Raw genomic sequence first — 109,319 nt, 5'->3', positions numbered from 1 at the left:
TCAAGTGCCAGTACTCTCAAAGAATTCTCTTCAAAGGAGCTATTTAGGAGGGGTTTCTCTAAGAGGCGCTCCTTCGGAGCGCGATGAAAAGTAAACCCGCGTGAGAAAGCTTCCAAAATTTAGGAATTCGCATTCCAAAAAGCCGTTAAAAGCGCAAACACTCTCAAAACACCCTGTTAGAAGAATCACAAACTTTGATGAAACTTTGCGAAGGCAAAGTTTCAGCGCTGGCGGGGAAACTTTTCTGGGGAAAAGTTTCATCACAAGGGGAACATGCTTTTTGAGATGGGCTGATTTTGAGGGTTTATTATCAAAGTTGCCATCTTTGAGCGTGTTTCCTCCATTAGCGCCCTTTGGGCGCGTTACAAGCTAAACACCTTCCCTCAAGCGGGTGTAAATGTAAACCCCTCATTGACGGACTGTTTAGTAGGCATGCGACTTATCTTTGTCCCCTTGTGAGGGTTTGACCCTTTTGGTCAAGCTTTTCCCAAAAGCTTGCTTGGTGAGTGTTTCACTTCCCCGGCGTCCTTTGGACGCCAAAACGAATTTGAAACTACCTGAAGGTGCTTGCTTGGAGAGTAAACTCGCCCAAGAATCGGCAAATCCCTTAATGCACGACTGATTTCTACCCGTTGGTGGGAGATGGAACCTTTTTGATCAAACTTTTCCCAAAAGTTTGTTGCCAAGCAAAAGTTTCATCAAAGTTTGTAGCTCCTTCTGAAAAACTAAAACTCAAAGTGATTTTCTCGTTGGATGACTCGGTCCCGTGAAGTGAGAACTTTTGGATCGCTCCTGCTTGTGTGGGTTTAACATTGGCATAGACGCCCGAAGGGCGTCAAGAGGAGAGCAAACCGACACTGTAGCTGGAGTCTAAGGTTATTCCCCTTTTGGGGCTCAAAGAAAACTAAAAGAAAATCGAGCTTCACACAGGCCCGTTGTGAGGAGCTACGGACTTTGGTCAACCTTTGCGCAGGCAAAGGTTGCTACGGATACAGCCTGCTCGGCGTCCTCGGGAAGAGTGTTGCCCAGCGGACGTGGTCGAGCTTGAGAACCCACGCCACTAGACGCTCAAGGCCGAGACCGAAGCCACTGTGCGGGACGCTTCCGTACTTCCTCAGGTCGAGGTACCACTGGTAGTCCTCGGGGTTCATGCCCTCCTCCAGAATGCGCTGGACGAGCTTGTTGTAGTCGTCCTCACGCTGGGAGCCGCCGATTATCTCGCCGTACCCCTCTGGCGCGAGCATGTCAGCGGCGAGCACCTTTCTCGGGTCCTCGGGGTCTTCCTTCATATAGAAGGCCTTGATGTGCTTTGGATAACCATAGACGAAGAACGGAGCCTCGAACTCCTCGGTAAGGACGCGCTCCTCGTCAGCGCCCATGTCCTCGCCCCACTCTATCTGGACGCCCTTGCTTTGGAGTATGTCAATCGCCTCGTCGTAGCTTATCCTCGGGAACGGCGGGACGGCGTTCTTAAGGGTCGTCAGGTCTTTCCTGAAGGTCTCGATGTCGCTCTTCCTGAGCTCAAGCGTCCTCTGCACCATGTAGCTCACGAGCTCCTCCTCGACCTTCATGATGTCCCAGAGGTCCATCCAGGCGGCCTCAAGCTCCAGGTGCCAGAACTCTGTGAGGTGCCTCCTCGTCCTGCTCTTCTCGGCCCTGAAGCTTGGCGTAAGCGACCAGACCTTTTCGAGGCCAAAAATGGCCGCCTCAAGGTAGAGCTGTGCGGACTGGCTCAGGTAGGCGTAGCGGTCGAAGTACTTGAGCTTGAAGAGAGTCGAGCCGCCCTCAACGGCACCGGTTACGAGTATCGGCGGGAAGACCTCGTACCAACCGTTCTGGATGAGCCACTCGCGGGCGGCCTGCATAAGAGTGCCCTTGACCTTCATTATGCTCGCGACCTTCGGCGAGCGGAGGTGCAGGTGCCTGACGTCGAGCAGGAACTCAGGGCTCGCGTCCTTGGTTATCGGAAAGAAGTCAACGTTCTGGATAACTTCAAGCTTGTCGGCCTGAACCTCGGCCCCGGTCGGCGCGCGCGGGTCTGCCTTGACGGTTCCCTCTATGATGACGCTCGACTCGATTCCAAGCTTTTTGGCCTCTCTATAGGTGTCTTCGCCGAGGTCTTTTGAGAAGACCACCTGGACGATTCCGCTCGAGTCCCTAAGGACGATAAACACCTTCTTTCCGACTTCCCTCTTCCTGTAAACCCATCCGGCGAGCTTAACCCTTTGTCCTTCCAGTTCGGGCTTAACATCGGCACAGTAAACCTTATCAATCACCTTTACCACCTCCAAAAGCTTTTCAGTTGAGTTTATAACGCTAACCCAATCAGAAGAGACTATTCAGCCAGAGCGACAGGACTATCTGCCTCGACTCAATCCTGAAGAGCTGGGGCATGGTTGAGGGTCTCCTCTTCGGGTTTTAAATCCTTCGGGCTTTTTGATGTCATAACGTCAAAAGGTTTAAGTTGCAACCTGGCATATGTCCGACGGTGGGAGAGATGTTCGCGCTGGTTGGAAGGCTCGTTGATTACCGCTCCGTTAAGGAGGGTGCCGTCATCGTTGAGGACAATATTGTCAGGGCCGTTGTCCCGGCTGAAGAACTCAAAGAGTGGGGTGTTGATGAAATCTACGGCGGATCGGGTTATATGGTAATTCCGGGCATAGTTAACGCCCACACGCATGTTGCGATGGCGAAGTTCAGGGGGCTGGGTGAAAACCTGCCCACGGAAGAGTGGCTTGAAAGGATTATCTGGCCCATGGAGGGAGAATGGACGAGAGAAGAAATCCGCAGGTGGGCAGAGCTTGGAATCGGAGAGGCCCTGATGAACGGTTCGACCACAATAAACGACCACTACTTCTTCGCGGACGAGATTGCAAAGGTCGCCGAAAAACTCGGCGTGAGGGCCTTTATTGGACAGACTGTAATGGACGAGGTTGACTTCCCCCTGGCGAGCCCAGAGGAGGGACGCCGCTTCTTCAGGAGGTGGTGGGGTAAGAGCGACCTCGTGACTCCAACTCTCGCGCCCCACGCGACCAACACAGTCTCCCTTGAGCTTATGGAAGAAATAGCGGAGTTATCAGCCGAAACTGGCGCGAGGGTCCACACCCACCTTGCCCAGAGCAGGGCGGAGGTCAAGGAGGTCAGAGAGCGCTACGACCTTTCGCCGGTTGGCCTACTCAAAAAGGCTGGACTCCTGAACGAGAGGCTCTTAGGGGTGCACGGAGTCTATCTGGAAGCATCGGAGTTTCAGAAGCTTGCCGAAGCGGGCTCAACACTTGTCCACTGCCCGACGAGCAACATCAGCCTTGAGGCCGGGACGGTGAACCTGCGCAAACTCCTGGACACCGGACTGAACGTCGCCCTCGGCAACGACTCTCCCAACCCTGCTGGCATTATTGACCCCTTCATTGAGATGAGGACGGCTGGAATAGCCGCCAACGTCACATCGGGGAAGGCACACGCCGTCCCCGCAAGAGAGGTCTTCGGAATGGCGACGGTCAATGGCGCCCGTGCCCTTGGATTGAAGGCAGGACTCATAGAGCCCGGTTACCTGGCGGACCTCGTGCTGGTGAACTCAAGGAAGCCCCAGTTCCTGCCCGGGGAAAACCCGTACTCGGACATCGTCTATTCCGCCAGGGGAAGCGACGTTGAGCTCGTCGTCGTGAACGGAGAAGTTGTCTATAAAAACGGCGCGTTTACAAAGTTCGGAAAAACAGTTGAAGAGCTTTGGGAATGGCTCAGACCTTTCTGACAATGAGCTTAACGCCGTCGACGTCAACCACTTCGACGGTGTCCCCTATTTTCAGCTTTTCTCCGTTCTCACTTAATGCTATCCACTTGTCGCCCTCAAGCTCTACGAGGTAGTGCTCCTTCCCGACCTCGACGACCTTCCCTCTCTTGCCTTTGAGCTCGAAGGTGTACTTCTGTTTCCCCATATCCTTGACGTCCTTTTTGATATACCTCCCTATGGCAATGTATGAAACTACCGCCGCCACCAGCGAGACAACAAAGCTCTCTATGAATTTCCAGCCGAAGCCGAGGAGCAGTCCGAGGACTGCAAAGGCGACTCCTACAGGCGTGATGAAAGCAGACACCATCATGTCGAGTACTATTACCAGAAGTCCCAAAATTAAGAGAAAGATTGGGAAGACGTCCATGCCCCTCACCGCTGGCCGTTACTCCATAGCCTCCTTAAGTTTTTCGAGTTGCTCATTGACTTGATCCTCACTCCCCTCAGCGGGCTTCTTCTCGTTTTCAGGGGGCCTGGGTAGCGGTGTGTCCTTGACTTTCTGGAGAACCCTGAGCAGGCCTATCAGTGCCTCGGTGTCGTAGGGGACTATGAGGTTGCCGTACTTGGCGAGCTCGGGCATCTTCTCGATGTACTGCAGGGTAAGGTACTTCTCGTCCGCCATCTTGAGCGCTTCGAGAACCTTCCTGATGGCCTCGGCCTGACCTTCGGCAATGAGTATCTGCCTCTGCTTCTCACCCTCCGCCTTTAGTATGGCCGCCTGCTTCTGTCCCTCGGCCTCTTTGATTGCGCTCTCCTTCTTGCCCTCTGCGATGAGTATCATCGCCCTCTTCTCACGCTCTGCCGTCATCTGCTTTGCCATGGCCTCCTGGATGTCCTTCGGTGGGTCTATGCGCTGTATCTCAACGCGCGTTATTTTGACGCCCCAGCGGTCGGTTATCTTGTCCAACTCTTCCCTGAGCCTGGCGTTGATTATGTCCCTGCCGCTCAGGGTCTCATCAAGCTCCATCTCACCGATGATAGCACGCAGGTTGGTCTGCGCGAGCTTGATGATTGCCATGAGGAAGTTGCTGACGTTGTAAACGGCCTTTACAGGGTCAATAATCTGATAGTAAACGACTGCGTCAACGGTGACGACGACGTTGTCCTTACAGATGACCTCCTGCGGCGGCACATCGACGACGTGCTCGCGCATGTCCACGACCTTGACACGCTCCATAAAGGGTATTATGAAGTGTATTCCCGGCTCAAGGATTCTGTTGAACTTTCCGAGCCTCTCGACGAGGCCCTTCTGGTACGGCCTGATGACCTTCACGCTCAGCAGGAGCATTATCAAAAGAAATACTCCCAAAATCAGCAAGGCGGCACCCGCAAATGCAGCCATTACCATTCACCCCAGTTAGTTTTCGACCATAGCAGAGTTAAAGCTCTTATAAATGTTGCTGTGGTTCTTTAGAAAATCACAGACTTTGGGCACATCAGGAGGGGGTAGAAAAGGTAGAAAATCAGAGCCTCCCCCTCAGAGCGAGGGGGAGAACCGCGAGGCCAATTACAGCGCCCGGGCCGCAGATTCCAGACCCCTCACCGCCCTGGCTCTCAGTCTCGCCCGTGTTTGATGCGGTTGCGGTCTGCGTCGGTGAGATTTCCTCCGGCTTCTTGCCCTCCACCATGAGGGCCCTCCACTCCCTGAGCCACTTGTCCGTGTTCTTGGCGAGCTCCTCCGAGGTGATTGAGATAACCTTGGCAGAGCTGACGTCGAGGGCATAGCTGAAGCAGGGCGGAAGCTCAACTTCCTTGTTCACCGGGTACATCCACTGGTTGAGCGGGAGCTTCTCCTGGGCCTCCTTGCTTATCAGGAAGTTTATGAACTTCTTGGCGAGTTCAAGGTTCTTGGTGCCCTTAACGATTCCGGCACCCTCAATCTGGACGTAGGCGGTGTTGTTGAGGAACACGGCCCCTATGCTGGTGTCATTGTAGTTGCAGGCAGAGTAAGCGGGGTCTGTGGCGTAGCTGACGAATAGCGGGGCCTGGTTCTTGTCCCACATCTCCCAGCCTTCTCCCCAGCCCTTGACGATTATTACATCGTTCTGCTTCAGCTTCTCCCAGTAGTAGGGCCACATGTCCCCGTAAACGCCGATAGTCCAGAGGAAGAACGCCATTCCCGTTGAGCTCGTGAGCGGGTTCTCGACAATGAGCTTGCCCTTCCACTCGGGCTTCGTAAGGTCTTCAAAGGTCTTCGGCGGGTTCTTCACGACGTCCTTCTTGTAGACGATGGCTATTGCACCGTAGTCGTAGGGAGTGAGGTGGAACGTCGGGTCGAAGTCCTCTATAATCCACTCCGGGATGTAGCCAGCGTTCTCGGGCCTGTAAGGTATCAGAACCTCCGCCTGAATGGCCTTCTGGAGGTAGCTGTTGTCAATTCCGATGACGACGTCCGCCTGGGGGTTGTCCTTCTCCAGTATCAACTTGCTGAGCACCTCACCGGCGTCGCCGAACGTTACGAGGCGCACTTTGGCCCCGTATTCGTTCTCAAAGATGGGTATGATTTCCTTCATCCAGGGCTCAATGCTCTCGTAGGAGTAGACGGTCAGCGTTGGGGTTTCCTTCGCCGTAGCGGGCACAGCCCCAAAGAGCGAGAGGGCAAAGACTGCCACAATCAGCAGTGACGCTAGCCTTTTCATCAGACCACCCCCATTAACAAGTTGTTTTGCTCCATAACTCGATAATTGGGAGGGTAAAAAAAGTTTGCTTCCTAAATTTGGCCCTCAGGTCTGCTCTTCCCTGCCGACCATCTTGATGACGTAGTCCGCCGCGTTCTGGAGGGCCACAGAAAAGCCGGGTTCAACACCTATGATTATCGTTTCCTTCCCCTTCCTCTTGGCCTCCTGGATTATGGGGAGGAAGTCTGCGTCCCTCGTGGCAAGGGCTATGACATCGACGTCGGAGTTGTAAATCAGCTCCATGGCCTCGATAGCGATTCTAACATCGGTATCCCCCGCGACTATCACGGGCTCAAGCCCCTGGTTGACAACGGCCTCGATGAGCCCCTGGGGAGCGTACTGGTTGAGAACGACCTTCGCGACCCTTATTTTACCAATTCTCTCAAGCGCCTCGACGATGTCTTCGAGCTTTATCCCGAACTCTTTTCGAAGAATGTTGGGCCCGTCGACGATAAGCCCGATGCTCTTGCCTTTTATCTCAACTTTCTCAACTTCCTGCTCCGGTTGTTCCTTCTCGCGCCTGAGCACCTTAATGAGCGTTTCCTTCATTCTTTGTCCCTCCCTCTTTCTTCGGCTCAAGGGTAATGGTGTAGTCCGCCGCGTGCTTCAATGCGGCCGAGAAACCCGGCTCAACGCCGATGACTGCTGTTTCTTTTCCTTTTTCTTTGGCCTTCAGAATTACCGGTAGAAACTCCGCGTTTCGCGTCGCGAGCGCTATGACGTCTATGTTCGGGTTGTAAATCTCACGCATGGCCTCAACGGCGAGCTTGACTCCTGTTTCCCCCGAGACAACAATCGCCTCGAAGCCCTGATTCGAGACGGCCTCGATGAGCCCCTGGGGAGCGTACTGGTTGAGAACGACTTTAGCGACACGGATATCCCCTATCCTCTCGAGGGCCTCGACGATGTCTTCGAGCTTTATCCCGAACTCCTTTCGAAGGATGTTTGGGCCGTCGATGAGGAGGGCTATCCTCTTCCCCCGCTTGACCTTTTTCTTTATCATCCCTATGCTTCTGATTCCATCCTTTGTCATCGAAATTATCCTTTCCCAGCTTCCCCCGGGCATAAGTGTCACCATTGAAACTGCTAAAATCAAGGACCCTTTACGAGATAATGCTATAAAAATATTTGTCAAAGGAGCCTCTTGTAGTAGTACCAGAGGCCCCTTATGATGTCCCTTACCTCTATCATGGTAAAGGTCTCTGTCCTGTCTATGAGCTTCGCCGTCTCCTCCCAGCTATGAGCTTGAAGGACGCGGTAGATAAGGAGCTGTATCTGCCTCTCATCAAGGTAGGGCTTCATCCAGCCGTCGAGGAAGTAGAGCTTGACGATTGGCCTGACTGCGTCAACCACGGTGTCGTAGGTGAGAACCTTGCCCGTGAACGCATCCAGCCTCTTCTTCTGGATGTCCGTGAGGTGAACAGGGTATTCAACGGCTTCGCCGAAAGGTGTCTCAAAGAGCCAGCGCGCTATCTCGGGCTCGAGCTCCCTGTGGGTGTCCCCGAGCCACTCCGTGAACCTTATCCTGAACTCGTCGTTGGCCTTCTTGATGAGCTTCCTCGCTCTCTCGCTTATTGGCTTGAGGACTATCGCAGTGTACTCGCCGCTGACCGGGTTTCGGGCAGGGCTGAGGTGTACCACCGCAAAGCCGTTCCTGACCCAGAAGCGGACGAGCTCTTCGCTCGCACCGAAGCCGGAGCCTATCCAGTCGAGGCCCTTCTCCCTCGCTTCCTTCTCAAGGAGCTCAAGGGCCTTGCTTCCGAGCCCCATGTCCATCGCGTCCGGGTGCGTCGCAATTCTGACTATGCGGTAGCCCTTCAGCTTGGCGAACTCCTTCAGGTAGTGGTGCTTGACCATCATATCGGGGATTATGTTGCCCCTCGGCTTGTAGCCCTTGGCCATTTTCTCGATGACGTTCTTGGGAATTCCGCCCTCTTTGGCTATCTGGACTGCCGTAACAATCTTGCCGTTTTTCAGCCTGAGCACGCGGGCCTCGTGGTGGGGCGCATCGGCCAGCAGGGCAACGTCGCTTGGCCTGTTGCGGTAGTGGGCGAGGATGTAGATCCCAACGAAGTGCCTGAGGTCTTCCCTGTCGTTTTCGAACCAGTCGTCGAGGTCTGGCTCCTCAAGGCAGACTTCCTTCTTCTTGATCAGCTCGAAGTCCTCCTCTGTGAGCTCCACTGGTTCAGCATCAAGGAGCAGGACGTCAAAGAGCCACCGCTCAATCGGGTCGTTTTCAGCGTAGCGGATTGGCTCATCCATGTGGAGCTCCTTAAACTTCCTCTTCTCTCTCGCCCTCTTGAGGAACTTGACCGAGAAGCCCCTTCCCGCTCCCTCGTAGCCGTGGATTGTTGAGGAGTAGACGACTCTCTCCTTGTTGAGGTACTTGTGGAGTATGGGCACGTGAATTCCCGCGGCCTCGTCGAGAATGTAGAGGTCGGCGCTCTTCCTGTAGCCCTCGGCCGGTGGGTAATAGCGGAGGCCGATTTTCCTCGCGTAGAGCTCCTTTATCAGGCCCCTCTCCTCAACGACGTGGGGCTTAAAGCCAAGCTTTTCAAGGGCCCTCTTGGCGAAGCGGAAGAGAGCCTGGACGTTCTCAAGCTCTGGAGCTGTAACAACGATTCTCGTCCTCTTCTTTAGAGCCAAGGCCAGACCTATTGCGCCTATTCCAACGGAAACGCTCTTGCCCCTTCCCCTGTCTGCAGTCAGAACGAGCATTCCGCCATCAACGAGCTCCTCGAAGGCCTTCAAGACCTCAACCTGGCCCTCGGTTAAGGCCATCTCGTAGAGCTCCCTCGGGAAGAGGGTCTCCTCGGGAATCGGCACGCCCTTTCGGCCCTTTATCTTGGCCTGGCTCTTGTGTCTCTTCGGCTTTTTCCTGGCCTTTCCGTTCTCGGTGATGATGTAGATACCGTCATGCTCCGTAAACTTTCTGATAAGGCGCCTGTTGAAGCGCTTCTTGACGTCGTCTATGGTGTAAGGTGGCGTTACGAGGCTCTTGTGGAAGCCCGTCCACATGTCCTTCCACTTCTCAAACGGGTGGGCGAGTATGAATATTAGCCCACCACCGCGCACGGTCTCGATGATCCTTCCGAGGTCGTTCGGCGAGTAGTCGTAGCTCATGTCGAGGATCAGCAGGTCGTACGTCCTTCCGAGGATGTCACGGGTGTGCTTGAAGGTCACGGCCTTTACCTCGACGTTCGAGCCGGCCAGAACGTCGAAGTGCTTTCTGAAGGCCTCGTAGCGCTTCCTGCCGAATGTCTCCTCGCCAAGGGCGTCGGTGGCGTAGAGAACCTCTATCCTGTCTTCACTCTCGTCGCGGAGGCGCTTCTTGATAAGCTCGTCGAGAACCCCGCTCAGAGCCCTCGCCGAGGCTCCAGCAAGGATTCCGGCCAGCTCGGCCTTTTTAAGCGTGTCACCCTCGATTAGAATCATTCTCCTGTGGAAGTTCTCAAGGGCCTGGGCCAGAGCGGTTTCGGTGAGCTTGAGAACCGAGTCCTTAACCTTCTCACCCTTCGCGTACTCTCTCACTTCCTTGTCAAAGCGGACCTTGACGGTCATCTCTCCTCCCCCGCTAAAGGGGAGAAGGGGAATTTAAAAACCTTCGGAGCTTTCGAGATGTCTCGATATCCATCGAAACGCTAAGCTTTTATACGAAAAACACCCACTTATCCCGGTGGTTTCTATGAAAGGTCTGACCGAGAAGGACCTCGGAAAGTTCAAGCTCGTCGGCAACCTCGACGCCTTCAGGCGGAAGGTCGTCTTCCAGGTTACCGAGATAAGCGTCGAGAAGGACGATTACTTCTCAAGGCTCTACCTCTACGACGGCAGAAGAGTTAAGCCCTTCACCTCCGGAAAGAAGGACTCAAACCCGCGCTTCTCCCCGGACGGGAAGCTGATAGCCTTCACCTCCAAGCGCGATAAGGAGAGCAAAGAGTCCGAGCTCTACGTTATTCCAACCGACGGCGGTGAGGCGAGACTCTTAGCGAAGTTCAAGTACGGAATTAAGAACATCCGCTTCACCAAGGACGGGAAGAGCGTGGTGGTTGTAACGCCGATAGACATCGAGAAGAAGCCCAAGGACGACGTGCACATCATCAAGGAGCTCCCCTTCTGGTTCAACGGTGTCGGCTGGGTCTACGGGAAGAGGAGCGTCGTCTATCTGGTGGACGTTGAAACCGGCAGGAAAAAGCGTGTAACGCCTAAGAACCTCGACGTCTCGGGGGTCCGCTTCCACGACGGGAAGCTCTACTTTATAGCTCAAGAAGACCGCGAGCGGAAGCCGATGGTGAGCGATCTCTACGTCCTTGAAGGCAGGAAGGCCAAGCGTTTGACTCCCGGAAAGTGGAGCGTGAGCGACTTCATTCCGCTCGACGACGGGACTTTCATTCTAAAGGCCAACACGAGGGAGAGGGGCATTCCTACGAACACTCACATCTACCACTACAACCCCGAGACGGGCGAGCTGAGGAAGCTCACAGCTAAGCTTGACCGCTCAGCCTACAACTCCCTCAACAGCGACGTCCGCGGAAGTCAGAGGGCCGAGCTGGTTTTCAGGGACGGCTGGGTCTACTACGTCGCGACCGACGGTCCAAGGGCGAACCTCTTCAGGGTAAACCTTGAGGGGAAGATAGAGCGCGTCATCGGAGGAGATAGAAGCGTTGAGAGTTTCGCAATCGGTGACTACATAGCCTTCACCGCCCAGGACGCGGTCACTCCACTGGAGCTTTACGTCCTCCGCGACGGCAATGAGAAGAAAATCACGGACTTCAACGGCTGGATTAAGGATTACAGGCTCTCCAGGCCGGAGCACTTCAAGGTCGAGGCCAGCGACGGCGTTGAAATAGACGCCTGGATTATGAAGCCCGTTGACTTCGAGCCTGGAAAGAAATATCCAGCGGTTCTCGAAATCCACGGCGGGCCGAAGACGGCCTACGGCTACGCCTTCATGCACGAGTTTCACGTTTTGACGGCCAAGGGCTTCGTGGTAATATTCTCCAACCCGCGCGGTAGCGACGGCTACGGTGAGGAGTTCGCCGATATAAGGGGTCACTATGGGGAGAGGGATTATCAGGACCTCATGGAGGTCGTTGATGAAGCATTGAAGCGCTTCGAGTTCATCGACGGGGAGAGACTCGGCCTCACCGGCGGTTCCTACGGCGGCTTCATGACCAACTGGATAGTCGGCCACACGAACAGGTTCAAGGCGGCCGTTACCCAGCGCTCAATCTCCAACTGGGTGAGCTTCTTTGGCACGACGGACATAGGCTACTACTTCGCTCCCGACCAGATAGGCGGCGACCCGTGGAGCAACACCGAGGGCTACTGGAAGAAAAGCCCGCTTAAGTACGCGCCGAACGTTGAAACGCCACTCCTGATAATCCATTCGATGGAGGACTACCGTTGCTGGCTTCCGGAGGCCCTTCAGTTCTACACGGCACTCAAATACCTCGGCAAGACCGTTGAGCTGGCGCTCTTTCCGGGTGAAAACCACGACCTCAGCAGGAGCGGAAAGCCGAAGCACAGGGTTAAGAGGCTTGAGCTGATAGCAGGGTGGATGGAGAGGTGGCTGAAAGCACCACAAACTTTTTAAATTCTTGTTGAAAAAAAAAACTATTGGTGGTCGTCATGGATCGTGGACCTACAACAGAAAATGAAAAATACATAGTAAAGTTAGTTAGAGATCTTGCTGAGAGTCGTATGGAGTTCTATCAGTCACAGCTTCCACCCCTTTGTGCGGGCAGGGAGTGTAATTCCTCAGCATGGGCAATTTTTGGGTTTTGATGTTTTTATCTTTGTTTGTACTTAAGTCTGCAGTGCAATGGGGGGTGTATTGATGAACACTAAAGAAATGTACCTTAAACTCCAGGAGCTTGTTGATTCGAAGGTCTTCTACTGGAGAAAAGAAAATGGTAGAGGCTTGATATTGCATAAAATCAACAACAAAAAGGATACAAAAGGATTCGAGGTCTATACTGACATGGGAACTATAGCACTACTAGAGCTTGTAAAATTACATGTTCTTGTAAAATTACATGTTCCATATGAACAACTTGTAGCCATTATGGAGAACACATTTGGTATGAGTTCAGAAGAAGCGGAATCTGTTCTTCATGAACGCCTGCATAAACTTCTGGAGTTCAATACTAAAATCATATCCCCATACCCTCTGGGGCACCCCTACTCATACTCAGCCCCCCATCTTGCAGCTGTGGAGATAACAACCCATTGTAACTTAAGCTGTAATTATTGTTACGCAAATTCTGGCCCACATTCTCAAATGTATATGAACCTAGAACAAATTAAACATGTATTTGATGAGCTTGAAGTCATGGAAATACCAATCCTTTGGATTACCGGAGGTGAGCCCCTTCTTCATCCAGAAATTGAGAAAATACTCAAAGAGGCTCAGAATAGAGGTTTTTACGTCATTGTGGCTACTAACGGGACTCCTCTTTATAAGAATGAAAGATTGCTGTCTATAGTCAAAAACTATGTCGATGAAATTCAAATTGATTTAGACGGTGCAAGGAAAGAAACTCATGAATTCTATCGAGGACCTGGAACATATGAAAAAGTAATATGGTCTATTAAGAATTTAACAAAAGACAAAGATAAGCACAGAACAATGGTTGCTGTTGGCACAACTCTTGGTAAACGAAACTTAAATGAGATACCCGAGATAATTAGATTAGTAGATTCACTTGGAGCTGATTATTGGGTTTATGGTGCACTAATTCCAATAGGCAGAGGAAAGTTTATCCAGTGGGAGGGACTTTCCCCGGAGGATCTAGTAAAAGCATATAAATTGATACTCAACGGCTCCAAGTTCGCAAAGAATGTCACAGTATTAAAATCTTTAGCAGGAGTAACCCCCCTAAATCCTCCATTAAGCAAACCAACGGCCCGTTGTGGTGCGGTTAACTTTCAAATTCAAATCCATACCAATGGGGATGTGTATCCCTGTGTATTTCTCAGAGAAAAAAGATTCAAATTGGGTAATATATTCCAACAGTCTTTAAGGGATATATTATCCTCACCGTTAGCAGAGTACTTTAGAGTGGGAATAGACAATCCAGAGCAAGATAAGTATAACTTGGTTGATCCAAAATGTCGCAACTGCATTCTGTATCAGAAAGGATACTGTAACACATTTTGCAAAGCTATTCCCAGAGATAAGTATTGCACTAGAGACATAGCTGGCTCCCCCTTGAATGAGATGTACATCTCATTGAGTGGGGGCAGAAAACTATGAACGTTATCGAAGTCAAAGACCTTACAAAGACTTATGGAGCAATTAAAGCCCTTGACGCAATAACCTTCTCGATTCCTGATGGAGTCATTTTAGGGGTTATTGGACCAAATGGAGCAGGAAAAACAACACTTATCAGGATTTTGAGTTGTCTGCTGAGTTATGACAGTGGGACAGTTAGGCTCTTTGGTATGGAAGTAAAAAGGTGTGGAAATAAGATAAAGAGGAAAATTGCAATTCTTCCCCAAGAGGTGAGGGCCCACTTCTACACGCTGACACCCTTTGAGTATGTTTATCATTATCTCAGAATGCGTGGTCTGTCAAGGAATGAAGCCAAGAATCGTGCAAATCGTGCTATGGAGAAGTTTGGAATCGAGTATCATAATAGAATAATGTCAACGCTCTCTGGAGGAATGGTTAGGAAAACGTTGCTTGCAATGGTTTTATCAGCCAATGCAGAACTTTACTTCCTCGATGAACCCACTGTTGGCCTTGACGTTGAGAGTAGGTTAAAGCTATGGGAAGTGCTAAGGGAAAGAGCTGAGGATTCAACGATAATCCTAACAAGCCATTACCTTAATGAGATATCAACGGTATCTGATTTAGTACTTCTCCTTAAGAATAAAGTTCTCGCCTTTGGCCCGCCTGAGGAGATAGCAAAACGCTACCTATCAGATTTTGTCTCAAAGCTGGTCGTCTTTGGGGACTTTGGTGGAGAATTTATTTCCAAAAAGGCTGGTAGGAACACTATCCTTTACTTTCGATCAAAGGCCGAGGAAAGGGAGGCAATAACACTCCTGGAAGAACTTGGGATCCCATTCAGGAGAGAGGAGCTTACAATTGAGGACGTCTTTCTGGTGGGGGAGCTGGAATGATTTGGGCTATAGTTGAGTACTACTACAACGCACTGATGAAGAGCAAAGCCTCGATGCTCAGCTTCGCAATACAGCCAATATCATTTATTTTTATAGTCTATGTAATCAGCGGTGGGAAGTTCCTTGATTCTGCTTTATCTGGTGCGGTAGTTAGTTTTGTCGTTGGTGTGGGTATAGCTGACCTCTCGATAGAGCTCGTAGGTATGAAAGTTCGTTCAAAGTTCTACGACATTTTTATGGCCCTCCCCGGAAGAGGAATCGAAAAAACTCTGGGCATCTCAATTGGTATAAGTCTTCCTGCGTTCCCTTATATTGCAGTTTTAACAACTATCCTTATCATTAACGGTGGTTTTCAGCGTTTATTTGGGGTAGTCCTTGCTTTGAGTGCCCTCTGGCTCTGGAGCATTTCACTTGGGACATACCTTGGAACCAAGATAAAGGAACCTCTCACTGTCATGAGAATCTCCACCATCCTGACAACTCTCTTAACGGTTTTTCCACCCGTTTACTACCCCCTAGACATTGTCCCATATCAGCTAAGAAAACTCCTGCTCCTGATTCCAACTGTTAGTGCTTCAAGCGTCATGAGCGGTAATGTAACTGAAATTGCAATCATCTCCTTGGCGTCTTGGCTGGCAGTGGGCTTTTTGGTTCTCTTAATCGCTGAGTGGAAGGAGTAATGAAAGTCATTGGAATCCTGTGTGGGGATGACATGCCGAACATAACCCTCTCAGTCCCGCCTGACCTCTACAGGCGTATGAAGAAACACCCAGAGATAAAGTGGAGCGAGGTGGCGAGAAAGGCTATAGCGGAGTATCTGGCCAAAATAGAGGCTGAGGAACTCAGCTCAGACGAGTTACTCTCGCTTCTCGGCGAGGAATTCAGGAAAGAGCTTGAGAGCACGCCCGTTGAGGAGTATGAGAAGGCGCTCAAGAAAACGAGGGATGCCGAATGAAAAAGACTCTCTACGACACCACCGTCCTGATTGAGGCCGTAGAATCCCGCAGGAAGCTCGAAGAGTACACAACGGTTCTCAACATCGTGGAGTTCCTGAGGGCGCTTGAGCTTGGCCTGACCGTGATAACGCCGAGCCTCGAAGACTACCCGCTCGCGGTCAGGATATCGCAGGTAATGGTCAAAAGAGGAACGCCCGCTCCGGCGGTCGATGCGGTAGTTGCCGCGGTCGCGGTTAACAGAGAGCTAACGCTTGTTACGAGGGAGGAACACTTCGAGTGGATAAAATAAGAGTTCAGGGGCTGAAACTTCAGAGCGTATAATCCAGAACCTTCTTGGCCTCCTCGATGTGCTCGGGGTAGACGTTCTTAATCTCGGGGTGGAGGGCTTTGATGACCCTTCCAACGAGCACGAAGAGGGTTCCCGCGATAATCGGGAGCTCGTTGACGACGTCCTCCTCGAGCGGAATGTCGCCCGGTATCTTTTTGAGGACGTACTTCCTGATGGGCTCAATCTCGACCTTCTCGTCCTCGATGACCGCTCTAAAGAGGTTCAGGCTGTTCTTGAAGCCCTTGGTAATCGGTATGTGGCGCATCTTTATCGTGCTGGAGCGCTCGGCCTTGGCGTTCTCGTAGGCGACCTCGAAGAGGTCAGCGAGCTTCTTCTCGACTATCTCCATCATCTCCTCCGCTCTCGGCTTGATGACCGCGAGCTCGCAGGTCCTCTCCAGAATCTTCTGGAGCTGTGGGTAGGGTATTATCATCTCGGCCATTCCTCATCACCTCCGTGTTCTTGCCGGGATTTTTTAGTAACCCAGAGTATATAAAACTTTCGCTCAGAGGAGCAGGAGAGCCACGAGCAGTCCGACCATAATCAGGGGGCCGAAAAGGAGAACCGCCACCGCCGACTCCTCTGTGGGCTTTTCCGGGCCGTACTTCTGGACGAGCCACAGGCCGGCGAAGAAACCCAAAACTATACCAATGAACCAGCCAAGGAGGCTTCCTTTAAACCGGAGGGAGTTGAAGGCGAGCATCGCTCCGAAAAGCAGAAAAACGCCGAGAAGAGCCTTTACCGTGCTTTTCTGCTTGATAACGAGGGCGTAGGATAGCGCCCAGGCGACCGTGAAGAGGAACCCGAAGAGTGCCTCCGCGAGCATGATTCGTCCCCCTAACATTAAAACCCTGCTGGGACTTTAAGATTTTTCTCGGAAAAACTGTAAAAGTGTTGAAATTTGCCAAAAGCTTTTTTAACGCCGTTGTCGTTCTGGTGAACATGCTCGGCGTTATACTTGCGTTTCCGGAGAAGAGGTGGGAAAACTACACCCTGCCCATGAACGGAGAACCCATCGTCAGGCTCACGGAGAGGAGGCTCTTAACCGCCAAAAGAATCCACGAGGTCAACACAATCGTCAGAAAGGACAAGCTGAAGACTTACTCTCTCCACGTTTCCAAGCCCATTCCAGTAACGGCAAGGGGCAAGATGGAGGCGCTCCTCAAAGCCCTCCCCGACGAACCCTTCTTCCTGGTCGAGGGCAACATGCCGCTGGTAATGCCGTTCCTCGTGAACTACCTTGTGGGTCTCTTTTACGAGAACGAGCCTGAGGCGCTAATCCCCGTCTGGAACGACGGAAGCGCCGAGGTATTTCACGCGGTTTATGAGCCGGACGCGCTGAGGGATGCGATAGAATCGGCCCTCACGGAGGGTTACAAGAGCTTTTCAAGGATTGCCGAGTTCCTTGACTACGAACCTGTCTCGATAGAGGAGCTCGCGAAGAAGAACCCGAAGGTCACGCTGAGCTTCTTCCGCGTCAGGAGCTCCATGGACGTTGCCTTTGCAGAAAAAACAATTGAAGAGCTCAGAGCCAGGGGAGAGCCATTCTAACGGCCCTTGCTATTCCGACGGCCAGGACAGCCTTTACCACGTCCACGGGCACAAAGGGAAGCACGCCGACAGCAAAGGCCTTACCGAAGTCCCCCCCAAGGTAGAGGCCGAGCCTCAGCCAGCCGAGGAGGTAGATTACCCCCAGCCCGAGCAGACTGCCGGCGGCCCACATAATCGGATTTTCCCAACCCTTTGAGAAGACGCCCGCCACGAGGGCCGCCACCGGGAACGCGAGCAGGTAGCCTCCAGTCGGCCCGTAGAGGTGGACGAACCCGCCGGTAAAACCCGCGAAGACGGGGAGCCCGATGGCGCCCGCCAGGACGTAGAGGGCCTGGCTCACGAAGCCCAGTTTGGGGCCCAGGATAAGGCCCGAAAGGAGAACCACCAGAACCTGGAGCGTGAACGGAACCGGCCCAAGGGGGATTTGAACCTGGGCGCTTACCGCCGTTAAAGCCACGAACAGGCCCGCAAGTGCCACTTCCCTAGCCTTCATGCCACCACCAGAGGGCGCTTTAGTTAATCTTTAAATGGTTTAGGTTAACAAAACTCCATGCCCAGGAGAAGAATGCTCCACGACAGTCCTGTAAAGAGGGCTATACTCCAAGGGCCGTTCCCAATCTCTGGAGAAGAGCTGGCAAAAAGGTTTGGAATCTCGCGGGTGGCGGTCTGGAAGCACGTCAGGGAGCTGAGAAGGCTGGGCTATTCAATACGCTCAACAGGAAAGGGCTACCTCCTTGAAGGGAGGCCGGACGTCCCATACCCCTGGGAGCTGGACGTCAGGGCGGTTTATCTTCCAGAGACGGCTTCCACAATGGACGTCGCGTGGAAGCTTGAGGACTGGACCTTCGTCATAGCGGGGACGCAGCGCTCGGGACGCGGGAGGGGCGGTCGGCGCTGGTTCTCCCCGCCCGGCGGCCTGTACTTCTCGGTGGCCGTTTCCCCGAACCTCCCACTATCCGAGACGGACTCAATCTTAAGTTCCGTACTCTCTAGCATCGTGGAAGTCCTTCACGACCTCGTGTCGAGGCAGAGCCAAGGGAGAACGCGCTTTACGTAGGGGACAGAAAGCTTGGGGGAGTTCTCGTCGAGATATCTGGAGAGATGGAGAGAATAAAGCGCGCCGTCGTGGGGGTTGGCATTAACGTGAACAACCCCGTCCCGGAGGGCGCGGTGTCCCTTCAGATGCTCCTCGGCAAGGTTTCGCTCCTTGAGGTTGCGAGGAAAACACTCCCCGCCGTCGAGGAGGGCCTGAGAAGACTTTTAAAGACCTCGGGAAATTCCGGTTGATGATAACGGTCGAAGACGTTCACTTTTCCTACGGCGGGCGCGAGGTTCTCAGGGGGGTAAGCCTGACCCTCGACCAGGAAATCCTCGCCCTAGTCGGCCCAAACGGGAGCGGGAAAACGACGCTGGCTAAGCACCTAAACGGGCTCCTCAAGCCGACGCGGGGCAGAGTCCTCGTGGACGGGATGGACACGAGAGAGCACACCGTTGCCGAACTCAGCAGGAAGGTCGGCTACGTCTTCCAGAACCCCGAGCACATGTTCTTCGAGGAGACCGTCTTCAAGGAGGTCGCCTTTGGCCCGAAAAACCTGGGCCTCAGCGAGGCAGAAGTCGAAGAGCGGGTTCGCTGGGCCCTCGGGGCAGTCGGCCTTGGGGGATTTGAGGAGAGGACGCCCTACTCCCTGAGCGGAGGCGAGAAGCAGAGGCTCGCAATAGCCTGCGTCCTGGCCATGAGGCCCAAGTACCTCGTGCTCGACGAGCCAACGACTGGCCTCGACTGGAAGGCCGAGCGGAGCGTCGTGGAGGTCATAAAGTCCCTGAGGGAGAGGGGCCACGGGATTCTGCTCATAACCCACGATATGGATCTGGTGCTTGAGCTTGCCGACCGCGTCGTCCTCCTGCGGGGAGGCAGAAAGGTCTTTGATGGCCCCGTTGAGGACTTCTTTGCCCTAAACCTTGAGGAGTACGGCCTCGAAAAGCCGGAGGTGCTTTTACTCGCGGAGAGGCTCAACGTAGGCTTCGTGAGGACGGTTGATGAAATCGTGCGGAGGGTCCGGCCGTGATGTACCAGTTCTACGTTGAGAGGGACTCGGTTCTCCACTCGCTCGACCCGCGTGTCAAGATAATCGGGATGCTGGCCGGGATAGTCTCTCTGATGTTCTTCAACGACCCGAAAGTCCTTGTACCGTTCTTTCTGCTCGTCCTCCTCTCTGGAAAACTCCTCGGAAAGCTTGGAATCGGTGAACAGCTCAGGCTCCTGAAGCCCCTTATGTTCATAGTCGTGCTGACGGTCATAGCCTGGCCCATTATCTACAGGCCCCGGCTTATGGGCCTTGTTTTCGGCCTCTCGTTTTCCCTCCGCCTGCTCGGCTTTGGCTTGATAACCTTCCAGCTCCTCATGACGACAAAACAGAGGGAGCTCATACTCGGCTTCGTTAAGCTGGGCCTTCCCTACGAGCTCGGCCTGACCCTCACGATAGCTCTCCGCTACATCCCGACGCTCTACATCATCGCGGGCACGATAATGGACGCCCAAAAAAGCAGGGGGCTTGAGCTCGACAAAGGAAACTTCCTGGAGAGGGCCAGAAAGACCGTCCCAATCCTGATACCGCTCATTGTTGCCGCCCTTAAGACAGCCCACGAGCTCAGCATAGCCCTTGAGAGCAGGGCCTTCGGGGCGAGCAGGAAGAGAACATTCTACCGGGACATAGGGATGACCGGAAGGGACTACGTGGCACTTGGAGCCGTTCTGGTTTCATTCGCGGTGCTTGTTTACCTCCGCTTTGTCCTCGGCATCGGGCACGTGGTCATTTACCGGTGATCGTCTTGACTATTGAGTCCACTGGGATTGAGTGGTCGCCGAGGCTGGCTATCTGTTCAGGGGGGGCTTTGAGAACTGTGACGTTTAGCTTGTAGTGGCCGCGGTAGGAGTTAGTCCTGAGGACGATGAGGGAATCGAAAAGCTCTGGGACTAGGAAGAACCTAGCGAACTCCCCTGGCAGGTCGAGCTCGTTGAAGCTCAGCGTCCCGTGGTGGAGAACCAGGGTGAGCGAGCCCTCGTCGGCCCTCTTTCTCAGCTCAAGGAGGGTCTCCTGGGATACTCCCGTAAGGGTGGGAAACTGGGACACGAGGACGGTGGAGCCTTCTTCGACATAGTCGAGGGCCTTCACCAGGTCTTCGGCGCTGTAAACGTTTGCTGAGAGCAGGCTCGAAGGCTCAACCCCAAACGTCCTGAGTATGGAAGGCGAAAAGATCCTCTTAGGCCCGACATGGTAGGCTTTTCCGCTGCGGAGGGCCTCGCTGAGGAGGGTGTGGGCGAGGATAGAACCGGCTAGCTCGTCCGTCGAGACTAGGGCAGATAGAGAGCCCCGGCTGAACTCGACCGGGAAGCCCTCAAAGGGTTTTATCCCGCTGATTTCTTCGACTGGCTGGAAAAAGCCTGGCATCGTTCATCCTTGGCGGAAGTTCTATTTATCCTTTTCCATCAGGGGAGGAGAACCTCCCTAGTCACAGCCCCCGCGAGGGCAAGCAGACCCGCTATAAACATCTCAACGACTATCGCTATCAGCCATGCCATGAACGCCCTGAGCCAATCAGTATGGAACACTACTTTGATTACCCAGATGTATGTGATCATAAAGGCGAGCCAGCCGAGCATTATTCCCATCGGACCCACTATTGAGAATACCAGCGCCACTGTTCCCCCAACTATCGCCCCGAGGATCCCTCCACCGACTATTGCCACCATTGCGCCGACTATGGAGGTATCCTTTATCCCGACGAGCTTTGCGCTGAGAGCTAGACTAACCCTCCCACGAAGATAACAGAGAGGAGTCCACACCAAGGTTGTCCCAAAAGGCCTATAAGGGGGGACTCAAACGAACCACGGTGGTTAAAATGGGCATTGGAGAGGCACTGTGGGACTTCTTTTACAGGTATTTCTGGGAGCCGATGTTCACGAGGAGCGGTTACAACGCTGTCAATACCTTTGTCTACGCACTGCTCTTCGGTCTCGGTGTCATATATTCCTACCGCTACATAATCAAGCCGCTGAAAATCAAGGTCGATGAGAGGCTCTTCTGGGCAGTGACTCCGATGGTAGTCTTCGGGTCTACCGTTAGGGCGCTCGTTGACGGCGGAGTTCTCCCGAAGCACCCCCTCATACTGACGCCGGGCATATTCTTCACGGCGTTCTTCCTCATACTTCCCTCCCTCGTCGCGGATGCCAGGCTGAAGACGTATCCCAAAATAACAATAGCCTGGGGAACCGTTCTGGCGGTGTGGGCAAACTACCTCCTCATCACCCACGCCAAGAGCTGGGAGCCCTACGTGCTGACGATGGTTCACACCGTTGTCTCGTTTGCAGTCGTTCTGGCGTTCTACAAGTGGAAGCCCTTTGACAGGCTCTACCTGTATCCGGCTCTGGCCCACTATTTCGATGTTGCCTCGACGGTTGTGGCCATTCACTTCTACGGCTACCGCGAGGTGCACTGGATTGAGCACCACCTCGTCCAGTGGTTCGGAGCCTACATCTACTACCCCTGGATAACCCTAATTCTCATAGCGGTCTACTACGCCCTTCGGGAGCTCGTCCCGGACGAGGAAGAGAGGCACTTCTGGTACCTGGCCATCTACATCCTCGGGCTGGGCCCAGCAATAAGGGACCCGGCGCAGATGATACTGCAGATAGGGGGCTGAGGTTTCTTTTATCTCCTTCTCCTCTGCTGTCTGGGCCTGTTTTCCGGTCTTCTGTGTTCCTTAGTTGAATATCTGAGGTAGTTTCCTCCATCTTTGCGCTCTCTGCTCTCCACTCTTATCGTCTTCCCCTCTTCTATCTCCTTCCTCAGAACTTTGGCTTCCTCCTCAGCGCTCCTCACCCTGAAGACCCTTGCTATTCTCTCCACCGCCTCAAGCTTCCGCACGATGCCGTCAAGCCACGTGAAGACGTCTCCAGGATAGACTATCAGTCCGTAGAGCTTCCTGAAGTGCTCCGCTATCTGTGTCGGGTGCTTCCCGCTCCTGCGGAGCTCGATTATGAGGTTCCCAACGCGCTCCATCGCGTACTCGGTGCAGTCTTCTTCGCCACACATGAAAAACTCCTGGTAGATTGTGAACAGCCTCTCGGCAGCGTTGGGGCTGAGCTCAGGGATAACCCTGTCGAGCTCTTCTAAGATGGAAGCAAAGCTCGGCGAGAAGACGTTGGCGCTCAGCCTTCCCCTTACTGCCCCTTCAAGCTCCCTCTGGAGCGTCCCGCTCAGGTAGAGGTTCTCGAAGGGGTGGAGCTTTAGGGCAATCCAGCGGGCGGGCTTTTCGCGGAGGTTCTTCCTTATGAACTCCGCCTCCTTGGGCAGGAGAAAGCTCATGCTGACGGCCCTTCCGTAGGGAGTGACCTCAACGATGGGCTTTTTGAGCCTCACGAGGTCAAACCCCTCCAGCTTTTCAAGAACTTTCTCGGCGCTCTGGTTGGCGCCGAGGCATTTGGCCTGGACTTCTTCAATGACGTCAAGCCCCTTGAAGACGCAGGAGTGGGCCAGGACGTTGTCCTCCTCAAGCTCATCGCTCCACTCAACCGTTACGGGCTCTATCGGTGCAGTCAGGAGCTTGAATGCTACCTCGTCCTCAGAGCTTTCCATCTGGGCGGAGTACTTCCTCCCAGGCTCGACGAGGAGGTAGACCCTGCCCTTCTCATGGTAGAGGGGTCTCCCTGCCCTTCCGAGCATCTGGTGGAACTCGCGGACGGTTAGCCATTTGTTGCCCATGGCGAGGCTTTCAAAGATGACCTGGCTCGCTGGGAAGTCAACGCCCGCTCCGAGTGCGGCGGTGGTAACCACCACGTCGAGCCTCTGGGCCAGAAACTCCATCTCGGTGAGCTTTCTCTGCTTGTATGGAAGCCCGGAGTGGTATGGCTTAGCGCGGAGGCCTTTGCTCGTTAGATAAGCCGAAAGCTCGTGCGTCCGCTTTCTTGAGAACGTGAAGACTATCGTCTGGCCCCTATAGCCCTGCTTCGACTTTCTCATCGCTTCCGCCCTGCAGAGGTTTGCTATGTGACGCCACTTCTCTGACTCGTTCCTCACTATGATGATGTGCCTTTCCAAATCAACAGGCCTCTCGTCGTAGAGCACCAGCTTGAGGCCGAGCTCTTTGGCGAGCTCCTCGGGGTTCCCGACGGTCGCGCTCAGGCCTATGAACTGAGCCTTCGGGTAGAGCTTCCTCAGCCTCGCTATAAGGCCGTCAAGGCGGGGCCCGCGCTCCTCGTCGTCGAGGGTGTGTATCTCGTCTATCACGATGGTTCCAACGTTGCCTATCTTCCGACCGGCCCTCAGGAGGTAGTCTATTCCCTCGTAGGTTCCAACTATGATGTCCGCGTCTATGCCGGTGTCAACAACAACGAGCTCGTCCTTAGTCTTAATCCTGCTCATACCTACCCTTATCGCCACGCGGAGGCCGAGTTTGGAGTAGCGCCTTTTGAAGTCCTCGTACTTCTGGTTTGCTAAAGCAACGAGCGGGACTAAAAAGAGGAGCTTTTTGCCCTCCATCGCCTTGGGAACTCCAGCTAATTCGCCGATCAGCGTTTTACCGCTCGCCGTTGCGGAAACGACGAGTAAGTTCTCCCCTTCAAGGAGGCCGTTCTTAACGGCGAGGCTTTGAACCGGGAGGAGCTCCTTCACGCCCTCCCCCTTCAGAACCTCCTTGAACTTCTCGGGTAGAGGGAGCTCGTCAACGCGGATTTTTTCAAGTTTGATGTGCTTGGCCTTCAGCTCGTCCCATTTGGTGACTTCTGGATGTTTGGTCGGGTCAAAGCGCGGGTCGAATGCGTAGAGAACCTTATCCAGGTCCCTAAACCTGTCGAGGAGCTTCTTCGCCTGCTCGAACATCGCTGTGCTGTTGAACCTGAATCTAAGCTCCCTCTTCAGCTCGTCCTCCGCACAACGCTCGCAGATGTACTCGTTGCGGTACTTTATCCTGTTGCCTGGCGTTAGGACTGTTATCCTACCCTCAAGGAGGCAGAGACGGCACAGCTCGGCCTTTTCCACCCTTTTGTTCTGGAGCCTTCTCTTAAAGTAGTCCTCCCACTCGTCCGCGTTGACGAGAACGATTCTCGCCTGCCTCAACAGCTTCTCAATCTCCTTCGGGTTGCGGTACTGGCTTCCTTCCAGAACCTTGAAGAGCCTTCCCTCCCGCATTATGAGGCGGAATATCCTGTCAGCCTTCAGGTTCTTCATCTCGCTCAGCTTTTCCGGCTCGTTCTCGATGAAAAAGGCCTCAAGCTCGTTCTTCTTCCTTCCGGGCCTGATAACGAAGAGCATCTTCACCGCCTCGGCCAGCCGTCCACTCATCACACCTCAGAGTCGGGAGGGGTTCCCCCTACGGGGGCGTTAGTGTGATTTTGTGGAGTTTCATTCCCATTCTCTGTTTCTCTACTGCCATAATCCCGTAGGGATTGGTCTTCATTGGTCTTTCATCGGGCGTTGAAGCCCTCGAAGCCTCCAACCCTTTCGGGGTAACCCCTGAGCCCCACATCCGAAGGTTTAACACAGCGACAAAATCCCTGTCCTCAATCAAACCACAGTTTGAGCACTTCATTAAACGCCCCTCTCGGGGTATTAACTGACCCCCGCATACGGGGCAAATACGAGAAGAATTCCTTGGATTGACGTAAACAACAGGAACACCCAGCCACTTCGCCTTGTACTCGATTAGCCTTTGTAATTCACGAGCATTCCACTTGGAAAGCTTTCTATTCATCTTTTTTGAACCGTTCAAAACCCTCTCCTTTATGCTATTCAAATCCTCCAAAGTTATACCCATCCGCCTTTCCCTTGCAATTTCAACGATTTTATTCGCCAACTTGTGTAGAAAATTCTTTGTCCTGTTTCTTTCTCTTTTTGAATACTTTTCCAGCAGTTTTTTACTCAATCTTTTGTTCCACGCTGAAATCTTCTGAATCTTTCGCCTCTTTAACTCGTAAACCCTGTGAACGTGGTACAACTCACGAGTGTCGAAGCGGTAGACTGTTAAACCGGCGAGGACTGTAACGTTAGTTAGGTTTATATCAATGCTCATCCAGTCTCTTGGCTCAAAGTATTCTACAGTTTTCACAAAGGTTAGGACGAGTTTGTTAGGGAACAAGAATAATCCGCCGAGTTTGAGTTTCCCACCCCAGACCTCCTTCAAAAATAGCAGAATATATGGATAATTAGCAAGGTTTATTTCAAGGTAATACTCTCTCGGAATTATTGTTATCTTCAACATAGAGCCTTTTAGCCCAAAGAGTGTTGATTTCACGTAAACGAATTTCTTCTTCAGCTTTGGTTCTCGAGCTTTCTTTCCCTTTTTGAGTTTTCGCTTGTAGGATTTTACGAGCCCAAGCGTTTGGTTTATTGCGGAGTCAACGTAATGGGCTGCATAATTCCAGTTCTCTAAAAGTGTGTCTCGAAGTTGTTTTCTTTCGACTTTTGTAAATTTTTTGGTATTGAGGATTTCTTGAAGAGCTGTCTTTGCTATTTCGTGATACTTTTCAATAAACTCCAGAATAACCTCGTCAATTCGTATTGGAATTGAGTATGCTCTAACAATGGTTTCATTTTTTGTCCTTTTCAATGAGTTCCCAGATGACGTCCCCATATGTTTCACCGTTTTACTGAGTCTGTCCCTTAGCTTCTTTGACGCTTGCCATAATCTTTCTCCCTTCCACAGTCGCTATCATAATGGGTATCGGCGAGCCAGCAGTTCTTGAGCTCCTCGACGACGAGGTTCGCCTCGATTGAGAGCGCGTTCACTCCAAAGGTCTTCTTTAAGCTTTTCAGGAACTCTCTGAGCTCGTCCATGTCCCTGAATTCTCCCTTCAGCAGTACGTTGTGGTCTCCGGTTTTTAGGTATAGGAACTCGACGTTGTCGAGCGAGGCAAGCTCGCGGAGCATGCTCCTCGTGTAGGGGTCAACGTCCTTGAGCCTGATGAAGATTAGGGCCGTAACGGGATTCCCGAGGAAAGCCGGGTCAATCACCGCCGAGTAGCCCTTAACCGCCCCAAGCCTTTCGAGCTTCTCAAGCCTGCTCTTCACGCTCGCGGGGGAGAGGTTGACCTTTTTTCCGAGCTCGGTCAGTGTAATCCTGCCGTTTGAGCGGAGGATTCTCAGAATCTCCCTGTCCCTCTCATCAATCCCTGGCATTCTATCACCGACAAAGGAAAAGGGAAATCACCGGGTAATCTTTATCTCCCTCATGAGCTCCAGCGGCTCCGGGTGCTTCTCAAAGTAGTCCCGGACAGGCTTGAGGAGCTCGATGAGGTATTCGGCGACGGCGTTCTTGAGGTCGAGCGGGTGGAGCTTGCCCTCTGCGAAGTCCCTCTTGAGCTCCTCGAAGGTCGTGTAGGTGACGTCGCCTCCGAACTTGGCCGGGCGGTGGATTGTGAACTCGGTCGGCTCCTCGCGGAAGATTATGTACTCAGCCCAGTCGAGAACGGGGTTGTACTTAACTTCCCTCGCGGGGCAGAAGGCCTTCCTGAGCTTCTGCTTAATCTCTTCAGGACTGTCATGGATGAACACGGCCGAGTAGGGCTTGCTCTTGCTCATCTTCATCTGGGTCTTGAGCTCTTTGAACTGCTCCTCGCTTTCAATGGGCCAGACGGGCGGTTCCTGCAGGCCGAGCAGGAGGTGGTGGTGCAGAGCGACCGGCTTGAGCTTCTCGCCCTTCCACTCAAGCGGGTGGTATCTAAGCTTTGGAGCCACCTCAATCGCTATGACGTGGGCCTTCCTCTGGTCCATTCCTGCGTGGGCTATGGTGACGCCCTGGTAGAATATGTCCGCAACCTGCATTGCCGGGTATATGAGCTTGGCAAAGTCTATGGCCTCTCCCATCTGGCGGCCCATTATCGTTATGGAGCGCATCATCCTCGCTAAAGTCACGTTCTTGGATATGTCTATGACCGTCTGCCAGTAGTCGCCCTTCTCTAGTATCTCACTCGCGAGGACGAACTCGACCTTGTCCGGGTCGCCGCCCATGACCTTTATGCTCTGCTTCATGCCCTCCTTGAAGTAGGTGAGCGCGACCTTCTGGATGGTCTCAAGGTCGCCGCCGAGCTTGTCGTTTATCCAGCTGTGCCAGTCGGCGAGGAAAATCCTCGTCTTGATTCCAGCCTTCTGAAGGTCTGCTATCTTTGCGCCGGCCATGAGACCGGTACCGAGGTGAATGTAACCGCTTATCTCGAATCCTATGTAGTGCTGCATTGGGATTCCAACCTCGAAGAGGTGCCTCAGGTTCTCCTCCGTCAGGAGCTCCTCCGTGGGCTTGCGCTTTATGAGCTGGATCTTCTCCTCAATGTCCATCTCCACCACCTAAGGCCGAAAGGGTGGGAAACTTTAAGGGCTTTGCGGAAGTTTTTCTGGCCCGTTAAACTTTCGAGCGATAAGGTTTATAACTTTATTATGACTAAATGAAACGGTGATACCATGAAGAAGGCCGCAATGTTCCTGGTAGCCGTTGTTCTGTTGTCTGTTTTTGGGGTGGTTGCCAGCCCAGCGGTTAGCGCCGCCGAAAGCGGAAAGATTGTCATAGCCATAGACCTCGCCCACGGCGAAAACGCCAACGGTCTTGAAGACGTCACGTACAAGAACCAGACACTGACTGAAGGAATGCTGAAGGTTCTGACGGACTATACGTTCGTCTACTTCGGTGACCCCAAGTATGAAAGCGACCTTGGAATCAAGAGGCTTGGTGACAAAATCACATACGATGCGCTCAAGAATAACGACGTTACTATTCTCATCCTTGGCCAGCCGACCAGCCCGCTCCCGTCCGAGGAAATCGAGGCCATAAAGCAGTGGCTCCAAGAGGGTGGAAAGGTTCTCTGGATCGCCGGCGATTCTGACTACCCGAACGGTGACAGAACCCAGCAGTTCATCAACAGCCTTCTTGACCAGCTCGGCGTTACCAACCTCCGCCTTGAGCTCGCCTCTGTTGAAGACCCGGTCAGCAACGCAGGGGCCCCGTACCGTGTCGTCGCACTCGCCGACCCGTGGAAGGACACCCCCAAGAGGGACATCCTCGTTAAGAACTTCAAGTACGATGGTAAGGTTCTTGAACACGGCCCGGGTCTTATTGCCTGGGTTGACGGCAAAGACGGGAGCGGTGAGTGGCACAAGCTCACACCCGACAGCAAGCCTGAGAAGACCTACGTCCTTGTCCACTCCAGCCCCAATGCAATAATCAAGGAGAACAGCGACCCGGCTGCAAACGCTTACCAGGCTGGTGAGCAGGGAGAGTTCCCGATCGTTGCCGCCCAGATTGTCAAGGTCAACGACAAGAACAACGTCATCATAGTCAGCGGTGAGACCCCCGTTGGAGGTCACGAGCCAATGTGGGCCAGCCAGTACTACGACGTCAAGCTCGACGGCCCGGCCGTCGTCTCCAACATCCTCGAGTGGAGCGTTGAGATGACCACTGCTGAGGAGAGCGGTGGAATCTGCGGTCCGGCGCTCTTCGTCGGCCTTGCAGTCGTCCCGCTCCTCATCAGGAGGAGGAAGTGATTTTCCATTCTTTTAGTCTTCTTCACCAGCACCTTTTTTAAGATGGGTATCGAATTGGGGTGGGGATTGCCATGAGGCGCGCGCTTGGAATTTTCCTGATACTCGTTTTGGGCCTCAGCGTTGTGGCCAGCGGCTGTATTAATAGCGGTGGAAGTGAAAGCAGCGGAACCAGTGGAGTAACCCTTGTAATCGTCACGAGGCACGACGCGACCATCCAGTACAAGGTCAAGCAACTCTTCCTCAAGAGCGACATAGCCAAGCAGTACAACATCGTTGACCTGAAGTTCATAGGCGTCCCGGAGTCCCTCTGGCCGAGCTACATAGAGAAGGGCGCCGACGTTGGCTGGGGTGGAGGCCCGACCCTTTTCGATGACCTGTACAAGATGGACTACCTCGCACCGATAACCGACGAGAAGATACTCGGGCTCATCGGCAAGCAGATTCCGGAGGAGCTCGCAGGAATGCAGATGGTTAGAAAAGACGGGAGTAACGTCTACTGGATAGCCGCCGCGCTCTCGTCCTTCGGTTTCACCGTTAACAAGGAAGTTCTCGAAAAGCAGGGGCTCCCGTTCCCCAAGAAGTGGGAAGACATAGCCTCCCCTGACTGGGCCCGCGACCCGCCGATGTACGGCATCGCAGACCCGACGAGGAGCACCTCCAACACGAGGATTTACCAGATTATCCTCCAGGCCTTCGGCTGGGAGGAAGGGTGGAGGATTATGACCCTCATCGCGGCGAACTCCAAGGTCTATGAGGCTAGTGACGCCGTCAGAGATGCGGTCATCAACGGTGAAATCGCCGCAGGAAACACCATCGACTTCTACGGTTACACTGCCATGAGGCAGAACCCGAACTGTGAGTACGTCATCCCCGAAGGCGAAAGTATTATCAACGGTGACCCGATTGCCCTCCTCAAGAACGCCCAGCACCCTGAGGCGGCACAGGCCTTCATTTACTGGGTTCTGACCGAGGGACAGGCTGTCTGGATGAGCCAGGACATAAACAGGCTCCCGATTAACGCCGAGATATTCAACAAGACCATCACAGAGGAGGAGGCCAAGATTATCTTCAACGGCGAATATGCGGGCAAGACCTTCGCCGAGGCCCGCCCGGCCCTCCTCAAGGCCTATCAGATCTCCGTTGCAAGCAAAGGAATCCCGTTCGACGATGCAAGGGCCCTCAAGACCGTTAACTCCCTCCAGTACTACTTCAAGGCCACCCTCGTTGACGTCAACGGCCCGCTCCACCAGGCCTGGATGGCACTTGTCAAGGCCTACAAGGACGGCAAGATAACAGAGGAGCAGTTCGAGAAGCTCAAGGACGAGCTCACCGCCCCAATTCAGTTCAAGGACCCGGATACCGGCGAGATGGTCACCTTCACTGAAGAGTACGCCGCCAAGATAAACGACAGGATTGCCACCGACGCGGGCTTCCAGAGCCAGCTCATGCAGGAGTGGAGGAACGCCGCCCAGGATAAGTACCAGAAGGTTCTCGATGAGCTCAAGAAAGTAACCGGCTGACTCCAATTTCATATTCTATTTTTTTGGATTTAACAGAGCCATGTCAAGAAAAACTTCCCAGATTTTCCAAGGATTTTCAAAATCTTTTCAGAAACTTTTAAAACAAGTGGCCAAACCTTAAGATAATTGTGGACACTCAAAAACCACAGGGAGGTAACACTGATGAAGGTCAGCAAGTGGAGTGAAAGGTTTTTTGGAACGCCTTTGCCGGACCCAGTTGTCATAGTGTCATTCCTGTTCCCGCTGCTCTACCTGGTGGGCTTTCTGGTGATTCCGGTTCTAGTGATGCTCGGAACTGCCTTCAAGTACAACGAGCACTTCTCCCTCTACTGGTTCAAGAGCATCTTCGAGTCAAACTACTACTTCAACCCCCATCCCGGGGGATACCTGGTAAAGACCATCGAGTACGGCGGCAGAGAAGTTTACCACTTCTACGGTTGGGACTTCGGCGTTGTCCTCAACTCAATAATAGTCTCAATAAGCGTCATGATTCTGACAACGCTTCTCGGAACGTTCTTCGCGTTCATAATGGCCCGCTATGACTTTCCGGGCAAGAACATAATGCGCGTCCTCCTCTTCATCCCGCTCCTCGTCACCCCGTTCGTCAACGTCGTCGTTGTCAAGAAGATGTTCCTCCCAGACGGAATCATCAACTGGATTTTCCACGAGCACCTCCACCTCTTCCCGAAGCCGATATGGATTGACGGTCTCGTCGGTGTCATAATCGCCCAGACCATAACCTACTACCCGATAGTCTACCTCAACGCCTACGCGAGCTTCATCAACATAGACCCCAGCCTCGAAGAGCAGGCCGAGAACCTCGGCAGCAGGGGCTTCCACCTCTTCAGGACGGTAACCCTTCCGCTCGCAATGCCTGGAATAATGGCGGGTGCAATCCTTGTCGGAATCTTCAGCCTTGAAGACCTCGCGGCCCCAATCGTCTTCCAGGGAAGCGCCATAGCCAAGAAGCTCATGTCCTACCAGATTTACAGCTCCTTCGTCTCCGGCTTTGCAGTCGGCAACCCGCAGATGGCCGCCCTGGCCCTGATAATGCTTACTATAGCCGTCGTAATGTTCCTCGCCGTCCGCTGGTACGTCGGCCTCAAGCAGTACGCGATGCTCAGCAAGGGCGGCAGGTGGAAGCCGAGGGTCGCCAAGCCCAAGTGGTGGCAGGCCCTCATAATAGCCTTCGTCGCCGTCCCGCTCCTGCTGATAACCATCTTCCCGCAGATCGGCGTCATCCTCCTTGCATTCTCAGAGACCTGGTACGGCACGTGGCCGAGCGGCTTCACCCTTGAGAACATGAAGGCAATAATCACCCAGCCGGACATAGAGCGCGTCATCATCAACAGCGTGATGTACTCAACGGTCGCAATAATCATTATCATCCTCCTGTCCCTGACGGCCTCCTACGCCTCGAGTAGGTTCAAGAAGGCCAAGCTCGCCCCGATACTCGACAGCCTCGCCACAATACCTATAGCCGTCCCCGGAATCGTCATAGCAATGAGCTATTTCTTCTTCTTCTCGACGGTTCCGCCGTTCAAGGGCACCATCTTCGACCCAACGAACCTGCTGTACTTCTTCCCGGGAGCGGCGCTGATACTGGCGTACTCCATCAGGCGTCTGCCCTTCGCGGCGCGCTCAATCTCCGCCGGCCTCCAGCAGGTTCACGTCTCGCTTGAAGAGGCCGCGATGAACCTTGGAGCAGGCAGGTGGAAGGCCCTCACGAGCATACTCCTGCCCCTGATTTCCCTCAACCTGCTCGGCGGGGCGATGCTGAGCTTCGTCTACTGTATGAGCGAAACCAGCGTCGGCATCACCCTTGGTTCAATCAACTCAACCTGGTACCCGATAACCGCTAAGATGAGGGAGCTCATTATAGGTGCCGTTGGAAGCGCCAACCTCGCCGCGGCCCTCGGTGTCTTCCTCATGCTCGTGCAGATAACGGCCATAGTTATAGCCAACATCATAACCAAGCAGAGGTACTCGTTCATCGGTCTTACCTGAGGTGGTGATTGAGATGGTTGACGTTAAGCTTGAGAACATCGTGAAGACCTTCGATGGAACGACCGCGTTAAAGGGGATAAGCCTTCACATAAAGCACAAGGAGCTCTTCACCCTGCTCGGCCCGAGCGGGTGTGGAAAGTCCACAACGCTGAGGATTATAGCTGGCCTCGACTACCCCGACAGCGGGCACATATACTTCGGCGACGAGGAGGTCACCTACCTCCCCTCCTACCAGCGCGGTGCCGTGCTCGTCTTCCAGAACTACGCCCTCTGGCCCCACATGACGGTCTTTGACAACGTCGCCTACGGCCTCAAGATAAGGAAGGTTCCGAAAGAGGAAATCAAGAAGAGGGTCGAGTGGGCGCTTGAGCTCGTCAAGCTCAAGGGCTTCGAGAACCGCTATCCTACCCAGCTTTCCGGCGGACAGCAGCAGCGTGTCGCAATCGCGAGGGCTCTCGTTGTCGAGCCGAAGGTTCTCCTCCTTGACGAGCCGCTCAGCAACCTCGACGCAAAGCTCAGGCTTGAGATGCGTTCGGAAATCAGAAGGATTCAGCGCGAGCTCGGAATAACAGTCATCTACGTTACCCACGACCAGGAAGAGGCAATGGCAATAAGCGACAGGATTGCCGTCATGAACGTCGGAACCGTCGAGCAGGTCGGAACCCCGAGGGACATCTACGAGAGGCCGAAGACCGAGTTCGTTGCCAGCTTCATGGGCAAGACCAACGTTATTCCGGCCAAAGTCGTCGAGAGGGACGGCGACCGCGTTACGGTTGAGTTCGAGAGCTTCCGCCTTGAGGGCCTCCACTACACCGAGAAGAGCGACAACGTCGTCCTCGTCATAAGGCCGGAGCGCATAAAGTTCAGGCCCGGCGAGAACACAGTCTCGCTTGAGGGAACCGTAGACCTCATTGAGTACTACGGCTTCTTCACCGAGGTCGTCGGCCTCTTCGGCGAGACGAGAATCATAGCCAGGGCCATAAGCGACAAGGAGATAGCCAACCTCAGGCCCACCCAGCCGGTTACGTTCTACATAGACAGGGACGACATAATAGTCCTGCCCAAGCAGAACCTCTAAACCTTTAAACTCTCTTTTCTCTTCCTTACCTGGCCGGTGGTAGGTATGCTGAGCTACTTTGATGAAGGGAAAGTTTACGAGGTTATCCTTGTTACCAAGTCGAACGTCACCCCGGTGGGGGTTGTTAGAGAAGGTGAGAAGCTCAGGTTCAAGCTCTTTCCGGGGAGGAGCTTCCGAGAAGTTCTTGAGACCGGTAAAGCCTCAATCCAGTCCACCAACGACCCGGAACTGCTCGTCAGGACTGCACTAAATCTGCCCGTAACGCTTGAGTTCGTCGAGAAAAACGGCTACCGCTGGATTGAGGGCCTGCCCGGCCTCTACGGCCGGGTTGAGAGCAGGGTCAAGCGCTGGAAAGATGAACTCGGCGAGACCGAAGTCCTGCTCTGCGAGCTTATTCCCGAGGGAGAAATCGAAGGGAAACTTCCCCTGAGGCCTTTCAGCAGGGCGGACTGCATACTCGTTGAGATGGCCGTCCTGTTCACCCGCTACCGCGTGAGACCTGGGGAATCGCTGAGGGAAGAGATCCTTAAGATGCACTCCCTTTACAACCACCTTGGTGGCAGTTCCCCCACAGCCCAATATATCGTTGAGCTCTTGACGGGAAAAGCTCAAAACAGGAAGTGATGGAAGTCCTCTTGAACAGATTCCGAACGGGAAATGTTTTAAGCGTTTTCTCCCCCATTTTGACGGTGATAGCATGGTTAAAAGATTACTAGCCCTGCTGATGGCTTTTGCAACTGCGGTTTCTGTGCTTGGGGGAGTCCCAGCACTTGCCGAGGAGTACTCTACGACCTATAGCGAGTTCCTTTATCAACCAGCTCCAGCCGTTCCAGCGTTTGCAGTGCCCGGGGGTAATTTCACCCTATACATGAAAGGCAATGACCTCGATGTGAAAGGTATAGAGGCCGTCTCAATTCTTCATGGCCCCTACCAGCTTCCAATACTCAGTGCCACGGCACCAGCAGGCAATGACATGAGCACGGTTGTTGTCGGTGTCCCCAACGACGTTGCTCCCGACGATTACTTCCTCCTTATAAAGACGGACAAGGGAACCCTCGTTCTCCCAAACGGCCTCAAGGTCTTCAAGGAGTGGCCCAAGACCCTCAAGATCGCGTGGGTCAGCGACACCCACATTACAACCGGTGCCAAGGTCGGGTACGTTTGCGAAAACTACTTCCAGAGTAGCATCTACAAGCTCGAAGAGATGTGTTCGAACCCGATTCCGCTCCACAGCGTCGTTGCGACCTACAGCGCCTACCAGTACTGGGCCATGAACGACGCTACAATCCTCGTCAACACCGGTGACGAGGTCGACACGAGCGGTGACGCGACCGCGTACAACATAATCTATGACATCACCAGGCTTACCTCCGCATCGGGACTTCCAATCGTGGGAATCAAGGGCAACCACGACGACCCGCCGACCATCTACACCCAGGTCATCGGCCCGAGGTACTTCTACGTGACCATCGGCAAGTTCCTCATAATAGGCCTGGACACGGGAGGCGACCAGGGCTACCCGACAATGGAGCAGATTGAGTGGATGGAGAAAGTTCTTGAGGAGCACAGGGACTACATCCCGATAATCCTCTACCACCACCCGTACTTCTTCAACCCCCGCTGGAACTACCTCGGAGGCGTTATAGAGAACCTCGACCCAAACGCCGACTGGGACGAGATTAAGGGCCTCCTCAGGGCATCTTGGGCCAGTCAGGAGGAAATCTCCAAGCGCTTCCTTGAGGACGTTGTCAAGTACAACGTGGTTCTCACCCTGAGCGGCCACATCCACCATGACATGTACTGGCTCTACACCGACAAGAACGGAAACAAGCACTACTTCCTGACCCTTACCTCGACTGGAGCCCCCGATAAGGAGCCCAACCCACCGGCCAACCCGAGGTACAGCCCGACCTGGTACGGAAGCAACCTCGTCGTCGTGGACGAGAACGGCAACGTTGAGATGCCCTACGTCTCCGTGGACATCGAAGACAACAAGGTCAAGAGCGACTTCATGAGCGTCCCAGTTCCCCAGAGGTTCATAATATTCAAGCACGAGACTGACTTTGGAACGGCGCTCAAGTTCTTCAACGACCTTGACCACAGCGTCACCGGCCCAATAGCCGTCCAGGTTCCGACCAACGCCGAGGTCGACCCCGACGCCACCAACATCACATACAAGGTCATCACCTCCAGGGAGATAGCGGGCCGGTACTACATGCTCCTCAACGTGACGATTCCGCAGGGAGTGTCCCAGCTCGTTATTGACACGGGTAAGGACACCGAGAAGCCGGTCGTCCAGATTGCCTACCTCCAGCCCAGCCACCCCAGGCCCAACTCAAACTTTGTCGTCTACTTCACAGCCCAGGACAACCTCGGAATAAGGGACCTCTACGCGGTCATCTATGACTCCGACGGAAACCCTGTCAAGTACGGCAAGGTTGACAGGTTCCCGGCCGAGCCGTCCAGCGGAAAGCCTGGCGACACGTTCTACATCGTCCAGCTGCCCGGGCTTGAGTCCGGCAAGTACAGGCTCGAGATAGTGGCCGAGGACTTCTACGGAAACAAGGCCGTTGTCACCAAGGAGCTCAATGTGACCCCCAGCAAGCCCCCAACCGCTACCTCAACCGCTGGAGAGGAGAGCGGAATCTGCGGCCCGGCCTTCATAGTCGGCCTCGCAATAGTGCCGCTCCTCCTCAGGAGGAGGCGCTGAGCTTTCTCTTTTTTCCTCCCCACCGCAACTTTTATAAGAGCACCCCGGAACCTTAGGAGCGAGGGCCCGTAGCCTAGCAGGATAGGGCGCCGGCCTTCTAAGCCGGAGGTCGCGGGTTCGAATCCCGCCGGGCCCGCCAGAACTCTTTTTGGTGGTGAACATGGAGCTCAGGGAATTCCAGGAGATGATTAAGGAAATCTACTTCCACAAGGACTCAAAGAGGGGCGTTGAGAGAACCTTTCTCTGGTTCGTGGAGGAAGTCGGTGAACTGAGCGAGGCGATAAGGAAGAGAGACCGCGAGGCGATGGAGGAAGAGTTCGCCGACGTTTTAGCGTGGCTCGCCAGCTTGGCCAACCTGCTTGACATCGATATTGAGGAAGCGGCTAAGAAGAAGTACCCCGGCGTCTGTCCCTACTGCGGGAAGAAGCCGTGCGAGTGCGAGGAGAAGTTTTAGCTTGGGCATCTCTCATTCGTACACATTTTCTCTCTTTCCGAATTTAATGATGAGAAGAACACTTAAGCCTTCTCTTCTTTTCGATATCCATCTAAACGGAAAGACTTTTATACTCTTCTATGGACTATTATATGCATTAATCCGAGGTGGTGTGCATGGAACTTCTGGAATTTGCCGTTGAGAAAGCCCTCGAACTGGGGGCAAGCTATGCCGAGGCTCGCTTTGAGGAGAAGAACGGCACTTCTCTGGCCATGAAGAACGGCAATCCCGAAGGCCTTGAGATACTCGCCGACAGGGGGATTGGCATCAGGGTTTTAGTCGGGGGAGGCATGGGCTTCGCAAGCACCAACGTCCTCACGAAGGAGAGCGTCGCTGAGGCCGTCAAGAAGGCCGTTAAGCTAGCCAGAGCGGCCTCCAAGGTGAGAAACGAGCCAATTCGCTTTTCAGAAGAGGACTTCCACCGCGTTTCCTACAAGGTCAAGATGAAGAAGGACTTCAGGGACGTTTCCCCGGAAGAGAAGTTAGAAATCCTCCGGAAAATCGAGGAGGAGGTTAAAGCCACCGGCGTGAACGTTCCCATGCGCTACCTGATGTACTCCGACCAGCTATGGAAGAAGGTCTTCGTAAACAGCGAGGGGGCCTACGTAAAGAGCAAAATCCCGCGCGTTTCGGTAACTTATAACCTCGTTGTCTTCGAGAACGGTCAGATGGAGCAGGCGCCCTTCGTCCAGAGGGCCTTTTCCGGTGGTTTCGAGCTAATCGAGAAGGACGAGCCCTGGAACTGGGCGGTGAAGGACGTCAAAGCCCTGAAGAGGCTCATAACCGAGGGCAAGAAGCCACCGGAAGGGAGGGTTGACCTCGTCATAAGCCCTGAAGTCGCTGGCATAGCGGTTCACGAGAGCGTCGGCCACCCCTACGAGTCCGACAGGATTTTTGGTAGGGAAGCCGCCCAGGCGGGAGAGAGCTTTGTCAAGCCCGACATGCTCGGCGAGAGAATCGGGAGCGAGGTAGTCACTGTCATAGACGACCCGACGATTCCGAACAGCTGGGGCTTCTACCTCTACGATGACGAGGGCGTTAAAGCCCATTTCGAAGGATAAAGCCAAAAAGACCTTAATAGCCGTGCTTCCTACTAATAATTGAGAATAAAAAGCCTATCCCAAGGAAGAATGAGGCTATAATAATAAGCCCGTGCATTATACCGATACAGTCAAAGAGCCATCCTAGGAGAGCGTTTAGGATGCCATTGGTTATCGCCGCAGTGAGTGAGTAAAGAGACCCTAATGTTGCCCTCTTTTCGTCAGGAATCGCACCTTGGAACTTCCCTTGCCACTCCTTGAAGGCCTGGGCAAATGTGAAAGTGCCAAGGATTAGGGTAACAAAACCGAGCCATTTATTAAGCCCTGCAAGGAGAAGAAGGAGGGGTAGTATTATTCCCGCATGACGGTAGAAAACATCTCTGTACTTACCAACGTCAAGGTACCATGAGACGCTGTTGATGACCGTATGGAATGCAGAGATTGCCGAAACTGCTATAAGGGATGCCAGGAACCTATAAAAGTAGAGTTGCATAAAAGCTGTGAAGGCTGTAACTGGAAGTCCAATGATGTTAGCATATAGGAAGATCCAAATGACTTCTGGAGATTTTTTTATGAATTTCAAGCTTTCAAGAAGGTGGAGACTATAAGAAAGCCCACTCTTTGCTTCATCTCCAGGAATCGTGGCGAGAACAAGAAAGGATGCGACGACGAAGGGTATAGTTAAGAGTATCGTTAATCTCATGCCGACAAAATCAGCGAGGAATCCGCCCATCATGGTTCCAACGAAACCTCCTATCATCTCGAAAGATCTAAGCCTACCATAAACCTTTGGATAATCCTTGGCTCTACCACTCTTGCTGAGAAGTTCGTAAATCCACCCAGTTTCTGCCCCGGTCATGAGAGCAACTGAAAGCGCGCCGAAGAGTGTCGCAAGGAGAACCCCTGGAAAGGAATGCGCAAGGTACAATGCAAGCACGCTCGGTATCGTGAGGATCTTTGAAAGTAAGACACTTACCTTCTTTGAAATCTTGTCAGCAACGATTCCTGTAGGGACTTCAAGTAAAGCAACTAGAATTAGAGATAAACTCATTAAAAATCCCATCTGGGTTTTAGAAAGGCCAAGACTCTGAAGATAGATTAAGTAGAAACCAGAATAGAAAACTATATGAAGAAGACTCGAAATGTAGAAACGATTAACGTAGTTCATGGTCTCGCCTCCTAACTCGCTAAATTTGTTTCTTACTTGCATATTTGTCTCCTAACTCCTTAATGAATAGTTGTAGGTACTCCCTGAAACTGTATTTTTGAAAGGGACAAAAACCAAGATCCAATTTGCCAGAATGCAAGTAGTTATTGTATATACATCCACCACCACAAAACATTAACATTGGACAATCCCTGCATTTTGAATTATTAAGCGGATTAAGACTAAGGAACTTTCTGTGGGTTTTTTCTGAGATGCCCTTTTGTACAGTCCCAACTTTAAATTGTTTTAATCCCACTAAAGCCCAACATTTATAAATATCTCCATTATAATCAATAACAAATGAATTGTTTGTTATTGCTCCACAGGGTATTCTCTGTACATAGAACGGGAGAGTTATACTAAAACCTCTTCTCTTAATTTGCAAATATAAATTAAGAAATTTTTTTGAAATCAGAGGATAATTTTTAATTTCATCTGGGTGAACAAATCCTATTCCTATATGAAGATACTTTTTGTTTATCCCGTATCTATCTAACTCATCAAGCAGTTTTGGATATTCCTTAATGTACTTTAGGTACAAGTTAGATCTTAAAGCAACATGAACTCCATTATCTGTCAGCAATTTGATTCCCGTAATTATTGTCTCAAATGTAGGGAGCCCTCCTCTTAATGGGCGGAGCTTGTTATGAATTTCTGGAGGACCATCCAACGTTATTTGAATTTGTTTAAATTTCTTGAAGTATTTTTTATACCTCTCCCACAGATCCTTTACAAGATAACCATTAGTTATCAGCTCAAACGTAATTTTTTGACCCTGATGACTTTCTAGTTCGTCCATAAGATATGTGAGTACATTAATATTTAGGAGTGGCTCGCCACCATAGAATATCACCTTTATCTTTTTTGAGTTATATGACATCCTATTGATAAACTCAATGACTTCATCTGCAATGCGCCTGTTCATGTGTCTTTCTTGGAGTAAAATTTGATTAGTATGTTCATAACAATATACACATTCAAAGTTACACGATCTAGTGACAAGTATTGTGAATGTTTGAAAGGATACATCAAATTTCAATTTTTTCAAAAGATTTTCATAAGCATAAAATTCATTGTAATTATCTTGGACTATAATTAATTTATCTTTTAACACCTCAAATATTTTTTGGGGAATCAAATTGAAATTTGCTGATATTAGCATATTGTATAGTTCAGAGTCAATGACATCGATCTCTCCGATAAGGGGATTTATGACAATGTATCCATCATCGTTTTTAATAAAGTGTACAAGTTTATTTAATCTCATTGTATATCACCTTGTATATTACCTCAAATCAAATATAAAAAATAAAAAATTCTAATCTAAAATCTCACTCAGACTCCTCGTCATTTATTGTTATGCACAAATTTGGACATCCGTAAAAATTTGGAGGTACCTGACATCCGCTGGTTATCTCCTCCTTTGTGGTGTAAAGTGTTTCTATTTTCACAATTCACACCTCCAAGTGTTTTTCAAGTACAATTACAAAACCATGAATTTATAAATTTTTTTAAGACAAGAGGTTATTAACTTTCAGTTAATATAAATTCCACAGTAAAGACGTCGAGTTCTATCCTGGAACCTGCGGTAAGGGCGAGCCCAGTCAGGGAGTCCCGGTGTGGATGGGTGGATCACACGCGAGGCTCAGGGACATACCGCTTAGGAGGCCGTGAGGTGGTGAAGATGTTCGACGTTAATGAGTTCATCCTTAAGAAGGCCAAGGAGCTCGGCTTCGGTGACGTCGTAGTTCTGGGCTACGAGATGGACAGGAGACAGGTTCGCTTCGCCAACAACGAGATAACCGTCGCCAAGAACTGGCACGAGAGGAAGGTGGAGCTCTTCGTCGAGAAGGACAAGAGGGTAGCGAGCACGACCATAACCGAGCTGAGCGAGGAGAACATCGAGAGGACTCTAAAGACACTCTTGAGCAACATGAAGGGCATGGCGCCGAAGGAGGACTACTATGGAATCGCCGAGGGTCCGTTTGAGTACAGGGACATTCCAGAGACCTTTGACAAGGCCATAGTTGAGCTCGACGAGCCGAACGAGTACGTGGAGAGAGCCATCAACGCCGCCCTCGAGGAGGGCGCCAAGAGAGTTGCAGGTGTCCTCTACACCGACCACAACAAGCTTTACCTCACCACGAGCAACGGCGTTGAGGCCTTCGACGAGGGGACGGGGATAGAGATAAGCGTTAGGGCCTTCATCGGAGACCTTGAGAGCGGCCACGGGACGAACTCGGTCCGCGTCCTCAAGAAGTTCGACCCAGAATCCGCTGGAAGAAAAGCAGGAGAGATAGCAAGAATGGCGCAGAACCCGGAGCAGGGACCGGAGGGACGCTTCGACGTCATCTTCGACCCGCTGGCGTTTGCGAACCTGCTCAGCTACATGAGCTTCATGACCTCGGCTTACGCGGCAGAGGCCGGTTTCAGCTTCCTCGTGGACAAGCTCGGCCAGAAGGTCGCGAGTGAGCTCGTCACGATAAAGGACGTCGGCAACATGCCCAACGGCTACGGAACGAGAAAGTTCGACGACGAGGGCGTCCCGACAAGGGAAACGACGATAATCGAGAACGGAACCTTCAAGACGTTCCTCCTTAACACGAGCCTTGCCAGGAAGTACGGCACAGAGACCACGGCAAACGCGGGCTTGATAATGCCCCACGCCTGGAACATAGTCCTCGAACCGGGCGACTGGTCGAAGGAGGAGCTCTTCAGCGAGGTCAAGAGGGGCATCTACATCACCAACGTCTGGTACACGCGCTTCCAGAACTACGTTGCAGGGGACTTCTCGACGATACCGAGGGACGGGATATTCCTCATTGAAAACGGCGAGCTGAAGCCGATAAGGAACGTCCGCGTCAGCGACAACCTGCAGAGAATCCTTGAGGGCATCAGGGCCCTCGGAAAGGAGAGCTACCACATCCACTGGTGGGAGGTCAGCACGCCGGTCTCGACGCCCTACGTCCTCGTGGAGGACGTCGGGATAACGAGGGCGACGAAGTGACGCCCCGTTCTTTGCTGACCTCCTTCCCGCCGTGAAGGGCGAGGGTTTGGCTTAACCCCTCGCCAGTGATGGGGAGGTTCGAGGGGTTCTCATTAGGGCAACCCTTGAAAAGGGTTCTTCGAACCCCTCGGGGAGGGCCTTCCCCCCGTTACCCCTCCTCTGAGCATAAAGCCTGCCCAGATTCGGGGTTATGGTCCTCACAACCTTCCTCAAAATGTTAAACGCTCCAACTAAGTCTGCATTAAAAACAAGCCCCGTTGCGGGACACTTAAATAACCCACGAACAAAACGAGCCCCCTCGTGAGGCTTCCCGCAAACGGGACAAACCTTAGACGTGAAAGCCTCATTAACAACCACAACACGAATACCATACTCTTCCGCAACTTCAATCAGGCGTTTAATAACGTAATTAAACCTCCAAACGTGAGAGCGGAGGAAGTTCTGCCTTTTACCCTTGTCAGAATTCCGAGCTATGCCCTTTGGATAACCAACGACGATTCTATTAACTCCCAACTCGTAGAGCTTCCTAACCGTTCCTCTTACGGCAGTGTTGATGTAGTGTTTAGCCTGAAGCTTAGCCTTTTCGTGCATTCTCCTGAGTTTCCTACTCGTCTTGGCTCCCGATTTATTGAGTTTTGACTGGTAGTCAGCAATTTTTCTCCTCCAGTAGAAGTCAATGCTTTTAAGCGGTCTTCCATTGACCAGAAAGCTTTCTCCATTCTCGACATAGACGGCCATGAGATTGTTCACTCCCAGGTCAATGCCCGCCGAGAGGTTTCCCTTTGGTGTTCTTGGAACGCTTGCCCATTCCCCGCCCTCAAGTTTTTCCTCGACTGTAAAGCTCACGTGAGCATACCATTTTCTCCTAACTGGGTCGTAGGTTATTTCTAATCGCCCCTGCTTGCCCTTAAAGTGAATTCTGCCTTTAAACTGGATTTCGAGGCGTTTAAACTTGCCAAGACCCTTGAGGATTAGTTTGTTCCCTTCAATCTTGTACTGGTCGTTTCTCAGGACGATTAAGGGTTTTCTCTTCCCGTCTTCTTTGAGGTAGTTTGGCGGTTTTGGCTTAAGCCAGTCTGGTAGTTCACCATTCCGCTTTTTTCGGAGGAGGGAGAAGAAACTCCGCCAAGCTTCGGCGTTTTTCCTCGCTATTTGCTGGACTGTGGCAGAACCGATTTCTCGTTTAAACTCCTCGTAAACGGTTTTCTCTGTTGAATTAAAGTCCACGATTTGCTCTTGGAAGTATTGTTGTCGCCTCAAGTAGTTTACTCGGTTCCAGGCTTTGGCTCCTGCATCGGCTAACTGGTGGAGGATTTTCGCTTGTTCTTTTGAGGGCTGGAGTTTTATTGTTACTGAGCGCTTCATTTCAAAGTACGGTAGGATTTTTAGGCTTTAAAAAAGTGTTGCCTTCCTGATTGAAAGGCGTTGAGTAGTTTACTGCATCCCAGCCGTGAACGGCGAGGCTTTCGAGAGAAAAATGTAATTTTTTAAAAATCTTCTCAAAATTCTGTCGAAAGTTTCCTCTAAACTAGCTCTAAAAACCAAAACGTTAATAGCCCCCACACGAAGCAATAATACTAAGTGGGTGAGGCGCGTGCTGGAGATTCTAAACGTGATTATGAGGCTTTTTACGTGGGGGTTTGCCCTCTACAGGTGGGTCAGGAAGCAGGAGAAGTTCATGCTCTTCTTGAGCCTAGCATTATGGATTGATGTCTTGGCCGCACTTGCCCAGGGACCGATACTGGAAGAGCTGGGGGTAAACCCTGAAGTAACTGCATTAATGCCCCTCATGGCCCTGCTGGCCGTGATCCAGGGGGTACTTTTACTGGTCACTTCTCTTGCCATTCTTGAACGGCTTGAAAGTCTGCGTGCTCAAGTCTTGCTCACTGCAATTGTCGCAGGAGGCTCCACTTACGTCCTTATCACGACGATATACAGTCTGTCCCCCTCAGTTCTGATGGCGTTTCCCGTGTCGTTTGTTGGGCTGTCCCTCATGACCCTTAGCTATGTTCTGATTGAGAGAAGCATAGGAATCAAAAACATTGCAGTCCTCTTTCCCCTCGGCGCATTCCTTCTAGGTGTTATTAACCTCACGTACCCTGTGACGATAAACACTTCGCTTTCCTCTTATTTTTATGGAGCGGGGGCGCTGTTCAGGACGATGATGCTAATCGGCATGGCAAAATACGCACTTTTCCAGGTCACGCCCCCCAAAACCACGGTGGTAAACATCCCCAAGGGAGCGTTTTACGTGGACAACCCGAGGCACCTGCAGGCAATACTCCAGAAAATGGAGTCCGCTGGGAACGGTGTTCTCATTACCAGGAGCCCACCTAAGGGCGGAACACCGACGTTTCCAGTCTTCTGGGTCACCAATGTCTCTTCAAGTGCTCCCTCTGAGAACGTGACGATAATACCCCCAACCGATATGGGGATACTCGTGGATCTGGTCAAAAGGCACCTAGAAATGGGACATTCAATCGTCGTGCTCGACTGCTTTGAGTACCTCGCGCTGGAAAACGGCTTTGAACGCGCTTTCAAGTTCCTGCTATCACTGAAAGACCACGTCCTCAACGCGGGAGGCACCTTAATAGTGGCCACAGACCCCTCCACGTACTTGGAGAAGCAGTGGAGGCTCATTGAGAAGGAACTTGGGGGGCTTGAGGTCTAAGCACATTTGAGCTCCAAAAGGTGTGGACATCAAGGAAGGCTAGTATGTTGAAGCCCGCCTGAGTCTTTCCTTTTTGCCTTATCCAAACAGCCCCAGCGCGGGGAGTACCGTTATCGCCATACTGAGGAGTCCTCCGAGTACCAGGGCGGGAACCGTCTGCTTCTTCCCGATTCCCAGGAGGTAAGCCGCGAGGCTACCCGTCCATATTCCCGTCCCTGGCAGGGGTATCGCGACAAACACTATCAGTCCAAGGAAACCCCACTTCTCAACGTAGGGGCGGGCCTTCTTTCTCACGCGCTCGACGTAGTAGAGATACAGGCGCGCGAGCTTCTTCAAGGGGGTATTCTCCAGCCACAGCATAATCCTGTCTATGTACGGCAGGGCTGCTGGAAGGGCAATTGAGAGGAGCAAAACACCCAGGGCAGCCGTCAAAAGCGTCTCCCATAGGGGATAACCCCCGCCGATGCCGTAGACTATGGCGTAGCGCCCCTCGAACGTCGGGACGAGCGAGAGCAGAAAGACCTCGATGATGCCGTTCATACCTCAACGACCCCCACCTTGAACTTTTCGAGTATTCTTCTCGCAAAAGGAAGCCAGATGTCCTCTGTCAGAATTAACAGGCGGTAGAGCCAGGGGGCGAAGATGAGGCTGAAAAAGACGTCGCCAAGCCAGTGGTAGTGAAGAAACAGCCTTGTGAGGGCTATTCCTACTGCGTAGGCCCATGCAAATGGGGCAAACCTTTTCCAGCGGTCGGCCACGTAGCCCGCTATTATCGAAGCCCTGAAGGTATGCCCCGAGGGAAAGGCCCCGGCGCTAAGTGCGTGCGCTCCGGGGAGTGGCCTCGGCCTCGGTTCGGCGAAGGCGAACTTCAGCACCCCGACCACCGCAAGTCCAACCACTGCCGACGCTACAAAGGCCAGGGTTCTGTCAGAAAGCCGTCTTTCTCTTTTCCAGTCGTGCAGAACCGCAAAAATCACGAAGAGGACGAGAAAGAGGCCATCACCAAGCCACGTGAGGAAGTTCATCAAAGGGGTATCGAGGAGGGGAAGCCGTGAATTGACAAGTTCGTTTATCCCACGGAGTAGCCCCGTCGTCTGGAGGGCCAGGACAAAGAAAACCCCCGCGGTGAGTGCTGTAAACCGGGTGTCAAACTTGCTTTTTTTCATTGCGTCTAAAGAAGGAAGAAGCCGTAAAAAAGCTTTTCCTGCCCTAAATCAGTCCCGCCCCGTAGAGGCCGTGGTAGACCTTGAGGAGCGCCCCCTGGACTTTCTTGGGCCCGAAGGTTCTGACCGCTCTCCCGAGCCCCTCGTTGTAGATGCGGCGCATTATGAAGTCGGTCTCGCGGTTGAAGTTGAGCCTGTCCTGGTTTTCTAGGTAAAGCCTCGCTATTTCCTCCGGCTCGCGGTAGTTGAGGCCCTTGAGCCACTTGAGTGGAATCCCGTCCTCAAAGCGCTTGATGACCTTAAACCCTATGATCGTCACCTCGTCGTCCCCGTAGAGCTCCCCGTAAATCTTGTTCAGCTCGCGGAGGAGCTCTTTAACGTCGGAAAAGCCGTCGAGCTTTGCGTCCTCGTTGGTGAGCTCCTTCACTTTCTTTCTCTCGACGCGGGTTATCCGTACCTTTGCTACCGCAGTATCGCTAGGGGTTACCACGAGGTAGACCTCGCTACCCGGCTCCGCCTCGTAGAGGCCATATCGTATTGTCGTGACTTTATCCCCCCTGAGGATTCTGGACTTGTAGGCGCTGTCAATCAGCATGAACTTCCGAATCCGAACGCTCTTTCTCCTCATTGTTAAGTCCCCTCACGATTTTCGGCACTTCTTCTAGACTATCAACGGCGAAGTCCGCGTAATCGAGGTATTCAAGCTCCTTATCGCGGTATTTTCCATAACGGAACCAGATGGTCTTCATTCCGACCCTTTTAGCTCCATAAATGTCCGAATAGAGTCTGTCCCCGACCATCACGGCCTCTTCTGGTCTCACGCCCAGTTTCTTAAGCGCCCGCTTAAAAATTTTCGGATGCGGTTTCCTGACGCCAAGGTAATCCGATATGAAGACGTCGTCAAAGAAGTCGTCGAGTTCAAGGCGGAGTATCTTTTCCCACTGCTTTATCGGGTCGCCGTCGGTGACCACTGCAAGGACGTACCCCTCCCTTTTCAGGTCAAGGAGGACTTTTCTCGCGCCCCTGACGCTCCGCAGGTAAGCAAACTTCGTGTTGTGGTAGGCTATGACTCCAGAGGCCACCCATTTGGGGTTCTGGGGCAGTTCGAGCCTCCTCAGGAGGTAGTCAAAGTGCCTGTTGAAATTGCTCCCGTATTCGTTTATCAGCTCAAGGAGCTCGTTGTAAGCGGTATCAAAGCCAACGGGAAGACCGTGACGTATCATGTTTTCTATCGCGTTGCGCCGCGCCATCTCGGCAAGTTTAGTCGTATCAACGAGAGTGTCATCTAAGTCGAACAGGACGGCCTTTATCATGACCCCACCCTCACTGGTGGTTACACTAAACCATTATTTAACGTTGCCGATGTCGAGGAACGGGCCCTTCCGTTCCTTTATCTGTCTCTTCACTTCCCGCATGGCCCGGAAGTATTCGTCTTCCTGTCTGAGCTCCGCGAGAAGTTCTTCGAGTGTCCACCCCAGGTTCGTTTCAGTTGTCGTCGCAAATATTACTCTGCCCTCCGCGAGCTCCCTAACTGCGGGGATTACCCTCTTGATGTCCTCGTTGCTGAGTCCGTGCATTATGAGGAACTTTCCGCCTGCCCAGTCCAGCTTCCCCTCTTCGAAGTCCTTTTCAAGTATTTCCGAAACTTTGAGGCCCCTGAAGTGCTCGGGAACTGGAAGAACCGGGTAGCCGAGCTCTTTGACTTTCTCAACTTCCTCACTCGTGAAACCGACAAGGAGTACCTTCATATCAGCCCCTCCACGAGCTTCACAAGTTTTGGGAGAACCTCTCCAGCCTTTCCACGCAGAAAGACGTCCGCCACCGGCGTTACCCCACTCCTCTCCACGTTGACCTCTATGACCCTGCCGCCCCTTTCCTTCACGATGTATGGGATGTAGGCGGCGGGGTACACCACACCGCTCGTCCCGACAACTATGACCGCGTCCGCCCTCTCGGCGAGGTTAAACGCCTTCTCCAGTGCTTCCTTCGGCAGAGGCTCACCGAACCACACAACGTCAGGCCTGAGCAGAGAACCGCAACGCGGACACCTCGGGAGTTCTCTAGACTCCACGAACTCATGGACGCGGCCGCTCCCCTTCAGGTTCTCCCTGTAATCGCAGGAGGTACAGCGAACCCTGAAGATGTTCCCGTGAAGCTCTATCAGGTTCTTCGTCCCGGCTTCCCTGTGCAGGTCATCAACGTTCTGGGTTATCACCGCCTTAAGAACGCCGATTTCCTCAAGCCTTGCGAGGGCGTAGTGCGCGGGGTTTGGTTTTGCTCTGAGAATTTTGCGCATCCTCCACCTGTAGAACTCCCAGACGAGGTGAGGGTCTCTCCTGAAGGCCTCGGGGGTGGCAAGTTCCTCCGGCCGGTACCTCTTCCACAGGCCGTTGAAGCCCCGGAACGTGGGGATGCCGCTTTCAGCGCTTATTCCTGCACCGGTAAACGCTATCGCAAACTTAGACCTGGCAAGAATTTTAGCGGCGTGGCTCAGCATGGTAATACTTTGATCGGGAGCTTAAAAATTCTACCTACCTGGGAGGCCATCGAAGGATATTGGAAATTCCCTTCAACCTTCCGAGCGAGGATTTAAATTGGGTTTGTCCTGCCACTGAACTGGTGAGAGAGATGCCGGTCTCTGAGGGAGTTGATAGGAAAAAGGTCACCACTTCTCACGGCCGCTATTATTCGGCCCGCATAGCGGCCCAGAGAAGAAAGAAGCTCGTGATAATCCAGAACGTAAGGAAGAGAAAGGCCACCCGGGGACTCAGGGTGAACATAATACAGGTCGAGAAGAAGCACATAACAAAGGGGGAGGCTCTGGCTATCCTCGTGGGGACACAGATAGGTGCTGGAGTGCTCGGTCTGCCCTACGCCGCCAGCAAGGTCGGCCTTATACCCGCCCTGGCAGTGCTCATTGGTGTGATGTTCCTCATGCTCTGGACGGGTCTCATCGTCCTTAAGTTCTCGGCAGGAATGGGCGGGGCACAGATGAGCACGGTGGCCCAGCGCGTCCTTGGGAAGGCCGGCGGCTGGCTGATGTATCTCAGCATCTCCATAATGAGCTTTGGTGCAGTCCTGGCCTACATAGCCGGAATGGGGAGCGTCTTCGCGGGCCTCTTTGGGGTAAGCGAGACGGTAGGAGCGCTCATCTTCTGGGTTCTCGCCTCGCTGGTGGTCTACCGCGGTCTTGAAGCGAGCGGAAAGACCGAGCTGGCAATGAGCTACGCCATGCTGGCGCTCTTCATAGCGGTCACGGTAATGCTCGTCCCCCATGCAAAGCTCAGCAACGGCCTCTACACAGACCTCTCCGGAATTCTCAGCATGACGGGTGTTGCAATCTTCGCCCTCGGCTGCCACACCGTCATTCCGGACGTTTACAAGGGGCTCGGAAGCTACGAAGAGACCAAGAAGATTCTCGTCTGGGCCTTCGTCATTCCAACTGTTATCTACGCGATATTCATGGTGGCTTTCCTTCTCGCCTTCGGCAGAAACACTCCACAGATAGCCACTCAGGGCCTTGAGCTTCTCTACGGGCGCACTGGAAAAATCGTCGGCAACCTTATTCCCCTCCTGGCCATAACCACGAGCTACATAGGAATAGCACTGGCACAGCAGAGCAACAACGAGGAGTTCGTGGGGCTCAAGAGGCCGATAGCCTGGGGTTTAACGGTTATCCCACCAGCTCTGGTGTACTTCGCAGGTGTCAAGAACTTCGCAGACGTACTGGCATTTGCAGGAGACACCGGGGATATGATGGCCTTCATAGTCCTGCCGATACTCATCTGGCTCGTTGATAAGCTGAGAAAACGCTAAAAGTACCCCTTTTCTTTTCTTTATCCGGTGATGCCAATGCCAAAGGTTTTCATCACGCGCGCCATTCCTGAGAACGGTATCGCGATGCTGAGGGAGCACTTTGAGGTCGAGGTCTGGCCCGAGGAGAGGGAAATCCCCAGAGGGGTTCTGCTTGAAAAGGTTCGCGATGTCGATGCGCTGGTGACCATGCTCAGCGAGCGGATTGACGCTGAGGTCTTTGACGCCGCCCCGAGGCTCAGGATTGTGGCTAACTATGCAGTGGGCTACGACAACATAGACGTCGAGGAGGCGACAAGGAGGGGAATCTACGTCACCAACACCCCCGACGTCCTCACAGATGCAACAGCAGATTTCGCATGGACTCTTCTGCTCGCAGCGGCGAGGCGCCTCATCGAGGCCGAGAGCTTCACGCGCTCCGGTGAGTGGAAGAGACGGGGAATAGCCTGGCACCCGCGCTGGTTCCTCGGCTACGACGTCTACGGGAAGACGATAGGTATCGTGGGCTTTGGCAGGATTGGCCAGGCCGTTGCGAGGCGCGCTAGGGGCTTTGGAATGAGAATTCTCTACACTTCGCGCACGAGGAAGCCTGAGGCCGAGAAAGAACTCAACGCGGAGTTCAAACCCCTTGACGAGCTCCTCGGTGAGAGCGACTTCGTGGTTCTGGCAGTTCCACTAACAAAAGAGACCTACCACATGATAGGTGAGAGGGAGCTCAGGCTTATGAAGAACACGGCGATACTCGTGAACATAGCGCGTGGAAAGGTGGTGGACACGAAAGCGCTGATAAAGGCCCTGAAGGAGGGCTGGATAGCCGGGGCTGGACTTGACGTCTACGAGGAGGAGCCATACTACAACGAGGAGCTCTTCAGCCTGAAAAACGTTGTCCTCGCGCCCCACATAGGGAGTGCAACTTACGGGGCGAGGGAGGGAATGGCTGAGCTCGTGGCGAGGAACCTCATAGCATTCAAGAACGGGGAGGTTCCGCCAACCCTCGTGAACAAAGAAGTTGTAAACGCCAGGAAGCCAGGGTTTGATTGAAAACCGGACGGATGATGAAGACACCCTCGGCTGAGGCGTGATGAGCTGGACCCGTGCCTGACTTTTTAAGGGGGCCGCGGCGCCCCCTTCACTCCTTCACCATCACCTTGAACCTCTTCGCGTCCCTGCACATGTCCGAGTTGTTGAAGAAGACAAAGCTCTCCCCGCGGTTCCAGCCGAGGACGCGCTCCCTGATTTTCTCCAACTCCTCGTCGCTGTAGGAGTGCCTGTAGATTATCCTTCCGTTCTCGTAGCGCCCGTGCAGGCGGTAGTAGCTGGTCTCGCCGTTGTGGAGGGGAACCCTCACGAGCGGATCCGTGACGTCTATAACATTGAATTCCCTGACGAAGCGCTTGATGCCTCTCTCGCTCCAGCCCCTAAGCTCGACGGCAATCTCAAAGTCTTTCCTCTCCACCATCTTGAAGAACTTCTCGGCGTTATCAAAGCTCTCCTCGCTCTCCCTGAAGCTTTTGGGCAGTTGTATCAGGATAAAACGCGCACCGAGGGCCTCGGCTTCCTTCAGCGTTATCCTCCAGAAGTGGAGGACTTCACTGGTCGGTTTTAAGAGACCGACGTTTTTGCCGGGTCTTACGTTGCTTCTGCGCCATGTCGGGCTGTTGGGCGGGTGGGTTACCCCCTGGAATGCCTTTATGGCAAAGGTGAAGTCCTCAGGAGCTTCCTTGCGCCAGCGTTTGAGGGTCTTCTCCTGCAGTATCCTGTAGAACGTCTGCTGAACCTCAACGGCATTGAAATTCATAAAGTACTTCGCGCGGGCCTCGCAGAATCCGCAGGTTCCCACGTTAATCATTTTCATCACTCCAGATGCTCTCTACGGCAGCGCATGAAATTGAGTAACTCTCGTCTTGCCCACTATCGCGCTTCATCTTATAAATTAATCAGTGCAGGTCAACCTTATAAACTCCGGGGTGTAGCCTCGAAAGATGAAGCCGAAGCTGAACCCAGAGGCCAAGGCCATTTACAGGGCAATAACTGCGGAGATTAAAAAGAGGCTGAGTCTCCCGGGTAGCGAGGCCCATCTTGAGAGGTTCTCACTCACAAACGACCCGGGAGAGATACGCGAGAGACAGGAGTACTTGAGGACAAACCTGCCCAAAGTCAGGCCGGAAATGAGGGGCCTCATCTCAAAGGTAAGGCCAATCCGGTTTCAGAAGGAGTTCTTGAGCGATAGGGTTCTTCTCATTGACGAGTCCGAGGTCGAGAGGGCCGAGTCCCTGGGCCTCTGTCACGTGACCACGGACCCTACGGAAGCCCAGGAATACCCGATAGTCCTCAGCACGCTTGGTTACGGTGTTGACGTGGAGTTAAAGCCCCAGGACATCGCACCCGAGCTTTACCTCCTGCCCCTCTGGAAGAACAGGGGGACGCTTGAAGCCCTGGCGAGAATCGGGGAGATGACTGGGGAGAGAAGCGTTGCTCCAGATATCCTGGACGCGCTTGAAAAGTTCGGCGAGGTAATGGAGCGGGAGAGCGTCCTCGAATCGCTTGACGAGCTGATAGCCGAGAAGGAGCACGAGCTCAACGAGAAAATCGGGGAAAGGCTTGAGAACTTCAGCCTGACCCTGAGCGGCAAGGAGCTCTTAAACTTCCTCACCCAGCTCCGCGAGGGGAACTACGACGCCATATTCCGGCACTTCAGCGGAATTGAGGAAGAAATCCTTGAGCTGATAAACAGGGCGGAACACGAGCTCTCCGAGATGCTGGGCACAGCCGTTGAGGTATTTTCCAGGGAAGAGCTCTACCCAGTCCGTGTAGCGCCCGAAAGCATTGAGGGGCTGAGGAGGCTCCTTGAAAGGGAGCTTGCCCTCGAACGCTACCTGGCAGCTAGGGAGACCCTTGAGAAAATCGGCCCCCTAATACCAAAGCTCAGAGATGAGATTGAGAGGGTTCATGAACTCGATTTCCTTCTGGCCGTTAGGGAGTTCACTGAGGGCTTTTCGTTCCCGGGGGTTTGGGAAGGGGGCATAGCGTTCCTCCAGGGGAGGCACTTGTTCATCGAGAACCCCCAGCCGGTCAGCTATGTGGTGGGAAAGAAGCCCGAGGAGCTCAACGTTCCGGGTGCAGACGCGGTTAGGGACGAGGGCATAGTAATCCTCACCGGGGCAAACAGCGGTGGAAAGACGAGCCTGCTTGAGCTGATAACCCAGATAGAAATCCTGTTCCACATGGGCTTCCCGGTTCCTGCCCAGAAAGCCTGGATTGAACCCCTTGACGAGCTGTTCTTTTTCAGGCGTAAGAAGAGCGTTTACGGCGCAGGGGCGTTTGAAACGGCGCTGAGGTCGTTTGTGAGGGCGCTGAGGGGCAAGGGGAAGAAGCTAATCCTGATCGACGAGTTTGAAGCAATAACCGAGCCCGGCGCGGCGGTGAAGATAATCGGTGAACTCCTCAAGGTGGCAAGGGAAAGGGGCTTCTTGGTTGTCATAGTTTCCCACCTTGGAGAAGACCTAAAGAAGGAGCTCCCGTTCGCGAGGGTGGACGGGATAGAGGCGAAGGGCCTCGACGAGAACCTCAACCTGATCGTTGACAGGCAGCCCATCTTTGGAAAGCTCGGCAGGAGCACTCCCGAGCTGATAGTTGAGAGGCTTGCAAGGACATCGAGGGGGAAGGACAGGGAGATATATGAGCGGATTCTGGTCTCCTTCGGACGGGGTGTGTAGGTCTCTGTGTAGGTAGTTACTACACTTGTAGAGCGTTATGTTCTTACTTTGTTTAATTAGAAAACTTTAAGTATATCCTGCGCGTTATTCCTTTGGAGGGAATCCGCCATGAACGAGAAAGCCGCGCTCATAGCATCACCAGTTCTGGCCTTCGGCCTGACTATCGTGCCCGCTTTTCTGGCGGGCCCCCTTGCCGGTCTGGTCGGAGGCATTTTTGGAGTCGGCGCCGGGATAATGCTGACGAAGAACATAGCAAAAAAGGCCACAATCCCACCGGAAGTTGACCAGTACCGCAGGGAAATAGAGGAGCAGATGAGAGTAATCATTGAAATCCTTGACAGAATTGCAGAGGGCGACCTCTCGGTCGAAGACACGAAGCTCAACGGGCACCTGGGGGAGATAAGAAAAGCGATAGAGAAGATGCGCAATAACTTAAACGACATGGTCGTGGCGATCAAAGACGCGGCAATCACTGTCCAAGAAAGGAGCGCAGTTATCAAGGAGAACATAGAGCAGATCAGCGATGCAATCAGCCAGGTTGCAGAGGCCATCAACCAGGTCAGCATAGAGGCCCAGCGCGAGCAGGAGAACATCAACCGCATGACGGAAACAATGCGCTACATAGACGAGATTGGCAAGGAGACCATAACCACAATGGAGGACTTTGAGAAGTCCATGAGTGAGGTTGTCGGACTTGCCAGGGAGGGCGGCCAGAAAGGAGAAGAGGCTGTTGGTCAGATTGAAGAGATAAGGAACATGATGCTGATGATAGAGGAGACCGTCAAGGGCGTCGCGGAGATGGGCAAGAACATCGCGAACATCACCAACGTCATCACGGGCATTGCAGAGCAGACCAACCTGCTCGCCCTCAACGCGGCCATTGAAGCCGCCCGTGCCGGCGAGGCTGGAAAGGGGTTCGCAGTTGTTGCCGATGAGATTAGAAACCTCGCGGAGGAAAGCAAGAACGCCGCCGACGACATACGCAACATCGTGAACCAGATAATGGAGAGGATACAGGAGAGCGTTGAGGTCACGGGCAAAAGCGTGGAGACCGTATCCACTTCAACCGAAGTCCTCAAGGAGAGCGTTTCCTATCTAACCCAAATAGCGGAGCTCATGGAGGAGATGGAAGTCAAGGCCAATGAGCTGAAGAACAAGGTGCTTGAGGAGGGCGAGAAGATAGACGAGGGCCTGCGCTTCCTTGAGAACCTCGCTGCCTCTGCGGAAGAGACCACTGCAGCTGCGGAGGAAGTCAGCGCCGCGGCGGAGGAGCAGACTTCCGCACTGGAGGAGGTAAGGGCAACCATGTCTGACTTTGATAAGGTTGTGCAGAAGCTCGTGGAAGCTGTCAGTAAGTTCAAGGTCTGATTTTCTATCCTCTACCTTTTGATTTCAGCCCCCATTTTCTCTGAGATTCATCATCTCGTTTTGTTGTTCAGGCGCATTCTTGGGGTTCCGGGCATCTAAAATATGTAGAACAGCCGGTGGTGAATCATTTCACCCAGCTCCGCTCCCGGTACCTCCCCCTGCTCTCTATCTCTTCTATCTTCTCCTCGATTTCCTTCCTCACTTCCTCGCCGAGAACCTCGCCGTACCCCTCAAGAACGGCTCTGAAACCCTCCTCGAACCACGTGTAGTGCGTGCTCTCCATGGCGCGTTTGAGGAGGTGGAGGTCAACGCCCCTCGCTTCCAGAGTTGAGTCAAAGTCGGCTAGGCCAAAGTCTATGAGGTAAACCTTCCCCTCGCGGAGAATCATGTTGCTCGTCGTCAAATCGCCGTGGACGATGCCGGCTTTGTGGAGCCTCGCAACCTGCCTTCCGATTTCCCTGCAGAGCTCCAGCCTTTCGTCCATTGAAACTTCTTCGAGGTGCTCCTTCAGCCTCTTCCCCTCAATGAACTCCATGACTATTATCATGTCCCGCAGGTTGACCTCGTAGATGTAAGGGCAGTTCACGCCGAATTCCTTTGCACGGTGGAGGATTCTCGCCTCCCTGACCGTCCGCTCCTTTCTGAGCTTTATGTCTATCTCAGGAATTCTGTAGCGCTTCGGAACCCTGTGCTTCACGATTACCTTTTCGCCGAGGAGCGGGACGCCGAAGACCTCCTCAAAGGTTCCCTCGTAGATTTTTGCCTCGGCACCCTGGGCTATGAGCTTCATTCTACCACCACTCTCAGCTCTCGCTTAACGTTTTAGCCCTTTCTATAGTTTTTTCCAGCTTTTTCTGTCAACCGACTAAAGCAAAAGCGAAAATTTGAACAATTTGAGCAAAAACTTTAAATAGAGCACTGACGAAGCGTCCCTGCAATAAGGTAAAACGTTTGGAGGAATGTCAAATGGCACAGCTTAGTGGACAGCCGGTTGTTATTCTGCCTGAGGGAACCCAGAGGTATGTCGGTAGGGACGCTCAGAGGCTTAACATTCTGGCTGCAAGGATTATAGCCGAGACTGTTAGGACCACCCTCGGCCCGAAGGGAATGGATAAAATGCTCGTTGACAGCCTTGGTGACGTCGTTGTCACCAACGATGGAGCCACTATTCTGGACAGGATAGACCTCCAGCACCCTGCCGCTAAGATGATGGTTGAGGTTGCCAAGACTCAGGATAAGGAGGCCGGCGATGGAACCACCACCGCCGTCGTCATCGCCGGTGAGCTTCTCAGGAAGGCTGAGGAGCTCCTCGACCAGAACATTCACCCGAGCATAATCATCAAGGGTTACGCCCTTGCAGCTGAGAAGGCCCAGGAGATACTCCAGGACATCGCCATAGAGGTCACTCCGGACGACGATGAGACCCTCATGAAGATAGCCATGACCTCAATCACCGGCAAGAACGCCGAGAGCCACAAGGAGCTCTTCGCCAGGCTTGCCGTTGACGCCGTCAGGCAGGTCGCCGAGAAGAAGGACGGAAAGTTCACCGTGGACATCGACAACATCAAGATTGAGAAGAAGGCCGGCGAGAGCGTTGAGGAGAGCGAGCTCGTTCGCGGCGTCGTCATCGACAAGGAGCGCGTCCACCCCAGGATGCCGAAGAGGGTTGAGAACGCCAAGATCGCCCTCATAAACGAGGCCCTTGAGGTCAAGAAGACCGAGACCGATGCCAAGATAAACATCACCAGCCCCGACCAGCTCATGAGCTTCCTTGAGCAGGAGGAGAAGATGCTCAAGGAGATGGTGGACAAAATCGCCGCCACCGGTGCGAACGTTGTCTTCGTCCAGAAGGGTATTGACGACCTCGCCCAGCACTACCTGGCCAAGTACGGCATAATGGCCGTCAGGCGCGTCAAGAAGAGCGACATGGAGAAGCTCGCCAAGGCCACCGGCGCCAAGATCGTCACCAACGTTAAGGACCTTACCCCTGAGGATCTCGGCCACGCCGACCTCGTTGAGGAGCGCAAGATCGCCGGCGAGAGCATGATTTTCGTCGAGGGCTGCAAGAACCCGAAGGCCGTCACCATACTCATCCGCGGCGGCACCGAGCACGTCATCGATGAGGTTGAGCGCGCCCTTGAGGACGCCATCAAGGTCGTCAAGGACGTCATGGAGGACGGCTACGTCCTTCCGGCTGGCGGTGCTCCTGAGATTGAACTTGCCATCAGGCTTGACGAGTACGCCAAGGAGGTCGGTGGTAAGGAGGCCCTCGCCATCGAGAACTTCGCCGAGGCCCTCAAGATAATCCCGAAGACCCTCGCCGAGAACGCCGGTCTCGATACCGTCGAGATGCTCGTCAAGGTCATCAGCGAGCACAAGAACAGGGGCAAAGCCATTGGTATCGACGTCTTTGCGGGCGAGCCCGCCGACATGCTCGAAAAGGGCATCATCGAGCCGTTGAGGGTTAAGAAGCAGGCCATCAAGAGCGCCAGCGAGGCGGCAATCATGATCCTCAGGATCGACGACGTCATAGCCGCCAAGCTCAGCAAGCCCGAGGGCGGCCAGGGCGGAGGAATGCCCGGCGGTATGGGTGGAATGGGTGGCATGGACATGGGCATGTGATGCCCCTCTTATTCTCTTTCTAACCCCTGAGAGGTGCCTTTTCAGTGCATCCTGCGGTTCTTGGAAGCCAAAATTTTTAATACCATATAGTTATTTTAGTTCGGGGGTGAGAGAATGGGACTCGTGATGTGGCTTCGAACCGGCCTGCTGATGGCCATCCTCACGGGACTGCTCATGGGGATAGGCTACCTCTTCGGCGGGCCAAATGTGGCTTTCATGATGTTTCTCTTTTCAATGCTGTTCAACTTCATAACCTACTGGTACAGCGATAAAATCGTCCTCAGCTGGTACAACGCGAGGATAGTTGATGAAATGGAAGCCCCGGAGCTATACGCGATAGTCAGGAACCTCGCTGAGAGGGCGGGCCTTCCGATGCCGAAGGTGGCGATAATCCCGACCGAGACGCCTAACGCGTTCGCCACGGGAAGGGACCCGAAGCACGCGGTCGTCGCCGTGACCACGGGGCTGCTCAAAATCCTCGACAGGGACGAGCTTGAGGGCGTTATCGGCCACGAGCTGACCCACATAAAGAACCGCGACATACTCATCGGGACTGTGGCGGCCGCGATGGCCGGAGCCATAATGCAGCTCGCCTACTGGGCCAGGTGGATAGCAATATTTGGCGGCTTTGGGAGGGACGAGGACGACGCGAACAACGTGCTCACCGCAATACTGGTGGCCATTCTAGCCCCGATAGCGGCGATGCTCATTCAGGCGGCCATAAGCCGCTCCAGGGAGTTCTTGGCCGACGAAGGCGGTGCAAAGATCAGCGGAAAGCCCTGGGCGCTCGCGAGGGCCCTCATGAAGATTGAGCAGGCCGTCAGGTACAGGCCGATGAGGGAAGGAAACCCTGCAACGGCCCACATGTTCATCGTGAACCCATTCAGGGGCATGAGCATTGCAGAGCTGTTCTCAACGCACCCGCCGACCGAGAAGAGAATCGAGAGGCTCAGGAAGATAGCGGAGGAAATGGGCTACGCGCCCGTCTTCTGAATTTTCTTAGTTTTGCTATCGAGAATGACTACTTTGAGCTTCTTTTTGCACAAATCTTTTGACTTGGTCCTTAAGACCCCAAAGCTATCTCTTGAGGTCTTTAACCCATTGGTCTTGGATTTGAAGGTGTTTGATTTTTTCATAAGCATGTTTAAGCGGTATGAACAAATGCCCACAGCTTCATCCTTGAAATTTTATAGGAGTCCTGTTGCTTCCTCCTGCTCCCTGAAAAGCTCGCGGTAGCGCGGGCAGTCCTCGAACAGCTCCCCGTGAGTTCCCCTGCAGACGATTCCTCCGTTATCGAGGACCCATATCTCCTCCATTCCGCGGACAGTCGAGAGCCTGTGGGAGATGACGATTAACGTCATATCCCTCTCCATCAGCCGCTCTAAAATCCTCGCCTCCCTCTCGGAGTCCATGCCCGACGTCGCCTCGTCGAGTATCAGAATCCTCGGGTCTCGAGCGAGGGCCCTCGCGAGGCCAATCCTCTGCCTCTGCCCCAGCGAGAGGTTCTTACCCCCTTCTTCAATCCGGTAGTCGAGGTCGAGCTCCTCAAGTTCAACGGCCCTCAGGAGTTCCCTCAACCTCTCGTCCGGGATTTCCCTGCCGAGGGTCAGGTTCTCGCGCAGAGTTCCCGTGAAGAGGTAGGGGTGAGAAGGAACGTAGATGAGCGAATCACCGAGAAGGGCTAAGGGAGGACAGCCCCCGACGCTTACGCTCCCCTCGGTTGGCTCGATGATTCCCGCCATAATCAGGGCGAGCGTAGTCTTCCCAACGCCCGATGCCCCGACGATGCCGACCTTTCTGCCCTCCGGAATTCTCCCGCTTATTCCGTCGAGGACCTTTGAATCCTCATAGGACAGGGAAACGTCTTTCAGCTCAATATCGTAGGATTTCGGCGAGCAGGAGGGCTTTTCGAGTTTCGGTGTTTCCCTTTCAATGACGTCCCATATCCTCTCAATGATTGGAACGGCGCGGTGGTAGCTGCTCCAGAGGAAGGCGAAGCGCTCAACCGGGTAGTAGACCCTTCCGAGGTAGGAGAAGACGGCCACGGTGGAGGAGAGCGTCGCCATGCCGTTCTTGACGAGAACAACTCCGGAGAGGAGGACCAGAAGCGGGAGAATCGTCGAGAGGTAAGATTGAAGGCCGTAGTTGGCCGAACTGTAAAAGGCCACCTTCTTCGATGCCTCGACCCATTCGTCGAGCTTCTTCGAGACCCTGTCCACGAGGTAATCGAAGGCGTTCAGCGTTTTTGCATCGAGCCTGCCGTCGAGCCCCTCCTTGAAGTACTCCACCGTCTCTGCGTAGCGCTTCCTCTCCTCGGCAGAGGCCGTTTTGAGCCCGTGCACGAAGGTCCTCAGCGAGAAGCCGTAGACCGGCAGGGTGAGGAGAGTTATGACGCCTAGGTAGAAGTTCAGCCTGAAGACAACGATGACCGAAACGAGGAGCGAGAAGGCCTCAATGATTATTGCCGGAATCAGGGACATGCCCATTCTGCCCACTATTTCAGTGTCGGACTGGATGCGCGAGAGAGCGTCCCCAGTGTCGAGGTTTTCGGAGAGTAGCGTCGAGATGAAGAGCTTCCTCTTGAGCCACGCCGCGGCCTTGGTCTCGGCGAAGTTACTCACGAAACCGCCGTAGAGGTAAACGATTGTCGAAGCCGTGTAGAGAAGGACGATTATCCCGATGTAGCTGAGAATCTCCCGCGTGCTCAGATTTTCAAGGTTTGCCAGCAGGTCCCTTAGGTAGAAGGGCACCATCGCCGAGAGGAGGGTCGAGAGCGCTCCGAGGACTATCAGAAGAACAGTGTAGCGCTTGTGTGCGAGCCCAATCTGGAGAACCCTATGGACATTGTTATTCATATTATCATTCCACCCAACGTTTTTATAACTGTATTCATATCTCGGGTGGCGATATTATATATTATGCGGTCCAGTGATTTTTGATAGGCTTTGGCATATCTTAGATAGTATTTGCCTCCAATTTCATCCAAATGAGCTTTACAGAAACTACAAACACTAGCCATCCACTTATCTCCAGGATTTAGAGATAGTTTTGATATCGAGAAATTCCCTATCACACGTTCAAATCTATCTTCCAGCATTTTGGAAAAATCTTTATCTACAATCTCTCCCAAATAGAATCGGTGGTCTAAGTACACTTGATGGCAGGGATACACTTTTCCATCATAAAACACAGTAAGTCTTGCGGGGAGCTCAGGACATATGCATTTTTTTATGTAATATGTGGGACTAAGAAGCTCCCGAAGAATCATGCAGGTTCCCATTTCTTTTATAGGGATACCCTGTTCCCACTTTGAAAACAAATAGTCTACAAGCTCCACCATCATATCTGCAACTTCCTGCTCTGTTGGTTCATATTCTTGTTTCTTTCCATCTATAGTGGGGAATACATAACCTACTATGAAAGTCTTAGAGAATCTGCTAAGATAATCTAGTATCTCTGATATTGAGTGTATTTTAACATAATTCCTAGCATAAGTAATTTCAAGTGCTAGAGGAACTTCCCTCTCATTTAAAAGATCAATAGCACGAATTATATCATCATGTGTGCCAGTATCATCAGGATAAACACGATTAATATCATTAATCTCCTTGGGCCCATCAATGCTTATAGTAACGTCAAACTCATGCTGTTTAAAAAACTCGGCGATTTCTTCGGTTATTAAGGTCCCATTGGTAATTATCCCATATTTGAATGTATATCCCGCATTATCTGCATATTCAATCAATTTTTCTATCAATCTGAAATTCATTAAAGGTTCTCCCCCATAAAACTGAATATTAGTTATCCCTAATTCATCAGCAACATCCAATGCCATTTTTCCAATTTCAAACTTCATGAGACCAGGATTGTTGTAGGTGCCACTGTGGGCATAGCAATACTTACATGCTAGATTACAGGTTTGAGATACCATTAGAACCATCATAACTGGATTCGGTGACTCAAATGATAGAGCCTTAGTAGTAGTCTCCTCACGCTTCTTACGTACTACTTCTTCTATGTCTTTAATAACCTGCTTCTCATATTCAGATAGCAGACATTTCTCATTATTCTGAAATTTTTCGAGAATTTCTTTCTCATTTTTGTTTAATATAATAATCGCTCTGCTTAATGGATCGAACGCTACGTATTTATCGTTACCAACCGGATATGACACAATGTGGATCCCCAACCTCATGTAGATCCCCCCATTGCAGTACATGTAAAAATTAAAAACAAATAGAAGCTGCAATCAAGTCGTGCTAACATTGCAGCAGCAGTGGTTGCCGGAACCTCCCGAGCTCGGCGTTACCGGGGGAATAATAGCCTTCAACTCGAGAACCTCCATTGCACATTCCCCTTAGTCATTTGCCTCATCACATATACTCGGCAAAAAATACTACTAATTGGTTGGATTTAACATTTTCGTAAAATTATAGTTTAAAACCATTAGTTTAATTTTGCCGGATCCTTCGGGATACGACAATTGGGTAAGAGCAGACAGCTGAAGTTATAATTGAAGACAAAGATCAGGAATTGTGATACGTATTGGCCCTACGAAGAAAGAAGCTGATGAAAGGAAAACAACCAATCAAGAGGCAGCTAGACAGAGAGAGCCATCTCTCGATGCCGAAGGAAAAAGTGCGAAGCACGCTGTTGTTGCAGTTACCACTGAACTCTAGCCGAGGAGATGGGAATTTACTTCTGAGGTTCTTTTTCCCTCAATTTATGGTTCGTTTGAAGCGACCGAAAGGTTTCTAAAGGGACCCGCTGAAGTACAAAGCAGAAGGTGAATTTAAGTGAAGTTGGTGCTGTTTCTGAGAACTGCCCTTTATGATGGGACTCCTGACCGGAGTTCTGATGGCCATGGGCTACCTCCTCGGCGGCGCCAGGTGGATGACATACATGTTCTGGTTCGCCGTCGGAATGAGCTTCCTCTCCTTCTGGTACAGCGACCAGCTCGTAATCAAGATGATGAAGGCCAGGATAGTGAGCAGGGACGAGGCGCCGGAGCTTTACGAGATAGTCGAGAAGCTCAGCAAAAGGGCCGGCCTCCCGATGCCAAAGATAGCGATAATCGATGACCCGACACCGAACGCCTTCGCCACGGGCAGAAACACCAAGCACGCCCTAGTAACGGTAACGACTGGCATTCTCGAACTCCTGGACAGGGACGAGCTTGAGGGTGTCCGGGGTCACGAGCTGACCCACGTAAGGAACCACGACATACTGGTCGGCACGATAGCCGGCGCTTTGACCGGAGCGGTGGTTTACATAGCCTACGTAACCAAGTACCTGGCCTTCTTCAAGGCCATCTTCGGCGACCTCAGCCTCGATCGCTTCATCTACGCCATCCTCATCGCCATAACAGCCCCTATAGCGGCCATAATAATCCGCTCGGCTATAAGCAGACGGAGGGAGTTCGCGGCCGACGAAGGCGGCGCCAGACTCAGCGGAAAACCCTGGGCCCTCGCGAGTGCACTGCTCAAGCTTGATGAGGCGGTTAAAAAGCTTCAAAAAGAAGCTGAGGTCAAGAAGAAAAAGCCCCTCGGCAACCCCGGACTGGCGCACCTCTTCATAGTGAACCACTTCGAGGGCGAGGGGGTTTCCCAGCTCTTTGCCACACACCCGCCGACCGAGCAGAGGATAGAGAACCTCCGCAAGGTCGCGAAGGACATGGGGGTCGAGTTCCCCTACTGAGCGATTCTCCGCTTTTCAATTATTACATAATTGTTGAATTGCATAATTGCAGAATTCTTTAATCGGCAGGCATTTAAACGTTAGTGCACATTTCTTAACGGTGATGAACGTGAAAGCCGTCAAGGCCAATCTTCTCTACGACGGTCTGGGGAACGTTCTGAAGGACGTCTACGTCGCTTTTGATAGAAACATTGTGGGTGTAACCAAAGAGAAACCGAAGGAAGCTGAGGTAATAGCCGAAGGTGTTGTTACTCCCGCCTTCATAGACGGCCACAGCCACATAGGAATGGACAGGTATGGGGAACCCTACCAGGAGGGCGAGGCCAACGAGGAGATGGACGCGGTTCTGCCGCTCGTCGATGCGCTCTACTCCATCTACATGGACGACAAGGCATTCAAGCACTCCATCGAGTTCGGAGTGCTCTACTCCTCCGTCCTGCCGGGGAGCGGGAACATCATCGGTGGAAAGGCCGTCTTCATCAAGAACTACGGACGCGACATAGAGGACGCCTTCATCCAGTACGCGGGCGTTAAGGCCGCCTTTGGCTACAACCCGCGCTCAACGAAGGAGTGGAAGGGAACGAGGCCAAGCACGAGGATGGGCGCGATAGGGATTCTCCTCAACTGGCTGATTAAGACGCAGAAGACGATAGCTCTCCTAGAGAAAGGCAAGAAGGAGCCGGAGGAGGTCGAGCCCACCGTTGAAGCCCTGATTCCGGTTCTCAAGGGAGAGCTCCCGCTCCGCGTCCACGTCCACAAGGAAGACGACATCGCGGCTCTGCTAATGATAAAGCGGAAGTTCGGGCTCAAGATAACCATCGAGCACGCCGGCGACGTCCACAGCAGGGAAACCTTCGAGAAGATTAAGGCCGAGGGCGTTCCAGTAGTTTACGGCCCCTTCGACAGCCACCCCTACAAGGTCGAGCTGAAGCACGAGGACTGGAAGAACGCCCGCTACCTGCTTGAGGTCAGGCCCCTCTTCGGCCTCATGAGCGACCACCCCGTTACGCTCCAGGCGAACCTCTATTTACAGCTCAGGCACTTCATAAGGCTCGGCATGAGCAAGGCAGAGGCGATAAAGGTCATAACCCACAACAACGCGAAGATACTCGGCGTCGACGACAGGCTCGGAAGCATCGAGAAGGGCAAGTGGGCATCGCTGGTGGTCTGGAACGGCGATCCATTCCACATGGAGAACTACCCGACGCACGTCTTCGCTGAGGGCGAGCTGGTTCACGAGGCTGGATGGTGAGTTTTCTTTTTCCTAATTTTGAAGAAATGAGAAGAAAGGCCTTCAGCTCACCTTAAACTCAAACCCTCTCGCGAAGGTGTAGGCTTCTCTAAGCTCCGGCCTCTCCTTCAGGAACCTGAGAATATACTGGCCGCAGTTCGAGCCGATTAGGTTCTCCCTCGTGTCGCCGACAGATATAATGACATCGTAGCCGAGCCTTCTGAGGTCATCCACGAACTTCCTGTGCTTCATCGGAAGGCCGGTCTCAAGGTCCACGTCGTTGGTGAGCTTATTCTTAAGAACGCTCACCGTCGGGTTGAGCGGCGTTATCTTGATGAGGAAATATTCCTTTGGGAAGTACTCGGCTATGACCTCTGCATCGGCCTCGTTCTCCCTCGCTAAGGCGAAGTTGAGCGTAATCTTCTTGCCGCCCTCGTCGTAGAAGGCCTTTCCGTACTCGGCTATTCTCTCGAAGTCCCACTTCCTGACCGGGATTATCTCGTCCCTCTGCTCCGGGTTCGTGGAGTGTATCGAGAACTGGAGCTGGAAGTTGGTTGGGAACATTTCCTTCTTCAGCTCCAGCAGTGCCTCGAAGAACTTATTGGTTCCTATCGGGGCTATTGTCGAGAGCGACGGGTGTAAATTGTCGTAGCGCTCGCCCAAAAGCCGCATTGCCTCGATGACGGCCATATTGAAGCTCGGCTCGCCCATTCTCGCGAACTGCACCTTGAACTTCCTGGTTTTCGGCTTCCCGTTCCAGCGCCTGGTTATCGGGTACTCTATCTGCTCCATCAGCTCATCAACTGTAAGCCTGCCCTTGTAGAAGAAGCCGGCGTCGCACATCTTACAGCCGACCGGACAGCCGTTGAGCGATGAGACGATGAGCACCCACTTTTCCTGCGGATTGTAGGTTGGGATTGATTCAACGAACTCCACTATGTTGCCCTTCGAGGTCTTTCCAATGTAAACGACGGCAACGTTCGGGTCGCCAACCTCACTCAGTATCTCCATACCTCTCCCTCCTCCATATCGTCATCGCCGTTTTGATTCCATCAGCTATCGCCAAAGCCGTCTGGCGGTAGATTCCGTTCTTAACGTCCCCGACCAGGAAAAGGTTATCGTCCTCGATGCCCTCCACCAGTTCGATGTTTGGCACCCTGCCGATGGCACCGAGCACCAGGTCAGCCTCAAAGTCGCCAGCGCTGGTTTTAGCTAAAATCTTTCTCCTTCCGTTTATAGGCTTTATTTCCCACACCTGTCCCATCAGCGTCCTGATGTTTGAACGCCTCTTCACAAGTTCCTGGAGGTAGGACAGAGCCTTCGGCTCGCTCCTCATGAGGATTATCACTTCATCGCTAATCTCGCCCATGGTCAAGGCGTAGTCGAAGGCCACGTCGCCGCCGATGATGAGAACTCTTCCGTAGTGCCCCCTCGGAACTTCAGCGACGTGGTAGATTATCCCGTCGAAGGGGAGCTTCCTCGGCCTCGTCCCCGTTGCCACCACGAGATACTTGAAGTGGTGAGTTCCACTCGTGGTTTCGACTTCAAACCGTCCATCGATCTTTCTCACGGCCCTGACTTCCTCGTAGACGATTTTCAGGTTATACCTCCTCACGTACTCCTCAAGGATTGCGACGACCCTCTCGCCCTTGATTCCGTCGGGGAAGAACATCGTGTTCTCGACGGAGTAGGCGTTCCTTATGAGTCCGCCTATACGGTCGCGCTCGAAAATCACGCTCTCTATCCCGTAGCGCGCCAGCTGGACGGCAGTCGCGATTCCCCCGATTCCAGCCCCGATTATTCCGACGAGAGCCATTCCAACACCTCCGAGAGGAGCGGCGTAACCGCGAAGCCGTGGGAGAGGTTTCTAAGGGTTGCCTCGTGGAAGTGCCTGTTCTGGGTCAGCGTTCCATCGACCGGGAAGACCACGTTGAAGCCTCTCACGAAGGCTTCCCTTGCCGTCGTCTCACAGCAGAGGTGCGTCATGACGCCGGTGATGATTACGGTCTCCACGTGGAGTTTTCTCAGAACCCCTTCAAGTTCGGTTCCGTAGAAGGCATTGTAGGTCCTCTTCTCGACCACCGTTCCCGCGAAGGGCTGAAACTCGCCGAGAAGCCCATTCAGCGGGTCATCCTTTGGCATATCGCCACCCCACCATCGGATCATTATGTCGTTTTGGTGGAAGTGGCGGGTGAATATTATCGGGACGCCAAGCTTTTCAACCTCGCCGTAAAACTCCAGGAGTCTGGGAACGAAGCGGGGAGCTGAAGGCAGGAACGCCCTGCTCTCGGGCGTGAGGAAGTACCTCTGAAGGTCTATCGCCAGAACCGCTGCCTTTCGGAACGGCCTAATTCTGTCCCATTTCCGGGGTCTAAAATACCTCCCCCTCATCCCGGCTATGAATTCTTCGGTGAAGTAGTCCTCCTTCATGGGCGTGAAAAGGGAGGAAAGGCTTAAATGTCTATCCCCCTCGTCATCGCGCCGTCTATGACCACCGTCGAGCCAAGCATGTACTCCGCCTCTTCGCTCAGGAGAAAAGCCACCAGAGAGCCGAGTTCGCTCCACCTCCCGGTTCTGTGAAGGGGCGTTCTGCCAAGCACCTCTCGCTCCCACGTCTCCTCGAAGGGTTCTCCCCTAGCCTCGGCAACTGCCTTGAGGTTCTCCCTCGCGCCGGGCGTGTCGAAGCTGCCGAGCAGAACGCTGTATGCCCGTATCCCCCTCTTTCCGTAGGTTCTCGAAACGCTCTTTGCCAGCTGAACCAGACCGGCCCTCGTAACATCGGCCAGAACGAGCGGGGGCATCGGCTCCTTTATCGAGACCGAGTTGAGGTAAACGAGGACGCCCTTCATCTTTTTCTCAAGCCACGTCTGAACTAGGAGCGTCGTTAGATAACCCGGCGCGACGGTGTGTAGTGCTGAAGCCTCAATCCAGTCTATGTAGCTTGCCTCGTGGAGAAAACAGGGCTCGCACCGGACGTTCCCCGCGTTCCAGACGAGGGCATCAACCCCTCCAAGGAGCTCCCAGCTCTCCTTCACGAGATTCTCAAGGTCGCGCTGGTCAAAAAGGTTGGTTCTAACTGAATAAACCTCACCATAGCTTGAAAGCTCATCCTGGGCCTTCTTCAGGTTCTCCTCACTCCTGGAGCTTATAACAACCCTCGCGTTCCTCTTCAACAGCTCCTTTGCAACGTTGAAGCCTATGCCGCGGGATGATGCCGTGACGATGACGCCGAGGCCGTTCAGGTCTATCTTCACCTGCATGTAGGGGAGTTGGGGCTGAAGAATAAAACGCTTTCCCAAAACTTTATACGTCCACCTTCGAAGTGCCAACCATGACCGAGCCGAAGGATATAGTGCTTAAGGAGAGCGAAGAGGTCGAGGGAATACCTGTTGAGGGGCCGTGGCTCGACGACGTTTCAAGCCTCGAGGAGGTTTTGGATTATTACGAGCGCATAGGCTTCCAGGCGACGCACCTCGGAAGGGCGATAGAAATCTGGCGGAAGGTTGAGGAGAAGCGCGCCAGGGGAGACGAGGTTAGAGTCTTCCTCGGCTACACCTCCAACATCATCTCCTCTGGCCTGCGCGAGCTGGTCGCATGGCTGGTAAAGGAGGGCAAGGTTGACGTCATCGTCACGACTGCAGGCGGAATCGAGGAGGACTTCATAAAGGCCCTCAAGTCCTTCATCCTCGGCGACTGGCACGTGAACGACGCTCTTATGCGCGAGAAGGGCATCAACAGGATAGGCAACATCTTTGTGCCAAACGACCGCTACATCGAGTTCGAGAAGTACATGATTCCGTTCTTTGAGCGGATCCTTGAGGTTGAGAAAGAGCGCGGAAAGCCCCTGACGGCGAGCGAGTTCATCTACGAGATGGGCAGATACATGGACGAGAAGCTCGGGAAGGAAAAGGAGCGCAGCGTCATCTACTGGGCATACAAGAGAAACGTCCCGATATTCTGCCCCGCCATAACCGATGGCTCGATCGGCGACATGTTATACTTCTTCAAGGAGGAGCGCGGGGATAGAGAACTCATTATAGACATTGCCAACGACATAGTTAAGCTCAACAACTTAGCGGTTACCGCAAAGGAGACCGCCTCAATAATCCTCGGTGGCTCCCTGCCAAAGCACGCAATAATCAACGCCAACCTGTTCCGCGGAGGAACCGACTACGCAATCTACATCACCACTGCAGTCCCGTGGGACGGCTCGCTGAGCGGTGCGCCGCCGAGCGAGGGCGTCAGCTGGGGCAAGATACGGGCTAAGGCCGACTACGTCGAAATCTGGGCCGACGCGACGCTCGTCTTCCCCCTGTTAGTGTGGAAGGTTATGAAGGGTTAGTCCGGCCGTTTCATGGCCGGAATCCCACGGTAATTTTTCCACATTTAGTCCTAGTCTCAGGTATTCGCAATAGGTATTAATATGGGTCAGAGACTAGAAAAAACAAGAAGACAGAGCAAATTCAGACCAGCGAGACCACTGAATACACGAAAACCATGAAAAAGACTACTCCGGCAAAGTACGCAACCTCATGAGGGACAGCGACGCACTTCGGGGGGCAGACTTTTCTCGTCTTGACGTACATCGCCACCGGAAGGATTCCAGCGTAGAGGAGGCCCCCGAACGTTCCCGCGAGCCAGAGGGCGCTGACGAAACTCTTCAGGCCGGCGAAGTACACAAGCAGTGGCGGAACAACGGTCAAGAGCCATGCACTCCTCTTGTCAAGCCTGAAAGCCTCCCTGAGGTTGTCCATCTGGGCAAAGCCTATGCCGATGTAGCTCGTGCTTATTGCTGCGAGAGGAAGGACGAGGCCGAGGATTTTCCCGACGTTGCCGTAGTAGTCTTCAAGGGCCGCGGTGGCTAGCTGTGGGGTATCACCTCCCAGGGCGCCGACGAAAGCGAAGATGAACAGGGAGTAGAAGGCCATCGGCACGAGGTAGCCTATGAGGACGGCCTTCTTTGTCTTCTCGGCGCTTCCAAGCCCCTTGTACATCTCGGGGACGACCATGTGGCTGACGTAGGCAAAGATTGCAACGCCTATTCCCGAGACCAGGGTGGAAGTATTAACGGAAGTCGGGTTGCCAACATCAACCCTTGGGAGCATCAGGGCCACGGCAACCGTCAGCGCGCCAAGAAGCAGGAAGTTGAGCATCAGCTCCGCCTCACCTGAGGCCTTGAGGCCCATCAGCACGATACCACTCATAATCGCCCAGAAAATCAGTGCGGAGACTGACTTATCTATTCCAAGCAGGGAAGACAGAATGTCACCGCTTCCAGCAATGTACGCTATCAGCGCGCCGTAGCTGAGGACGGATATGCTCGCGAGCATCAGCCAGCCGCCGGCCGTCCCAAGCGTCTCGCGCGCGAGTGAGGTTAGAGTTCCCTCCCCCTGGACGGCCAGTTCGAGCACAAAGAGGGCCGTTAAGAGCGTGAGGACGCCAACCGCGACAATGATTGCAATACCCCCAAAGCCGGTGTCCTTAAGCGCGTACGGAAGGCCCAGAACCCCCGCCCCTATTTGAGTCCCGATGAGTATTGCACTCGCCTCCGCCAGTGTGAGCCTCTTCATACGGATCACCGATGGGTGAAGGAACGTTCATGAATTTAAACGTTGCCTCAGAAAAAGATGTTCATCACTGACATCAATGAAAGAACGGGGAACACAAGATAACATTAAAGTCCAAGTTTTTTACGAACTTCTTCGGCCGAAAGGCCCCTGATCAGGAGGGTTTTCTCCCTGGAAGTCTCGCCCCCAACTATCTCGACGTCGGCCCCCAGCAGCTTGGAGAAGAACTTAACTACCTCTTTGTTCGCCTTTCCCTCGACGGGAGGGGCCTGGATTCTAACCTTAAGCCTCCCGCGCCACTCATCAACGCCTTCAATTCCGTTCTTCTTTGCCTTCGGCTGGACGTATATAAGTAGGAGTGCTCCGCCCTTGGTGTCTTTCAGGAACTTAGCGCCCATCCTCGACCCTCCAATCGTATTTCCATACGACACTGGGAGGAAACTCTCTCCGTTTAATCTTTTCCATTATATCCCTCGCGACCTGGTAGGCGAAGTCGAAGGTCTCTTTGTCAATCAGCCCGTAGTTGAGGGCCATCTCAAGCTCGTCCTCATCGAGGAGGAAAGCTCTTCCATCGGGAAAGATGAAAATGTCGAGGAAAAGGTCGAGCATCTCTATCGTGTTTCCCTCGCGCTTTGTGTATGCCAGAACGTCTACGTAAAGCCCCCTGAAGTTGCCCCTCTCGTCGTAGACCTTCAAAACGTCGTAGTTCTCCCCGATGAATGCGAAGTAGACCATGGTGTAGCCGTTCCTGATGACCTCGATGCCTTCCACCCTCAGGGGCGCGAGCATACCCTCGAAGCGGGACTTCGCGACTACAACGTCGCCTAAGTCGGCCATGAGCTCGTCTTCCCGCTCCAGCACCCTGTTCGGGATACGGCGGTAGATGAGGTGGATTTTCATGGGAAACACCAGCAAAAAGAGTAGTTGAAAAAGCGAGGACAGCACTTCACTCCCCGAAAATCAGCTCCCTGAGCTTCTCCGGAAGCTCCTCGATGCTCACGCGCGTCTGTTCCCTCGTGTCGCGGTCGCGAATCGTTACCGTGTTGTCCCCGGGCGTCTGGTTGTCGATGGTCACGCAGTAGGGCGTTCCAATCTCGTCGTAGCGGAGGTAGCGCTTTCCGATGGTGTCTTTCTCGTCGTAAACGACTATGAAGCCAGCTTTCTGGAGCTTCCTGAAGACGTCGTAGGCAATGCTCTTCAGCGGTTCCTTGGCGACGAGCGGGAGCACTGCAACCTCAATCGGCGCCATGTCCTTCTTGAGCTTGAGATACGTTCTGTCCTCCTCGATGACGAGGCTGTTCTCAAGGAGCAGGTAGAAGGGCCTGTCTATGCCGAAACTCGGCTCGAGGACGTGCGGGACTATCTTCTCGCCGGTAATCTTCTCCTCGACTTCCCTGATTATGAAGTCGTCCTTCTCAAGCTCGTAGCCCTCTATCGTGATTTTGCCCTCTTTCTCAAGGATTTCGACCAGCTCGCGCTTCTTCTCCTCGTTCCAGCCTTTGATGAGCTCGTTTATCCTCTTGGCGTCTTTCCTCAGCTTTGGACCAACGCGCTTGAGGTTGAGGGAAACCTCGAGTCTCTTCACGATTTTCGGCTCCTCGTAGTGGATTAGCACCGTCAAATCTGCCCCGCTCTCGCGCATGTGCCTGCTCAGGTCGTAGTCTCCCCTGTTGGCTATTCCAACGCACTCCACCCAGCCGAAGCGCTCGCTGTGGATTTCGGCGTCCCAGGTGTCGCGGGAGTAGTGGGCGCGCTCCTCGGGCAACTGCTGGCGGAAGCGTATCTTGTCCTCGGGGATGCCGATGTCGAGGAGGACGCGCTTGACCATGACCATGTAGTAGGCGAAGAAGGTGTTCATGATGTAGCCCTTCTTTACCGCCTCATCAGCGGTGAGCTCAATCTCGCCAAGGCCCTTGAGCTGGTGCTCTATCGGGTAGAGCCTCAAAACCTCGTCCTTGACCTCGTCGAAGTGCGGGTGCTCAGTTTCATTCGGGTTGAAGAATATCTCGGCCTCTGCCTGGGTGAACTCCCTCAGGCGGAGCATGCCCTGCCTCGGCGAAATCTCGTTCCTGTAAGCTTTCCCAATCTGGAATACGCCGAAGGGGAGCTTGTTCCTCGCGAAGGCGTTCAGCCTCTTGAAGTTCACGAAGATGCCCTGGGCAGTTTCTGGCCTCAGGTAGCCCTTCTGGTCACCGTAGGGGCCAATTCTGGTCTCGAACATGAGGTTGAAGTACCAGACGTCGCTCAGCTCGCCGCCGCACTCGGGGCACCTTATGTCATGCTCGCGAATTACTTTTGTGAGTTCCTCAGCCGAAAGGCCCTCAACGTCCATGCCAAGGGCTTCCTCGACGAGGTGGTCGGCTCTGAATCTGGCGCCGCACTTCTTACACTCGACGAGTGGGTCGACGAACTTCTCAACGTGTCCGCTCGCTATGAAGACCTTCTCAGGCGTTATGTCAGGTGTCTCCAGCTCGAAGAAGCCCTCCCTCTGGAAGGCCTCACGTATCTTCCGCTCGATTTTCCTCTTTATCGTCGCGCCGAGCGGGCCGTAGTCGTAGAATCCGCGTGAGCCGCCGTAGATTTCAAAGCTACCCCACGCAAAGCCCCTTCTCCTCATCAAGTCCTGGAGTATCTCGTATTTGTCGGGCTTCTCTCCCATTACTCACCACCTGAGAGTTGAGCGGAGCAATTTCATAAAAAGATTTTGGGGTACGAGTTGAAAATTTGAAGGAGCATGAAAACGGAAAGAGTTATAAACCGTTCCCGTCGTTTAGGCTATGAGCTTTGATTATTTGGAGGTGCGTGAAAATGGCGGAAAGACCACTCGATGTTATCCACAGGTCCCTTGACAAGGACGTCCTCGTGCTCCTCAAGAGGGGTGGCGAGTTCAGGGGTAAGCTTATCGGTTACGACATCCACCTGAACGTCGTCCTCGCCGACGCTTCCCTTATGCAGGACGGCGAGGAGGTTAAGAAGTACGGTAAAATCGTCATCAGGGGAGACAACGTTCTTGCCATCTCCCCGGTCGAGATAGAGTGATTAGCGGGGTGATACCATGGGAGCCGGAACTGCGCCGAAGGGCAAGCGCAACAGGACTCCTACCCACATCAGGTGCAGGCGCTGTGGTAGGAGGGCCTTCAACGTTAAGAAGGGCTACTGCGCCGCCTGTGGCTTCGGCAGGAGCAGGCGCATGAGGAAGTACAGCTGGTCCCACAAGTGGAAGAAGAAGAGGAACCTTCTCTGAACTTTTTTCTTTTCCTAATGTTACGCCTCTTCTAGCTCTTGTAACCGATAGCCTAGCAGACCGCAATTCTTTTAAGTTCGTATGTCTGTTTTATCGTTTAGAGGGACGTCTTAATGTTGCACCTCAACGAGAACCAGCGCCGTCTCTGGAAGCTCGCATGGCCCGCGATAATGGGCAACATATCCCAGACACTCCTCAACCTAGTGGACATGATGATAGTCGGCCAGCTCGGAGCGCTTGCCCTGGCCGCGGTCGGCCTCGGCGGGCAGGTGAGCTGGTTCATGATGCCGATTATGACAGCAGTCGCAACTGGAACCCTCGCGCTTGTGGCGAGGTTCGTTGGAGCGAAAGACGATGAGAGCGCCACCCTTACCCTTGAGCAAAGCCTCTACCTGTCGGTTCTCCTCGGTGTCCCGGTCATGCTCTTTGGCTGGTTCTTCGGCGACGATATCCTGAGGATAATGGGCGCGAGCGAGGACGTTGTTGAGCTCGGATACCAGTACATCAAGGTGCTGTTCGCCTTCTACCCAATCCGGTTTGCGGGCTTTACTGCCTTCTCGGCCCTGAGGGGCGCCGGGGACACGAAGACACCCATGAAGCTTGGCATCCTTATGAACGTGATAAACGCGGTTTTTGATTACCTCCTGGTGTTCGGAAAGTTCGGCTTCCCCAGACTCGGCCCAGTCGGTGCGGCCTGGGCGTCCGGTATAGGAATAACCCTCTCATTCCTCATCGGCCTTTACCTCCTCTGGAGCGGGAAGCTCGTCCTCAAGTTCAAGCCGAGCTGGAGCTTCCACCCGGAGATGGTGGCGAGGATACTGCGCATAGGAATCCCCGCCATGATCGAGCGCGGAATATTCAGCTTCTACAACTTCCTCTACATGAGCATAGTGACCCGCTTTGGGACTGTTGCGCTCGCTGCACACCAGGTCGGCCTCCGCGTTGAAAGCATAGCTTATATGCCAGCCTTCGGCTTCAACGTAGCGGCTTCAGCTCTGGTCGGCCAGAGCCTCGGAGAAGGTGACCCGGAGAAGGCTGAGAGAACAGTTTACGAGGCCCTCAAGATGGTCAGTGTCTTTATGGCGGTCATGGCGTTCGTCCTGATAGCGTTCCCGCGCTACCTGGTCATGCCCTTCATAAGCCCGAGCGACCCGAACTACGGTGAAGTCCTGAGGCTGGCGAGCATCTACCTCATAATCGTCGGCATAAGCGAGATTCCCCTCGGCTGGGTCTTCGTCCTCGGCGGTGCACTTAGGGGGGCGGGAGACACCAAGACGCCGATGTACATCACCGCCGTCAGCAAGCTCCTCTTCCGCATAGTGCCCGCCTATCTCCTCGGCTTTGGCTTTACCATACCTCCGTTCGAGGTACTCGGCATAGCCTTTCCGGGCTTCACCTTTGAGGGCTTAGGCGTTATAGCGGCCTGGATAGCAATGAGCCTCGAAACCTTCACCACCGCGGCCCTCTTCTGGTGGGCGTTTAAGAAGGGGTACTGGAAGTACGTGAAGGTGTGACAGTAATGTTTATATCTCTGTAATACGATGATGTAAATGGTGGTTGCATGGCTGTGATAAGCGTCCGTATTCCCGATGAACTAAAGGCCAAGATGAAAAAGTATGATATCAACTGGAGCGAAGAAATAAGGAAGTTCATAGCTTCGAGGATAAGCCAGGAAGAAAAGAAGAGAACCATCGAGATGATGCACAAGCTGCTCGCTGGGGGAACCCCCGCCAAAGAGGGAACCGCAAAGAGATACGTGAGGGATGACCGTGATAGTAATTGACGCCTCCGTCCTTGCAAAGTACGTCCTCCTCGAACCTGGGTGGGAACAAGTGGAGGATTTGCTTTTGAGGGACGTTGTCTCCCTTGACTACGCCCTGGCGGAGGTTTCAAACGCACTCTGGAAGCATTACGTCCTTTACGGTGAGATATCCCAAGAGGAGTTCAAAAAGAGGTCGAAGGTTATAGACGCCCTCCCAAACGTCGTCGTTTTTGAGAGCGGAATGCAGTATTTAGAGAAAGCCAGGGAGATAGCAGTCAACCACAAAATCACCATTTACGACGCCCTCTACGTAGTCCAAGCCCTCAGATATGGGACACTGGCCACGAGCGACGAAAAACAGGGAAAGACAGCAGAGAGGCTCGGCGTCGAGGTGCTCTACGTTTAAAGCGCCGAGACATGGAATAGGGCCTCCATGAGCCTGCCGAAGAGGTAGCTCAGGAACGCCGCGCCGAGGCCAGTAACCACCATCTCTGCGACCTTCTTTTTTACGGAGATTCCCGAGAGGAGCGAAATAAGTGTCGCCACTATCGCGAGCGCTGAGCCCGCCAGCAGTATAGAGAACGGGAGCGCCACGAGCGAGCTGGACGCGAGGAAATACGGCGTTACTGGGAATGCGACTCCAAGGAGATATGCCAGCCCGGTGTAGAGCGCGGAGCGGAGCTCGTTCTCCTCACTCTCAGGTACAAGGAGCTTCATCACGGCTTCCCCCTTGCTGGCGAGCTCCCTGGCGGTTTTCTCCGCTATCTCCTCCGGGACACCACCTTCAACCAGCCTTCCCTTAATCTCCTCCACGATTTTCTCCGGGGAGACTCTGAAGAGAACCTCCATTCTCCCGCGTATGCTCTCGTTCACCTGCCTCTGGGAGCGGACCGAGATAAACGCGCCTATTCCCATCGAGAGCGCCCCGGCAACGCCAACGATGAGGCCGCTTATACCGACCAGCTTGGGGCTGTTGGGGTAGACGGCGGAGAGACCGGTAACCGCACCAAGGATTTCAACAAGACCGTCGTTCATCCCCAGGACAAAGTCCCTGACGTTCTCGGCATGGAACCTCTTCTTGCTCTCGTAGAAGAACTTCTCGTGTTCAATCTCATCGAGTATAACTGCCCTCAGCTCCTCAAGCTCTTCTTCGCTGAGGTTATTGGCGTACGCCGTCAGGTATTTGAAGTACTTCTGTATGGCGCTGTTTTCACCCATCTCAAGGAGCGACGCGACGGAGCCCGGCCCGAGGAGTTTCCTGAGGAGTTTGACGCCGAATACCGTGAACCTCTTCACGGAGGGCTTTGGAACCTCTCCCCCGTGGCGCTTTATGAAGTCGTGCCAGAAGCGGGCATGCTTCGATTCTATGCTGGACAGCCTGAGGAACTCCTCCTTTATCCGCTGGTCTTTCTCAACCTTCGCCAGCTGGGCGTAGAGAACCGAATCGGCGTACTCGTCTTTATAGAAGTCCCTAGCCAGTTTCAGCATCTCGTCCATCTTCTCACCCACTAAAATTTCACAAAAAAGTTAAAATAAGTATCGAGGCAGAGGCTTAGCCTCACTGAAGGGACTTCAGGACGTCCAGCACTTCCTCGAAGGACGCATCGGTCTTTACGGCCGTCGGCGAAAAGTGCGTCTTCGTTGCGCGGTAGCCCCTCTCGCGGAGGGCCTCGATGATGCCGGCGAGCTTTCCGACCTGAAGGTTGTGCCTCCTCGCGAGGGCGTGGGTGTCGTAGTGAAACGGGACGTCAAGCTCCTCCCTCATGAGCTCAACAAACGGCCGGGTCTTCTTGTGTGCGGGAGCGAAGTCTTCGAGCTCCTTGGTGAGCCCCTCCATGAACTCTTCGTCCTTCAGAGGGCCGAGCCACATCGGGCCAAAAGCTTTGGGCTTCTCGGGGAGGAAAGTCTCCTCATAGGTGAACTTCCCGCTTTCGTCCTGCCAGAGGTAGCCGAGCCGGAAAAGGCTCTTCTCGGCCTTCTTTGCCCCGCTCCTGAACCTGAGAAACGCCCTGAAGTAGTGGTCGCGGTAGTAGGCGAGCAGGACTTCCACGCCAAGGTCGTACTTGGCGGCGTACCTGACTATCGTTCCAATCAGTATCCTCAATCCAGCCTCGTGGCAGAGCTCACCCCTTATCGGACGGGCGAGGTAGTTCTTCAAGCAGGCCCTGGCGTAGGCCCCACAGAGGACACCGGTGTCGGTGGCGGTGACTGCCAGAACTCCCCTCCTCTTCACGCTCCGGAGGGCGGTGTCCAGGAATTCCATGGGCGAGCCAAAGGGGTCCAAGTCAAGGAGGTCAAAGTAGCGGAAGTTCTCCGCCATCAGCCTGTTGGCGTCGCCTTTGTTGATAACAACCAGCTTCTCCCCCCAGAGGTACGAGCGGTCGCCTTCCTCGTAGAGCTCCCCCTCAAAGTTCAGGAGGACGTTCTTTTTCATAAGGGTGTAGGCTTCCTCGCTTATGTCGTTGAGCCAGATTTCTTCAGCGTGGCTTTCAAGACCGTAGCGGATTCCCCTTATCCCCGTTGCCGAAAGGGCGTCGAGAACCCGCTTTGGATCCAGGACACGCGCGGTTAGGACGCTTATATCCCTGTTGAGCGCCATCACGGGGTTGTAAAACACGGGGGCGTCGTAAATCCTCTCAGCCTTTGGCACGAGAAACCTTGCAGAGCCCTCTCTGACCTCAACCAGTTCCATTCTCTCACCCGTAAAGAAAAGGGGTGGGAGGCTTTAAAGGTTTAGAGAATCTCGACGATGTCGCCGAGGGCCTGGCCCGGAAGGCCCGGCTTGAAGTAGGCCTTGACCTCGCCCCTGTCGCCGTGAGTCCTGATAATCTTTCCGAACATCTTCCTGCCGGTCGGGGTCTTCCAGACGACCTTCCTGCCGATCAGCCTTGCCGCGCTGGCCCTGTCGTCAATCCCTAGGGGCTTGAGAATCATCCTGTAGTTGTCCTGGTGCTCATGAGAACCCGCGTAGGAGAGGACGACAGCTTTCACCCTCGCCATCGCCCTCACCCGGCCTTAGTTAGGCCCAGGATTTTTAAGCTTTATTGCCCAGGAACTCGCTCAGCTCGTCATCTATCTCAAGGACTTCCCTGATGGAGTTTATCTTTACGAAGTTCAGCCTCTCAAAGAGGAGAGGGACGTCACTCTTGTAGGGGGAAGCCTTCTGCACAAAGAGCGTGTTTTCGTCCAGGACGTACGTGAAGCGCGCGGGGCTGTCGTCCACCCACACGAATGGCTCATCTGGGTAGAGCTCCCTCAGGGTCTGGAACTTCTTGAGCATGTCCTTGGTGCCCTTGAACGTTATCACGTCATCGAACTCCTCATACCAGTTGGTCTTTTTCATAAATATGACCTTACCTCCCGGATAGGTGTGTTCTCCCGAAAAGCTTATCACTTTCCTGCCCCGCTTCCTCAGCTCCCTGACCACCTCGCGGGCAAATGGGAAGTCCTTGATGTAGCGCGGCATGAGCTTGTAGTACTCGTGAATCGTGCCCTGGGCTACGAGCTCGTGAATAACTCCAAGATGGGCATAGGTCAGTTTGCCCTTTATGAAGAGAAACAGGGCCTTGTAGTACTCATCATAGAGGTCGCTCTCGATTACAGCGGGGATTGTCTTCTCGATTGCTATCCTCAGCGCTTTCTCGACAGCCCCCGTGCTGTCAACGAGCGTTCCATCGAAGTCGAAGAGGTATACCGTCACGCTCGACACCTGTTATCATATCCCGCCCCGGAGTTTATATCCCTTCCGAAACCGTTTTATCTCCCTGGGTCAACTCCCAGCGGTGGTCACCATGAGAATCGAAAAGCTCAGGGAATACATATCCGAAAAGGAGCTTGACGGTGTGATAATAACCCACAAGCCAAACCTCTACTACTTCACGGGCTCCGCTCCCGTTCTCGGCGGTTACCTCCTCGTGACGCCTGACGAAGCGCTCTTCCTCGTTCCCCAGCTTGAGTATGAGGAAGCCAGAGAGACCTCACGCGTCCCGGTTGAGGCATTCAAACGTGGAGGGGAGCTCTTTGAGAAGCTCAAGCCGTTCAACCTGAAGAGGCTTGGAATCGAGGGAAGAACAGCTTACTCAACAGTCCAGAACTACCGCGAGAAGCTCGGCGCCGAGGAGTTCTTCATGGTGGACGAGGTAATCAAGGAACTCAGAATGGTCAAGACAAAGGAGGAGCTTGAGGTTATCCAGAAGGCCTGTGAGATAGCAGACCAGGCTATGCTCGTCGCGATAGAGGAAATCAGCGAGGGAAAGCGCGAGAGGGAGATAGCGGCAAAGATGGAGTACGCCATGAAGATGAAAGGTGCCGAAAAGCCCGCCTTTGACACGATAATCGCCAGCGGGTGGCGCTCCGCCCTGCCCCATGGAGTCGCGAGCGACAAGAGGATCGAGAGGGGAGAGCTCGTCGTCATAGACGAGGGGGCCCTTTACAACCACTACAACTCAGACACGACGAGGACCATCGTGGTCGGGAGCCCGAACGAGAAGCAGAAGGACATCTATCAAGCAGTCCTTGAGGCCCAGAAGAAGGGCGTTGAGATGGCGAGGCCCGGAATGACCGCGAAGGAGCTCGACACCATCGTGAGGGACGTAATAGCCGAGTACGGCTACGGAGACTACTTCATCCACTCGACGGGACACGGCGTCGGCCTTGAAATACACGAGTGGCCCGGCGTGAACCAGAGCGACGAGACCGTCCTCAAGCCGGGAATGGTCGTAACGATCGAGCCGGGCATCTACCTCCCCAAGTTCGGCGGCGTCAGGATAGAGGACACGATCGTAATAACGGAAAACGGGGCAAAGAGGCTGACAAGGACTGAAAGGGAGCTTATCTAAGTCTCTCCTATCATTCCAATTATTTTTCTGTGGAGCTGCTTGATGAGCTCCCTCCTGTCCTCCATCAGGACGACGTCGCTTGACCCTATCGCCTCAAGGTTGAATGCGAACGGGCTCGGGACGCTGTGGGTCTCAAAGACTACTTTTATTTTCCCCTCCTTGACCCAGCTCAGAAACAGCTCCGCGCTTTCCACGTCCATCTTGTCCTCCATAATCTCGCGGTAGACCTCCTTCAGGAGCGGAAAGTCCGGGTGGTTTTCCTTGAGCACCTTGAGGAGGGAAACCGCCATGACCTGCTGTCTCCCGAGTCTCTTGCTCCTCCCGACGTAGCGCCTCAGGATTAGCAACCCGCGGTTGGCGACATGGCGGAAGCGTCTCTTCAAAAGCTCCGTGTTGTCGAGGGCCCGCTTTAACGTTTCCCTCAGGTCATCAACCTCGAAAAGTTCCATCATTTCCTCCTCGCTCAGCTCAACTTCTGGCGGAAGGAGGAGGGCGAAGCCGTTGTCGTTTATCGCCACCCCGACGTTGCAGTTCTTTTTCTTGCTCACGAGATAGGCGAAGGCCCTGCTGAGCGCGTCGTTCGCGCGCCTCCCTATGAGGGTGTGGAAGAAGTAGCGGTTCCTCTTTTCTCCAGGCACGAACTCAACAAGAACCGTCTCGTCGTCAGGAATGGTGGAATACCTCCCCTGCTCGCGGAAATATGCTACAATCGCCCGCGCCGCCCTTTCGTCTATCCCATACTTCTTCATGAGCCTTTTAACGGCGTCTTTCCTCTTCAGGAGGCCCTTAACCTCCCTCCTAAAGCGCTGAATATCCACCGCTAAATCGAAGCTGAGGGGGAGCATCTCCGAGAACCAGGCGGGGATTGTAGGTTTAGCACCCTCGCGCGGGACGACGTATATCTTGTTGCCCCTGCTCCTGACGAACTCGTAGGTTCTTCCCGCCAGAACGAATATGTCGCCGGGCATCAGCCGCTCGGCGAACTCCTCCTCAACTGTCCCGATTAGCTTTTTGTCCATGGTGTAGACCCTGATTTTGGCTTCGTCCGGAATTGTGCCGACGTTCATGTAGTAGATTGCCCTCGTCATCTTCCCGCGTTTTCCAAACTTCCCGTCCTCAAGCCATATCTTGGCGTAGACCTTTCTTTCCTCAAGGCCAGCGTATTCGCCCGCCAAATAGCGGAGGACGTTCATGAAGTCCTCGAACGGCAGGTCGTGGAATGGATACGCTCTTCTGACGACGCGGTAGGCCTCTCCGACCTCCCAAACTTTGTTGAGGGCCATTCCGAGGAGGTGCTGGACGAGGACGTCGAGCGGGTTCTTCGGAATCCTGACTCTGTCGAGCTTCCTGTTCCTCGCGTTGTGCACTAAAACTGTGACCTCGACCAAATCGTCCCTGTCGAGGGCCAGAATAACCCCCTTGCTGACCTCATGGAGCCTGTGGCCGGCCCTTCCAATCCTCTGCAGGGCGCGGTTCACGCTCTTTGGCGAGCCGATTAGAACCACCAGGTCAATCGTTCCGATGTCAATCCCGAGCTCGAGGCTGGTCGAGCTGATTACCGCACGGAGTTCGCCCCTCTTCAGCTTCTCCTCGACGTCCAACCGAACCTCACGCGATAGGCTTGAGTGGTGTGCCTCTATAAGGCCTTCAAACTCGGGGTAGCGCTTTTTCAGGTTATATGCTACCCTCTCGGCACCGCTCCTCGTGTTGGTGAAGATTAGCGTCGTCCTGTGCTCTCGAATAAGCTCGGCCAGTCTCCTATAGAGCGCCTCGCTCAGCGCTCCAGCTGGAGTGTAGATTAAGTCCTCGACGACGCTCTCGACCCTTATCTCCGTCTGCTTGGCGAAGCTGACGTCAACAATAAGGCCAGGTCTCGGCTCCCCGTCGTCATCAAAGCCGAAGACGAACTTTGCTATCTCCTCGAGCGGGTGTATCGTCGCGCTCAAACCTATCCTCACGAACTTGTTCTCGGCCATCTCTTGAAGTCTCTCGACGCTGAGCGCGAGGTGCGAGCCTCTTTTGTTTTCAGCAAGGGCGTGGACTTCGTCGATTATGAGGTACTTGACGGTCTTCAGCCTCTCGCGGAACTTGGGGGCGTTCAGAGCGATGGCGAGGCTCTCGGGGGTGGTTATTAGAATGTGGGGCGGTTTCTTCACCATCTTGCTCTTCTCGTAGCTTGACGTGTCGCTCGTCCTTATGCCGACGCGGATTTCAGGCAAATCGTAGCCGAGCTCCTTTGCGACCTCCTTGATTTCAGCCAAGGGGCCCTCGAGGTTCCGCTTTATGTCGTTGTTGAGCGCTCGCAACGGGGAGACGTACAGGACGTAGATTTTATCCTCAAGCTTGCCTTCCTTACCGAGAAGTATCAGCTCGTTTATTGCGGAGAGAAAAGCCGAGAGAGTCTTTCCAGAGCCTGTTGGGGAAGAGATTAGAACGTTCTCGCCTTTGTGAATCTCCATAACGGCATAGCGCTGTGGGGGCGTGAAGCTCCCAAACTTCCGCTTAAACCACTCCCTAACCGGCTCGCTTAGGATTGAGAATATCTCCTCGTCTGAGTACTCCCTTATTGCCCACCTTATCCTCTGCTCCGTCATCGGGGGCCGTTATGCTTTCCGGTTTTTAAACCATTCGGTTGGTTAAGCAAACTTTTTAAGTGGGGTTTACGAACTAAAAACGGTGGGAGAATGGAAGCGAAAGAGAAACTCCAGAGGGTGCTTGAGGAGTTCAACAGGCTCCACGGGAGCGAGGCCCGGGCCAGGGTTTTAAAGCTTGAAGGTGATGAGGTTATCCTAGAGTTTGAAGGCTCGTTCTGCGCAACCTGTGGTCTCTACGACTACTTCGATGACATCAAGTGGGAGGCCATGGGCTTCGGCCTTGGGCTTGAACCCGTTGAAGTCCTGGAGGCAGAAGAGGACGATTTTGAACACGGACGCTACGTGGTTAAGTATAAGCTCAGTAAAAAACCCGTCATCGCGCTAAGCAGTAAAGATTAAAACCCTTGAGAAGCCCTTTTAATCCATGAACACATCAATCCCGTTTATCACAGCGCTTGCAGTCATTTTCATCTGGGACGGCTACTTCTTCCTTAATTACATAATTGGTCTGTTCAGGAATTACAGAGTTAGGGAATGGAGACCCAAGGTCTCAATCATAATTCCCGCGTACAACGAGGGAAGGAGAGTCCTCCGAGCTATAGAGTCTGCTCTCGGCCAGAACTACCCGGATTTTGAAGTGATTGTGGTCGATGACGGGAGCAGTGACGACACATTTGAAGTCGCGTCGTCTGTGAAAGACCCCCGGCTGAGGGTTTACAGAAAAGAACACGGCGGGAAGGCGAAGGCCCTCAACTTCGGCCTCTCGAAGGCCTCTGGTGGGGTTGTGGTGACCACCGACGCCGACAGCTACCTCGAACCGACTGCAGTAAAGGAACTGGTGAGGCGCCTATACTCCGATGATGTTCTCGGCGTTGGTGGACAGGTAAGGGTTCTCGGCTCGTCTTTCCTCGAAAAAGCCCAGGACGCGGAGCACCTGAGGATAGCCATGTTCCGCAGGGCCAAAGAGCTGGAAGACCTCAGCCTTGCCCCCGGCCCTATATCCGCCTTCCGCAGGGGTGCCCTTGAGAGAATCGGCGGCTTCGTCGAGGATATAGTTGAGGACTACGCCACCACAAAGGCGGTTAAGCGGTTTGGGCGGGTAGTCTACGCCCCCCGCGCGAGGGTGTGGACGGAGATGCCGAAGAGCCTGGCCGTTCTCTGGCGCCAGAGAAAGCGCTGGTTCCTGGGAGACCTGAAGAACCTCGGAGGAGGATTCACCAAGGACTGGGGGTTTCTCCTGCTCGGCGACGTTATAGCAGTCCTAGACATCACCGTGCCTCTCCTTCTTCTTGCGACATCGAACTTTGCCCTCTTTGGCCTTTGGTGGGTTTTTGAGACAATCACGATGCTAATACCGACGTTTGTCGAGGGCGGAAAGCTCTCGAACGCCCTGATTTTCCCACTGATGGTCTGGTTCTGGGCGCTCTTTTACCTCTCGCTTCACGTGTACGGTTACATCAGGCTCCTCACTGGAAAACTGTAGCACAGCGGTTTCCCAGAATTTTTGACTTCTTTCTGTCCCGTCCTGGCTCAGGCACCAAAATGCTTTTAAAGGGCAGAGCCTTTTAAACCACCCACTATAGACTATATAGAATATAGAGAGGTGGGGAGATGCTTGGGGTCATCGCGGCGGCGTTCTTCATGGCATGGGCGATAGGTGCAAACGACAGTGCAAAGGCTGTGGGAACGGCAGTCGGCTCCGGGATAGTGGGGTTTAGGAGGGCAGTGCTCATAATAGCTGTCTTCACGACCCTTGGGGCAACGTTAAGCGGCTTCGGCGTCTCAGAAACGATAACAGCACTCGCAAGGGGACTCTCCCCCGCTGAAATAGCGTTGGTCTTATTCAGCTCCGCTTCGGCGGTCACACTTGCAAGCCTCTGGGGGAAGCCGATATCAACGACCCAGTCCATAATAGGCGCCCTCGTTGGCTCTTCCCTCGCGCTCGGTTTTTCTGTTGACTGGTGGACAGTCGGGAAAATCGTTTCAGCGTGGTTCGTGTCGCCTGTGTTTGCTTCAGTCCTTGCCATAGCCACATACAAGTTCTACAAACCTGTGCTCAAGCGCATAAAGTGCCTCAGAAGCCTCGAGCTTACCCAGAAGTGGCTGGTCTTCCTGGCGTCCGCTTTCTCGGCCTTCAACCTAGGAGCGAATGAGGTCTCCAATGTCACAGGCCTTGCGAAGGCCGGAGGGATTGCCGGCCCAAACGCCGTTCTTGCCCTCGTTGCGGCACTTGGGGCACTCACATTCAGCTACGAGGTTATGATGACGGTTGGAAAGGATATAGCACCTCTCGGCCCAACCTCTGCCTTTGCCAGCCAGTTCGGGGCCTCGATAGCCGTGAGCGTTGCCAACGTCTTCGGGCTCCCCGTCAGCTCAGGCCAGGCAATAGTAGGGGCTATAAGCGGGCTGAGCCTCTACAAGGGGGAGCATGTAAACAAAAAGCTCCTTCTGGACATCGTGAAGAGCTGGGTTCGGGCCCCCTTCTTCTCTGGACTCCTTGCGTTTGTCCTTGTCAGACTCTTCTCGGCAGGCTTTTAAGGGCAAGTTTCGGACTCCGAAGGGGTGAGAACATGGAGTTCAGGTTTGAGGTAAAGGCGAGGGACGCCGCCGGAAGGATAGGAAAGCTGACCGTTAACGGAAAGACGATAGAGACTCCGGCGATAATGCCGGTCATCAACCCCAAACAGCTCATCGTGACACCGAAGGAGCTCAAGGAGATGGGCTTTAGAATGATAATAACCAACTCCTACATCATCTACAAGACGCCTGAACTGAGGGAAAAGGCCCTTGAGCTTGGAATTCACAGGCTCCTCGACTACGACGGCGTCATAGAGGTCGATTCCGGCTCCTTCCAGCTCATGCGCTACGGAGAAGTCGAGGTCACGAACCGCGAGATAATCGAGTTCCAGGAGAAAATCGGCGTTGACATCGGCACGTTCCTCGACATACCGACCCCACCGGACGCGCCGAGGGAGAAGGCCGAGGAAGACCTGAGAATAACACTGGAGAGGGCAAGGGAAGCGGAGGCAGTCAAGAACATTGCCATGAACGCCGCCGTGCAGGGCTCCACGTATCCAGACCTGAGAACATACGCCGCGAGGGAGCTCAGCAAAATGAACTTTGAAATCCACCCAATCGGCGCGGTTGTCCCCCTCATGGAGAGCTACCGCTACAGAGACCTCGTGGACGTCGTAATAGCCTCGAAACTCGGCCTGAGGCCAGACAGGCCCGTCCACCTCTTCGGCGCCGGACACCCGATGATTTTTGCCCTCGCCGTGGCCATGGGAATAGACCTCTTCGACTCCGCCAGCTACGCCCTCTACGCCAAGGACGACCGCTACCTAACGCCTGAAGGCACCAAGAGGCTCGAAGAGCTTGAGTACTTTCCCTGCTCCTGTCCGGTCTGCTCCCGCTACACCCCGCAGGAGCTCCGCGAGATGCCGAAGGAGGAGAGGACGAGGCTTCTCGCCCTCCACAACCTCTGGGTAATCCGCGAGGAGCTGAACCGCGTGAAGCAGGCGATAAAGGAAGGTGAACTCTGGCGCCTCGTTGACGAGAGGGCAAGGAGTCACCCGAAGCTCTACGCGGCCTACAAGAGACTGCTGGAGTACCGGGACTACTTGGAGAAGAACGAGCCGGTCACAAAGGCATCAGCATTTTTCAAGGTGAGCGAGGAAGCCACGCGCTGGCCCATCGTTTACCGCGCCAAGGAGAGGGCCGAGCGCGTCGCCCAGAAGTTCCCCGAGAAAGTGAAGCACCCGATATTCGGTGAGGTTCCGAAGTACCTGAGCCTCAGCTACCCCTTCGCCCAGAGCGAGGGCGAGGAGGACTTCACGATAGAGAAGCCGGAGAAGAGAGAGGCGAGGAAATACGTGATGGCCGTCGCGGAGTACCAGTTCGGAGAAGGCGCCGGCGAGGCCTTCAAGGACGCTTTCGTTGAGCTTTCGAGAAAGACGGGCATGCCGAGGCAGATAAAGGCCAAAGGTAAACACCTCGCGACCTTCAGAGCGGAGGACGGCCTGCTGACCCTTGGCATCGAGGGTGCAAAGAGACTCCACGAAATCCTGCCGTTCCCGAGGATGCGCGTTGTAGTCAACGAAGATGCAGAGCCCTTCGCGAGGCGCGGAAAGAACGTCTTTGCCAAGTTCGTCCTTGATGCAGACCCGGCGATAAGGCCCTACGACGAGGTTTTGGTCGTGAACGAGAAGGACGAGCTTCTCGCGACTGGACAGACACTCCTCAACGGCGAGGAGCTGAAGGCCTTCGAGAGCGGGCTGGCGGTGAAAGTGAGGAGGGGCGTTGAGAAGTAGTTTCGAAAATTTTATAACCTCCCCCCTTTTCCTTACTCTGGGCGGGCCCGTGGTCTAGATGGTTATGACGCCACCCTTACAAGGTGGAGGTCCGGGGTTCGAATCCCCGCGGGCCCACCAAAAACCCAAAATTCTCCAAGAATACTTCTTTGAGAGTCAGTCCTGGCGCCCTCAATTGTCATTGGAACCTTCTGCCATTTAAAAATTAAAAATCGGAAAAACATAATTAGCTTGTATTTTTCAAAGCTAAGATTCCACCTACAAGTAACAAGATAAATGACAAGACCCAAAACCCGCTTACCAAGATTAACCCAACTACGGCACTTATTAGCATTAGGGCCCCAGCCACTTTATTGTTTTTGTCGACTATTGCTCCCCCTACTATACCAAGAACTCCCATAAACAGCGCACCCAGCCCACGTTCCGTCACTGTCTCGGCGCCTGAAACCTCCAATGCTTCTCCAATCCCCCCAATAAATAGCACAAGTAACGCTGCAACTATTCCAAACACTCCTCCTAAAATTCCTAATATCATTTCACCAGTCCTACCCATGCTATCACCTCATGGGCAATGGGAACAATTGGCGTATTTGTTTTGTATTCTACTTGTTATATTATTTTTGGTTACAAATTAATTTTGATTGAATTCGTATGTAACGTAGATTTGACTAGGATTTAACGGTCTCAATTAACATGCAATAGGTCTATTAATGTGAAGGTTCATAACAGCCCTTGCAAAGCAAGCGCTGGCGGAAATAGTAGGTACTATTTCAAAATTGCTAGGTGTGAATCTTTACCTTTTTGCTTATTTTTGATGAGTGTTTCAGTCTCCAATGGCGTCCGCTGGACGCTAATAATGGGATTAGAAACTATTTTGAAAGTTTGAGGTTAAACTCGCTTTGGAGGTTGCCAAGACTATTCTGAGTTAATGTCAGATGGCGTTAAATCCATCAACGCCAGGAGCAAGCTTTCGTCTATCATGCGGATAGTATTTTCACAGTCTTTTCGCGGGCCTTTTTAGAAAAATAGTAGATAACAAAAAACAAAATTCGTCCACGTCTAACAAACAATCAACGTTCTGGTATTTCAATGTACGCAAGGGGATCATCGAACATGTTCTCTTGGTACGCTATGAGTACTTTTTGGTTCTCCGGAACCATAAAAGCCAACCATCCTTCTACCTTACCACCTGGAAGCAGATCAACTGAATCTAACTTGGGAGTTTCCTCGGGTAGAACTACCCATTCATAGTCATGCATTGCCCCGTCAATTACTACCCTAAAATCCAATGGATTCACACTTAGCGTTTCGCTGCCCTCGGTGTATTTTACTCGAACTTTCACTAAGAGGTACTCATGCCCTGGCTTAGGGTCATCGTTAAACATGTTAGCATCTTTTATCATTGCATTAGCTTTTTCTCCTCTGATGTAATCTACTACAGTCACCTCGACGGTTTTGGTATCGTCGTAACTCCGTATTTTAACGCTTACTGGCTCTCTAACTTTTGCTGGATTAGATATCCCGGCCGGTGTTGGACTTTGTGTTGAAGTTGTCTCTGTAGTAGTTTTTGCTTCCTCTGTTGAAGATGTGTCGCTTGTGCATCCGCTTATGCTAACTATCATAAGAATCAAAACCAGGCTAACGACGATTGTGGGCAATTTTCTTTTGGACATTCTATTACCCCCAAGTAGATTTCAACTATAATATACAGGAGATGTATATAATACTTTTGCCACAATTAATTTTTGGTATGATCTCATATAACGCACCATTTATAATAGTGTGTATAACTATTTGTCACAATTAAATGGTAGGTTTTCCTGACTTTACACCCTTCTGTTGTGGATTTCTGTAGTTTTCACCAGGGCGACTCCGCAAAAACATTCCCAAGCCTTAGTCAAAGTGCCCTCTAAGAGTTCCGGGGTAAAGGTTTATAAGAGGGCTTTCAAACCACGACCGAGGCGAGAGTTGTGGGGCGCGAGGTAACCGATGAGAAGCTCCAGAAATATTTTAGAATCACCGAAGAAGCACTCAGGCGGCTTGAGGTCGCCGTCCACGAGAAGAGCCTTCTCTACGCAGTCGCCAAGGACTTCCTGACTATGGCAAGGAGCTATTTTGAGGACGCCAAGTACTACTACGAGAAAGGCGACTACGTCACGGCCTTCGCGGCCCTGAACTACGCGCACGGGTTCATAGACGCCGGTGTGAGGCTCGGTGTGTTTAAGGGTGAAGACGACAGGCTCTTCGCCTTCGGGTGAGGTGAGAGGGATGGGAGACTACCTAGTTGTTCTGGAGGCCCCGATAATTGTGCGGGACGTTGAGACGAGCGAGGACGCGATAAACGTGGCGGTGAGCAAGGTGACAAAGGCGCTCAACAGGGAGAAGCTCGACTTCGTCCGCGTTGAGCTCGGCTACTCCCAGTGTCCTGTCTGCGGGGCGCACTTCGAGAGCGCCTTCGTGATCGGAAACGTCGGCCTGGTCGGCATGTACCTTACCCTCAAGGTCTACAACGCCCAGACGATAGAGCACGCGGAGAGGATAGCCAAGGCCGTCGTTGGAAAAGCACTGAAGAAAGTCCCCCTGAAGGTCTATGAGATAAGGGAGCTCCAGGAAGATGAGGACGACGGCGTCGAGGTCGAGCTTTGAGTTAATTTTTTAAACATCTTTCCATCAAAGCCCCACATAACCTCTGGAGGTTTTACCATGACGAAGTTTATCTTTGTTACGGGTGGTGTTGTTAGCGGTCTTGGGAAAGGGATTACCAGCGCTTCTCTCGGCATGCTCATGAAGGCGAGGGGCTTCAGGACTACGAACATCAAGATTGACCCCTACCTCAACTACGACGCGGGAACCATGAACCCCTACCAGCACGGAGAGGTTTTCGTTCTCGACGACGGCGGTGAGGTTGACCTCGACCTCGGCAACTACGAGCGCTTCCTCGACACGAGTTTGAGCTTTGACCACAACATAACCACAGGAAAGGTCTATTCCTCCGTCATCGAGAAAGAGAGGAAGGGCGAATACCTTGGAGCGACCGTTCAGGTCATCCCGCACATCACCAACGAAATAAAGGAGCGCATCAGGAGAATCGCGAGGGACTACGACGTCGTTATTGTCGAAATCGGTGGAACCGTTGGAGACATCGAGGGAATGCCGTTCCTTGAGGCAGCAAGGCAGATGCAGCTTGAAGAAGGCAGGGAGAACGTCGCCTTCGTGCACGTGACCTACGTGCCCAAGCTCAAAGTGGTGGGTGAGCAGAAGACCAAGCCGACCCAGCACAGCGTCAAGGAGCTCCGCTCGCTCGGAATCCAGCCAGATGCCATAGTCGCCCGCTCAGAGGAGCCCCTTGAGGAGAGCGCGAGGAGAAAGATAAGCCTCTTCACCAACGTCCCGGAAGAGGCCGTGATCAGCGCCTACGACGTCGAGGACACCTACGAAGTGCCTTTAATGCTCGAAAAGGAGGGGCTCGCGAGGTACCTCGTGAAGAGGCTTGGACTTCCCGAGAGAGAGCCCGACCTTGAGAAGTGGCGTGAGATGGTCGAGAAGTACAAGAATCTTGACAGGGAAGTTGAAATCGCGGTCGTTGGAAAGTACGTCAAGCTCGCCGACTCATACCTCAGCATCAAGGAAGCTTTAAAGCACTCAAGCGTGGCAAACGACGTCAAGGTGAAGATAAGGTGGATAGAGGCCGAGGACGTCGAGAGGGAAGGCGTCAAGCTCCTCGAGGGCGTTGATGGCATAATCGTCCCAGGGGGCTTCGGAGCGCGCGGAAGCGAGGGCAAGATTATGGCGATACGCTACGCGAGGGAGAACGACATCCCGTTCCTCGGAATATGTTTCGGCTTCCAGCTCACCGTTGTCGAGTTCGCCAGGAACGTCCTCGGGCTCAAGGGTGCCCACTCAACGGAGATAGACCCGCAGACACCCTACCCGGTCGTTGACCTGATGCCGGAGCAGAGAGATTTGGACAGGCTCGGCGGGACTATGAGACTTGGTGCGTATCCGGTTCACATAAAGCCGAACACCCTAGCAAAGAGGCTCTATGGCAGGGAGGTAGTCTACGAGAGGCACAGGCACCGCTGGGAGGTGAACCCGGACTACGTTGAAAAGTTCGAAGAGGCCGGCCTCGTCTTCAGCGGAATAGCTGGCGACGATGAGAGGAGGATGGAGATACTTGAACTGCCCGACCACAGCTACTTTGTAGCGACCCAGTTTCACCCCGAGTTCAAGTCAAGGCCCATGAGGCCCGCGCCGGTATTCAGGGGGCTGGTCGAGGCGGCCAAAAAGAAAAGGTATCAGTAAACGGGCTCTTCTTTCTTTTCTTCAGTTCCCCTGAAGTCCCTGTAGAGCAGAACCCCTCCCGCCAGGAGGAAGCACACGAAAAACGCCTCAAACGGTGCCTCCAAGAGACTTATCACGAGAACACTGGGCTCGCTGCTCAACGTGAAGGGGAGCACAAGGGGTGCCATGACTATGGAGACTCCAAAGGCAAGAAGGATTGTCAGGAGCCCGTAGCCCAGACTGCTCGGGAGCCTCCTAAAGACAAGGCCCAGGGCCTCGATGAACGCCCCGAGGTTCCCTGTGTCCACATACGTGGCCACGACAAGAGGGTAGTACGTTATAAGGATTGGAATCACCAAGAGCACCAGCACAAGCCCGAAAAACGCGAGGAAGGGATTCAGTGTTAGTCCACCCACGATCATCACAAGGGCCGGCACCAATGCCACCAAAATTCCGGTTAGATACGCAAGGACGTTTACAATTATCATTACAGGAATCTTGGGAAGGGCCTCTGCGATTAGTTCAGAGATGGAGTACTCCTTACCATCTAGCGAGAGGAAATAGGTCCTGACGATGCTGTACTCAACAAACGCGAGGACAATGGCCACAATGAGTATCCAGAGAAGGCGAATCTCAACGTAGCGAACCAGCTCATCTGTGGACTCGTGAGTCATTCCATGCTTTTCGAAAACGACGTCCGGCAGTATCTCCTCTCTCGGGACGGCTCCTCCCCTAATCCCTGGGAACAAAGCGGAATTGAGGATAGCGAGGGCCAGAAACACCACGAGGACGAGGAGGTACGCCCCCCTGTTCTCGGCGACGAGTGAAAAGGCCTTGGAGAATGCATCAAGAGCTCCCATAAACACCACCGTAGTTAGTAACGACGGAAGCGTTTAAAAGCGTTGTCCCTAAGAAAAGCTTATAAACGAACCCCCGAAAGTGGCGATGGGTTCATCAGGCTAATCGAGGTGAGATAAATGGCTATCTGGCAGGGAAGGTCACTTAAAAAGCCCTCAGGTGGAAGGATTGTCCTCGCGAGGAAGAAGAGGAAGAGGGAGCTCGGTAGGGAGCCCGCCAACACCAGAGTCGCCGAGGAGAGGGAAAAGAGGAAGATAATCAGGACCTACGGCGGAAACAGGAAGGTCAGGCTCATCGAGGCCCTCTACGCCAACGTCTTCGACGGCGGAAAGGGCAAGAAGGTCAAGATACTCAACGTCGTCGAGAACCCGGCCAACAGGCAGTACGCGAGGAGAAACATAATCACCAAGGGTGCCATTATCGAGACCGAAATCGGCAGGGCCGTCGTCACCAGCAGGCCCGGCCAAGACGGGGTTGTAAACGCTGTTCTCCTCAAGGAGGAGAACGCCTGAACTCCTTTCTTTTCCCGAAGTTTTTCGTAGTTTTATGCAAGCCTTATTATACTTTGGCGCCCTATTTGTTTTGGTGTAGACAGATGGAATATTCACGCATCGAGAAAATTCTCGCGAGCCTGTTTGTTGTGTTTCTCCTTCTGGCGAGCATAAACTTCCTGAGGGAGCTTGAGAACATTCCCCAGCGGCCTAACTATGAGCATTATCAGGAAAAATACGGTGTGAATGCACTCCTTGAAAATCAAAGTCGCCTAAGAGAGCTTGACAGACAGCTCTTCGAGGCGTATCAAGAGACCAAAAGCAATTTGACCGAGGCGGAGAGGATTTACCTTTTCAAAAGGGAAGAGTACAGGGTCGCACTTGAGAGCGGCAACGTTACCGAGGAGCTGAAGACTGAGTACCTGAAAGCGAAGGGGGCCTATGAAACGGCCTACCGTCAGTACCTCGGGGCAAAAAGCGCCTATGAGCAGACCCACGAGAAGCTTGAAGAAATCAGCTCACAAATCCAGGAGCTCAGGGAGAAGGCAAACGAGGAGTACGGAATGGCCTATGAGGTATACAAACTCAAGGTTCTCATGCTGAAGCTTTTGTTTGCAGTGCCACTGTTCATGGCGTCGCTTCTGCTCCTCAGGAGATACAAGAACATCTACACCTCCTCTCTCGTGGCGTATTCGTCGCTGTTGCTCATCTACCTTCTTCTCTCCGCGATATGGGGCACGGTTCAGCTTATCGGACTTAGTCTCTTCGGAGCGTTCTCGACACTCCTGGCTCTCCACTACCTGAGAAAGGAGTACTTCAAGCCCGAAAGAGTCTACAAGAGGAGGATTGCCCAGGACAGGTGCTACAACTGCGGGTTCCCCGTAAAGGACGACTACTTGTACTGTCCCAACTGCGGTGCAGAGCTGAAAGAAAAGTGCGAGAGCTGTGGTGCTCTAAAGCCCATCCACCTTAAGTTCTGCCCATACTGCGGTGCCGAGCCGGAAAGAAGGGAGAAAGTTAGAGCCCCTCCCTGAACTTTGAGAGCTCCTTCTCCATGATCTTTTTCGCGAGCTCCCTGGCTTTCGGCTCGACGATTTCGATAACCCTATTCTTGAGCTCTTCCAGGCCTTCCCCGGTCAGTGCCGAAATTTTAACCGGCTCAAGCCCCTTTACCCGAACAAACTCTTCAACCGTCCTGACCTTCTCGTCCTCTGCAATGTCGACTTTGTTGATGGCCACGATAAACGGGAACTCGCCGAACTCGCTGTAAATCTCCTCGAAGAGGTGCATCTGCTCTTCAATTGGGAAGCCGCAGTACTCGCTTGGGTCGAAGATGTAGATGATGACGTCTCCAAGGTGCTTCAGAGCTAAAATCGCCTGCTTCTCCACCTCGTTCCTCTCGCTGAGTGGCCTGTCAAGCAGTCCCGGCGTGTCTATGACCTGGTACTTGAGGTAGTGCTCCTCGAACTGGCCGACGTTTATGCCCTTGGTCGTGAAGGGGTAGCTCGCGACCTCCGGCCTTGCATTGGTCAGCGCCCTGAGTAGGGTGCTCTTGCCCACGTTGGGGTGGCCCGCTATGACCACCGTCGGGAGCTCCAGGTCAACCACCGGGAGTTCTTTCAGCACGTTTCTGGCCTGGTTGAGGTAGCGGAGGTCGTCGTCAATCTCGTGGAGTATGTCTGCAACACGGCCGTAGAAGGCCCTCCTGAGCTTGGCTATCTCCTTGGGGTCTCTCTCAAAGCGTATCTTCTCGACGTGCCTCTGCTCAAGGTTTCTGATGGTCTTTACAGCCCAGTTGACCCTCGCGAGGGACTTGTGGAACTGGTCTCTGTCAACGAGCGTGTCAACGAGCTCCTGGTAGAACTTTGGAAGCGTCGAAACTCCTGGCGTCCTGTCGAGTATCTTTCTCAGGTTGTCGCGGACGACGTTGGAGACCGTTCTGACACGGAGCTCTTCCCTCTGCCTCGCCTTGGCCACTTTCCCGCCCGGCGGGTTGTAGGCGGAGGCCGCCTTCTCGGCCCTTCTGAAGGCCTTATCGATGAGCTCATCAGCGGTAAGGACTGTCGGCATCTTCTCAAACGGGTTCTTCATTCTCACACCTCCCTTCGTCTCGCGGAGAAAAGGTTGGAGATGGGATTTAAAAAGGTATTTAATCCGAGCTGGCTATGAGCAGGCGATGACTGAAGCTGAGGAATTCCGAGTGAGTTATCATTTTTAGCGAACTACAAAGACACAGCCTGAAGCTCTATCACCTTCCCCACGTGCAGCGGCTCCACTCTTTCTCCCAGCCTGCACCTTAGGTAGGCGAAGCTCTCAAGCCCCGTGCAGTGGCCGGCGTAAAGCTTTGCGCTGATGTTATTGGCCACGTCCTCAAGGAGCTCCTCCTTTGCACCGGCGAGGTGCAGTCCCCCGAGCAGAACCTTAACCGGCTTTCCACTAACGTTCTCGGCGTGCCTTACTATGTTGATAACGCCAGAATGCCCACAGCCAGTTACCACGGCAACGGAATCGCCGAGGTCTACAACCAGGGCAATGTCGTCTTTAACGGGGTCTTTCGTCCCATCGGGGAGGTATCCGACAGCTCTGTCCCATGTGGCCCGCTCAACCTCGCCGGAGCTCATGAACCCTCTGGCGAACTCAAAGGGATCCGTCCCCAGGATAAACTCGGCACCCAGCCCCTCGAGCTCCTCTCTCGTGAAGGGAATCCCTATTTCACGCCTCTTGGGCTTCAGCGCGATTCTTCTCTGGAAGATTCCAGGGTGGGCGATTACCTTTAGCGGTTTCGAGCGGGCTTCGAGGAGCGCCTTCAGACCGCCGGTGTGGTCGTAGTGGCCGTGCGTTATGAAGAGGTAGTCTATCGAGTCGGGTTCAACTCCCAGGGCTTCCATATTGTTGAGGAGAACCCCTCCATCTGTCCCAGTATCGACGAGCACCTTTATGCCATTACTTTCCACAAGTGCTGAAAAACCGTGCCCACCCAAGAGGCCCTTTCTGAAGCCCGAGTGGTTTTCATACAGTATGGTGACCTTCATTTGGACCACCTCGAAAGGTTTATTTTTTCGGGCAACAAATAAATGCTGTGATAACTATGGACACACTAGTTGAAGCACTCCTCTCCGGGCTAACAGTTGCGCTGGCGTCCTGGTTTCCCCTGAGCCCGGAGGGGGAGGTTGTTTCTGTCCTCGTTGGGAACTACCAATCTTTCCTTGTCCCGGCCTATTTAGGCGTAACTTTCGCCGTCTTCTTCCGTTATAGGGAGAGGTTTTCGAGACTTCTCATCGAGGCTATGAAGGGAATCTATGAAGCAGAGCTTAAATACATATTCTTCGCGGCTCTGTTCACGGCCCTTATCGGGCTCCCCCTCTCCAAGCTCTCCTGGGGCCTTTCAGCCAAAATCTCCTCGGCAGTCAACGCCCTTATTGGTGCCCTCATAGTCCTCCTTTCACTGGCCACACCCCGGAGAAATCCGATCCGCGAACTCGACGGAAAGCTGTCCGAAGAGCCGAGCATACTTGACTCCCTCTCTGCGGGAGTCATCCAGGGTGTTGGTGTTTTAGGCCCTCTCACGAGGACCGGCGCTGTAACCCTCGCGCTCCTCCTGCCGGGCTACAGCGCCAGAAAGGCCCTCCAGTGGAGCTTTATGGTGGCGCCGGCGTACTTTATCCTACGTCTCTTTCAGTTCGGAAGCTGGGAGCCGGAGGGCCCCGTGTGGGTTCCCTTCACTGCCTTCGCCTCTGCATTCTTTGTGAGCCTTGTGCTTATTTATCTCCTTGAGTCCCTAGCTGAGAAAAGGGCCAGACTCGCCCTTACTGCTTTCGGAATTGTGCCTATAATCGTCTTTGCTCTGGAGGTGATAGTTTGAAGGGTGTAATCCTCGCCGCTGGAAAGGGTGAAAGACTGCGCCCGCTAACGGACGACAGGCCGAAGGTCGTCCTTAAGGTCGCCAACAGGCCGATAATCGAGTACGTTATGGAAAACCTATATCCGTTCGTTGATGAGTTCGTGATTGTGGTCAGATACCAGAAGGAGAAGATTATCGGCACCATTGGAGACGAGTTTAGGGGCAAGCCTGTGACCTACGTCGAGCAGCTGCCGGGTGAAGGGACGGCGAAGGCCATAGAGAGCGCGAGGGAGAGCGTGGAGGACGAGTTCATAGTGGCCAACGGTGACATCTACTTTGAGGAAGAGGCCGTCAAGGAACTCGTCTCGGCGTTCAGGAGGGAGAGGGCCGACGCCGCGATGGTCGTCAAGCACTTCGATGACCTGAGCCACTTCGGCAAGGTGGAGGTTGAAGGGCCGAAGGTCATGCGGATAGCGGAGAAGCCTGGAAAAGTGGCCGGCTACGCCAACCTCGGCATCTACGCCTTCCGCTCGAGTGTCTTTAAGTTCATTGAGAAGACGGGAGTAAGTGAGAGGGGCGAGTATGAGATAACCGACACAATAAACCTGATGATTGACTCCGGGCTGAAAGTCATAGCCGTTCCCTACGACGGCTACTGGAACGACATCGGGAGGCCCTGGAACCTGCTGGAGCTGAACGAGTACCTGCTGAAGAACAAGCTCAGGCACGAGATAAGGGGCACCGTCGAGGAAGGAGCAACGATAGTCCCGCCGGTTGAAATCGGTGAGGGGACTGTTGTGAGGAGCGGGGCATATATAATCGGGCCGGTGAAGATTGGCAGGAACTCCAGGATAGGGCCGAACTGCTTCATAAGGCCCTACACGAGCATTGGCGACAACTGCCACATCGGCAACGCGGTTGAAGTCAAGAACTCCATCATAATGGACAATAGCAACGCTCCCCACCTCAACTACGTTGGCGACTCGATAATAGGTGAGAACACCAACCTCGGTGCAGGGACGATAACCGCTAATTTAAGGCACGACAGGGGCAATGTGAAGGTCGAGGTTAAGGGCAAGCTCGAGGACAGCGGCAGACACAAGCTCGGGGCGATAATCGGGCACAACGTAAAGGTTGGTATCAACGTCAGCATCTATCCGGGCAGGAAGATTGGGAGCAACTCTTTTATAGGGCCGGGTGTTATCCTTGACCGCAACGTCCCGCCAAACAGCCTCGTGGTAGTGAGGCAGGAGAAGTTGGTGATGGAGAAATGAGCATTCCGGGAAGCAACCTCATACCCTACCTCAACTTTATTTCGAGGTGGGTCCTCTTCATCGCCGTTGCCTACAAGGCCTACGAAACCCGGGACAAGGGGTGGGTTTTAATCAGCACTGCGTTCTTTATAAACGCACTTGACGTTGAGAATTACGTTCTAAACCCCCTCGGAGTTCACGTGAATCCAGAGGCCTACGTTATAGCCGCCAAAGTTTCAAACTTCTTCTTTGGGATTCTTCTGATTTGGGGGGCGTTCCACCTGAAGTATGGAAAGACGGATTTCAGGCACACAGTTCACATTTCCATTCTGGCCGTTGCCTCGTACATCTGGCTATTCCTCCTCGCGTCCGATGTCTTCAAGAGCCCAACTCAGGAGTCAATACTTCCATCTCTCGTTCTTGGAGGCGCCCTTGTCTACCTCGGCTGGGTTCTGGATAAACACGTTATCTCTCGCGGAACGCCTGAGGCAATGTTCCCGTGGGGCCTTATTTTGCTTGGCGCCCTCAACATAACCTACCCCGTCACGAGGTTCGTAGATTGGTTTGCCCCCATAGGGTTTTTCCTTGGGGCAATATCCCGGTTCATGGCGGCTGTTGGAGCGGTTAAGTTCGTGTTCTACTCGGTTGTTCCCCCCAGCATGGACGGAGAGCCCCCCGCGGAGAAGGGGGTTTTCTTTTTCTCGTCCAGGGAGGAGGCCTTTAAAGTCCTCGGAGACCTGTGGTCGAGGCCCGGAACCGTCGTCATAACAAGGGAAGACCTCAGAACCCTCAAGAGCTCGCTCAACCCAGAAGCCTTGGTCTTCTGGATTACCAGAGCAAAAGAAGGCAAGCTGGAGGAAAGACCCCAGATTTATGCGATGGCTCCAACAAAAATAGACATCCTTACGGACCTTATTGCCCAGGCACTGGCCCAGGGGTATAAGACAGTGTACATCGAGGCCTTTGAGTACCTGATGCTTGAGAACGGTTTTGAGAAGGCGGTTAAATTCCTGCTGAACATAAAGGACCGGGTTCTGGCAGAAGGTGGTACAATGGTACTCGTCCTGAACCCCGAGACCCTGAACGAAAAGCAGAGAAAAATAATCGAGAGGGAGTTCAGAGAGTTCAGCTGAGACCCAGCTTCTCCATAAACCTTTTGGCGTACCTGAGGTCTTTTTCAAGCTCTGCCTTCTGGAGGAGCTGCCTCTCGATGGCCCTGAGGGCGTCGTGGACTGCCTGGATAGCACCCCAGGTCTCTCCCGTCGCCACGAAGACGCCCCTGTCGGTGACGACCCTCATCCTTGCCTGGTAGAGGTGGACCCCCCTGAACTTCTCGGGGAAGCGCCTGATGTAGAGGTAGATTATGCCCTCCTGGCCCAGGAGGTCTTCATAGCCCTCGACGAAGCGCTTTATGTCGCTGATTATCCTCTCCCTCGTGAAGTCGCTGAGTATCGAAGCGTCACCGCCGAGCTGGAGGTAGAACTTCGCCTCCTTCTCGGTCATCTTTGAAATCGGCAGGAGCAGGTCCTTCACCGTGAGGACTCCAACGACCTTGTTGTCTTCGTTGACGACCACGAGACCGTCTATGTCGTTGTCCTTCATCGTTGCCACTGCTTCCCTGACCTTCGCGTCCGGCAGTATGGTTATGACGCCCCTGATCATGACGTCGCGGAGCGGCATGCTGAAGGGCGGTATCTTCTCACCCGCGACCTCGCCGTACTGGGCCTTGAAGCGGGGCTTGATGAACCTTATGATGAGGTCGTGCAGGGTTACGAGGCCCTCAAGCCTGCCCTCGTCGTTGACCACAGGAATCCTTGATATGGCGTGGTCGCGCATGGTCGCAAGGGCCTTGGCGACGGTGTCGTCGGGCTTGAGGGTTATGACGTCCTTAGTCATGAACTCCTCAACAAGCTTCTTACCGAACTCGGTCTCGGCGACCCTTTCAAGGACGGCTATATCGTTTATAACGCCGATGATTTCAGCTTTGCTCTCCCCAACGGGGAGGGAGCGAAGGTCAACCTCAATCATGAGCTTGGCGGCCTTGCTGAGGTCTTCATCAGGCTTTATAACCGGAGCTGGTTTGTAAACGTCCCTAACCTTAGCTTTCGTCGGGTCCCACTTGAGGTGGGAGCGAATGATTAGGTCCTGGGTGAGGACACCCTTGTACAGGTTTCCATCAAACACCAGAATGAGGTCGGGGTCTTCCTTCTCGAAGATTCCTATTGCCTCAGAAAGCGGGGCGTCGATGTCGATCTTCTGGAACCTGTCCGTCATTACTTCCTGAACCGGAATTCCGACCATTGCTGTCACCTCCTGCAATTATATATTTGGTTCTTCTAGGATTTAAACCTTTGCAACCGTTGGCATTTTAATTAATTTGGGTTAATAAATTTTTCGCGGAAAGATTTATAAAACCGAGAAGCAAACCAAAGACCGCGCCGGGGTAGCCTAGCCTGGGAAGGCGCGGGACTCGAGATCCCGTGGGCGTCCGCCCACCAGGGTTCAAATCCCTGCCCCGGCGCCAACCAACTGCCGAGCCCGAGAGGGGGGTTCCACTTCCCCTACTCTATACTTCTGCCGTCTGTAGTTTGCCTCAGAGATTCTTACTTAAGAAGTTGCAAACCTGTAACCCTCTGTGAAACAGGGAAAACCGTAAGAAACAGAAAAGAAAACAGCCTACTTCTCCCAAGGGGTCTTCAGGTCGTCACGTAGGCGCCGTCCTTCTCGACTATGACCGTGTGCTCGAACTGGGCAACGAGGCCGCCGCGGACTTCCCTCAGTATCGGGTAGCTGTAAATAGCCCCCGCCCTGTCAAGCTGGGCCAGCGCCAGCTTCAGCTGTCCCTCGGGCATGAAGTCCTGGAGCCAGCGGTAAGCAAAGGGAAGTGTCTTGTACTCGCGCTTGATGTGCATGAGAAGCCTTCTCGCCTGGAGCATCCTGACGGGCCTGTCGCGGAGGTACATGAAAATCAGCGCCGGCGGGACTTCTATGACCTGGCCCGCGCCCGTCGTTGCAAAGGGCTCTATGGCGAAAACGTCGCCCTCCTGGAGGACGTACGTGTCTGCAGGCCTGTAGACGTTGGGAATGCTGACCCCTGCGTGGAGCTTGTAGCGCTCGACCTTGTGCCCGCTCAGGTTCACTATGGAGTTGAACCCCCTCTCCCTTATAGTGTCTTCAATGGCCTTCGCGACGTCCCTTACCATCACGCCCGCCCTAACCGTCGCTATGGCGTTCTCAAGGGCCTCCCTAGCCGCTTCCATGAGGTCGTCCTCTTCCATTCCGACACGGAAAGTCACGGCAGTGTCAGCTATGTAGCCGTCAACGTGGACGCCGATGTCAACCTTGAGGTAGTCGCCCTCTTTGAGGGCAGTATCGTCGCCCTTGTACGGCGTGTAGTGCGCCGCAATCTCGTTGAGCGAGAGGTTACAGGGGAATGCGGGCTTTCCGCCGAGCTCCACTATCCTCCTCTCAACGAACTCCGCTATGTCGTAGAGCTTTGCACCTGGCTTTATGAGGTCGGCGACTTCCTCCTTGACCTTTCTCGCTATCTCACCGGCTTTAATCAGCGCTGCCCTTTCGTCCACTACTACCACCGAGGTAGGTGGCGTTAGGCTCCCCTTAAACCTTACGAAAAACCTTTTATTTTCGCCACCCTTAGGCGAGACGGTGAGGCGATGCTCGAATTCAGGAAGAGAATCAACGTGTCAGATGATATATTCGTTGTTAGAAACCTCATAGGGGCAATCCTGCAGGGAGTTGGCCTTGCCTACCTCGTTCCCGTGCTCCTCGTGTGGTTTTACCCAGACCAAATTAAATACGTCCCGTATTTTGCCCTTCCCGGAATGGCATGCATTCTCCTCGGCGCTTGGTGGAGCAGACACTCGGATAAAGTTGAGGACGTCAACCTGAGGCAGGCCATGGTCGCGGCCGCGTTTACCTGGCTGTTTGCGTCCCTTGTGAGCGTTGTCCCGTTCATGGGAATAGCGGACATGAGCTTCGTGGATTCCTATTTCGAGAGCATGAGCGCGTGGACTGGAACGGGCCTCACAATGATGAGCAACCTGTCGAGCTACCCCAAGGTTCTCCTGTTCTGGCGTGCGTGGATGCAGTGGCTCGGTGGCGTTGGAATCGTGCTCGTTGCCCTGACCATCCTTATCCGTCCCGGTGTCGCGGCGGCGAGGCTTTACCGGGCCGAGGCCAGGAGCGAGAGAATCCTTCCGAACCTCGTCAATACCTCAAAGGTCATCTTCGAGATATACCTCGTCCTCACGCTCGTGGGCACGTACCTCTACTACATCAACGGCATGAACCTTTTCGACGCCCTCACGCACTCAATGACCGGTCTTGGAACCGGTGGTATGAGCACCCACGACGAGAGCATAGGCTTCTTCCACAGCCCGGCAATCAACGCCGTCACGATTTTCCTGATGATTATGGGCGCCGTTAACTTCACGGTTCATTACAAACTCTTCAAGAACAAGTCCCTCAAGCCCTTTTTTGAAGATATTCAGGTTAGGTACATGTTTGTTTTTCTTATCCCCGCTGTCACGATAATAGGTTACAGCCTCTTTTCCATCGGGAAAGCCCTCGGAGAGGTTATCCAGGAGGCAGTGTTCCACGCGGTTTCAGCCATAAGCTGTACGGGGTTCCAGATAGCGAGTCTCTCAAGTTATCCCGAGGTCGCGAAGTTCATACTTGCAATCCTGATGGTAATCGGTGGAGGTGCTGGAAGTACGGCGGGCGGAATAAAGCTCATCCGCGTCACCCTGATGTACGAAAGCCTGAAGTGGACGATAGAGAGCGCAATCCTGCCGAGGGGTGCAGTCATTAAGAGAAAGGTCGGCAACTACGTCTTCAGCGAGGAGGACATACAGGAGGTCATGAGTTTTACCATGACTTACCTTGCGTTCCTGCTCTTCGGTACTGTATACACAATGCTCCGCGTCAAAGCTAGCCTTACAGACGCGCTCTTTGAGGTAGCCTCAGCGCAGGGCAACGTGGGCCTTAGCATCGGGATAACGTCCCCAGCAATGCCCGCCGACCTCAAGGTGTTGTACATACTCCTCATGTGGATTGGCAGGCTGGAGATATTCTCAACCCTCGTCTTCATAATCAGCGTTGTCTTCCTGCTCCCGAGGGTGAAGAGAAAATGATTGAAGTGCGGGATGTTTCCTTCAAGTACGTCCACTCGGAGAGGTCCGCCCTCAGGGGTGTGAGCCTTACAATAAAAGACGGGGAGTTCATGGGAATCCTCGGGCCAAGCGGGAGCGGGAAGTCAACTCTCGCACTGACGCTGAACGGGATAATTCCAAACTCAATTCGGGGGCAGTTCTCGGGGGAGGTCATAGTCAGAGACCCCCGCACCGGGGAGACCTTCAAAACGACGGAGACTCCGGTCTCGAAGCTCTCAACTATCGTCGGCCTCGTCCTCCAGAACCCGGAAAGCCAGCTGTTCAACATGACGGTCGAAGACGAGGTCGCGTTTGCGCTCGAAAACCTCGGCCTGTCGCGGGAGGAGATAGCGGGGAGGGTGGAGTGGGCCCTAAAAGTCGTCGGCCTCAGCGGCCTTGAAGAAGAGTTCCCTCCGAACCTCAGCGGCGGCGAGAAGCAGAGGCTGGCCATAGCGTCGGTAATAGCGATGAAGCCGAGCCATCTCGTTCTCGATGAGCCGACGTCCCAGCTTGACCCGGAGGGGAAAAAGGAAGTCCTGAAGGTCATAGAAGACCTCCACAAAGCCGGGACAACGGTCATTATGGTGGAGCACGACTCCCGCTTCCTGTTCAGAAAGGCGGACAGGCTGGTGGTTCTGGACAGGGGCCAGGTTATTCTTCAGGGAACCCCAAGAGAAATCGCGGAGAAGGTGGAAGAGCTAATCGAGATTGGCGTCAAGGTGCCTCACTCCCTCCTCCTGTCAAGGGCCCTTGGTCTTCCGCCCCTCCTGTCTCCTCGGGAGTTTTCCTCTTCAACAGTTCGAAGAGGCTGAGGGAATCGCCCTGTATCTCGTGCTTCAGGTCGTAAAGCTTCAGCATGAGCTCAAACCTTGCCTCAGGGTCTTCTATCTTTTCCGCCAGCTTTATGGCCCACTCAACGAACTGGAGTGCCTTCCCCCTGTCCCTCTCCATTTCAGACTGGGCCAGATGAAAGAGCGCAACGGCGCGGTGGAAGTTGCTCGTTATGTGGCCCACCACTGCGAGGGCCTTCTCTACCTCGCCCCTTTCGTATAGAACCTCTGCGAGGTGAACAAGAACAACGTCGAGCTTTTCTTTGTCCTTAACGAACTTCATGGCGTAGGCGGCCTTATGGAGCAGGCCAGAGTTAATCAGGTTCATTATTACGTCCCTCAGCACGTCCGGGTGATCCAGGGCCAGGTTTATCGCGGTCTTGAGGGCAAAATCCCCCTCCAGTTCGGCCCCGAGAGTATAAAACCCCACCGCAAGCTCACCAAGGAGTAACGCACGGTAGCGCTCGTTTTTTATGCCATTAATATGGGGAACTAACATCTTGAGGAGGGGAAGCAAGCGAACCTCCCCTCCCTCCGACTCCTTCATCCTGAGAATTTTCCGGAGAGTCATCCTAACCGCTATGACGATGTTCTGCTCTTTCTCAAGTCCCTCTATGAGGGCTATGGCCCCTGGAACGTCGTCCACCAGCAGTCTGTTCTCTATCTCAGTGAGTATTTCCGTCTCCGGCCTCTTTCCCCGGAGGGTTCCAAACAGCTCGTCTAGCTTCCCCATCTCAGCCCTCCTTCTCCAGCAGCAGTTCGAGGTAAGAGCGCCTCTCGAAGCGCGTGACTCCAAGCTCAAGAAGGAGCCTCTTCAATCTTTCAACGAGCTCAGGGACTTTATCCCTGTCCTCCGTAACGGCCTCCGCCTCGATGAACTTGCCGAGGCCCTCAACCTCGTCGAGCGTTATCGTTATGCCCTTCTCGACGTAGTACTTCTCACGGACTTTCTCGACTGTAAGGACTTCTCTAAAGCCGAGGGCCTCAAGGATGCGGGTGTGTTCGTCGGGGTCGTTTATTGGAACCTCTATCTCTTCCCTTGTCTTGGAGGTGGAGTCCAGCTTCGGCCCTTTGTAGGTCAAAAAAGCCTCAAAATGGCCGTCAAAGCGCCGTATCCTTATCCGGAGGGCCTCGTCGGTCTCCGCGAAGTCCCTGCAGGGGTGCTGGTAATAGGTGTCCTCGTGGTGCTCTTTCCTCATCAGCTCGAACTCTTCACGAACCCTCTCAAAGATGGAGTCGTCCGCGTAGCCCTTAACTTCCACTTCAATCATGGAAACACCCCCAGTTTCCGCAGGTTTGCTTCAAGCTTTTCTTCACAGACGGGGCAGTAGAGGGGCCCTTTTACGTCCGTGTCATAGAGTGAGTTTGAGAAATGCATAACGCACCTCGGGTTTGGACAGTGTCTCAGCCCGAATACGTGCCCCAGCTCGTGCATGGCCTCTTTGATTGCCCTCTCTATGAGCAGTTCATCGTCAGGCTCAAGGCCGTAGAACTCGTTTCTCAGCCGGTGAACGGAAACAACTGCACTCTTCAGGGAGGGGTTTGCAAGGCCGAATATGAAGTTCAGCCCCTCCTCGTAGAGGTCAAGCTCGGTAATGCCCAGAACGGCAGTAGCGTTAAGCCTCTCCTTCAGGGCGGAGAGCGTCGGCAGGAAGACCCTCCCAAGGTACTGGCCCCTTAAAGGGTTGAAAGCTACCGAGAATGGCTCAGTTGGGATTTCCCCCGAAAACTCAACACTAATCCCAAAGCGGGAGTGGTAGTCGTTGAGGAACCCAACAACCCCCTCAATGAGCGACCTCTTAAGAGTCCCAATTGAAACAACCGCAATCATCGGGTCACCAAATATAGGAGGAAAGAAAAGCCAATAAACCTTTCCCCTCACGGAGTGAGATCGCTCACGGAGTGAGGTTCATCGGCCTGAGCTCCTCAAGGAAGTGCTTGGCGAACTTTATCGTGAGGTCGATGTCCCTCAGGTCAGCGGTCTCGACCTGGCTGTGCATGTAGCGTATCGGTATGCTGAGGACGGCGGTGGCAACGCCCTCGCGGTTGATCTGCATTATGTTGGCGTCGGTTCCCGTCGGCCTCGGGCTGGCCTCGACCTGGAGCGGTACCTCGTACTTCTTCGCGACCTCGTCGGCGAAGGCGCGAACCTTGGGGTTGATGTTCGGGCCGACGTCCATGACCGGGCCGCCGCCGAGCTTGGGCACGATCTTGCCCTTGTCGCCGACCTGCTTGGCGAAGGTGACGTCCATGGCTATGCCTATCTCCGGGTCGATGGCGTAGCTCGCCACGCGGGCACCCCTGAGGCCGACCTCCTCCTGAACGCTCGCGACGAAGTATATGTCGGCCTCGTGGTTCTCAAGGGCCTTGGCAGCCTCTATCATGGCGTAGAGGCAGACCCTATCGTCGAGGTAGGGCGTGGCAATCCTGTTCTCGTTGAGCTGAATGAAGGCCGGGGCGAACTCGCCGACGGTTCCAACGCGGAAGCCCATCTCCTCGGCTTCCTCCCTACTGTCAGCACCGACGTCAACAACTATTGTGTCCCAGTCCGCTGCTTTTTTCCTGTCCTCCGGCTTCTGGAGGTGCGGCGGTATGTGGCCGACGACTCCGTAGTGCTCGCCCTTCTCGGTGAAGAAGCGAATCCTCTGGGCGACCAGAGTCCTCGGGTCAACGCCTCCAACCGGAACGACGTGGAGGTAGCCCTCCTTGTCGATGTGGTTGACCATGACGCCTATCTTGTCCATGTGGGCCGCGATCATAATCCTCGGCCCGCTGCCCTTCTTGTGGGCTATGACGTTTCCGAGCTTGTCGACGTATATCTCGTCCACGTGGTCTTTCAGCTCCTCAATGACGACGTCCCTTATTCCAAGGAACTCATAGCCGGAAACTCCCGGGGCCTCGACAACCTTCTTGAGCAGTTCGAGGTTCACCATGGCTTTCGCCTCCTTTAGATAGTCATCTAAATGTGTTCGGCTGGCTTAATAAGGTTTGCCTTTTGCTGGATTAAAAGGGAAAAACGATAAAAGAGGTAGTACACGACCGCTGACCTCCTCCCCGCCCTAAAGGGCGAGGCTTGAAAAAAGAAAAATGTCACCCGAGGACTGCCTGCAGGTAGGCTTCCTCCCCCGGCTCAAGGTCGAGCTCCCAGACGAGCTTTCCGTCCTCAAGCTTTGCCTCCCCCCTGGTCGCACGCACCTCGACCGCGCTTACTCGCCTTTCAACGCGGTAGTTCTTCAGCGGGTGAAGTCTTGGGGCGCGGACTTTGACGAAGTAGTAGCGGTCAAGCGTCTCTTCCTGGACTGTGGGGACTGCAAGCGCCAGGTAGGAGGTAGCCGCGAAGATAGCCCCCGCGAGAATCAGAATTACCCCCCGGTAGTTTGAGCCTTCCGGTTTCTCTTCGACCTCCGAGGGTGATGGAACTGTCGCATTCGACTGGAGGGGTGTGCTGGTGGAAGTCTCCGCAGGGGTGGTGTTTGAAGTCGTCGGGGTAGGCGGCTTCTGGACTGTCACCACAGCCTCTCCCGGGAGATAGCGGTCGCTCGTGGCCTTTATCACGATGCTCCCGTAGCCGGTCTTGCTCAGGTTCACCACTCCAACACCAGAGGAGTTGGTCACGGCGTAGTCCGTGCCGCTCGGACCCGACGCCATCAGGGTCACGTTCGAGACCGGAACACCCGTCGAGTCCACTACCTTGACGGCGAGGGCACCGTCAATGACTTCGGGAGTGACTATGAGCTTCTTAACATCCACGAAAGTCGTGACAATCTTTCCATCGAGGTTCAAAACGACAGTATAACGCCCCGGCGAAGAGACGGAGTAAGTTAAGGTGCCGTCGGGTCCGGTGGTGAACCTCAGCCCGTTTATCTCAACAGGGATGTCCGGGACACCTCCCGTGGCGTTGTAGACCCTGATGTGGATGGCCCCGTTCCAGAAGCCGACATCGTAGTAGAGGTTTCTCTGATAGACCTCGAAGGAGGCACTGGCCGACTTGTAGAGCCCGCTGAAGTTGGCCCACAGGAGAACCGTGTAGTTGCCTACGGGCAGGCTTTCCCAGGAGAGCTCCTTAACCCAGTTCGAACCCGGCTTAACAAACGTAACGGTGCTCTCATTTAAGAGGGGGACACCGCTCCTCAGAACAGCGTATCCTATTCTCCCAGTGAGTATAGTGTTCGAGCGGGAAGTGACCTCAAGGAGGGCAGTTATTCTGCGGCCGTAAATATACTTCTGGGCTGTTTTGATTGAAATGGAATAGTCAATTATCCTTTTTACGTCCACGACGAACTTCGACGTGGCGTAGGCCCTTCCACTCTTGGCGACCAGAGTCAGAAGGTAAAGCCCCGCGTCTGGATTCAAAACCTTGACAGTTATCGTGTCGTTCACGCTCTCCCTGGGCTCTATCGGGGTTCTTATCACCTTGACGCTGTACTGGAAGCCCTCGGCGGGGCCCGTGACGTAGACTGTGACGTTGCTTATTGTCTCGTTCCCGAGGTTAGTGATGGTGAACGGGACAACCACGGTGCTCCCTGGGAGGGTCGGGATGTTGTCGTTGAGGACTTCGACGCTCAGCAGAGATGACTCCTCCGACAAAGCGAGGGGCAGGGGGGTTACAAGCAACAGAACCATAAGTAATGCGAACAATTTAAGCTTCATCGGCAATCACCCCATCAAGGGTTTTCTGTCTCCCAACGAGCTCTTCAAGGGTGTGGAACGGGTCGCCGGCGTCCACCCTGTAGTTCTTACCGCTCTTTCTGAGCTCGTGGGGGAAGTAGAAGTGCCACCCAACGTTCACGAACTTGACCGCCAGGACGGGTTTCCCCCCAAAGCGTTCGGCGAAGGAAACGAGCTTTTCTATATCTTCAGAGGGTATGTAAACCCTCTCCGAGCGGGTGCTCTTGACCTCGATGCACAGGTAGCGTTTCCCGTTGCCCGCTACCAGGTCAACCCTGTGACTGCCCGCCGAACGGAGGACAGCGAAGCCGGCCCTTTCAAGGAGGCGGATGAGCTCCCGCTCGGCACTGGCACCTCTCCTGTACCTCATAGTTCTCTCCCCCGCTAAGTTGTCCGGTTATCTTTATAAGTTCTCCCCGGGACTATTCCCCGGTGATGGGAAATGGCGATTTACGAGTTCAACGGGAAGAAGCCTAAGGTTCACCCGACCGCTTTTGTTGATGAGAGCGCCTCCGTCATAGGCGATGTCGTCCTTGAGGAGAAGACCAGCGTCTGGCCTTCGGCCGTTCTCAGGGGAGACATCGAGCAGATTTACGTTGGCCCCTACTCCAACGTCCAGGACAACGTGAGCATACACACCTCCCACAACCAGCCCACGATAATCGGCAAGTACGTCACGATAGGCCACAACGCCGTCGTCCACGGCGCCGAGATAGGGGACTACACCATCATAGGCATGGGTGCCATAATCCTCGACGGGGCCAAGATTGGAAAGCACGTCATCATAGGTGCCGGTGCCCTCGTTCCGCCCGGCAAGGAGATACCGGACTACAGCCTCGTCGTTGGTGTCCCTGGCAAGGTCGTCAGGCAGCTCAGCGAGGAGGAAATCGAGTGGACGAAGAAGAACGCCGAGATATACGTGGAGCTCGCCGAGAAGCACCTCAAGTCAAGAAAGAGGCTTGAGTGAGGAAAATGATTTACAGGGTTCTTTCCCACGTCCCACATATTTTATTCAAGCCCGCATACGACCTTTACGAACGCTACCTGCTCGAGAGGGTTAAATTGGGGAACATACCCAAGCACGTTGCAATAATCATGGACGGAAACAGACGGTGGGCGCGGAAGCTGGAGAAGCCCCCGTGGTACGGCCACTTCTTTGGCTCCAAGAAGCTTGAGGAAATCCTCGAATGGTGCAGGGAGCTTGGAATAAGGACGCTGACGGTCTATGCATTCTCAACCGAGAACTTCAAGAGGACGCCCGAGGAAGTAAACGCCCTCATGAACCTCTTCGAGGAGAAGTTCAATGAGCT

At 53.7% G+C, this 109,319-nt stretch carries 108 protein-coding genes, 3 tRNA genes and 2 pseudogenes (1 of these 113 running past the window's edge); 58 read left to right on the top strand and 55 right to left on the bottom strand.

Annotation, left to right across the window (positions count from 1 at the left end):
- Positions 1 to 983 precede the first annotated feature (983 nt).
- A complete protein-coding gene (gene asnS / locus ACZ5ER_RS07230) occupies positions 984 to 2,276 on the bottom strand; it encodes an asparagine--tRNA ligase (RefSeq protein ID WP_050003290.1) in 1,293 nt (430 codons plus the stop codon).
- A 221-nt stretch (positions 2,277 to 2,497) separates the two neighbouring features.
- Here asnS and ACZ5ER_RS07225 point away from each other — a divergent pair, with 221 nt between their 5' ends.
- Positions 2,498 to 3,751, top strand: coding sequence for an amidohydrolase family protein (locus ACZ5ER_RS07225; RefSeq protein WP_464935147.1), 1,254 nt, complete (start codon positions 2,498 to 2,500; stop codon positions 3,749 to 3,751).
- Here the strand turns inward: ACZ5ER_RS07225 and ACZ5ER_RS07220 are convergent.
- The 6 genes from ACZ5ER_RS07220 to ACZ5ER_RS07195 all read right to left on the bottom strand — a co-directional run bounded on the left by ACZ5ER_RS07220 (position 3,738) and on the right by ACZ5ER_RS07195 (position 10,029).
- Positions 3,738 to 4,157, bottom strand: coding sequence for an NfeD family protein (locus ACZ5ER_RS07220; protein WP_464934118.1), 420 nt, complete (start codon positions 4,155 to 4,157; stop codon positions 3,738 to 3,740). The two genes, ACZ5ER_RS07225 and ACZ5ER_RS07220, sit on opposite strands and share 14 nt — an antisense overlap.
- Before the next feature lie 18 nt (positions 4,158 to 4,175).
- On the bottom strand, positions 4,176 to 5,132 hold the full coding sequence (locus ACZ5ER_RS07215) for an SPFH domain-containing protein (protein WP_464934117.1): 957 nt from the start codon (positions 5,130 to 5,132) through the stop codon (positions 4,176 to 4,178).
- A 121-nt stretch (positions 5,133 to 5,253) separates the two neighbouring features.
- Complete coding sequence (locus ACZ5ER_RS07210; RefSeq protein ID WP_464934116.1) at positions 5,254 to 6,429, bottom strand: thiamine ABC transporter substrate-binding protein; 1,176 nt, start codon at positions 6,427 to 6,429, stop codon at positions 5,254 to 5,256.
- An 84-nt stretch (positions 6,430 to 6,513) separates the two neighbouring features.
- Positions 6,514 to 7,017 (bottom strand): TIGR00288 family NYN domain-containing protein, encoded by a 504-nt coding sequence (locus ACZ5ER_RS07205; RefSeq protein ID WP_050003275.1) that lies wholly within the window; start codon positions 7,015 to 7,017, stop codon positions 6,514 to 6,516.
- Positions 6,998 to 7,534 carry a TIGR00288 family NYN domain-containing protein gene (locus ACZ5ER_RS07200; RefSeq protein ID WP_050003274.1) on the bottom strand — a complete coding sequence of 179 codons (537 nt, stop codon included), beginning with the start codon at positions 7,532 to 7,534 and terminating at the stop codon, positions 6,998 to 7,000. The genes ACZ5ER_RS07205 and ACZ5ER_RS07200 overlap by 20 nt, the downstream gene beginning before the upstream one ends.
- A gap of 65 nt (positions 7,535 to 7,599) precedes the next feature.
- The gene (locus ACZ5ER_RS07195; RefSeq protein WP_464934115.1) at positions 7,600 to 10,029 is read right to left on the bottom strand and encodes a tRNA(Met) cytidine acetyltransferase TmcA; all 2,430 of its coding nucleotides are present in this window, start codon (positions 10,027 to 10,029) and stop codon (positions 7,600 to 7,602) included.
- A gap of 124 nt (positions 10,030 to 10,153) precedes the next feature.
- Between ACZ5ER_RS07195 and ACZ5ER_RS07190 the strand changes: the two genes are divergently transcribed.
- From ACZ5ER_RS07190 to ACZ5ER_RS07160, 7 genes are read left to right on the top strand one after another with little or no spacing between them, the layout of a single operon-like run.
- A complete protein-coding gene (locus ACZ5ER_RS07190; RefSeq protein ID WP_464935146.1) occupies positions 10,154 to 12,061 on the top strand; it encodes a S9 family peptidase in 1,908 nt (635 codons plus the stop codon).
- A gap of 23 nt (positions 12,062 to 12,084) precedes the next feature.
- The gene (locus tag ACZ5ER_RS07185) at positions 12,085 to 12,252 is read left to right on the top strand and encodes a hypothetical protein (RefSeq protein WP_464934114.1); all 168 of its coding nucleotides are present in this window, start codon (positions 12,085 to 12,087) and stop codon (positions 12,250 to 12,252) included.
- A 52-nt stretch (positions 12,253 to 12,304) separates the two neighbouring features.
- Positions 12,305 to 13,723, top strand: coding sequence for a radical SAM/SPASM domain-containing protein (locus ACZ5ER_RS07180; RefSeq protein ID WP_050003269.1), 1,419 nt, complete (start codon positions 12,305 to 12,307; stop codon positions 13,721 to 13,723).
- Positions 13,720 to 14,595 (top strand): ABC transporter ATP-binding protein, encoded by an 876-nt coding sequence (locus tag ACZ5ER_RS07175; RefSeq protein WP_050003268.1) that lies wholly within the window; start codon positions 13,720 to 13,722, stop codon positions 14,593 to 14,595. The genes ACZ5ER_RS07180 and ACZ5ER_RS07175 overlap by 4 nt, the downstream gene beginning before the upstream one ends.
- Positions 14,592 to 15,275: a multidrug transporter gene (locus tag ACZ5ER_RS07170; RefSeq protein ID WP_081947224.1), complete on the top strand. Its 684-nt coding sequence runs from the start codon at positions 14,592 to 14,594 to the stop codon at positions 15,273 to 15,275. The genes ACZ5ER_RS07175 and ACZ5ER_RS07170 overlap by 4 nt, the downstream gene beginning before the upstream one ends.
- Before the next feature lie 32 nt (positions 15,276 to 15,307).
- On the top strand, positions 15,308 to 15,550 hold the full coding sequence (locus ACZ5ER_RS07165) for a hypothetical protein (protein WP_050003957.1): 243 nt from the start codon (positions 15,308 to 15,310) through the stop codon (positions 15,548 to 15,550).
- Positions 15,547 to 15,840, top strand: a complete 294-nt coding sequence (locus ACZ5ER_RS07160; RefSeq protein WP_050003267.1) for a hypothetical protein — start codon at positions 15,547 to 15,549, stop codon at positions 15,838 to 15,840. Before ACZ5ER_RS07165 ends, ACZ5ER_RS07160 begins: the two co-directional genes overlap by 4 nt.
- Before the next feature lie 19 nt (positions 15,841 to 15,859).
- Here ACZ5ER_RS07160 and ACZ5ER_RS07155 read toward each other — a convergent pair whose 3' ends face one another.
- Entirely contained in the window at positions 15,860 to 16,321 is a 462-nt protein-coding gene (locus tag ACZ5ER_RS07155) for a DUF1931 family protein (RefSeq protein ID WP_050003266.1), read from the bottom strand.
- 63 nt (positions 16,322 to 16,384) lie between these two features.
- Positions 16,385 to 16,705 carry a hypothetical protein gene (locus ACZ5ER_RS07150; RefSeq protein WP_050003265.1) on the bottom strand — a complete coding sequence of 107 codons (321 nt, stop codon included), beginning with the start codon at positions 16,703 to 16,705 and terminating at the stop codon, positions 16,385 to 16,387.
- Between the two features lie 116 nt (positions 16,706 to 16,821).
- Between ACZ5ER_RS07150 and ACZ5ER_RS07145 the strand changes: the two genes are divergently transcribed.
- Positions 16,822 to 17,430, top strand: coding sequence for a molybdenum cofactor guanylyltransferase (locus ACZ5ER_RS07145; protein ID WP_464934113.1), 609 nt, complete (start codon positions 16,822 to 16,824; stop codon positions 17,428 to 17,430).
- On the opposite strand, the gene ACZ5ER_RS07140 is transcribed toward ACZ5ER_RS07145, so the two are convergent.
- The gene (locus ACZ5ER_RS07140) at positions 17,405 to 17,923 is read right to left on the bottom strand and encodes a biotin transporter BioY (protein ID WP_464934112.1); all 519 of its coding nucleotides are present in this window, start codon (positions 17,921 to 17,923) and stop codon (positions 17,405 to 17,407) included. The two genes, ACZ5ER_RS07145 and ACZ5ER_RS07140, sit on opposite strands and share 26 nt — an antisense overlap.
- Before the next feature lie 57 nt (positions 17,924 to 17,980).
- On the opposite strand from ACZ5ER_RS07140, the gene ACZ5ER_RS07135 reads away from it, so the two are divergent.
- From ACZ5ER_RS07135 to ACZ5ER_RS07120, 4 genes are read left to right on the top strand one after another with little or no spacing between them, the layout of a single operon-like run.
- Entirely contained in the window at positions 17,981 to 18,487 is a 507-nt protein-coding gene (locus tag ACZ5ER_RS07135; protein WP_464934111.1) for an HTH domain-containing protein, read from the top strand.
- 44 nt (positions 18,488 to 18,531) lie between these two features.
- A complete protein-coding gene (locus ACZ5ER_RS07130; RefSeq protein ID WP_464934110.1) occupies positions 18,532 to 18,717 on the top strand; it encodes a hypothetical protein in 186 nt (61 codons plus the stop codon).
- The gene (locus ACZ5ER_RS07125) at positions 18,717 to 19,496 is read left to right on the top strand and encodes an energy-coupling factor ABC transporter ATP-binding protein (protein ID WP_050003261.1); all 780 of its coding nucleotides are present in this window, start codon (positions 18,717 to 18,719) and stop codon (positions 19,494 to 19,496) included. Before ACZ5ER_RS07130 ends, ACZ5ER_RS07125 begins: the two co-directional genes overlap by 1 nt.
- Positions 19,493 to 20,254, top strand: a complete 762-nt coding sequence (locus ACZ5ER_RS07120) for an energy-coupling factor transporter transmembrane component T family protein (RefSeq protein ID WP_464934109.1) — start codon at positions 19,493 to 19,495, stop codon at positions 20,252 to 20,254. The genes ACZ5ER_RS07125 and ACZ5ER_RS07120 overlap by 4 nt, the downstream gene beginning before the upstream one ends.
- Here ACZ5ER_RS07120 and ACZ5ER_RS07115 read toward each other — a convergent pair.
- Entirely contained in the window at positions 20,241 to 20,879 is a 639-nt protein-coding gene (locus ACZ5ER_RS07115) for a hypothetical protein (protein WP_464934108.1), read from the bottom strand. The two genes, ACZ5ER_RS07120 and ACZ5ER_RS07115, sit on opposite strands and share 14 nt — an antisense overlap.
- A gap of 38 nt (positions 20,880 to 20,917) precedes the next feature.
- Positions 20,918 to 21,274: a hypothetical protein gene (locus tag ACZ5ER_RS07110; RefSeq protein ID WP_464934107.1), complete on the bottom strand. Its 357-nt coding sequence runs from the start codon at positions 21,272 to 21,274 to the stop codon at positions 20,918 to 20,920.
- Between the two features lie 56 nt (positions 21,275 to 21,330).
- On the opposite strand from ACZ5ER_RS07110, the gene ACZ5ER_RS07105 reads away from it, so the two are divergent.
- Entirely contained in the window at positions 21,331 to 22,131 is an 801-nt protein-coding gene (locus ACZ5ER_RS07105) for a DUF63 family protein (RefSeq protein ID WP_464935145.1), read from the top strand.
- Positions 22,132 to 22,139: 8 nt separating this feature from the next.
- Here ACZ5ER_RS07105 and ACZ5ER_RS07100 read toward each other — a convergent pair whose 3' ends face one another.
- The 4 genes from ACZ5ER_RS07100 to ACZ5ER_RS07085 are packed head-to-tail and all read right to left on the bottom strand — an operon-like array spanning position 22,140 to position 27,758.
- Positions 22,140 to 24,740, bottom strand: a complete 2,601-nt coding sequence (locus tag ACZ5ER_RS07100) for a DEAD/DEAH box helicase (RefSeq protein ID WP_464935144.1) — start codon at positions 24,738 to 24,740, stop codon at positions 22,140 to 22,142.
- A 58-nt stretch (positions 24,741 to 24,798) separates the two neighbouring features.
- Positions 24,799 to 26,058: an RNA-guided endonuclease InsQ/TnpB family protein gene (locus ACZ5ER_RS07095; RefSeq protein WP_464934106.1), complete on the bottom strand. Its 1,260-nt coding sequence runs from the start codon at positions 26,056 to 26,058 to the stop codon at positions 24,799 to 24,801.
- A 29-nt stretch (positions 26,059 to 26,087) separates the two neighbouring features.
- The gene (locus ACZ5ER_RS07090; RefSeq protein WP_050003252.1) at positions 26,088 to 26,603 is read right to left on the bottom strand and encodes an Lrp/AsnC family transcriptional regulator; all 516 of its coding nucleotides are present in this window, start codon (positions 26,601 to 26,603) and stop codon (positions 26,088 to 26,090) included.
- A 27-nt stretch (positions 26,604 to 26,630) separates the two neighbouring features.
- Entirely contained in the window at positions 26,631 to 27,758 is a 1,128-nt protein-coding gene (locus ACZ5ER_RS07085) for a tyrosine--tRNA ligase (protein WP_050003251.1), read from the bottom strand.
- Between the two features lie 123 nt (positions 27,759 to 27,881).
- Here ACZ5ER_RS07085 and ACZ5ER_RS07080 point away from each other — a divergent pair, with 123 nt between their 5' ends.
- The 9 genes and pseudogenes from ACZ5ER_RS07080 to ACZ5ER_RS07040 all read left to right on the top strand — a co-directional run.
- Entirely contained in the window at positions 27,882 to 28,958 is a 1,077-nt protein-coding gene (locus ACZ5ER_RS07080; protein ID WP_050003250.1) for a CGP-CTERM sorting domain-containing protein, read from the top strand.
- 71 nt (positions 28,959 to 29,029) lie between these two features.
- Positions 29,030 to 30,478 (top strand): ABC transporter substrate-binding protein, encoded by a 1,449-nt coding sequence (locus ACZ5ER_RS07075; protein ID WP_050003249.1) that lies wholly within the window; start codon positions 29,030 to 29,032, stop codon positions 30,476 to 30,478.
- 162 nt (positions 30,479 to 30,640) lie between these two features.
- A complete protein-coding gene (locus ACZ5ER_RS07070) occupies positions 30,641 to 32,485 on the top strand; it encodes an ABC transporter permease (protein WP_464935143.1) in 1,845 nt (614 codons plus the stop codon).
- 13 nt (positions 32,486 to 32,498) lie between these two features.
- Positions 32,499 to 33,563 (top strand): ABC transporter ATP-binding protein, encoded by a 1,065-nt coding sequence (locus ACZ5ER_RS07065; RefSeq protein ID WP_464935142.1) that lies wholly within the window; start codon positions 32,499 to 32,501, stop codon positions 33,561 to 33,563.
- A gap of 45 nt (positions 33,564 to 33,608) precedes the next feature.
- Entirely contained in the window at positions 33,609 to 34,187 is a 579-nt protein-coding gene (locus ACZ5ER_RS07060; protein ID WP_050003246.1) for a DUF447 domain-containing protein, read from the top strand.
- A gap of 73 nt (positions 34,188 to 34,260) precedes the next feature.
- Positions 34,261 to 36,273: a CGP-CTERM sorting domain-containing protein gene (locus ACZ5ER_RS07055; protein WP_464934105.1), complete on the top strand. Its 2,013-nt coding sequence runs from the start codon at positions 34,261 to 34,263 to the stop codon at positions 36,271 to 36,273.
- Between the two features lie 62 nt (positions 36,274 to 36,335).
- Positions 36,336 to 36,412 (top strand) — tRNA-Arg (locus ACZ5ER_RS07050).
- 21 nt (positions 36,413 to 36,433) lie between these two features.
- Positions 36,434 to 36,727, top strand: a complete 294-nt coding sequence (locus ACZ5ER_RS07045; RefSeq protein ID WP_050003244.1) for a MazG nucleotide pyrophosphohydrolase domain-containing protein — start codon at positions 36,434 to 36,436, stop codon at positions 36,725 to 36,727.
- Positions 36,728 to 36,882: 155 nt separating this feature from the next.
- Positions 36,883 to 37,812: pseudogene (locus tag ACZ5ER_RS07040) on the top strand (TldD/PmbA family protein); the annotation flags it as partial.
- 28 nt (positions 37,813 to 37,840) lie between these two features.
- On the opposite strand, the gene ACZ5ER_RS07035 reads toward ACZ5ER_RS07040, so the two are convergent.
- Both ACZ5ER_RS07035 and ACZ5ER_RS07030 read right to left on the bottom strand, forming a co-directional pair.
- Positions 37,841 to 38,974 (bottom strand): MFS transporter, encoded by a 1,134-nt coding sequence (locus tag ACZ5ER_RS07035; protein WP_464934104.1) that lies wholly within the window; start codon positions 38,972 to 38,974, stop codon positions 37,841 to 37,843.
- A 19-nt stretch (positions 38,975 to 38,993) separates the two neighbouring features.
- Positions 38,994 to 40,280: a radical SAM/SPASM domain-containing protein gene (locus tag ACZ5ER_RS07030; protein ID WP_050003243.1), complete on the bottom strand. Its 1,287-nt coding sequence runs from the start codon at positions 40,278 to 40,280 to the stop codon at positions 38,994 to 38,996.
- 417 nt (positions 40,281 to 40,697) lie between these two features.
- On the opposite strand from ACZ5ER_RS07030, the gene ACZ5ER_RS07025 reads away from it, so the two are divergent.
- Positions 40,698 to 42,020, top strand: a complete 1,323-nt coding sequence (locus tag ACZ5ER_RS07025) for a TldD/PmbA family protein (RefSeq protein ID WP_050003242.1) — start codon at positions 40,698 to 40,700, stop codon at positions 42,018 to 42,020.
- Between the two features lie 51 nt (positions 42,021 to 42,071).
- Here the strand turns inward: ACZ5ER_RS07025 and ACZ5ER_RS07020 are convergent, their stop codons facing one another.
- Positions 42,072 to 43,385: an RNA-guided endonuclease InsQ/TnpB family protein gene (locus ACZ5ER_RS07020; protein ID WP_464934103.1), complete on the bottom strand. Its 1,314-nt coding sequence runs from the start codon at positions 43,383 to 43,385 to the stop codon at positions 42,072 to 42,074.
- Positions 43,386 to 43,614: 229 nt separating this feature from the next.
- On the opposite strand from ACZ5ER_RS07020, the gene ACZ5ER_RS07015 reads away from it, so the two are divergent.
- A complete protein-coding gene (locus tag ACZ5ER_RS07015) occupies positions 43,615 to 44,691 on the top strand; it encodes a DUF835 domain-containing protein (protein WP_464934102.1) in 1,077 nt (358 codons plus the stop codon).
- Positions 44,692 to 44,769: 78 nt separating this feature from the next.
- On the opposite strand, the gene ACZ5ER_RS07010 is transcribed toward ACZ5ER_RS07015, so the two are convergent.
- The 6 genes from ACZ5ER_RS07010 to cobB are packed head-to-tail and all read right to left on the bottom strand — an operon-like array spanning position 44,770 to position 48,351.
- Positions 44,770 to 45,231: a COG2426 family protein gene (locus tag ACZ5ER_RS07010; RefSeq protein WP_050003240.1), complete on the bottom strand. Its 462-nt coding sequence runs from the start codon at positions 45,229 to 45,231 to the stop codon at positions 44,770 to 44,772.
- A complete protein-coding gene (locus ACZ5ER_RS07005; RefSeq protein ID WP_464934101.1) occupies positions 45,228 to 45,857 on the bottom strand; it encodes a phosphatase PAP2 family protein in 630 nt (209 codons plus the stop codon). Before ACZ5ER_RS07005 ends, ACZ5ER_RS07010 begins: the two co-directional genes overlap by 4 nt.
- Before the next feature lie 43 nt (positions 45,858 to 45,900).
- Positions 45,901 to 46,482 carry an ASCH domain-containing protein gene (locus tag ACZ5ER_RS07000; RefSeq protein ID WP_464934100.1) on the bottom strand — a complete coding sequence of 194 codons (582 nt, stop codon included), beginning with the start codon at positions 46,480 to 46,482 and terminating at the stop codon, positions 45,901 to 45,903.
- A complete protein-coding gene (locus tag ACZ5ER_RS06995; protein ID WP_050003237.1) occupies positions 46,439 to 47,167 on the bottom strand; it encodes a TIGR02253 family HAD-type hydrolase in 729 nt (242 codons plus the stop codon). Before ACZ5ER_RS06995 ends, ACZ5ER_RS07000 begins: the two co-directional genes overlap by 44 nt.
- Before the next feature lie 33 nt (positions 47,168 to 47,200).
- Positions 47,201 to 47,602, bottom strand: a complete 402-nt coding sequence (locus ACZ5ER_RS06990) for a DUF3783 domain-containing protein (RefSeq protein WP_050003236.1) — start codon at positions 47,600 to 47,602, stop codon at positions 47,201 to 47,203.
- Entirely contained in the window at positions 47,599 to 48,351 is a 753-nt protein-coding gene (gene cobB, locus ACZ5ER_RS06985) for an NAD-dependent protein deacetylase (RefSeq protein ID WP_050003235.1), read from the bottom strand. Before cobB ends, ACZ5ER_RS06990 begins: the two co-directional genes overlap by 4 nt.
- Before the next feature lie 131 nt (positions 48,352 to 48,482).
- Between cobB and ACZ5ER_RS06980 the strand changes: the two genes are divergently transcribed.
- Positions 48,483 to 49,670: an aromatic amino acid transport family protein gene (locus tag ACZ5ER_RS06980; RefSeq protein ID WP_050003234.1), complete on the top strand. Its 1,188-nt coding sequence runs from the start codon at positions 48,483 to 48,485 to the stop codon at positions 49,668 to 49,670.
- Positions 49,671 to 49,700: 30 nt separating this feature from the next.
- Positions 49,701 to 50,708 (top strand): glyoxylate reductase, encoded by a 1,008-nt coding sequence (gene gyaR, locus ACZ5ER_RS06975; protein WP_464934099.1) that lies wholly within the window; start codon positions 49,701 to 49,703, stop codon positions 50,706 to 50,708.
- Between the two features lie 88 nt (positions 50,709 to 50,796).
- On the opposite strand, the gene ACZ5ER_RS06970 is transcribed toward gyaR, so the two are convergent.
- Complete coding sequence (locus ACZ5ER_RS06970; protein WP_464935141.1) at positions 50,797 to 51,516, bottom strand: DUF72 domain-containing protein; 720 nt, start codon at positions 51,514 to 51,516, stop codon at positions 50,797 to 50,799.
- Between the two features lie 133 nt (positions 51,517 to 51,649).
- Here ACZ5ER_RS06970 and ACZ5ER_RS06965 point away from each other — a divergent pair, with 133 nt between their 5' ends.
- Together ACZ5ER_RS06965 and ACZ5ER_RS06960 are read left to right on the top strand one after the other, a co-directional pair.
- Positions 51,650 to 53,383, top strand: coding sequence for a P-loop NTPase family protein (locus tag ACZ5ER_RS06965; protein WP_464934098.1), 1,734 nt, complete (start codon positions 51,650 to 51,652; stop codon positions 53,381 to 53,383).
- A 108-nt stretch (positions 53,384 to 53,491) separates the two neighbouring features.
- Positions 53,492 to 54,751 (top strand): methyl-accepting chemotaxis protein, encoded by a 1,260-nt coding sequence (locus tag ACZ5ER_RS06960; protein WP_464934097.1) that lies wholly within the window; start codon positions 53,492 to 53,494, stop codon positions 54,749 to 54,751.
- 124 nt (positions 54,752 to 54,875) lie between these two features.
- Here the strand turns inward: ACZ5ER_RS06960 and ACZ5ER_RS06955 are convergent, their stop codons facing one another.
- On the bottom strand, positions 54,876 to 55,541 hold the full coding sequence (locus tag ACZ5ER_RS06955) for a Kae1-associated kinase Bud32 (RefSeq protein WP_050003230.1): 666 nt from the start codon (positions 55,539 to 55,541) through the stop codon (positions 54,876 to 54,878).
- A 176-nt stretch (positions 55,542 to 55,717) separates the two neighbouring features.
- On the opposite strand from ACZ5ER_RS06955, the gene thsB reads away from it, so the two are divergent.
- Positions 55,718 to 57,373: a thermosome subunit beta gene (gene thsB, locus ACZ5ER_RS06950; protein ID WP_464934096.1), complete on the top strand. Its 1,656-nt coding sequence runs from the start codon at positions 55,718 to 55,720 to the stop codon at positions 57,371 to 57,373.
- Between the two features lie 114 nt (positions 57,374 to 57,487).
- Positions 57,488 to 58,366 carry a zinc metalloprotease HtpX gene (locus ACZ5ER_RS06945; protein WP_050003228.1) on the top strand — a complete coding sequence of 293 codons (879 nt, stop codon included), beginning with the start codon at positions 57,488 to 57,490 and terminating at the stop codon, positions 58,364 to 58,366.
- A 194-nt stretch (positions 58,367 to 58,560) separates the two neighbouring features.
- On the opposite strand, the gene ACZ5ER_RS06940 is transcribed toward ACZ5ER_RS06945, so the two are convergent.
- Together ACZ5ER_RS06940 and ACZ5ER_RS06935 are read right to left on the bottom strand one after the other, a co-directional pair.
- Positions 58,561 to 60,228 carry an ABC transporter ATP-binding protein gene (locus tag ACZ5ER_RS06940; protein WP_464934095.1) on the bottom strand — a complete coding sequence of 556 codons (1,668 nt, stop codon included), beginning with the start codon at positions 60,226 to 60,228 and terminating at the stop codon, positions 58,561 to 58,563.
- Positions 60,225 to 61,568: a radical SAM protein gene (locus ACZ5ER_RS06935; RefSeq protein ID WP_464934094.1), complete on the bottom strand. Its 1,344-nt coding sequence runs from the start codon at positions 61,566 to 61,568 to the stop codon at positions 60,225 to 60,227. Before ACZ5ER_RS06935 ends, ACZ5ER_RS06940 begins: the two co-directional genes overlap by 4 nt.
- 601 nt (positions 61,569 to 62,169) lie before the next feature.
- Between ACZ5ER_RS06935 and ACZ5ER_RS06930 the strand changes: the two are divergent.
- A pseudogene (locus ACZ5ER_RS06930) lies at positions 62,170 to 63,070 on the top strand (M48 family metalloprotease).
- A 109-nt stretch (positions 63,071 to 63,179) separates the two neighbouring features.
- On the top strand, positions 63,180 to 64,322 hold the full coding sequence (locus ACZ5ER_RS06925; protein WP_050003224.1) for an amidohydrolase: 1,143 nt from the start codon (positions 63,180 to 63,182) through the stop codon (positions 64,320 to 64,322).
- A 42-nt stretch (positions 64,323 to 64,364) separates the two neighbouring features.
- On the opposite strand, the gene ACZ5ER_RS06920 is transcribed toward ACZ5ER_RS06925, so the two are convergent.
- Genes ACZ5ER_RS06920 through ACZ5ER_RS06905 form a run of 4 tightly spaced genes read right to left on the bottom strand, consistent with a single transcriptional unit; the run spans position 64,365 to position 67,561 of the window.
- Complete coding sequence (locus ACZ5ER_RS06920; protein WP_050003223.1) at positions 64,365 to 65,312, bottom strand: radical SAM protein; 948 nt, start codon at positions 65,310 to 65,312, stop codon at positions 64,365 to 64,367.
- A complete protein-coding gene (locus ACZ5ER_RS06915; RefSeq protein WP_464934093.1) occupies positions 65,296 to 66,117 on the bottom strand; it encodes an NAD(P)/FAD-dependent oxidoreductase in 822 nt (273 codons plus the stop codon). Before ACZ5ER_RS06915 ends, ACZ5ER_RS06920 begins: the two co-directional genes overlap by 17 nt.
- Positions 66,099 to 66,731 carry an isochorismatase family protein gene (locus tag ACZ5ER_RS06910; protein WP_464934092.1) on the bottom strand — a complete coding sequence of 211 codons (633 nt, stop codon included), beginning with the start codon at positions 66,729 to 66,731 and terminating at the stop codon, positions 66,099 to 66,101. The genes ACZ5ER_RS06915 and ACZ5ER_RS06910 overlap by 19 nt, the downstream gene beginning before the upstream one ends.
- Positions 66,732 to 66,754: 23 nt before the next feature.
- Entirely contained in the window at positions 66,755 to 67,561 is an 807-nt protein-coding gene (locus ACZ5ER_RS06905) for an SDR family oxidoreductase (RefSeq protein WP_050003955.1), read from the bottom strand.
- A gap of 71 nt (positions 67,562 to 67,632) precedes the next feature.
- On the opposite strand from ACZ5ER_RS06905, the gene ACZ5ER_RS06900 reads away from it, so the two are divergent.
- Positions 67,633 to 68,643: a deoxyhypusine synthase gene (locus tag ACZ5ER_RS06900; RefSeq protein WP_050003220.1), complete on the top strand. Its 1,011-nt coding sequence runs from the start codon at positions 67,633 to 67,635 to the stop codon at positions 68,641 to 68,643.
- A gap of 121 nt (positions 68,644 to 68,764) precedes the next feature.
- Here the strand turns inward: ACZ5ER_RS06900 and ACZ5ER_RS06895 are convergent, their stop codons facing one another.
- The 4 genes from ACZ5ER_RS06895 to glyS all read right to left on the bottom strand — a co-directional run bounded on the left by ACZ5ER_RS06895 (position 68,765) and on the right by glyS (position 72,527).
- A complete protein-coding gene (locus ACZ5ER_RS06895) occupies positions 68,765 to 69,871 on the bottom strand; it encodes an aromatic amino acid transport family protein (RefSeq protein ID WP_464935140.1) in 1,107 nt (368 codons plus the stop codon).
- A gap of 104 nt (positions 69,872 to 69,975) precedes the next feature.
- The gene (locus ACZ5ER_RS06890; protein ID WP_464934091.1) at positions 69,976 to 70,266 is read right to left on the bottom strand and encodes a DUF167 domain-containing protein; all 291 of its coding nucleotides are present in this window, start codon (positions 70,264 to 70,266) and stop codon (positions 69,976 to 69,978) included.
- Positions 70,256 to 70,768, bottom strand: coding sequence for a ribonuclease FAU-1 family protein (locus tag ACZ5ER_RS06885; RefSeq protein ID WP_464934090.1), 513 nt, complete (start codon positions 70,766 to 70,768; stop codon positions 70,256 to 70,258). Before ACZ5ER_RS06885 ends, ACZ5ER_RS06890 begins: the two co-directional genes overlap by 11 nt.
- A 46-nt stretch (positions 70,769 to 70,814) precedes the next feature.
- Positions 70,815 to 72,527: a glycine--tRNA ligase gene (gene glyS / locus ACZ5ER_RS06880; RefSeq protein ID WP_464934089.1), complete on the bottom strand. Its 1,713-nt coding sequence runs from the start codon at positions 72,525 to 72,527 to the stop codon at positions 70,815 to 70,817.
- Between the two features lie 149 nt (positions 72,528 to 72,676).
- On the opposite strand from glyS, the gene ACZ5ER_RS06875 reads away from it, so the two are divergent.
- The 5 genes from ACZ5ER_RS06875 to ACZ5ER_RS06855 all read left to right on the top strand — a co-directional run bounded on the left by ACZ5ER_RS06875 (position 72,677) and on the right by ACZ5ER_RS06855 (position 75,280).
- Positions 72,677 to 72,907: an LSm family protein gene (locus ACZ5ER_RS06875; RefSeq protein WP_050003215.1), complete on the top strand. Its 231-nt coding sequence runs from the start codon at positions 72,677 to 72,679 to the stop codon at positions 72,905 to 72,907.
- A 16-nt stretch (positions 72,908 to 72,923) separates the two neighbouring features.
- Positions 72,924 to 73,112 carry a 50S ribosomal protein L37e gene (locus ACZ5ER_RS06870; protein WP_042690131.1) on the top strand — a complete coding sequence of 63 codons (189 nt, stop codon included), beginning with the start codon at positions 72,924 to 72,926 and terminating at the stop codon, positions 73,110 to 73,112.
- Positions 73,113 to 73,225: 113 nt separating this feature from the next.
- On the top strand, positions 73,226 to 74,626 hold the full coding sequence (locus ACZ5ER_RS06865) for an MATE family efflux transporter (protein ID WP_050003214.1): 1,401 nt from the start codon (positions 73,226 to 73,228) through the stop codon (positions 74,624 to 74,626).
- A gap of 47 nt (positions 74,627 to 74,673) precedes the next feature.
- Positions 74,674 to 74,895 carry a type II toxin-antitoxin system VapB family antitoxin gene (gene vapB / locus ACZ5ER_RS06860; RefSeq protein WP_050003213.1) on the top strand — a complete coding sequence of 74 codons (222 nt, stop codon included), beginning with the start codon at positions 74,674 to 74,676 and terminating at the stop codon, positions 74,893 to 74,895.
- A complete protein-coding gene (locus tag ACZ5ER_RS06855) occupies positions 74,876 to 75,280 on the top strand; it encodes a type II toxin-antitoxin system VapC family toxin (RefSeq protein WP_464934088.1) in 405 nt (134 codons plus the stop codon). Before vapB ends, ACZ5ER_RS06855 begins: the two co-directional genes overlap by 20 nt.
- Here ACZ5ER_RS06855 and ACZ5ER_RS06850 read toward each other — a convergent pair.
- The 4 genes from ACZ5ER_RS06850 to ACZ5ER_RS06835 form a co-directional block, all read right to left on the bottom strand.
- On the bottom strand, positions 75,277 to 76,371 hold the full coding sequence (locus tag ACZ5ER_RS06850; protein ID WP_464934087.1) for a VIT1/CCC1 transporter family protein: 1,095 nt from the start codon (positions 76,369 to 76,371) through the stop codon (positions 75,277 to 75,279). The two genes, ACZ5ER_RS06855 and ACZ5ER_RS06850, sit on opposite strands and share 4 nt — an antisense overlap.
- Before the next feature lie 61 nt (positions 76,372 to 76,432).
- Positions 76,433 to 77,566, bottom strand: coding sequence for a tRNA (guanine(10)-N(2))-dimethyltransferase (locus tag ACZ5ER_RS06845; RefSeq protein WP_464934086.1), 1,134 nt, complete (start codon positions 77,564 to 77,566; stop codon positions 76,433 to 76,435).
- A 41-nt stretch (positions 77,567 to 77,607) separates the two neighbouring features.
- A complete protein-coding gene (locus ACZ5ER_RS06840) occupies positions 77,608 to 77,874 on the bottom strand; it encodes a 50S ribosomal protein L35ae (RefSeq protein ID WP_464935139.1) in 267 nt (88 codons plus the stop codon).
- A 34-nt stretch (positions 77,875 to 77,908) separates the two neighbouring features.
- Positions 77,909 to 78,574 (bottom strand): HAD family hydrolase, encoded by a 666-nt coding sequence (locus ACZ5ER_RS06835; RefSeq protein WP_464935138.1) that lies wholly within the window; start codon positions 78,572 to 78,574, stop codon positions 77,909 to 77,911.
- 91 nt (positions 78,575 to 78,665) lie between these two features.
- On the opposite strand from ACZ5ER_RS06835, the gene pepQ reads away from it, so the two are divergent.
- Positions 78,666 to 79,712 (top strand): Xaa-Pro dipeptidase PepQ, encoded by a 1,047-nt coding sequence (pepQ, locus tag ACZ5ER_RS06830; RefSeq protein ID WP_464935137.1) that lies wholly within the window; start codon positions 78,666 to 78,668, stop codon positions 79,710 to 79,712.
- On the opposite strand, the gene ACZ5ER_RS06825 is transcribed toward pepQ, so the two are convergent.
- Positions 79,709 to 82,306 carry an ATP-dependent helicase gene (locus ACZ5ER_RS06825; protein WP_464934085.1) on the bottom strand — a complete coding sequence of 866 codons (2,598 nt, stop codon included), beginning with the start codon at positions 82,304 to 82,306 and terminating at the stop codon, positions 79,709 to 79,711. The genes pepQ and ACZ5ER_RS06825 overlap by 4 nt on opposite strands.
- Before the next feature lie 90 nt (positions 82,307 to 82,396).
- Here ACZ5ER_RS06825 and ACZ5ER_RS06820 point away from each other — a divergent pair, with 90 nt between their 5' ends.
- From ACZ5ER_RS06820 to ACZ5ER_RS06800, 5 genes are all read left to right on the top strand, one after another.
- Entirely contained in the window at positions 82,397 to 82,705 is a 309-nt protein-coding gene (locus ACZ5ER_RS06820) for a hypothetical protein (protein WP_050003205.1), read from the top strand.
- A 25-nt stretch (positions 82,706 to 82,730) separates the two neighbouring features.
- The gene (locus tag ACZ5ER_RS06815) at positions 82,731 to 83,789 is read left to right on the top strand and encodes a glycosyltransferase family 2 protein (protein WP_464934084.1); all 1,059 of its coding nucleotides are present in this window, start codon (positions 82,731 to 82,733) and stop codon (positions 83,787 to 83,789) included.
- A 128-nt stretch (positions 83,790 to 83,917) separates the two neighbouring features.
- The gene (locus ACZ5ER_RS06810; protein ID WP_464934083.1) at positions 83,918 to 84,844 is read left to right on the top strand and encodes an anion permease; all 927 of its coding nucleotides are present in this window, start codon (positions 83,918 to 83,920) and stop codon (positions 84,842 to 84,844) included.
- Positions 84,845 to 84,876: 32 nt separating this feature from the next.
- Positions 84,877 to 86,616: a tRNA guanosine(15) transglycosylase TgtA gene (gene tgtA / locus ACZ5ER_RS06805; protein ID WP_464934082.1), complete on the top strand. Its 1,740-nt coding sequence runs from the start codon at positions 84,877 to 84,879 to the stop codon at positions 86,614 to 86,616.
- Positions 86,617 to 86,659: 43 nt separating this feature from the next.
- Positions 86,660 to 86,736 (top strand) — tRNA-Val (locus ACZ5ER_RS06800).
- A gap of 106 nt (positions 86,737 to 86,842) precedes the next feature.
- Here ACZ5ER_RS06800 and ACZ5ER_RS06795 read toward each other — a convergent pair.
- Entirely contained in the window at positions 86,843 to 87,169 is a 327-nt protein-coding gene (locus ACZ5ER_RS06795; protein WP_050003201.1) for a DUF4064 domain-containing protein, read from the bottom strand.
- A 517-nt stretch (positions 87,170 to 87,686) separates the two neighbouring features.
- Positions 87,687 to 88,289, bottom strand: a complete 603-nt coding sequence (locus ACZ5ER_RS06790) for a DUF4352 domain-containing protein (RefSeq protein ID WP_050003200.1) — start codon at positions 88,287 to 88,289, stop codon at positions 87,687 to 87,689.
- A gap of 297 nt (positions 88,290 to 88,586) precedes the next feature.
- On the opposite strand from ACZ5ER_RS06790, the gene ACZ5ER_RS06785 reads away from it, so the two are divergent.
- Genes ACZ5ER_RS06785 through pyrG form a run of 3 tightly spaced genes read left to right on the top strand, consistent with a single transcriptional unit; the run spans position 88,587 to position 90,918 of the window.
- Entirely contained in the window at positions 88,587 to 88,874 is a 288-nt protein-coding gene (locus ACZ5ER_RS06785; protein ID WP_050003199.1) for a DUF357 domain-containing protein, read from the top strand.
- A gap of 10 nt (positions 88,875 to 88,884) precedes the next feature.
- Entirely contained in the window at positions 88,885 to 89,262 is a 378-nt protein-coding gene (locus tag ACZ5ER_RS06780; RefSeq protein WP_050003198.1) for a DUF555 domain-containing protein, read from the top strand.
- Between the two features lie 57 nt (positions 89,263 to 89,319).
- Entirely contained in the window at positions 89,320 to 90,918 is a 1,599-nt protein-coding gene (gene pyrG / locus ACZ5ER_RS06775; protein WP_050003197.1) for a glutamine hydrolyzing CTP synthase, read from the top strand.
- Here the strand turns inward: pyrG and ACZ5ER_RS06770 are convergent.
- On the bottom strand, positions 90,912 to 91,766 hold the full coding sequence (locus ACZ5ER_RS06770; protein ID WP_464934081.1) for a hypothetical protein: 855 nt from the start codon (positions 91,764 to 91,766) through the stop codon (positions 90,912 to 90,914). The two genes, pyrG and ACZ5ER_RS06770, sit on opposite strands and share 7 nt — an antisense overlap.
- A gap of 108 nt (positions 91,767 to 91,874) precedes the next feature.
- On the opposite strand from ACZ5ER_RS06770, the gene ACZ5ER_RS06765 reads away from it, so the two are divergent.
- Positions 91,875 to 92,267, top strand: coding sequence for a 30S ribosomal protein S8e (locus ACZ5ER_RS06765; protein ID WP_050003195.1), 393 nt, complete (start codon positions 91,875 to 91,877; stop codon positions 92,265 to 92,267).
- Positions 92,268 to 92,350: 83 nt separating this feature from the next.
- Positions 92,351 to 93,280 (top strand): zinc ribbon domain-containing protein, encoded by a 930-nt coding sequence (locus ACZ5ER_RS06760; RefSeq protein ID WP_464934080.1) that lies wholly within the window; start codon positions 92,351 to 92,353, stop codon positions 93,278 to 93,280.
- Here the strand turns inward: ACZ5ER_RS06760 and ACZ5ER_RS06755 are convergent.
- Together ACZ5ER_RS06755 and ACZ5ER_RS06750 are read right to left on the bottom strand one after the other, a co-directional pair.
- On the bottom strand, positions 93,264 to 94,337 hold the full coding sequence (locus ACZ5ER_RS06755; protein WP_050003193.1) for an NOG1 family protein: 1,074 nt from the start codon (positions 94,335 to 94,337) through the stop codon (positions 93,264 to 93,266). The two genes, ACZ5ER_RS06760 and ACZ5ER_RS06755, sit on opposite strands and share 17 nt — an antisense overlap.
- 131 nt (positions 94,338 to 94,468) lie before the next feature.
- Positions 94,469 to 95,278, bottom strand: coding sequence for an MBL fold metallo-hydrolase (locus ACZ5ER_RS06750; protein ID WP_464934079.1), 810 nt, complete (start codon positions 95,276 to 95,278; stop codon positions 94,469 to 94,471).
- Positions 95,279 to 95,334: 56 nt separating this feature from the next.
- Between ACZ5ER_RS06750 and ACZ5ER_RS06745 the strand changes: the two genes are divergently transcribed.
- From ACZ5ER_RS06745 to ACZ5ER_RS06735, 3 genes are read left to right on the top strand one after another with little or no spacing between them, the layout of a single operon-like run.
- Positions 95,335 to 96,108, top strand: coding sequence for an undecaprenyl-diphosphate phosphatase (locus tag ACZ5ER_RS06745; protein WP_464935136.1), 774 nt, complete (start codon positions 95,335 to 95,337; stop codon positions 96,106 to 96,108).
- Positions 96,105 to 97,361 carry a bifunctional sugar-1-phosphate nucleotidylyltransferase/acetyltransferase gene (gene glmU / locus ACZ5ER_RS06740; protein WP_464934078.1) on the top strand — a complete coding sequence of 419 codons (1,257 nt, stop codon included), beginning with the start codon at positions 96,105 to 96,107 and terminating at the stop codon, positions 97,359 to 97,361. The genes ACZ5ER_RS06745 and glmU overlap by 4 nt, the downstream gene beginning before the upstream one ends.
- On the top strand, positions 97,358 to 98,473 hold the full coding sequence (locus tag ACZ5ER_RS06735) for a DUF835 domain-containing protein (protein WP_464934077.1): 1,116 nt from the start codon (positions 97,358 to 97,360) through the stop codon (positions 98,471 to 98,473). The genes glmU and ACZ5ER_RS06735 overlap by 4 nt, the downstream gene beginning before the upstream one ends.
- On the opposite strand, the gene ACZ5ER_RS06730 is transcribed toward ACZ5ER_RS06735, so the two are convergent.
- Positions 98,466 to 99,641 carry a CBS domain-containing protein gene (locus ACZ5ER_RS06730; RefSeq protein WP_050003188.1) on the bottom strand — a complete coding sequence of 392 codons (1,176 nt, stop codon included), beginning with the start codon at positions 99,639 to 99,641 and terminating at the stop codon, positions 98,466 to 98,468. The genes ACZ5ER_RS06735 and ACZ5ER_RS06730 overlap by 8 nt on opposite strands.
- Before the next feature lie 136 nt (positions 99,642 to 99,777).
- Between ACZ5ER_RS06730 and ACZ5ER_RS06725 the strand changes: the two genes are divergently transcribed.
- Positions 99,778 to 99,864: transfer RNA gene (locus tag ACZ5ER_RS06725), tRNA-Ser, on the top strand.
- Positions 99,865 to 100,036: 172 nt separating this feature from the next.
- On the opposite strand, the gene map is transcribed toward ACZ5ER_RS06725, so the two are convergent.
- Positions 100,037 to 100,924, bottom strand: a complete 888-nt coding sequence (gene map / locus ACZ5ER_RS06720; RefSeq protein ID WP_464935135.1) for a type II methionyl aminopeptidase — start codon at positions 100,922 to 100,924, stop codon at positions 100,037 to 100,039.
- Positions 100,925 to 101,014: 90 nt separating this feature from the next.
- Between map and ACZ5ER_RS06715 the strand changes: the two genes are divergently transcribed.
- The gene (locus ACZ5ER_RS06715) at positions 101,015 to 102,493 is read left to right on the top strand and encodes a TrkH family potassium uptake protein (protein ID WP_464934076.1); all 1,479 of its coding nucleotides are present in this window, start codon (positions 101,015 to 101,017) and stop codon (positions 102,491 to 102,493) included.
- Positions 102,490 to 103,323: an energy-coupling factor ABC transporter ATP-binding protein gene (locus ACZ5ER_RS06710; RefSeq protein WP_081947220.1), complete on the top strand. Its 834-nt coding sequence runs from the start codon at positions 102,490 to 102,492 to the stop codon at positions 103,321 to 103,323. Before ACZ5ER_RS06715 ends, ACZ5ER_RS06710 begins: the two co-directional genes overlap by 4 nt.
- Here ACZ5ER_RS06710 and ACZ5ER_RS06705 read toward each other — a convergent pair.
- From ACZ5ER_RS06705 to hjc, 6 genes are all read right to left on the bottom strand, one after another.
- Positions 103,226 to 104,074 (bottom strand): hypothetical protein, encoded by an 849-nt coding sequence (locus ACZ5ER_RS06705; RefSeq protein ID WP_050003152.1) that lies wholly within the window; start codon positions 104,072 to 104,074, stop codon positions 103,226 to 103,228. The genes ACZ5ER_RS06710 and ACZ5ER_RS06705 overlap by 98 nt on opposite strands.
- Before the next feature lies 1 nt (position 104,075).
- Complete coding sequence (gene cyaB, locus ACZ5ER_RS06700) at positions 104,076 to 104,612, bottom strand: class IV adenylate cyclase (RefSeq protein ID WP_050003151.1); 537 nt, start codon at positions 104,610 to 104,612, stop codon at positions 104,076 to 104,078.
- The gene (locus ACZ5ER_RS06695; protein WP_050003150.1) at positions 104,609 to 105,172 is read right to left on the bottom strand and encodes an archaemetzincin family Zn-dependent metalloprotease; all 564 of its coding nucleotides are present in this window, start codon (positions 105,170 to 105,172) and stop codon (positions 104,609 to 104,611) included. The genes cyaB and ACZ5ER_RS06695 overlap by 4 nt, the downstream gene beginning before the upstream one ends.
- 64 nt (positions 105,173 to 105,236) lie before the next feature.
- Positions 105,237 to 106,274 carry a lysyl aminopeptidase gene (locus tag ACZ5ER_RS06690; RefSeq protein WP_464934075.1) on the bottom strand — a complete coding sequence of 346 codons (1,038 nt, stop codon included), beginning with the start codon at positions 106,272 to 106,274 and terminating at the stop codon, positions 105,237 to 105,239.
- A 157-nt stretch (positions 106,275 to 106,431) separates the two neighbouring features.
- A complete protein-coding gene (locus tag ACZ5ER_RS06685; protein WP_464934074.1) occupies positions 106,432 to 107,991 on the bottom strand; it encodes a COG1470 family protein in 1,560 nt (519 codons plus the stop codon).
- Positions 107,981 to 108,379, bottom strand: a complete 399-nt coding sequence (hjc, locus tag ACZ5ER_RS06680) for a Holliday junction resolvase Hjc (RefSeq protein WP_050003147.1) — start codon at positions 108,377 to 108,379, stop codon at positions 107,981 to 107,983. Before hjc ends, ACZ5ER_RS06685 begins: the two co-directional genes overlap by 11 nt.
- Before the next feature lie 72 nt (positions 108,380 to 108,451).
- Between hjc and ACZ5ER_RS06675 the strand changes: the two genes are divergently transcribed.
- Both ACZ5ER_RS06675 and uppS read left to right on the top strand, forming a co-directional pair.
- Positions 108,452 to 108,976, top strand: a complete 525-nt coding sequence (locus ACZ5ER_RS06675; RefSeq protein ID WP_050003146.1) for a gamma carbonic anhydrase family protein — start codon at positions 108,452 to 108,454, stop codon at positions 108,974 to 108,976.
- A 5-nt stretch (positions 108,977 to 108,981) separates the two neighbouring features.
- Positions 108,982 to 109,319, top strand: the 5' portion of a protein-coding gene (gene uppS, locus ACZ5ER_RS06670) for a polyprenyl diphosphate synthase (RefSeq protein ID WP_050003145.1). 457 nt of this gene lie beyond the right edge of the window; only the first 338 of its 795 coding nucleotides appear in the window; its start codon is at positions 108,982 to 108,984; its stop codon lies off the right edge, out of view.

It is taken from the genome of Thermococcus marinus (assembly GCF_055389025.1).
The sequence above is the reverse complement of the archived record's forward strand: the minus strand, read 5'-3'. Positions and strand labels throughout refer to the sequence as shown.

What these genes read in the sequence shown, in the direction of transcription:
- ACZ5ER_RS07000 (WP_464934100.1), bottom strand. Translation starts at nt 46,482, where the DNA reads ATGAGGAGAAAGAGCGTTCGGATTCGGAAGTTCATGCTGATTGACAGC.
- ACZ5ER_RS06980 (WP_050003234.1), top strand. Translation starts at nt 48,483, where the DNA reads ATGCCGGTCTCTGAGGGAGTTGATAGGAAAAAGGTCACCACTTCTCAC.
- ACZ5ER_RS07100 (WP_464935144.1), bottom strand. Translation starts at nt 24,740, where the DNA reads ATGCTCTTCGTTATCAGGCCCGGAAGGAAGAAGAACGAGCTTGAGGCC.
- ACZ5ER_RS06795 (WP_050003201.1), bottom strand. Translation starts at nt 87,169, where the DNA reads ATGGGTAGGACTGGTGAAATGATATTAGGAATTTTAGGAGGAGTGTTT.
- ACZ5ER_RS07190 (WP_464935146.1), top strand. Translation starts at nt 10,154, where the DNA reads ATGAAAGGTCTGACCGAGAAGGACCTCGGAAAGTTCAAGCTCGTCGGC.
- ACZ5ER_RS06960 (WP_464934097.1), top strand. Translation starts at nt 53,492, where the DNA reads ATGAACGAGAAAGCCGCGCTCATAGCATCACCAGTTCTGGCCTTCGGC.
- ACZ5ER_RS07210 (WP_464934116.1), bottom strand. Translation starts at nt 6,429, where the DNA reads ATGAAAAGGCTAGCGTCACTGCTGATTGTGGCAGTCTTTGCCCTCTCG.
- ACZ5ER_RS06780 (WP_050003198.1), top strand. Translation starts at nt 88,885, where the DNA reads ATGGGAGACTACCTAGTTGTTCTGGAGGCCCCGATAATTGTGCGGGAC.
- ACZ5ER_RS07045 (WP_050003244.1), top strand. Translation starts at nt 36,434, where the DNA reads ATGGAGCTCAGGGAATTCCAGGAGATGATTAAGGAAATCTACTTCCAC.
- ACZ5ER_RS07090 (WP_050003252.1), bottom strand. Translation starts at nt 26,603, where the DNA reads ATGCCAGGGATTGATGAGAGGGACAGGGAGATTCTGAGAATCCTCCGC.
- ACZ5ER_RS06760 (WP_464934080.1), top strand. Translation starts at nt 92,351, where the DNA reads ATGGAATATTCACGCATCGAGAAAATTCTCGCGAGCCTGTTTGTTGTG.
- ACZ5ER_RS06730 (WP_050003188.1), bottom strand. Translation starts at nt 99,641, where the DNA reads ATGGTCGGAATTCCGGTTCAGGAAGTAATGACGGACAGGTTCCAGAAG.
- ACZ5ER_RS07085 (WP_050003251.1), bottom strand. Translation starts at nt 27,758, where the DNA reads ATGGACATTGAGGAGAAGATCCAGCTCATAAAGCGCAAGCCCACGGAG.
- ACZ5ER_RS06890 (WP_464934091.1), bottom strand. Translation starts at nt 70,266, where the DNA reads ATGGGCGCTAAGTTCCTGAAAGACACCAAGGGCGGAGCACTCCTACTT.
- cyaB (WP_050003151.1), bottom strand. Translation starts at nt 104,612, where the DNA reads ATGATTGAAGTGGAAGTTAAGGGCTACGCGGACGACTCCATCTTTGAG.
- ACZ5ER_RS06855 (WP_464934088.1), top strand. Translation starts at nt 74,876, where the DNA reads ATGACCGTGATAGTAATTGACGCCTCCGTCCTTGCAAAGTACGTCCTC.
- ACZ5ER_RS07135 (WP_464934111.1), top strand. Translation starts at nt 17,981, where the DNA reads ATGCCCAGGAGAAGAATGCTCCACGACAGTCCTGTAAAGAGGGCTATA.
- ACZ5ER_RS07225 (WP_464935147.1), top strand. Translation starts at nt 2,498, where the DNA reads ATGTTCGCGCTGGTTGGAAGGCTCGTTGATTACCGCTCCGTTAAGGAG.
- ACZ5ER_RS06820 (WP_050003205.1), top strand. Translation starts at nt 82,397, where the DNA reads ATGGAAGCGAAAGAGAAACTCCAGAGGGTGCTTGAGGAGTTCAACAGG.
- ACZ5ER_RS07025 (WP_050003242.1), top strand. Translation starts at nt 40,698, where the DNA reads ATGTTCGACGTTAATGAGTTCATCCTTAAGAAGGCCAAGGAGCTCGGC.
- tgtA (WP_464934082.1), top strand. Translation starts at nt 84,877, where the DNA reads ATGGAGTTCAGGTTTGAGGTAAAGGCGAGGGACGCCGCCGGAAGGATA.
- ACZ5ER_RS06870 (WP_042690131.1), top strand. Translation starts at nt 72,924, where the DNA reads ATGGGAGCCGGAACTGCGCCGAAGGGCAAGCGCAACAGGACTCCTACC.
- ACZ5ER_RS07160 (WP_050003267.1), top strand. Translation starts at nt 15,547, where the DNA reads ATGAAAAAGACTCTCTACGACACCACCGTCCTGATTGAGGCCGTAGAA.
- ACZ5ER_RS07200 (WP_050003274.1), bottom strand. Translation starts at nt 7,534, where the DNA reads ATGCCCGGGGGAAGCTGGGAAAGGATAATTTCGATGACAAAGGATGGA.
- ACZ5ER_RS07140 (WP_464934112.1), bottom strand. Translation starts at nt 17,923, where the DNA reads ATGAAGGCTAGGGAAGTGGCACTTGCGGGCCTGTTCGTGGCTTTAACG.
- ACZ5ER_RS06815 (WP_464934084.1), top strand. Translation starts at nt 82,731, where the DNA reads ATGAACACATCAATCCCGTTTATCACAGCGCTTGCAGTCATTTTCATC.
- ACZ5ER_RS06675 (WP_050003146.1), top strand. Translation starts at nt 108,452, where the DNA reads ATGGCGATTTACGAGTTCAACGGGAAGAAGCCTAAGGTTCACCCGACC.
- ACZ5ER_RS07095 (WP_464934106.1), bottom strand. Translation starts at nt 26,058, where the DNA reads ATGGGGACGTCATCTGGGAACTCATTGAAAAGGACAAAAAATGAAACC.
- ACZ5ER_RS06685 (WP_464934074.1), bottom strand. Translation starts at nt 107,991, where the DNA reads ATGAAGCTTAAATTGTTCGCATTACTTATGGTTCTGTTGCTTGTAACC.
- vapB (WP_050003213.1), top strand. Translation starts at nt 74,674, where the DNA reads ATGGCTGTGATAAGCGTCCGTATTCCCGATGAACTAAAGGCCAAGATG.
- ACZ5ER_RS06955 (WP_050003230.1), bottom strand. Translation starts at nt 55,541, where the DNA reads ATGAAGCTCATAGCCCAGGGTGCCGAGGCAAAAATCTACGAGGGAACC.
- ACZ5ER_RS06840 (WP_464935139.1), bottom strand. Translation starts at nt 77,874, where the DNA reads ATGGCGAGGGTGAAAGCTGTCGTCCTCTCCTACGCGGGTTCTCATGAG.
- ACZ5ER_RS07205 (WP_050003275.1), bottom strand. Translation starts at nt 7,017, where the DNA reads ATGAAGGAAACGCTCATTAAGGTGCTCAGGCGCGAGAAGGAACAACCG.
- ACZ5ER_RS07055 (WP_464934105.1), top strand. Translation starts at nt 34,261, where the DNA reads ATGGTTAAAAGATTACTAGCCCTGCTGATGGCTTTTGCAACTGCGGTT.
- thsB (WP_464934096.1), top strand. Translation starts at nt 55,718, where the DNA reads ATGGCACAGCTTAGTGGACAGCCGGTTGTTATTCTGCCTGAGGGAACC.
- ACZ5ER_RS07080 (WP_050003250.1), top strand. Translation starts at nt 27,882, where the DNA reads ATGAAGAAGGCCGCAATGTTCCTGGTAGCCGTTGTTCTGTTGTCTGTT.
- ACZ5ER_RS06965 (WP_464934098.1), top strand. Translation starts at nt 51,650, where the DNA reads ATGAAGCCGAAGCTGAACCCAGAGGCCAAGGCCATTTACAGGGCAATA.
- ACZ5ER_RS06895 (WP_464935140.1), bottom strand. Translation starts at nt 69,871, where the DNA reads ATGAAGAGGCTCACACTGGCGGAGGCGAGTGCAATACTCATCGGGACT.
- pepQ (WP_464935137.1), top strand. Translation starts at nt 78,666, where the DNA reads ATGAGAATCGAAAAGCTCAGGGAATACATATCCGAAAAGGAGCTTGAC.
- ACZ5ER_RS06745 (WP_464935136.1), top strand. Translation starts at nt 95,335, where the DNA reads ATGGACACACTAGTTGAAGCACTCCTCTCCGGGCTAACAGTTGCGCTG.
- ACZ5ER_RS07105 (WP_464935145.1), top strand. Translation starts at nt 21,331, where the DNA reads ATGGGCATTGGAGAGGCACTGTGGGACTTCTTTTACAGGTATTTCTGG.
- ACZ5ER_RS07170 (WP_081947224.1), top strand. Translation starts at nt 14,592, where the DNA reads ATGATTTGGGCTATAGTTGAGTACTACTACAACGCACTGATGAAGAGC.
- ACZ5ER_RS06690 (WP_464934075.1), bottom strand. Translation starts at nt 106,274, where the DNA reads ATGGTGAACCTCGAACTGCTCAAGAAGGTTGTCGAGGCCCCGGGAGTT.
- ACZ5ER_RS07020 (WP_464934103.1), bottom strand. Translation starts at nt 43,385, where the DNA reads ATGAAGCGCTCAGTAACAATAAAACTCCAGCCCTCAAAAGAACAAGCG.
- ACZ5ER_RS06945 (WP_050003228.1), top strand. Translation starts at nt 57,488, where the DNA reads ATGGGACTCGTGATGTGGCTTCGAACCGGCCTGCTGATGGCCATCCTC.
- pyrG (WP_050003197.1), top strand. Translation starts at nt 89,320, where the DNA reads ATGACGAAGTTTATCTTTGTTACGGGTGGTGTTGTTAGCGGTCTTGGG.
- ACZ5ER_RS06810 (WP_464934083.1), top strand. Translation starts at nt 83,918, where the DNA reads ATGCTTGGGGTCATCGCGGCGGCGTTCTTCATGGCATGGGCGATAGGT.
- ACZ5ER_RS07060 (WP_050003246.1), top strand. Translation starts at nt 33,609, where the DNA reads ATGCTGAGCTACTTTGATGAAGGGAAAGTTTACGAGGTTATCCTTGTT.
- ACZ5ER_RS07215 (WP_464934117.1), bottom strand. Translation starts at nt 5,132, where the DNA reads ATGGCTGCATTTGCGGGTGCCGCCTTGCTGATTTTGGGAGTATTTCTT.
- ACZ5ER_RS07115 (WP_464934108.1), bottom strand. Translation starts at nt 20,879, where the DNA reads ATGCCAGGCTTTTTCCAGCCAGTCGAAGAAATCAGCGGGATAAAACCC.
- ACZ5ER_RS06940 (WP_464934095.1), bottom strand. Translation starts at nt 60,228, where the DNA reads ATGAATAACAATGTCCATAGGGTTCTCCAGATTGGGCTCGCACACAAG.
- ACZ5ER_RS07145 (WP_464934113.1), top strand. Translation starts at nt 16,822, where the DNA reads ATGCTCGGCGTTATACTTGCGTTTCCGGAGAAGAGGTGGGAAAACTAC.
- ACZ5ER_RS06715 (WP_464934076.1), top strand. Translation starts at nt 101,015, where the DNA reads ATGCTCGAATTCAGGAAGAGAATCAACGTGTCAGATGATATATTCGTT.
- ACZ5ER_RS07125 (WP_050003261.1), top strand. Translation starts at nt 18,717, where the DNA reads ATGATAACGGTCGAAGACGTTCACTTTTCCTACGGCGGGCGCGAGGTT.
- ACZ5ER_RS06920 (WP_050003223.1), bottom strand. Translation starts at nt 65,312, where the DNA reads ATGGAGATACTGAGTGAGGTTGGCGACCCGAACGTTGCCGTCGTTTAC.
- ACZ5ER_RS06850 (WP_464934087.1), bottom strand. Translation starts at nt 76,371, where the DNA reads ATGGACGAGATGCTGAAACTGGCTAGGGACTTCTATAAAGACGAGTAC.
- ACZ5ER_RS06910 (WP_464934092.1), bottom strand. Translation starts at nt 66,731, where the DNA reads ATGAAGGAGGACTACTTCACCGAAGAATTCATAGCCGGGATGAGGGGG.
- ACZ5ER_RS07005 (WP_464934101.1), bottom strand. Translation starts at nt 45,857, where the DNA reads ATGAAAAAAAGCAAGTTTGACACCCGGTTTACAGCACTCACCGCGGGG.
- ACZ5ER_RS06845 (WP_464934086.1), bottom strand. Translation starts at nt 77,566, where the DNA reads ATGGAACTGGTTGAGGTCAGAGAGGGCTCTGCAAGGTTTCTCGTGCCA.
- ACZ5ER_RS07075 (WP_050003249.1), top strand. Translation starts at nt 29,030, where the DNA reads ATGAGGCGCGCGCTTGGAATTTTCCTGATACTCGTTTTGGGCCTCAGC.
- ACZ5ER_RS07195 (WP_464934115.1), bottom strand. Translation starts at nt 10,029, where the DNA reads ATGACCGTCAAGGTCCGCTTTGACAAGGAAGTGAGAGAGTACGCGAAG.
- ACZ5ER_RS06765 (WP_050003195.1), top strand. Translation starts at nt 91,875, where the DNA reads ATGGCTATCTGGCAGGGAAGGTCACTTAAAAAGCCCTCAGGTGGAAGG.
- ACZ5ER_RS06790 (WP_050003200.1), bottom strand. Translation starts at nt 88,289, where the DNA reads ATGTCCAAAAGAAAATTGCCCACAATCGTCGTTAGCCTGGTTTTGATT.
- ACZ5ER_RS07010 (WP_050003240.1), bottom strand. Translation starts at nt 45,231, where the DNA reads ATGAACGGCATCATCGAGGTCTTTCTGCTCTCGCTCGTCCCGACGTTC.
- hjc (WP_050003147.1), bottom strand. Translation starts at nt 108,379, where the DNA reads ATGAGGTACAGGAGAGGTGCCAGTGCCGAGCGGGAGCTCATCCGCCTC.
- ACZ5ER_RS07180 (WP_050003269.1), top strand. Translation starts at nt 12,305, where the DNA reads ATGAACACTAAAGAAATGTACCTTAAACTCCAGGAGCTTGTTGATTCG.
- ACZ5ER_RS07030 (WP_050003243.1), bottom strand. Translation starts at nt 40,280, where the DNA reads ATGAGATTAAATAAACTTGTACACTTTATTAAAAACGATGATGGATAC.
- ACZ5ER_RS07070 (WP_464935143.1), top strand. Translation starts at nt 30,641, where the DNA reads ATGAAGGTCAGCAAGTGGAGTGAAAGGTTTTTTGGAACGCCTTTGCCG.
- ACZ5ER_RS07035 (WP_464934104.1), bottom strand. Translation starts at nt 38,974, where the DNA reads ATGAACTACGTTAATCGTTTCTACATTTCGAGTCTTCTTCATATAGTT.
- ACZ5ER_RS06705 (WP_050003152.1), bottom strand. Translation starts at nt 104,074, where the DNA reads ATGGGGAAGCTAGACGAGCTGTTTGGAACCCTCCGGGGAAAGAGGCCG.
- ACZ5ER_RS06935 (WP_464934094.1), bottom strand. Translation starts at nt 61,568, where the DNA reads ATGAGGTTGGGGATCCACATTGTGTCATATCCGGTTGGTAACGATAAA.
- ACZ5ER_RS06755 (WP_050003193.1), bottom strand. Translation starts at nt 94,337, where the DNA reads ATGAAGAACCCGTTTGAGAAGATGCCGACAGTCCTTACCGCTGATGAG.
- ACZ5ER_RS06865 (WP_050003214.1), top strand. Translation starts at nt 73,226, where the DNA reads ATGTTGCACCTCAACGAGAACCAGCGCCGTCTCTGGAAGCTCGCATGG.
- ACZ5ER_RS06735 (WP_464934077.1), top strand. Translation starts at nt 97,358, where the DNA reads ATGAGCATTCCGGGAAGCAACCTCATACCCTACCTCAACTTTATTTCG.
- ACZ5ER_RS06900 (WP_050003220.1), top strand. Translation starts at nt 67,633, where the DNA reads ATGACCGAGCCGAAGGATATAGTGCTTAAGGAGAGCGAAGAGGTCGAG.
- glyS (WP_464934089.1), bottom strand. Translation starts at nt 72,527, where the DNA reads ATGGGAGAGAAGCCCGACAAATACGAGATACTCCAGGACTTGATGAGG.
- ACZ5ER_RS06915 (WP_464934093.1), bottom strand. Translation starts at nt 66,117, where the DNA reads ATGGCTCTCGTCGGAATAATCGGGGCTGGAATCGGGGGAATCGCGACT.
- ACZ5ER_RS06905 (WP_050003955.1), bottom strand. Translation starts at nt 67,561, where the DNA reads ATGCAGGTGAAGATAGACCTGAACGGCCTCGGCGTCATCGTCACGGCA.
- cobB (WP_050003235.1), bottom strand. Translation starts at nt 48,351, where the DNA reads ATGCTGAGCCACGCCGCTAAAATTCTTGCCAGGTCTAAGTTTGCGATA.
- ACZ5ER_RS06885 (WP_464934090.1), bottom strand. Translation starts at nt 70,768, where the DNA reads ATGAAAATCCACCTCATCTACCGCCGTATCCCGAACAGGGTGCTGGAG.
- ACZ5ER_RS07175 (WP_050003268.1), top strand. Translation starts at nt 13,720, where the DNA reads ATGAACGTTATCGAAGTCAAAGACCTTACAAAGACTTATGGAGCAATT.
- ACZ5ER_RS07220 (WP_464934118.1), bottom strand. Translation starts at nt 4,157, where the DNA reads ATGGACGTCTTCCCAATCTTTCTCTTAATTTTGGGACTTCTGGTAATA.
- ACZ5ER_RS06710 (WP_081947220.1), top strand. Translation starts at nt 102,490, where the DNA reads ATGATTGAAGTGCGGGATGTTTCCTTCAAGTACGTCCACTCGGAGAGG.
- ACZ5ER_RS06970 (WP_464935141.1), bottom strand. Translation starts at nt 51,516, where the DNA reads ATGATTAACGTGGGAACCTGCGGATTCTGCGAGGCCCGCGCGAAGTAC.
- ACZ5ER_RS07165 (WP_050003957.1), top strand. Translation starts at nt 15,308, where the DNA reads ATGCCGAACATAACCCTCTCAGTCCCGCCTGACCTCTACAGGCGTATG.
- ACZ5ER_RS06825 (WP_464934085.1), bottom strand. Translation starts at nt 82,306, where the DNA reads ATGACGGAGCAGAGGATAAGGTGGGCAATAAGGGAGTACTCAGACGAG.
- ACZ5ER_RS07130 (WP_464934110.1), top strand. Translation starts at nt 18,532, where the DNA reads ATGGAGAGAATAAAGCGCGCCGTCGTGGGGGTTGGCATTAACGTGAAC.
- ACZ5ER_RS06695 (WP_050003150.1), bottom strand. Translation starts at nt 105,172, where the DNA reads ATGATTGCGGTTGTTTCAATTGGGACTCTTAAGAGGTCGCTCATTGAG.
- ACZ5ER_RS07065 (WP_464935142.1), top strand. Translation starts at nt 32,499, where the DNA reads ATGGTTGACGTTAAGCTTGAGAACATCGTGAAGACCTTCGATGGAACG.
- ACZ5ER_RS06875 (WP_050003215.1), top strand. Translation starts at nt 72,677, where the DNA reads ATGGCGGAAAGACCACTCGATGTTATCCACAGGTCCCTTGACAAGGAC.
- ACZ5ER_RS07155 (WP_050003266.1), bottom strand. Translation starts at nt 16,321, where the DNA reads ATGGCCGAGATGATAATACCCTACCCACAGCTCCAGAAGATTCTGGAG.
- ACZ5ER_RS06990 (WP_050003236.1), bottom strand. Translation starts at nt 47,602, where the DNA reads ATGAAGGTACTCCTTGTCGGTTTCACGAGTGAGGAAGTTGAGAAAGTC.
- ACZ5ER_RS06750 (WP_464934079.1), bottom strand. Translation starts at nt 95,278, where the DNA reads ATGAAGGTCACCATACTGTATGAAAACCACTCGGGCTTCAGAAAGGGC.
- gyaR (WP_464934099.1), top strand. Translation starts at nt 49,701, where the DNA reads ATGCCAATGCCAAAGGTTTTCATCACGCGCGCCATTCCTGAGAACGGT.
- ACZ5ER_RS06995 (WP_050003237.1), bottom strand. Translation starts at nt 47,167, where the DNA reads ATGATAAAGGCCGTCCTGTTCGACTTAGATGACACTCTCGTTGATACG.
- ACZ5ER_RS07150 (WP_050003265.1), bottom strand. Translation starts at nt 16,705, where the DNA reads ATGCTCGCGGAGGCACTCTTCGGGTTCCTCTTCACGGTCGCCTGGGCG.